Origin of the sequence: Actinoplanes sichuanensis (assembly GCF_033097365.1) — a bacterium.
Classification (GTDB): Bacteria; Actinomycetota; Actinomycetes; order Mycobacteriales; family Micromonosporaceae; genus Actinoplanes; species Actinoplanes sichuanensis.
The window spans coordinates 5239630-5353797 of sequence record NZ_AP028461.1 but is presented as its reverse complement, the minus strand read 5'-3'; the positions used below and the strand labels follow the sequence as shown (position 1 = coordinate 5353797).

Annotated in this window: 109 protein-coding genes and 1 pseudogene (2 of these 110 cut by a window edge); 48 read left to right on the top strand and 62 right to left on the bottom strand. The window is 70.9% G+C overall.

What is annotated here, in order from left to right:
- Window positions 1-352, top strand: the 3' end of a protein-coding gene (locus Q0Z83_RS24645) for a GTPase domain-containing protein (protein WP_317796353.1). 1223 nt of this gene lie to the left of the window's left edge; only the last 352 of its 1575 coding nucleotides appear in the window; its start codon lies beyond the left edge, outside the window; the stop codon is at window positions 350-352.
- Between the two features lie 51 nt (window positions 353-403).
- Here the strand turns inward: Q0Z83_RS24645 and Q0Z83_RS24640 are convergent, their stop codons facing one another.
- From Q0Z83_RS24640 to Q0Z83_RS24615, 6 genes are all read right to left on the bottom strand, one after another.
- Window positions 404-1648, bottom strand: coding sequence for a styrene monooxygenase/indole monooxygenase family protein (locus Q0Z83_RS24640; RefSeq protein WP_317796352.1), 1245 nt, complete (start codon window positions 1646-1648; stop codon window positions 404-406).
- 30 nt (window positions 1649-1678) lie between these two features.
- A complete protein-coding gene (locus tag Q0Z83_RS24635; protein ID WP_317796351.1) occupies window positions 1679-2254 on the bottom strand; it encodes a GTP-binding protein in 576 nt (191 codons plus the stop codon).
- Between the two features lie 10 nt (window positions 2255-2264).
- Complete coding sequence (locus tag Q0Z83_RS24630; RefSeq protein ID WP_317796350.1) at window positions 2265-2615, bottom strand: DUF742 domain-containing protein; 351 nt, start codon at window positions 2613-2615, stop codon at window positions 2265-2267.
- Between the two features lie 10 nt (window positions 2616-2625).
- On the bottom strand, window positions 2626-3090 hold the full coding sequence (locus tag Q0Z83_RS24625; protein WP_317796349.1) for a roadblock/LC7 domain-containing protein: 465 nt from the start codon (window positions 3088-3090) through the stop codon (window positions 2626-2628).
- Entirely contained in the window at window positions 3087-4160 is a 1074-nt protein-coding gene (locus Q0Z83_RS24620) for a sensor histidine kinase (RefSeq protein WP_317796348.1), read from the bottom strand. Before Q0Z83_RS24620 ends, Q0Z83_RS24625 begins: the two co-directional genes overlap by 4 nt.
- A 333-nt stretch (window positions 4161-4493) precedes the next feature.
- Window positions 4494-5444 carry a hypothetical protein gene (locus Q0Z83_RS24615; RefSeq protein ID WP_317796347.1) on the bottom strand — a complete coding sequence of 317 codons (951 nt, stop codon included), beginning with the start codon at window positions 5442-5444 and terminating at the stop codon, window positions 4494-4496.
- Between the two features lie 115 nt (window positions 5445-5559).
- Here Q0Z83_RS24615 and Q0Z83_RS24610 point away from each other — a divergent pair, with 115 nt between their 5' ends.
- The gene (locus Q0Z83_RS24610) at window positions 5560-6984 is read left to right on the top strand and encodes a hypothetical protein (protein ID WP_317796346.1); all 1425 of its coding nucleotides are present in this window, start codon (window positions 5560-5562) and stop codon (window positions 6982-6984) included.
- On the opposite strand, the gene Q0Z83_RS24605 is transcribed toward Q0Z83_RS24610, so the two are convergent.
- Genes Q0Z83_RS24605 through Q0Z83_RS24590 form a run of 4 tightly spaced genes read right to left on the bottom strand, consistent with a single transcriptional unit; the run spans window position 6958 to window position 9934 of the window.
- Window positions 6958-7767 (bottom strand): class I SAM-dependent methyltransferase, encoded by an 810-nt coding sequence (locus Q0Z83_RS24605; protein ID WP_317796345.1) that lies wholly within the window; start codon window positions 7765-7767, stop codon window positions 6958-6960. The genes Q0Z83_RS24610 and Q0Z83_RS24605 overlap by 27 nt on opposite strands.
- A gap of 30 nt (window positions 7768-7797) precedes the next feature.
- Complete coding sequence (locus tag Q0Z83_RS24600; RefSeq protein WP_317796344.1) at window positions 7798-8703, bottom strand: PDR/VanB family oxidoreductase; 906 nt, start codon at window positions 8701-8703, stop codon at window positions 7798-7800.
- Window positions 8700-8903, bottom strand: coding sequence for a hypothetical protein (locus Q0Z83_RS24595; RefSeq protein WP_317796343.1), 204 nt, complete (start codon window positions 8901-8903; stop codon window positions 8700-8702). Before Q0Z83_RS24595 ends, Q0Z83_RS24600 begins: the two co-directional genes overlap by 4 nt.
- Window positions 8900-9934 carry an aromatic ring-hydroxylating dioxygenase subunit alpha gene (locus Q0Z83_RS24590; protein WP_317796342.1) on the bottom strand — a complete coding sequence of 345 codons (1035 nt, stop codon included), beginning with the start codon at window positions 9932-9934 and terminating at the stop codon, window positions 8900-8902. Before Q0Z83_RS24590 ends, Q0Z83_RS24595 begins: the two co-directional genes overlap by 4 nt.
- Window positions 9935-10003: 69 nt before the next feature.
- Between Q0Z83_RS24590 and Q0Z83_RS24585 the strand changes: the two genes are divergently transcribed.
- The 5 genes from Q0Z83_RS24585 to Q0Z83_RS24565 are packed head-to-tail and all read left to right on the top strand — an operon-like array spanning window position 10004 to window position 15133.
- A complete protein-coding gene (locus Q0Z83_RS24585; RefSeq protein ID WP_317796341.1) occupies window positions 10004-10765 on the top strand; it encodes an IclR family transcriptional regulator in 762 nt (253 codons plus the stop codon).
- A 36-nt stretch (window positions 10766-10801) separates the two neighbouring features.
- On the top strand, window positions 10802-11383 hold the full coding sequence (locus tag Q0Z83_RS24580) for a TetR/AcrR family transcriptional regulator (protein WP_317796340.1): 582 nt from the start codon (window positions 10802-10804) through the stop codon (window positions 11381-11383).
- Window positions 11370-12197 (top strand): alpha/beta fold hydrolase, encoded by an 828-nt coding sequence (locus Q0Z83_RS24575; protein ID WP_317796339.1) that lies wholly within the window; start codon window positions 11370-11372, stop codon window positions 12195-12197. The genes Q0Z83_RS24580 and Q0Z83_RS24575 overlap by 14 nt, the downstream gene beginning before the upstream one ends.
- A 53-nt stretch (window positions 12198-12250) precedes the next feature.
- Window positions 12251-13741 carry an EAL domain-containing protein gene (locus Q0Z83_RS24570; protein ID WP_317796338.1) on the top strand — a complete coding sequence of 497 codons (1491 nt, stop codon included), beginning with the start codon at window positions 12251-12253 and terminating at the stop codon, window positions 13739-13741.
- 45 nt (window positions 13742-13786) lie between these two features.
- Window positions 13787-15133, top strand: a complete 1347-nt coding sequence (locus tag Q0Z83_RS24565; RefSeq protein ID WP_317796337.1) for an AI-2E family transporter — start codon at window positions 13787-13789, stop codon at window positions 15131-15133.
- Window positions 15134-15362: 229 nt separating this feature from the next.
- Here Q0Z83_RS24565 and Q0Z83_RS24560 read toward each other — a convergent pair whose 3' ends face one another.
- On the bottom strand, window positions 15363-15749 hold the full coding sequence (locus Q0Z83_RS24560; RefSeq protein WP_317796336.1) for a tautomerase family protein: 387 nt from the start codon (window positions 15747-15749) through the stop codon (window positions 15363-15365).
- A gap of 69 nt (window positions 15750-15818) precedes the next feature.
- Here Q0Z83_RS24560 and Q0Z83_RS24555 point away from each other — a divergent pair, with 69 nt between their 5' ends.
- Window positions 15819-16283, top strand: a complete 465-nt coding sequence (locus Q0Z83_RS24555; RefSeq protein WP_317796335.1) for a MarR family winged helix-turn-helix transcriptional regulator — start codon at window positions 15819-15821, stop codon at window positions 16281-16283.
- A 17-nt stretch (window positions 16284-16300) separates the two neighbouring features.
- Here the strand turns inward: Q0Z83_RS24555 and Q0Z83_RS24550 are convergent, their stop codons facing one another.
- On the bottom strand, window positions 16301-17182 hold the full coding sequence (locus tag Q0Z83_RS24550) for a LysR family transcriptional regulator (protein ID WP_317796334.1): 882 nt from the start codon (window positions 17180-17182) through the stop codon (window positions 16301-16303).
- A gap of 102 nt (window positions 17183-17284) precedes the next feature.
- Here Q0Z83_RS24550 and Q0Z83_RS24545 point away from each other — a divergent pair, with 102 nt between their 5' ends.
- Both Q0Z83_RS24545 and mgrA read left to right on the top strand, forming a co-directional pair.
- The gene (locus tag Q0Z83_RS24545) at window positions 17285-18130 is read left to right on the top strand and encodes an aldo/keto reductase (protein WP_317796333.1); all 846 of its coding nucleotides are present in this window, start codon (window positions 17285-17287) and stop codon (window positions 18128-18130) included.
- Window positions 18131-18146: 16 nt separating this feature from the next.
- A complete protein-coding gene (gene mgrA, locus Q0Z83_RS24540) occupies window positions 18147-19136 on the top strand; it encodes an L-glyceraldehyde 3-phosphate reductase (RefSeq protein ID WP_317796332.1) in 990 nt (329 codons plus the stop codon).
- Here the strand turns inward: mgrA and Q0Z83_RS24535 are convergent.
- Together Q0Z83_RS24535 and arfA are read right to left on the bottom strand one after the other, a co-directional pair.
- The gene (locus Q0Z83_RS24535; protein ID WP_317796331.1) at window positions 19098-21083 is read right to left on the bottom strand and encodes a sensor histidine kinase; all 1986 of its coding nucleotides are present in this window, start codon (window positions 21081-21083) and stop codon (window positions 19098-19100) included. The genes mgrA and Q0Z83_RS24535 overlap by 39 nt on opposite strands.
- 35 nt (window positions 21084-21118) lie before the next feature.
- On the bottom strand, window positions 21119-22627 hold the full coding sequence (gene arfA, locus Q0Z83_RS24530) for an arabinosylfuranosidase ArfA (protein ID WP_317796330.1): 1509 nt from the start codon (window positions 22625-22627) through the stop codon (window positions 21119-21121).
- A 48-nt stretch (window positions 22628-22675) separates the two neighbouring features.
- On the opposite strand from arfA, the gene Q0Z83_RS24525 reads away from it, so the two are divergent.
- Window positions 22676-25465: a glycoside hydrolase family 2 TIM barrel-domain containing protein gene (locus Q0Z83_RS24525; protein WP_317796329.1), complete on the top strand. Its 2790-nt coding sequence runs from the start codon at window positions 22676-22678 to the stop codon at window positions 25463-25465.
- Here Q0Z83_RS24525 and Q0Z83_RS24520 read toward each other — a convergent pair.
- Window positions 25396-26553, bottom strand: coding sequence for a cellulose-binding domain-containing protein (locus Q0Z83_RS24520; protein WP_317796328.1), 1158 nt, complete (start codon window positions 26551-26553; stop codon window positions 25396-25398). The two genes, Q0Z83_RS24525 and Q0Z83_RS24520, sit on opposite strands and share 70 nt — an antisense overlap.
- Before the next feature lie 220 nt (window positions 26554-26773).
- Here Q0Z83_RS24520 and Q0Z83_RS24515 point away from each other — a divergent pair, with 220 nt between their 5' ends.
- Entirely contained in the window at window positions 26774-27283 is a 510-nt protein-coding gene (locus tag Q0Z83_RS24515) for a hypothetical protein (RefSeq protein ID WP_317796327.1), read from the top strand.
- 98 nt (window positions 27284-27381) lie between these two features.
- On the opposite strand, the gene Q0Z83_RS24510 is transcribed toward Q0Z83_RS24515, so the two are convergent.
- From Q0Z83_RS24510 to Q0Z83_RS24500, 3 genes are all read right to left on the bottom strand, one after another.
- Window positions 27382-27858: a GNAT family N-acetyltransferase gene (locus Q0Z83_RS24510; protein WP_317796326.1), complete on the bottom strand. Its 477-nt coding sequence runs from the start codon at window positions 27856-27858 to the stop codon at window positions 27382-27384.
- Between the two features lie 18 nt (window positions 27859-27876).
- A complete protein-coding gene (locus Q0Z83_RS24505; protein ID WP_317796325.1) occupies window positions 27877-28476 on the bottom strand; it encodes a DUF1877 family protein in 600 nt (199 codons plus the stop codon).
- 167 nt (window positions 28477-28643) lie between these two features.
- Complete coding sequence (locus Q0Z83_RS24500; RefSeq protein WP_317796324.1) at window positions 28644-29177, bottom strand: hypothetical protein; 534 nt, start codon at window positions 29175-29177, stop codon at window positions 28644-28646.
- Between the two features lie 149 nt (window positions 29178-29326).
- Between Q0Z83_RS24500 and Q0Z83_RS24495 the strand changes: the two genes are divergently transcribed.
- Window positions 29327-30007: a hypothetical protein gene (locus tag Q0Z83_RS24495; protein ID WP_317796323.1), complete on the top strand. Its 681-nt coding sequence runs from the start codon at window positions 29327-29329 to the stop codon at window positions 30005-30007.
- Window positions 30008-30089: 82 nt separating this feature from the next.
- On the opposite strand, the gene Q0Z83_RS24490 is transcribed toward Q0Z83_RS24495, so the two are convergent.
- A complete protein-coding gene (locus Q0Z83_RS24490) occupies window positions 30090-32411 on the bottom strand; it encodes a glycoside hydrolase family 9 protein (RefSeq protein WP_317796322.1) in 2322 nt (773 codons plus the stop codon).
- A 261-nt stretch (window positions 32412-32672) separates the two neighbouring features.
- Between Q0Z83_RS24490 and Q0Z83_RS24485 the strand changes: the two genes are divergently transcribed.
- Together Q0Z83_RS24485 and Q0Z83_RS24480 are read left to right on the top strand one after the other, a co-directional pair.
- The gene (locus tag Q0Z83_RS24485; protein WP_317796321.1) at window positions 32673-33665 is read left to right on the top strand and encodes a glycosyltransferase family 2 protein; all 993 of its coding nucleotides are present in this window, start codon (window positions 32673-32675) and stop codon (window positions 33663-33665) included.
- Entirely contained in the window at window positions 33653-34843 is a 1191-nt protein-coding gene (locus Q0Z83_RS24480; RefSeq protein ID WP_317796320.1) for a mannosyltransferase family protein, read from the top strand. The genes Q0Z83_RS24485 and Q0Z83_RS24480 overlap by 13 nt, the downstream gene beginning before the upstream one ends.
- On the opposite strand, the gene Q0Z83_RS24475 is transcribed toward Q0Z83_RS24480, so the two are convergent.
- A complete protein-coding gene (locus tag Q0Z83_RS24475; RefSeq protein WP_317796319.1) occupies window positions 34820-35446 on the bottom strand; it encodes a hypothetical protein in 627 nt (208 codons plus the stop codon). The genes Q0Z83_RS24480 and Q0Z83_RS24475 overlap by 24 nt on opposite strands.
- A gap of 58 nt (window positions 35447-35504) precedes the next feature.
- On the opposite strand from Q0Z83_RS24475, the gene Q0Z83_RS24470 reads away from it, so the two are divergent.
- Complete coding sequence (locus Q0Z83_RS24470; protein WP_317796318.1) at window positions 35505-35972, top strand: SRPBCC family protein; 468 nt, start codon at window positions 35505-35507, stop codon at window positions 35970-35972.
- A 9-nt stretch (window positions 35973-35981) separates the two neighbouring features.
- Here the strand turns inward: Q0Z83_RS24470 and Q0Z83_RS24465 are convergent, their stop codons facing one another.
- The 5 genes from Q0Z83_RS24465 to Q0Z83_RS24445 all read right to left on the bottom strand — a co-directional run bounded on the left by Q0Z83_RS24465 (window position 35982) and on the right by Q0Z83_RS24445 (window position 40642).
- A complete protein-coding gene (locus Q0Z83_RS24465) occupies window positions 35982-36950 on the bottom strand; it encodes a hypothetical protein (protein WP_317796317.1) in 969 nt (322 codons plus the stop codon).
- Between the two features lie 2 nt (window positions 36951-36952).
- Window positions 36953-38056, bottom strand: coding sequence for an acyltransferase family protein (locus Q0Z83_RS24460; protein ID WP_317796316.1), 1104 nt, complete (start codon window positions 38054-38056; stop codon window positions 36953-36955).
- Window positions 38057-38138: 82 nt separating this feature from the next.
- Window positions 38139-39431, bottom strand: a complete 1293-nt coding sequence (locus Q0Z83_RS24455) for a hypothetical protein (RefSeq protein ID WP_317796315.1) — start codon at window positions 39429-39431, stop codon at window positions 38139-38141.
- Entirely contained in the window at window positions 39424-39945 is a 522-nt protein-coding gene (locus Q0Z83_RS24450; RefSeq protein ID WP_317796314.1) for an RNA polymerase sigma factor, read from the bottom strand. The genes Q0Z83_RS24455 and Q0Z83_RS24450 overlap by 8 nt, the downstream gene beginning before the upstream one ends.
- 121 nt (window positions 39946-40066) lie before the next feature.
- Window positions 40067-40642 carry a TetR/AcrR family transcriptional regulator gene (locus Q0Z83_RS24445; protein ID WP_317796313.1) on the bottom strand — a complete coding sequence of 192 codons (576 nt, stop codon included), beginning with the start codon at window positions 40640-40642 and terminating at the stop codon, window positions 40067-40069.
- Window positions 40643-40752: 110 nt separating this feature from the next.
- Here Q0Z83_RS24445 and Q0Z83_RS24440 point away from each other — a divergent pair, with 110 nt between their 5' ends.
- Both Q0Z83_RS24440 and Q0Z83_RS24435 read left to right on the top strand, forming a co-directional pair.
- Window positions 40753-41310: a hypothetical protein gene (locus tag Q0Z83_RS24440; protein WP_317796312.1), complete on the top strand. Its 558-nt coding sequence runs from the start codon at window positions 40753-40755 to the stop codon at window positions 41308-41310.
- Window positions 41311-41363: 53 nt separating this feature from the next.
- On the top strand, window positions 41364-42785 hold the full coding sequence (locus Q0Z83_RS24435) for a dihydrolipoyl dehydrogenase family protein (RefSeq protein WP_317796311.1): 1422 nt from the start codon (window positions 41364-41366) through the stop codon (window positions 42783-42785).
- Here Q0Z83_RS24435 and Q0Z83_RS24430 read toward each other — a convergent pair.
- On the bottom strand, window positions 42782-43672 hold the full coding sequence (locus Q0Z83_RS24430) for a hypothetical protein (RefSeq protein ID WP_317796310.1): 891 nt from the start codon (window positions 43670-43672) through the stop codon (window positions 42782-42784). The genes Q0Z83_RS24435 and Q0Z83_RS24430 overlap by 4 nt on opposite strands.
- A 100-nt stretch (window positions 43673-43772) precedes the next feature.
- On the bottom strand, window positions 43773-44258 hold the full coding sequence (locus tag Q0Z83_RS24425; RefSeq protein ID WP_317796309.1) for a MarR family winged helix-turn-helix transcriptional regulator: 486 nt from the start codon (window positions 44256-44258) through the stop codon (window positions 43773-43775).
- A gap of 63 nt (window positions 44259-44321) precedes the next feature.
- Here Q0Z83_RS24425 and Q0Z83_RS24420 point away from each other — a divergent pair, with 63 nt between their 5' ends.
- Complete coding sequence (locus Q0Z83_RS24420) at window positions 44322-45503, top strand: FAD-dependent monooxygenase (RefSeq protein WP_317796308.1); 1182 nt, start codon at window positions 44322-44324, stop codon at window positions 45501-45503.
- 46 nt (window positions 45504-45549) lie between these two features.
- On the opposite strand, the gene Q0Z83_RS24415 is transcribed toward Q0Z83_RS24420, so the two are convergent.
- The 4 genes from Q0Z83_RS24415 to Q0Z83_RS24400 all read right to left on the bottom strand — a co-directional run bounded on the left by Q0Z83_RS24415 (window position 45550) and on the right by Q0Z83_RS24400 (window position 50902).
- The gene (locus Q0Z83_RS24415) at window positions 45550-47808 is read right to left on the bottom strand and encodes a M4 family metallopeptidase (protein ID WP_317796307.1); all 2259 of its coding nucleotides are present in this window, start codon (window positions 47806-47808) and stop codon (window positions 45550-45552) included.
- A gap of 108 nt (window positions 47809-47916) precedes the next feature.
- A complete protein-coding gene (locus Q0Z83_RS24410) occupies window positions 47917-48741 on the bottom strand; it encodes a hypothetical protein (RefSeq protein WP_317796306.1) in 825 nt (274 codons plus the stop codon).
- A gap of 38 nt (window positions 48742-48779) precedes the next feature.
- Window positions 48780-50087: a choice-of-anchor B family protein gene (locus Q0Z83_RS24405; RefSeq protein WP_317796305.1), complete on the bottom strand. Its 1308-nt coding sequence runs from the start codon at window positions 50085-50087 to the stop codon at window positions 48780-48782.
- A 134-nt stretch (window positions 50088-50221) separates the two neighbouring features.
- Entirely contained in the window at window positions 50222-50902 is a 681-nt protein-coding gene (locus tag Q0Z83_RS24400; RefSeq protein ID WP_317796304.1) for a hypothetical protein, read from the bottom strand.
- A 92-nt stretch (window positions 50903-50994) separates the two neighbouring features.
- Here Q0Z83_RS24400 and Q0Z83_RS24395 point away from each other — a divergent pair, with 92 nt between their 5' ends.
- The 3 genes from Q0Z83_RS24395 to Q0Z83_RS24385 are packed head-to-tail and all read left to right on the top strand — an operon-like array spanning window position 50995 to window position 53717.
- On the top strand, window positions 50995-51450 hold the full coding sequence (locus Q0Z83_RS24395) for an RNA polymerase sigma factor (RefSeq protein WP_317796303.1): 456 nt from the start codon (window positions 50995-50997) through the stop codon (window positions 51448-51450).
- Window positions 51447-52472 (top strand): hypothetical protein, encoded by a 1026-nt coding sequence (locus Q0Z83_RS24390; protein WP_317796302.1) that lies wholly within the window; start codon window positions 51447-51449, stop codon window positions 52470-52472. The genes Q0Z83_RS24395 and Q0Z83_RS24390 overlap by 4 nt, the downstream gene beginning before the upstream one ends.
- Before the next feature lie 45 nt (window positions 52473-52517).
- Entirely contained in the window at window positions 52518-53717 is a 1200-nt protein-coding gene (locus tag Q0Z83_RS24385; protein ID WP_317796301.1) for an MFS transporter, read from the top strand.
- Between the two features lie 17 nt (window positions 53718-53734).
- On the opposite strand, the gene Q0Z83_RS24380 is transcribed toward Q0Z83_RS24385, so the two are convergent.
- Window positions 53735-55276: a serine/threonine-protein kinase gene (locus tag Q0Z83_RS24380; RefSeq protein ID WP_317796300.1), complete on the bottom strand. Its 1542-nt coding sequence runs from the start codon at window positions 55274-55276 to the stop codon at window positions 53735-53737.
- A gap of 100 nt (window positions 55277-55376) precedes the next feature.
- Between Q0Z83_RS24380 and Q0Z83_RS24375 the strand changes: the two genes are divergently transcribed.
- Both Q0Z83_RS24375 and Q0Z83_RS24370 read left to right on the top strand, forming a co-directional pair.
- Window positions 55377-56942, top strand: a complete 1566-nt coding sequence (locus tag Q0Z83_RS24375) for a sensor histidine kinase (protein WP_317796299.1) — start codon at window positions 55377-55379, stop codon at window positions 56940-56942.
- 75 nt (window positions 56943-57017) lie between these two features.
- A pseudogene (locus tag Q0Z83_RS24370) lies at window positions 57018-57935 on the top strand (Ppx/GppA phosphatase family protein); the annotation flags it as partial.
- Between the two features lie 92 nt (window positions 57936-58027).
- Here Q0Z83_RS24370 and Q0Z83_RS24365 read toward each other — a convergent pair.
- The gene (locus Q0Z83_RS24365) at window positions 58028-59656 is read right to left on the bottom strand and encodes a glycoside hydrolase family 27 protein (protein ID WP_317796297.1); all 1629 of its coding nucleotides are present in this window, start codon (window positions 59654-59656) and stop codon (window positions 58028-58030) included.
- A 134-nt stretch (window positions 59657-59790) separates the two neighbouring features.
- Between Q0Z83_RS24365 and Q0Z83_RS24360 the strand changes: the two genes are divergently transcribed.
- On the top strand, window positions 59791-60825 hold the full coding sequence (locus Q0Z83_RS24360; RefSeq protein WP_317796296.1) for a LacI family DNA-binding transcriptional regulator: 1035 nt from the start codon (window positions 59791-59793) through the stop codon (window positions 60823-60825).
- On the opposite strand, the gene Q0Z83_RS24355 is transcribed toward Q0Z83_RS24360, so the two are convergent.
- Window positions 60815-62437 (bottom strand): serine/threonine-protein kinase, encoded by a 1623-nt coding sequence (locus tag Q0Z83_RS24355; protein ID WP_317796295.1) that lies wholly within the window; start codon window positions 62435-62437, stop codon window positions 60815-60817. The genes Q0Z83_RS24360 and Q0Z83_RS24355 overlap by 11 nt on opposite strands.
- A gap of 22 nt (window positions 62438-62459) precedes the next feature.
- On the bottom strand, window positions 62460-63410 hold the full coding sequence (locus Q0Z83_RS24350) for an alpha/beta fold hydrolase (protein WP_317796294.1): 951 nt from the start codon (window positions 63408-63410) through the stop codon (window positions 62460-62462).
- A gap of 107 nt (window positions 63411-63517) precedes the next feature.
- On the opposite strand from Q0Z83_RS24350, the gene Q0Z83_RS24345 reads away from it, so the two are divergent.
- The 4 genes from Q0Z83_RS24345 (at window position 63518) to Q0Z83_RS24330 (ending at window position 68067) form a co-directional block, all read left to right on the top strand.
- Window positions 63518-64492 carry a helix-turn-helix transcriptional regulator gene (locus tag Q0Z83_RS24345; protein ID WP_317796293.1) on the top strand — a complete coding sequence of 325 codons (975 nt, stop codon included), beginning with the start codon at window positions 63518-63520 and terminating at the stop codon, window positions 64490-64492.
- A 53-nt stretch (window positions 64493-64545) separates the two neighbouring features.
- Window positions 64546-65421, top strand: coding sequence for a glycoside hydrolase family protein (locus tag Q0Z83_RS24340; protein ID WP_317796292.1), 876 nt, complete (start codon window positions 64546-64548; stop codon window positions 65419-65421).
- A 187-nt stretch (window positions 65422-65608) separates the two neighbouring features.
- Complete coding sequence (locus Q0Z83_RS24335; protein ID WP_317796291.1) at window positions 65609-66454, top strand: GDSL-type esterase/lipase family protein; 846 nt, start codon at window positions 65609-65611, stop codon at window positions 66452-66454.
- Window positions 66451-68067 carry a discoidin domain-containing protein gene (locus Q0Z83_RS24330; protein ID WP_317796290.1) on the top strand — a complete coding sequence of 539 codons (1617 nt, stop codon included), beginning with the start codon at window positions 66451-66453 and terminating at the stop codon, window positions 68065-68067. Before Q0Z83_RS24335 ends, Q0Z83_RS24330 begins: the two co-directional genes overlap by 4 nt.
- A 60-nt stretch (window positions 68068-68127) precedes the next feature.
- Here Q0Z83_RS24330 and Q0Z83_RS24325 read toward each other — a convergent pair whose 3' ends face one another.
- The gene (locus Q0Z83_RS24325) at window positions 68128-68337 is read right to left on the bottom strand and encodes a DUF4287 domain-containing protein (protein ID WP_317796289.1); all 210 of its coding nucleotides are present in this window, start codon (window positions 68335-68337) and stop codon (window positions 68128-68130) included.
- A 53-nt stretch (window positions 68338-68390) separates the two neighbouring features.
- Window positions 68391-69035: a GNAT family N-acetyltransferase gene (locus Q0Z83_RS24320; protein ID WP_317796288.1), complete on the bottom strand. Its 645-nt coding sequence runs from the start codon at window positions 69033-69035 to the stop codon at window positions 68391-68393.
- 97 nt (window positions 69036-69132) lie between these two features.
- Here Q0Z83_RS24320 and Q0Z83_RS24315 point away from each other — a divergent pair, with 97 nt between their 5' ends.
- The 4 genes from Q0Z83_RS24315 (at window position 69133) to Q0Z83_RS24300 (ending at window position 73645) form a co-directional block, all read left to right on the top strand.
- Complete coding sequence (locus Q0Z83_RS24315) at window positions 69133-71892, top strand: BTAD domain-containing putative transcriptional regulator (RefSeq protein WP_317796287.1); 2760 nt, start codon at window positions 69133-69135, stop codon at window positions 71890-71892.
- Between the two features lie 59 nt (window positions 71893-71951).
- Window positions 71952-72641, top strand: coding sequence for a hemerythrin domain-containing protein (locus tag Q0Z83_RS24310; RefSeq protein ID WP_317796286.1), 690 nt, complete (start codon window positions 71952-71954; stop codon window positions 72639-72641).
- Window positions 72642-72671: 30 nt separating this feature from the next.
- The gene (locus tag Q0Z83_RS24305) at window positions 72672-72989 is read left to right on the top strand and encodes a hypothetical protein (protein ID WP_317796285.1); all 318 of its coding nucleotides are present in this window, start codon (window positions 72672-72674) and stop codon (window positions 72987-72989) included.
- A 110-nt stretch (window positions 72990-73099) separates the two neighbouring features.
- The gene (locus Q0Z83_RS24300; RefSeq protein WP_317796284.1) at window positions 73100-73645 is read left to right on the top strand and encodes a hypothetical protein; all 546 of its coding nucleotides are present in this window, start codon (window positions 73100-73102) and stop codon (window positions 73643-73645) included.
- A 137-nt stretch (window positions 73646-73782) separates the two neighbouring features.
- Here the strand turns inward: Q0Z83_RS24300 and Q0Z83_RS24295 are convergent, their stop codons facing one another.
- The 3 genes from Q0Z83_RS24295 to Q0Z83_RS24285 all read right to left on the bottom strand — a co-directional run bounded on the left by Q0Z83_RS24295 (window position 73783) and on the right by Q0Z83_RS24285 (window position 76924).
- Complete coding sequence (locus tag Q0Z83_RS24295; protein ID WP_317796283.1) at window positions 73783-74898, bottom strand: LacI family DNA-binding transcriptional regulator; 1116 nt, start codon at window positions 74896-74898, stop codon at window positions 73783-73785.
- 81 nt (window positions 74899-74979) lie between these two features.
- Window positions 74980-75165, bottom strand: coding sequence for a hypothetical protein (locus tag Q0Z83_RS24290; RefSeq protein WP_317796282.1), 186 nt, complete (start codon window positions 75163-75165; stop codon window positions 74980-74982).
- Between the two features lie 19 nt (window positions 75166-75184).
- On the bottom strand, window positions 75185-76924 hold the full coding sequence (locus Q0Z83_RS24285) for a bacterial transcriptional activator domain-containing protein (protein WP_317796281.1): 1740 nt from the start codon (window positions 76922-76924) through the stop codon (window positions 75185-75187).
- 159 nt (window positions 76925-77083) lie between these two features.
- Between Q0Z83_RS24285 and Q0Z83_RS24280 the strand changes: the two genes are divergently transcribed.
- Window positions 77084-77464, top strand: coding sequence for a RidA family protein (locus tag Q0Z83_RS24280; RefSeq protein WP_317796280.1), 381 nt, complete (start codon window positions 77084-77086; stop codon window positions 77462-77464).
- Here the strand turns inward: Q0Z83_RS24280 and Q0Z83_RS24275 are convergent.
- From Q0Z83_RS24275 to Q0Z83_RS24260, 4 genes are all read right to left on the bottom strand, one after another.
- Window positions 77454-78320 (bottom strand): polysaccharide deacetylase family protein, encoded by an 867-nt coding sequence (locus Q0Z83_RS24275; protein ID WP_317796279.1) that lies wholly within the window; start codon window positions 78318-78320, stop codon window positions 77454-77456. The two genes, Q0Z83_RS24280 and Q0Z83_RS24275, sit on opposite strands and share 11 nt — an antisense overlap.
- A gap of 69 nt (window positions 78321-78389) precedes the next feature.
- Window positions 78390-82475 carry an Ig-like domain-containing protein gene (locus tag Q0Z83_RS24270; protein WP_317796278.1) on the bottom strand — a complete coding sequence of 1362 codons (4086 nt, stop codon included), beginning with the start codon at window positions 82473-82475 and terminating at the stop codon, window positions 78390-78392.
- A 130-nt stretch (window positions 82476-82605) separates the two neighbouring features.
- On the bottom strand, window positions 82606-83619 hold the full coding sequence (locus Q0Z83_RS24265; protein ID WP_317796277.1) for a sensor histidine kinase: 1014 nt from the start codon (window positions 83617-83619) through the stop codon (window positions 82606-82608).
- On the bottom strand, window positions 83616-84326 hold the full coding sequence (locus tag Q0Z83_RS24260) for a response regulator transcription factor (protein WP_317796276.1): 711 nt from the start codon (window positions 84324-84326) through the stop codon (window positions 83616-83618). The genes Q0Z83_RS24265 and Q0Z83_RS24260 overlap by 4 nt, the downstream gene beginning before the upstream one ends.
- Window positions 84327-84465: 139 nt before the next feature.
- Here Q0Z83_RS24260 and Q0Z83_RS24255 point away from each other — a divergent pair, with 139 nt between their 5' ends.
- From Q0Z83_RS24255 to Q0Z83_RS24235, 5 genes are all read left to right on the top strand, one after another.
- On the top strand, window positions 84466-86073 hold the full coding sequence (locus tag Q0Z83_RS24255; protein ID WP_317796275.1) for a tetratricopeptide repeat-containing diguanylate cyclase: 1608 nt from the start codon (window positions 84466-84468) through the stop codon (window positions 86071-86073).
- 151 nt (window positions 86074-86224) lie between these two features.
- On the top strand, window positions 86225-86521 hold the full coding sequence (locus tag Q0Z83_RS24250) for a hypothetical protein (protein ID WP_317797420.1): 297 nt from the start codon (window positions 86225-86227) through the stop codon (window positions 86519-86521).
- Complete coding sequence (locus tag Q0Z83_RS24245; protein WP_317797126.1) at window positions 86437-87621, top strand: diguanylate cyclase domain-containing protein; 1185 nt, start codon at window positions 86437-86439, stop codon at window positions 87619-87621. Before Q0Z83_RS24250 ends, Q0Z83_RS24245 begins: the two co-directional genes overlap by 85 nt.
- 210 nt (window positions 87622-87831) lie before the next feature.
- Window positions 87832-88245: a response regulator gene (locus Q0Z83_RS24240; protein ID WP_317796274.1), complete on the top strand. Its 414-nt coding sequence runs from the start codon at window positions 87832-87834 to the stop codon at window positions 88243-88245.
- A 627-nt stretch (window positions 88246-88872) separates the two neighbouring features.
- Window positions 88873-89193, top strand: coding sequence for a MerR family transcriptional regulator (locus Q0Z83_RS24235; RefSeq protein WP_317796273.1), 321 nt, complete (start codon window positions 88873-88875; stop codon window positions 89191-89193).
- 66 nt (window positions 89194-89259) lie between these two features.
- Here the strand turns inward: Q0Z83_RS24235 and Q0Z83_RS24230 are convergent, their stop codons facing one another.
- Both Q0Z83_RS24230 and Q0Z83_RS24225 read right to left on the bottom strand, forming a co-directional pair.
- Complete coding sequence (locus Q0Z83_RS24230; protein WP_317796272.1) at window positions 89260-89580, bottom strand: STAS domain-containing protein; 321 nt, start codon at window positions 89578-89580, stop codon at window positions 89260-89262.
- 52 nt (window positions 89581-89632) lie between these two features.
- Complete coding sequence (locus Q0Z83_RS24225; protein WP_317796271.1) at window positions 89633-90073, bottom strand: ATP-binding protein; 441 nt, start codon at window positions 90071-90073, stop codon at window positions 89633-89635.
- Between the two features lie 154 nt (window positions 90074-90227).
- Here Q0Z83_RS24225 and Q0Z83_RS24220 point away from each other — a divergent pair, with 154 nt between their 5' ends.
- Window positions 90228-90581 (top strand): helix-turn-helix domain-containing protein, encoded by a 354-nt coding sequence (locus Q0Z83_RS24220; RefSeq protein WP_378079167.1) that lies wholly within the window; start codon window positions 90228-90230, stop codon window positions 90579-90581.
- Here Q0Z83_RS24220 and Q0Z83_RS24215 read toward each other — a convergent pair whose 3' ends face one another.
- The 11 genes from Q0Z83_RS24215 to Q0Z83_RS24165 all read right to left on the bottom strand — a co-directional run bounded on the left by Q0Z83_RS24215 (window position 90582) and on the right by Q0Z83_RS24165 (window position 99301).
- Complete coding sequence (locus tag Q0Z83_RS24215) at window positions 90582-91196, bottom strand: ClpP family protease (protein ID WP_317796270.1); 615 nt, start codon at window positions 91194-91196, stop codon at window positions 90582-90584. It lies immediately after the preceding gene.
- Window positions 91193-91819, bottom strand: coding sequence for a ClpP family protease (locus Q0Z83_RS24210; protein WP_317796269.1), 627 nt, complete (start codon window positions 91817-91819; stop codon window positions 91193-91195). The genes Q0Z83_RS24215 and Q0Z83_RS24210 overlap by 4 nt, the downstream gene beginning before the upstream one ends.
- 736 nt (window positions 91820-92555) lie before the next feature.
- On the bottom strand, window positions 92556-92684 hold the full coding sequence (locus Q0Z83_RS24205; RefSeq protein WP_317796268.1) for a hypothetical protein: 129 nt from the start codon (window positions 92682-92684) through the stop codon (window positions 92556-92558).
- 202 nt (window positions 92685-92886) lie between these two features.
- Window positions 92887-93387, bottom strand: coding sequence for a hypothetical protein (locus tag Q0Z83_RS24200; RefSeq protein WP_317796267.1), 501 nt, complete (start codon window positions 93385-93387; stop codon window positions 92887-92889).
- A gap of 211 nt (window positions 93388-93598) precedes the next feature.
- A complete protein-coding gene (locus Q0Z83_RS24195; RefSeq protein WP_317796266.1) occupies window positions 93599-94648 on the bottom strand; it encodes an ATP-grasp domain-containing protein in 1050 nt (349 codons plus the stop codon).
- Window positions 94645-95793, bottom strand: a complete 1149-nt coding sequence (locus Q0Z83_RS24190) for a flavohemoglobin expression-modulating QEGLA motif protein (RefSeq protein ID WP_317796265.1) — start codon at window positions 95791-95793, stop codon at window positions 94645-94647. The genes Q0Z83_RS24195 and Q0Z83_RS24190 overlap by 4 nt, the downstream gene beginning before the upstream one ends.
- A gap of 86 nt (window positions 95794-95879) precedes the next feature.
- Window positions 95880-96281 carry a hypothetical protein gene (locus tag Q0Z83_RS24185; protein ID WP_317796264.1) on the bottom strand — a complete coding sequence of 134 codons (402 nt, stop codon included), beginning with the start codon at window positions 96279-96281 and terminating at the stop codon, window positions 95880-95882.
- Window positions 96278-97384, bottom strand: coding sequence for a molybdopterin-dependent oxidoreductase (locus tag Q0Z83_RS24180; RefSeq protein ID WP_317796263.1), 1107 nt, complete (start codon window positions 97382-97384; stop codon window positions 96278-96280). Before Q0Z83_RS24180 ends, Q0Z83_RS24185 begins: the two co-directional genes overlap by 4 nt.
- A complete protein-coding gene (locus tag Q0Z83_RS24175; RefSeq protein WP_378079168.1) occupies window positions 97381-98013 on the bottom strand; it encodes a methyltransferase domain-containing protein in 633 nt (210 codons plus the stop codon). The genes Q0Z83_RS24180 and Q0Z83_RS24175 overlap by 4 nt, the downstream gene beginning before the upstream one ends.
- Window positions 98010-98645, bottom strand: coding sequence for a TIGR04282 family arsenosugar biosynthesis glycosyltransferase (locus Q0Z83_RS24170; protein ID WP_317796262.1), 636 nt, complete (start codon window positions 98643-98645; stop codon window positions 98010-98012). Before Q0Z83_RS24170 ends, Q0Z83_RS24175 begins: the two co-directional genes overlap by 4 nt.
- Window positions 98642-99301, bottom strand: coding sequence for a glycosyltransferase family 2 protein (locus tag Q0Z83_RS24165; RefSeq protein ID WP_317796261.1), 660 nt, complete (start codon window positions 99299-99301; stop codon window positions 98642-98644). Before Q0Z83_RS24165 ends, Q0Z83_RS24170 begins: the two co-directional genes overlap by 4 nt.
- A gap of 155 nt (window positions 99302-99456) precedes the next feature.
- On the opposite strand from Q0Z83_RS24165, the gene Q0Z83_RS24160 reads away from it, so the two are divergent.
- The 4 genes from Q0Z83_RS24160 to Q0Z83_RS24145 all read left to right on the top strand — a co-directional run bounded on the left by Q0Z83_RS24160 (window position 99457) and on the right by Q0Z83_RS24145 (window position 105261).
- Window positions 99457-100503 carry an NAD-dependent epimerase/dehydratase family protein gene (locus tag Q0Z83_RS24160; RefSeq protein ID WP_317796260.1) on the top strand — a complete coding sequence of 349 codons (1047 nt, stop codon included), beginning with the start codon at window positions 99457-99459 and terminating at the stop codon, window positions 100501-100503.
- A 20-nt stretch (window positions 100504-100523) separates the two neighbouring features.
- On the top strand, window positions 100524-101891 hold the full coding sequence (locus Q0Z83_RS24155) for a hypothetical protein (RefSeq protein WP_317796259.1): 1368 nt from the start codon (window positions 100524-100526) through the stop codon (window positions 101889-101891).
- A gap of 100 nt (window positions 101892-101991) precedes the next feature.
- A complete protein-coding gene (locus Q0Z83_RS24150; protein ID WP_317796258.1) occupies window positions 101992-103671 on the top strand; it encodes a DUF1996 domain-containing protein in 1680 nt (559 codons plus the stop codon).
- Between the two features lie 66 nt (window positions 103672-103737).
- A complete protein-coding gene (locus Q0Z83_RS24145) occupies window positions 103738-105261 on the top strand; it encodes an AMP-binding protein (protein WP_317796257.1) in 1524 nt (507 codons plus the stop codon).
- Here Q0Z83_RS24145 and Q0Z83_RS24140 read toward each other — a convergent pair.
- A complete protein-coding gene (locus tag Q0Z83_RS24140; RefSeq protein WP_317796256.1) occupies window positions 105254-106018 on the bottom strand; it encodes a GntR family transcriptional regulator in 765 nt (254 codons plus the stop codon). The two genes, Q0Z83_RS24145 and Q0Z83_RS24140, sit on opposite strands and share 8 nt — an antisense overlap.
- A 116-nt stretch (window positions 106019-106134) precedes the next feature.
- Between Q0Z83_RS24140 and Q0Z83_RS24135 the strand changes: the two genes are divergently transcribed.
- The 3 genes from Q0Z83_RS24135 (at window position 106135) to Q0Z83_RS24125 (ending at window position 107916) form a co-directional block, all read left to right on the top strand.
- Complete coding sequence (locus Q0Z83_RS24135; protein ID WP_317796255.1) at window positions 106135-106284, top strand: hypothetical protein; 150 nt, start codon at window positions 106135-106137, stop codon at window positions 106282-106284.
- Window positions 106285-106337: 53 nt separating this feature from the next.
- Window positions 106338-107402 carry a hypothetical protein gene (locus tag Q0Z83_RS24130; protein WP_317796254.1) on the top strand — a complete coding sequence of 355 codons (1065 nt, stop codon included), beginning with the start codon at window positions 106338-106340 and terminating at the stop codon, window positions 107400-107402.
- A gap of 100 nt (window positions 107403-107502) precedes the next feature.
- Window positions 107503-107916 carry a hypothetical protein gene (locus Q0Z83_RS24125; RefSeq protein WP_317796253.1) on the top strand — a complete coding sequence of 138 codons (414 nt, stop codon included), beginning with the start codon at window positions 107503-107505 and terminating at the stop codon, window positions 107914-107916.
- Window position 107917: 1 nt separating this feature from the next.
- Here Q0Z83_RS24125 and Q0Z83_RS24120 read toward each other — a convergent pair whose 3' ends face one another.
- The 4 genes from Q0Z83_RS24120 to Q0Z83_RS24105 all read right to left on the bottom strand — a co-directional run bounded on the left by Q0Z83_RS24120 (window position 107918) and on the right by Q0Z83_RS24105 (window position 113289).
- On the bottom strand, window positions 107918-109234 hold the full coding sequence (locus tag Q0Z83_RS24120; protein WP_317796252.1) for an extracellular solute-binding protein: 1317 nt from the start codon (window positions 109232-109234) through the stop codon (window positions 107918-107920).
- The gene (locus tag Q0Z83_RS24115) at window positions 109231-111759 is read right to left on the bottom strand and encodes a caspase, EACC1-associated type (protein ID WP_317796251.1); all 2529 of its coding nucleotides are present in this window, start codon (window positions 111757-111759) and stop codon (window positions 109231-109233) included. Before Q0Z83_RS24115 ends, Q0Z83_RS24120 begins: the two co-directional genes overlap by 4 nt.
- 1 nt (window position 111760) lies before the next feature.
- On the bottom strand, window positions 111761-112153 hold the full coding sequence (locus Q0Z83_RS24110; RefSeq protein ID WP_317796250.1) for an effector-associated constant component EACC1: 393 nt from the start codon (window positions 112151-112153) through the stop codon (window positions 111761-111763).
- 140 nt (window positions 112154-112293) lie between these two features.
- Window positions 112294-113289, bottom strand: a complete 996-nt coding sequence (locus tag Q0Z83_RS24105) for an aldo/keto reductase (RefSeq protein ID WP_317796249.1) — start codon at window positions 113287-113289, stop codon at window positions 112294-112296.
- A 102-nt stretch (window positions 113290-113391) separates the two neighbouring features.
- On the opposite strand from Q0Z83_RS24105, the gene Q0Z83_RS24100 reads away from it, so the two are divergent.
- Window positions 113392-114168, top strand: partial view of a helix-turn-helix transcriptional regulator gene (locus tag Q0Z83_RS24100; RefSeq protein ID WP_317796248.1) — the 5' portion only. The gene runs 69 nt beyond the window's last position; only the first 777 of its 846 coding nucleotides appear in the window; its start codon is at window positions 113392-113394; its stop codon lies beyond the right edge, outside the window.

The window sequence follows — 114168 nt, the reverse complement described above, 5'->3', positions numbered from 1 at the left end:
GGCCTCGGGCCGGAAGACCCGGATCGTGAAGGCCGCGGAGGGCTGGGGGCGGCATCTCGGCACGGCGGAGGCGTTCCTGCCACTGGCCGTCTACCTGACCGACGCGGTCGGCGGACGGCTGGCCGATCGTGCGCGGGCGAACCAGGACCGGGCGGCCGCCGAGCAGCGGGAGAAGGTCGCGGCCGAGTTCACCCGACGGGCCCTGGAGACCTGGCAGCCGTACGTCGACGAGGTGCGGGACGAGATCGTCGCGGAGACCGGCGACCAGGTCGACCTGGACGCCGGCCTGCGCCTGCTGGTCGAGCAGTTGCAGGCGGCGGTGGCCGAGGGCGAGGCGCTCCGGCACGGGTAGTCCTGGGGGAGGCACACCGCCCTGGGTGTGCCTCCGGCTACGGCGTACCGCTCAGCTCACCTCGGCCAGATAGGCGGTGGCCTTCTCCGGGTCGACGAACCAGTTGAGGAAATCGTTGGGGTCGACGAAGCCCGCGGCGAAGCGGCGGGCGATCCGCTCGTTCTGCGAGGCCGCGCCGAGCAGCTGCTGCACGTGCGGCGGGAGCGGCTGCAGCATGGCGTTGGTCCAGCCGGTGACCGCCTGGCCGTGCGCGGTCCAGAAGCCCTCGAACGTGTCGGTCATCCACTGCTCGTCGAACGGCTGGTCGCCGCGGGCCAGGATCGCCTTCAGGTAGTGGTCGGCAGCCTTGGCCGCGGTGTTGCTGCCCTGGCCGGTGATCGGGTCGTTGGCGATCACCACGTCGGCCAGGCCGAGCACCTTACCTCCGCCCGGCAGGTGCGCGACCGGCCGGCGGACGGTCGGCGTGTACCGGCCGTGCAGGGTGCCCTTGGCGTCGGTGAGCTGTACGTTGCCGGCCCGCTCGGCCACCCACGGCAGGTATTCGCGGATCAGGCCGAGGGTGAGTTCGAGGTGCTGCTCGGGCACCATCCGGCCGGTGTGCCCGGCCCAGCGGTCCAGCGGACCACCGGGTACGGCCTCCCAGAACAGGATGTCGCAGGGACCGGTGTGCGTCAGGCCGGGGATGACGAACAGCTCACCCATGCCGGGGATGGCGTGGAAGCCGACGTGCGGCACCGGCCACTTCGGGTCCGGTTCGAGGCCGTGCACGTAGGCCACGGCCAGGCCCCGCTGCGGTTCGGTGTACGGCGACCGGTTCGGGTCCCGGTCGAACATCGCCACCAGATCGCCCTTGCCGGCCGCCACGATCGTCAGGTCGTAGCGGCCCAGCTGGGTGATCGCGTCCAGGTCCTGGGTGGTGACCGCGTTGTAGATGACGTCGACGCCGCGCTCCTGGGCGTCCTCCAGCCAGCGGGCCATCTTGATCCGCTGGTCGGTCGACTTGGCCGGCTTGTCCAGCGGCGCGATGATCTCCAGGGCGAGTTGACCGGGCGGGGCGGCGAGGGTGGGCCGCAGGCCGTGGATCGGCGGGGTCTCGTCCTCCCAGTGGTTCAGGCCGTACGCCCGCTCGGTCTCCAACGCCATGTCGAACATCGCCTGGGTCGACATGACCCAGCCGGTGCGGATCTCGTCGGGGGTGCGCGCCGACATCAGGGTGACCTCGTAGCCCTCGGCCCGCAGGCTCAGGGCGAGCTGGAGACCGGCCTGGCCGGCCCCCACGATGAGAATGTTGCGCAAATTAATCCGCCTCCTGTTGAGCTCTTCCGTCTATCCGATGGCCTGTTTCGCCGCGTGGTCCACGACGGCCAGCAACGCTCGGGCGACCTTGCGGGCGTCACGGATGTCGGCGGCGATCAACGGCACGTGTGCGGGCAGCGCCAGCGCGTCCCGCACCTCGGACAGCTCGTGGGTGGCAACTCCATGGAACAGATTCACACAGACGATCCACGGTACGTCCGCGTCGTTCTCGAAGTAGTTGACGGCGGCGAACGAGTTGGCCAGGTTGTTGGTGTCGACCAGGACCAGCGCGCCGACCGCGCCCCGGACCAGGTCGTCCCACATCGGCCAGAAACGGGGCTGGCCGGGCGTACCGAACAGGTAGAGCACCAGGGTCTCGTCGATGGTGACCCGGCCGAAGTCCATGGCCACCGTGGTGGTCACCTTGTCGATGCCCGGATCGAGACGGTCGATCTGGGCGGCGGCCGCGGTCATCCAGGATTCGGTGCGGATCGCCGGGATCTCCGAGATGGCGCCGACCGCGGTGGTCTTGCCCACCCCGAAACCACCCGCTACGACGATCTTCGCCGAGGTCATGTTCTTCGCCGAGGTCATCTGGCTGCTCATCCGTACGCCGTCAGGTGAGTCGGGCAAGGCCGGCACGGAGTCTCTCCAGTAGTGCTAGATCCTGTGAGGAGCGGGGGTCGTGCACCTCCAGCTGACCGATCTTGAGCAGGTCGCTGATCAGCAGGCGGGTCAGGCCGAGGGGTAGCCCGCAGTTCGCCGACAGCTCGGCCACCGAGCACATCCGCCGGGCGTGCTCGTAGAGGGTCCGCGAGGTGGGGGCGAGGCTGGCGGCGAGCACCGGGTCGTAGCGGTTGCCGGTGGAGACCAGGGTGTGGATCAGCAGCGGGCTGCGGCTGCCGGTCCGCCCGCGGGCGGTCATGTACGGGCGCACCTTCCAGTGCAGCCCCGGCCTTCGGACCATGCCCTGCCTCCTAGCGGCGTGCCGGTGCGGGCAGCGTGTTCTGGTGCAGTGCGTGCCGGGTCTCCGGCGTCAGGGCGTGCCCGACGGACTGACTGAACGTCGTCATCGCGTACCCCAGGTGTCCGATCTGGGTCTGGGGTTGCGCCGCCACCAGCAGTGCCGCGACGAAGTCGCCCGTCGGGTCGTCGATGCGCAGGAAGGCCAGGTGGCCGTGCGGGTAGCGGATGCTCAGGTTCTCCGGGGCGCCGAGCTGGAGCAGGCCACCGAGTTGGCCGGTGATGCCGAGGAACCCGGCGGCCAGCGCGGCGACGCTCTCCGCGTGCTCCCGGCTCAGGTGCCCGGAGGAGGCCAGTTGCAGCCCGTCGGCGGAGACCAGCACGACCGCGGTGATCGTCGGAACCTCGCGGACGAGTTGGTCGATCAGCCAGGTGACGTCCGGCTGGCCGCCGTCGGCGGTGGAGTGGTAGTCGTTCATCGCGGTCCTTCGGCTTTCGGGGGGCGCTCGTTGCGGTGCGGGACCTTGGCACGGGCGGCGTCGACACCGGCGTTGAAGTCGGCGGCGTCGTCGTGCCAGGTGGTCTGATGTACCTGGGTGGTGACCGGGGGCGGCGGCGGGTCGGTGCCGCGGACGCTGGCCGGCACCCGGCGCGGCATGGCCTGCTTCTGCATCGGCAGCACCATGGTCACCTCGTTGCCGGCGATCGGCCGACGCTGCTCGGGCACCGCCTCGACGGCCGGTTGCGGAGGCTCCGGCTCGGCCACCCGTGGCGTCTCGCAGAGCAGGTCGGCGCCGATCAGCAGCATGGCGACGGTGCCGCGGGGCTGCCGGGGCACCAGGCGTACGCGCAGCGATCGATGCCGGTGGGTGAGCACCCCGGCCACCGACAGGCCGAGGTGGGCGGGCCGCAGCTCGTCGGTGGGCGGACCGTCCGGGCTGTCCAGGAGCCGTTCGATCCACGGCAGGTGGGCCGGGTTGACGCCGATGCCGCTGTCCTCGACCCGGATCACCACGTCGCCGTCGCCGGTGAGGTGTGCGGCGATGGTCACCGGCTCGGTCGGCGGTGAATACCGGTCGGCGTTGTCGATCAGCTCGGTCAGGATGCGGATCACGTCGTCGGCGGCGACCGCGGCGACCGCGAGGTCGGCGATCGGGCCGAAATGCAGCCGCTCGTAGTTCTCGACGGCGGCGCCGGCCGCGTGCGTGACGTCCTGCAGTGAGGTGACCTGCTGGTCCGGGTCGTCGAGCGGTTCGCCGGTGAGCACTCGCAGGTTCTCGGCGAGGCGGCGGACCCGGGTGACCGAGTGGTCGATGCGGAACAGGACCTTGCGACGCTCGCTGTCCTGCTCGCGGAACTCGGCCTCACCGATGTGGTGGACCGCTTCCCAGGTGAGGGTGAGTAGCCGGAGGGCGAACTCGCCGGCGACCGGCCGCCACGGATCCTCCGGTGGGGTCGGCTCCTCCGGCACCTCGGCGGGCTCGATGGGCTCGACCGGTTCGGGCTGCCGCCTGCGCCACCAGTTCGTCCAGCGGCCTGCCGCAGGCATCGATTGCTCCCCAATCAGCCTCGTGTCGTATCGGAGCGGAAGAAGATCACCGACTACGAAGTCTGTACCGTACCTGCCGGATTGCCGGGTTGGCCACCAATCCCGGTGTTGTGCAGGTCTCCCGGTCACCAGCTTGGGAAAGGCTCCTGAGCTGCCCTGTCGTGAACGCGGAAGCAGTCGGCTCCAATGTGGATCTTCCTGCTCTGTGGAGAGCTTAGCGACAGGCGCGACCGGGCCGGTCGGTGCCATCGCCTTCCGTCGACCCGAGCATGGCGCTCCGCTGTGCCACGGTGACGGACTGTGCGTACGTTGGCCCCGAGGGGTTCCCGACGCTCATCTGTGGAACAGCTCGATCTCCAGCTCGTCCAGCGTCATCGGGCGGGCGGCGAGCACCGCCTCCTTGAGCAGCCCCTCGTCGACGACCGTGCTCGCGCCGGCCCGCACCACCGTGCCGCCCGCCGTACGGATGAACTCATGTGCCCCGGGACCGCGCCGGTAGCGAAGGAGGTCACCGCGGTCCTGGCAGACGACCTCGCCGCGCGGTGCCGGACCCGGCGGCGACTGGTTCGGCGGCGGCACCGGGCGATAGAGCTCGGCGGGGCCGCAGTCGGTGCCCTCGACGGCGGTGTGCGAGACGGTGAGCAGGACGTCCCGCTCACCCCAGTACCGGACGGCCGCCGGGTCGGCGGGCTCGTAGCCGGTGCTGTCGCCGGTGGGGGCGACCCTGCGCCGGTAGCCGGGAATCTCGGTCGTCCAGATGAGGTCGAGCGGGGCCCGCAGCATGGTCGTCACCCGCGCCCGGTCGGCCTCGGCCCGGTCCTGCCGGGTCTGTTGCCGCACCGCGTAGAAGCCGCCACCGATCAGCGCCAGGATGGCGACGAGGGCGACCATCCGCACGCGGCGGCCGATGAACAGCGCGGCGATCAGGACGTACGGCAGCCCGGCGAGCGGTATCCACGGCAGTAGTTCGCCGTACTCGACGTCGAACAGGACCGTGAGCCACGCCCCGACGACGACGCCGCCCGCCCCGCCGAGAGTGACCGCCACCGCCCACCAGATCCGCCCGGCCGCCGTGCTCGTCGCCGGACAGGCCCGGCTGGTCAGCGTCCCGGCCAGGTAGATCAGTCCGGTCGCCGCGGCCGGCGTCGCCAGTCCCGCGAGCGCGCCGCCGCCCAAGATCAGCGTCACGAACGCGAAGGCGCCCGCCGGCAGGGTCAGGCAGCCGAGGACGTAGACCGCGGCCAGTTGGGCCGCGGCCGGCGTGCGGTCGATGGGTTCGGGCACCTGGTTCCTCTCGTGGGACGGCCACCCGAATCGTGGGACGGCCACCCGAGTCTGACCCACATCGACAACCACAGTCGGTGACCGCGTTCGGGCAGCGGGGCCTACGATCGCCTCCGTGCAGACGGATCTCGTGCTGAGCGGAATGGCGGAGAACCCGGCGCTGCCGGACGACATGCGGCGACGACTGCTGCGTCGTTGGCCGGTGCCGGTCGCCGTCGGGCTGGTCACCCGCGACGACCTCACCCTCGATGTGCAGGAACAGTTGGCCGCGCACCCGTCGGCGACGGTCCGGGGTGTCTTCGTCCGCTACCAGCCGATGGATCCGGCGATCCGCGACCGGCTCCTGGACGACCCGGAATGGTCGGTGCGGTCCGGGTTCCTCGAGACGGTGCGGCAGCCCCCGCTGCCCGACGAGGCCCTCACCCGGCTGCTGTCCGACGTGTTCGACACGCCGGAGCCCTGGAGCGCCTTCTTCACGATCAGCGAGTTGCTCGACGATTTCCTGTTCACCGACGGCATGCGGCGGGTCCGGGTCGCCGTCCGCCATCCGGATCGGCGGGCCCGCGTGCATGCCGCCGGTTACGCCTGCTGGGCCGATCTGCAGATGCTCGCGGCCGACCCGGATCCGGAGGTCTCGGCGACCGCGGTCGAGAAGCTCCTCGCCTCCGGCCGGCCGGCCGAACCGGCCGACCTGCCGCCCCATCACACCCACGGCCTGTGGTGGATGCTCGGACAGCAACGGCTGTCCCGTGCCCTGGCCGAGCAGGTCGCCGCCGCCGGCGATCTCGAAGCGGTGCGGTGCATGGCCCGGAACCGGACCCTACCGGCGGATATGGTCCAGAAACTGTCCGGTCACACCGACATCGAGGTCCGGGCCGAGATCGCGCGCCGCGGCGACCTCACCGCCGGCCAGATCGAACGCCTCGGCGCGGACCCCGCCGAACAGGTGCGGACGGCGGTCGCCACTCACGCGTACCTGACCGAAAAGGAACGGGACATCCTGGCCCGCGCGGCCGACCTCGACCCGGGCGAGGCCGCGCGATGGGCGCGGTCGGAAAACCCACGGCTGCGGCGGTGGGCGGCGCGATCCCGGCAGTTGCCCGCCGATCTGGTCACGGTTCTTGCCGAAGACCCCGATGCGGAGGTACGGGAGAACGTGGCGCTGCATCAGGTCGATGCTCCGGCCGGCCTGCTCCTGGCCACGTATCTGGCCGATTCCGGTCAGTCCGCTCTGCTGTCGCGTCCGCGGTTCCCGGCGGCCGGGCTGGCCCGCTTCGCCGACGATCCCGACCCGCACCTGCGCCTGCTGGCCACCCTCGACCCCGAGGTCGACCCGACGGTCGTCGACCGTCTCACCGCCGACCCGCACCGGTGTGTGGCGCAGTGGGCGGCCTGCAGCCGGTACCTGCCCGTCGACCGTCTTCTCGCCCTGCTCGACGACCCTGACCTGGCCCGATACGCCGCCGCCAACCCGGCGCTGCCGTGGGAGCAGGTCTACGCCGCGCTGTGCGAGTCAGCCGACGACGCCGACTCCGAGTAACGCGGCGGTCGGCAGGGTGAGCAGGCCGTCCGCCTCGCGATAGGGCGCGGTGTGCCGGTCGAACTCGGCCCGGACTCGCTCGACCGTGGCCGGGGTCTGGCGGCGCAGGATCGCGCCGTGTGAGCCGATACCGCCGGCCGGGCCGTTCCACCAGGTCTCCGGGTCGGTCCGGTGGTCCCAGGTGATGGTGTCGCAGCCGGGTTCGGTCAGACCGGCCCGCCCGAGCAGGTCGGTGAGACCGTCCGCGGTGCGTGGGAAGTCCCGGTCGGGAGCCACCCGGGGCAGGTCGGCCGGGCGTTCGACGCCGGCGGCCTCGAAGATGGTGGCCCAGAGCTGCTGTGCGGGCGGCGGGGGATACGGCCAGATGGTGACCGCGACCCGCCCGCCAGGGCGGACGACCCGGGCCAGTTCGCGGACGGCGGCCACCGGATCGCCGACGTGGTTGACGACGAAGTTGCCCACCGCCGCGTCGAACTCACCGTCCGCGAACGGCAGCCGGGGCAGCAGCGCGTGCCGGAACTCCACGCCGGGGACCCGCTGCCGCGCCACCTCGATCATGCCGGGTTCGGCGTCGACTCCGGTGACCTCGGCGCCCCGGTCGTGGCCCAGCCCGGCGACGGTGCCGGTGCCGGTCCCGACGTCGAGCAACCGATCCCCGCGTCCGACCGATGCGGCGTCCAGCAGGTCCCCGGCTGGATGTGCGCAGAGAGCGGCGGAGCTTCGCAGAAACGCCTCCGCCCGCCCCGCCCAGAGCTCACGTTCGTACTCGTCGAATGCCGTCATGATCGACAACTTAGCCAACGGCCGCACGGCTCACAGGTCGAGGACCAGCCGGGGACCGAGGGAGCGGGAGACACATGGGAACAGGGTGTCGTCGGCCGCCTGCTCGGCCGGGGTCAGCAGGGTGTCACGGTGGTCGACGGTGCCGGCGAGGACTGCGGTCTCGCAGGTTCCGCAGGTGCCCTCCCGGCAGGAGGAGAGGATCGGGACCCCGGCCGCCTCGACCACTTCGAGGATCGACCGGTCGGCCGGTACGCGCAGGGTGCGGCCGGTGCGGGCCAGTTCCACCTCGAACGCCTCCGACCGACCGGCCGGTGCGGCGGTGAACCGTTCGAGGTGGAGGGGGTGGTCCGGCCGGCGTGCGCAGGCCTGCTCGACCGCCTGGAGCATGCCGGACGGCCCGCAGCAGTAGACCCGGGTGCCCGGTGGGTGACGGTCGAGCAGGGCGTCCAGGTCGAAACGGCCGTTCGGGTAGAGGGTCACCCGGGGGTCGGCGGCCAGCTCGTCGTGGAACGGCATGGCCGGCGTGGTCCGGCCGGCGTAGTGGAGTTCCCAGGGTGCGGTGGCGGCGGTCAGCATCGGCCGGATCGGGGTGATGCCGATGCCGCCGGCCAGGAACAGGTAGCGGGGTGCGGGCTGGAGCGGGAAGTGGTTGCGGGGCTCGCCGACCTCGATCAGGTCCTGCTCGGACAGGTTGTCGTGGACGTGCCGGGAGCCGCCGCGCCCGTTCTCCTGGCGACGCACCGCGATCCGCCACACGGCACTGTCGGCCGGGTCGCCGCACAGCGAGTACTGCCTGGTCAGCCCGGGACCCAGGTGGACGTCGATGTGGGCGCCGGGTGTCCAGGTGGGCAACGGACGGTGGTCCGCGCTTCGCAACTCCAGCGCGACGACGCCTTTTGCGACGACGGTGATGCGGGTGACCCGTACCGTATTCATACGAAATGCGCCGGGGGTCGCGGCAGGATCGCAGCCGGATCGGGCGTCGCGGGGCCTCCGGCCGGATGGTCGGGATGGGCGAGCAGCCATTCCCACATCGCGACCGGCTCGTCGGCCTCGGCCTGTACCCCGCAGTGGCAGCGGCCGCGCAGCCGGTCGTCGCCGGGCAGCCAGGTGATCTGGAGCATCGCGCCGGTCACTTGTCGCGCATCCGGGCCAGCATGCGACGCGCGGCCAGGCCGCCGGTGTCGATGTTGATGGAGAGTTCCTGGTAGCCGTCGGGTTCGCCGCTGATCACCCGCTCCAGGGTGTCGAGCGCGGTGACGTCCTGGAGCACGACGGTCCGGTTGCTCTCCGCGAGATAGTCGCTGACCTCCTGGTCGTCGAGGGCGAAGTCGCGGGCCACCGCCCAGAAGTCGTGGGTGGAGCTCTCGGTCTCCGGCGTGATCGCGTAGACCACCTCGACGTGGAACGCGTCCGGGTCACTGCCGTCGGCGTTGGGCAGGACACCGGCCGGCGCGATCCGGCTGTGCAGCAGGTACAGGCAGGGTGGTGTGTATTCGATGTCCTGCCAGCGGGTGATCCGTCCGGTGATGCCGGTCGAGTTGGCGTAGAACGGCGGGCAGGCGGCGTCGGCCATGTGCCGTGACACGTAGACGATGCCCGCCTCCTCGTCGACCTCGGTGGTGATCGGCGTCTCGGCGACCTCGGGCGTGCCGATGTAGCCGCCGTGCAGGTACGTCTCGTGCGACAGGTCGAGCAGGTTGTCGACCAGCAGACTGGCCCGGGCGGCGAGCGGTTCCATGCCGGAGACGACGGTCCAGCCGGGCAGGTCGAGCCACGGCGCCCGCGGGATGCGGGTGGTCGCGGCCAGTTCCGGGTCGCCGATGAACACCCACACGAACGAGTCCTGCTCGACGACCGGGTAGGTACGCAGCCGCGCGGTCCGCGGCACCCGCGTCTGCCCGGGCACCGCCACGCACACGCCGTCGGCGCCATAGGTGAAGCCGTGATATCCGCAGACCACGGTGTCACCGACCAGGTGGCTGGGCTTCTCCGAGAGCGGGAAACGGCGATGCACACACCGGTCCGACATGGCGGTCACGGCACCGTCGCCGGTGCGCCAGAACAAGATCGATTCACCACATACGGTACGGGAGAAGAGCTCCCGGCTCACCTCACGGGTGTAGGCCGCCACGTACCACTGGTCCTGAACGAATGCCGTCGTCATACCCGGCAGTTTGTGACCTGAGTCGCAACGGGTCATCCTGGGTTTCCGACATTCGGAAGGAGCCCGGCGATGGTGAAGCGCGCCGCGACCGGTCCCGTGCTCGGGCGGGCCCTGCTGATCCTGGAGGCGTTCGGCCCGCGGCACACCACGCTCACCCTCACCGACCTGGCCCGCCGCGCCGGGCTGCCGCTGTCCACCGTGCACCGGCTGGCCGGGGAGCTGGTGTCGTGGGGCGCCCTGGAACGCGATCCCGGCGGCCGGTACAGCGTCGGCCTGCGCCTGTGGGAGGTCGGCTCGCTGGCTCCGCGCGGTCTCGGCCTGCGCGAACGGGCGCTGCCCTACCTGGAGGACCTGTCCCAGGTCACCCACGAGAACGTCCAGTTGGCGGTCCGCGAGGGCGCCGAAGTGGTGTTCGTCGAACGGATCGCCGGCCGCCGCGCGGTGCCGGTGCACACCCGGGTCGGCGGCCGGTTCGCGCTGTCCGCCACCGGAGTCGGCCTCGTGCTGCTCGCCCACGCGCCGCAGGCGCTGCAGGAGGAGGTGATCGGCGCGCCCATCGAGCGGTTCACGCCGTACACCGTCACCGACCCGGCCGCGCTGCGCCGGATGCTGGCCGACGTGCGGACCAACGGCTTCTCGGTCAGCGATCGCCAGGTCACCGAGGACGCGCTGTCCGTCGGCGCCCCGATCCGCGATCCGCAGGGCGCGGTGGTCGCGGCGCTGTCTCTGGTCGTGCGATACGGCACGGTCTCGCCGCACGCCCTGTCCCCACTGGTGCGGTCGAGCGCCCGAGCCATCTCACGAGCGCTCCACTCGCATCCGCTATCCTAGGGCCCCTAGGGTTTAATCGAGGGGTTCGAGGTTGGGATGCCACGACAGGGTCTGACGACCGAGCGCGTCGCGGCGGCCGCCGCCGAGCTGGCCGACGAGCTCGGGCTGGAGCGGCTCACCGTGGCCGCCGTCGCCCGTCGGTTCGGGGTCGCCGACGCCAGCCTCTACGGGCATGTCCGCAGCCGGGAGGCGCTGGTGCAGCAGGTCGCGGTGCGGGCCGCGGCCACGTTCGCCGACCGTCTCGGGCTCGCCGTGGCCGGCCGGTCGGGGCGTGCGGCGCTGACCGGGTTCGCCGACGCGTATCGGGCGTTCGCGGTCGCCCATCCCGGGCAGTACACCGCGACCCAGCTGCAACTGCCGCCCGAGGTGGGCCGCGCCTCGGGCGGGCACCTCCGCATGATCGAGATCAGTTACGCCACGCTGCGCGCCTACCGACTCGACGAGCCCGCGCTGACCGACGCGATCCGGTTCGTGCGCAGCACCCTGCACGGCTTCGCGACGTTGGAGATCGCCGCCGGCTTCGGGCATCCACGCGACGTCGACGCGTCGTGGCAGCGGGTCGTCGCGGGTGTCCACACCGCCCTTCGACACTGGAGAGAAGACGATGACCAGCACTGACCTGGAGATCAAGTCCGCCGACGGCACCCGCCTGGTGGTGCGGCGGACCGGCGCGGGCGATCCGGTGGTCCTGCTGCACGGCTCCGGCGGCGGCCTGCACTCGTGGTCGGCGGTGGCCGAGCGGCTGGCCGGATCGTTCGAGCTGTGGATGCCGGCCCGCCGGGGCTACCATCCGAGCGATGTCCCGCCCGGCCGCAAGTCGTTGCGGCACGAGGTCGCCGACGTGCTCGCCGTGCTCGACACGATCGGCCGTCCGGTCCACCTGGTCGGTGGTTCGTACGGCGCGATGCTCGCCCTGCATGTGGCGGCCGCGCTCGCCCCGCACGTGGCGGCCGCCGAGCCGGCCCGGCTGCGCTCGCTGGCGCTGTTCGAGCCACCCCTGTTCGCCGCCGGCTCCGGGGTGAGACCGCTGCTGGACCGCTACCGTGCGGCCCTCGACGCGGACGACGCGGCCGGGATGTTCAACGTGCTCAACGAGGTGACCCGGGTGCCGCCGGCGGTCGTCGCCGCGTTCCGCGCCGCGGCCGGCGACCGCAGACCCGACCCGGCCTCCTCGGTCGGCTGGCTGCACGATCTGGAAGCCCTCACCGACGACACCACGACCCCGGCCACCTGGTCCACGATCACCGTTCCGACCCTGCTCATGCAGGGCGCCGACACCTGGGAGCCGATGCCCGCCACGATGAACGCCCTGGCCGAGGTGATTCCCGGCTTGCGGCGGGTGATCTGGCCGGGCCAGTCCCACTTCGTCACGATGACCGCTCCCGACCTGGTCGCCGAGGCGCTGGACGGCTTCTTCGTCAGCTGCCCCTGAACTGCCACCGGCCCGATGCTCAACGCCGACGGGCCACCGCCGAACGGTGAACCGTGTCGGAACCCCCTCGTCCTGCCGTCGCCTCGCCCGAGATCGAGAAGCCCGCCCACCGGCTGATCGCCGGAGTCATCGTCGTCCTCGGTGTCAGCATGCTGCTCACGCTCGTGCTGTCGCTGTGGGAGTGGGAGGACGTCATCGTCGACGGCGAGCCCGCCGAACTCGACGAATGGCTCTCGGTCATCTCGATCTGCTGGCTCCCGGTGATCACCCTGGCCCTGATCCGGCTGCTCGACCTGCACCGGCGGATGCGGGCCGTCGCCCGGGCCGCGGTGCAGGCCTTCGAGAGCACCGTTCAGACGGTGTCCGGCTGGGTGTGGCGCACCGACGCCGACCTGCGGGTGACCTACTCCAGCAACGGCGTCACCACGCTGCTGGGCCTCGACCCGGACCAGGTCGTCGGCGGCCCCCTGGATGCGGTGCTGACCGAGGCCCTTTCGGCGGTACGGGCGAACACCGCCACCGGCACCGCGGAGTGGGCGGACAGCGCCCGGCACACCGACCACACGATCCGGCACCTGCGCAGCAACGCCACCCCGCTCCGGGACGGCAAGGGTGTGATCGTCGGCTATCACGGATTCAGCACCGACGTCACCGTCGAGGTCGAGGCGACCGAGGAGAAGCGCCGCGATCGGGAACGCCACGAGGCACTCCGGGCCGGGATCACCGCGCTGCTGGCCGACGACGACGCGCTGCGGATCGTCCTCCAGCCGATCGTCGACCTGGACACCGGGCGGCCGGTCGGGGCAGAGGCGCTGTCCCGGTTCACGGCCGAGCCGTACCGCCCGCCGAACGTCTGGTTCGACGAGGCCTGGCAGACCGGTCTCGGCCCCGACCTGGAACTGCACGCCGTCGGTAAGGCCCTGGCCCGGCTCCCGGAGCTGCCCACCGACGCCTACCTGTCGGTCAACGTCGCCCCCGACACCCTGGTCGACCCCCGGTTCCTGGCCATGCTCGACGACCTGGGCGCGGACATGGCCCGGATCGTCGTCGAGATCACCGAGCACGCCGTCGTCAACGACTACGGCCTCCTCCTCGAGATCGCCGACCGGATCCGCCTGCGCGGTGGGCGGCTCGCCGTCGACGACGCGGGCGCCGGATACGCGACGATGCAGCACATCCTGGCGCTGCGGCCAGACATCATCAAACTCGACCGCAGCATCGTCGGCCACGCCGACGAGGACCCGGCCCGCCGCGCGCTGACCGCGGCGATGGCGGCGTTCGCAGCCTCCCTGGGCACGACGGTGGTCGCCGAGGGCGTGGAGACCGCCGGCGAGATCGAGGTGCTGCGCGACACCGGGGTGCGGCTCGGCCAGGGCTTCTACCTCGGCCGCCCGGCCGCTGACTGGCCGCCCGCGAATCCGGCTCCGGCTTCGGTGCCGGTCCCGGCTTCGGTGCCGGCTCCGGCTTCGGTGCCGGTCCCGGCTTCGGTCCTGGCCCCGGCTTCGGTCCCGGGTTCGGGTTCCGAGGTTCGTGTCTGCCCGTGACAGGGAAGTGAGGGGGGAGAGTCACGTGGCGTAACGAGGAGAGTCATGAGCTGGGCGCAGGCGGTTCGAGAGCGAGCCCGTACCACCTTGGCCTCGGCGGCCAGCCGAAATCTGCCTCCGCCGTTCACCGTCGGCCCGGAGTTGCAGGATCCGGTCGCCCCGGTGGTCGTCGTGGACCGACGACCGACCAGCGAAGACGTTCTCCCACCCGGAGTACGCACGGCGGGCGCCTGGGCCTGGCGGTTCATCCTGTTCGTCGTCGCCACCTACCTGTTGCTGCGCCTGATCTCGCTGCTCAGCGTCGTGATCATTCCAGTGGTGGTGGCGATCCTGCTGGCGGCGCTCTTCCAGCCGGCCAGCGCCGCACTGGTGCGATGGGGCGTCAAACGGTCCCTGGCCGCCGGACTGGTCCTGGTCAGCGGTCTGGTCGTGGTCTTCGGTGGGCTCGGGCTGATCGTCCGTACCTTCATCTCCCAGTTGGACACTCTGTCGGCACGGGTCACCGAGGGCGTCGACGAGGTGCAGACGTGGCTGTCGCGCGGCCCGCTGCACCTGACCGACGCGCAACTCAGCCAGTACGTCGATCAGGCCCGGAACGCGCTCACCGCCAACCAGGGCGCCGTCACCAGCGGGGCGATCACCACCGCGACCACCCTGGGCGAAGTGATCACCGGCTTCTTCCTGGTGCTGTTCACGCTCTTCTTCCTGCTGCGCGACGGTGCCCAGATCTGGTCCTTCCTGTGCCGCCTGCTGCCACGCCAGGCCCAGGTGCCGACCGCGCGGGCCGGGCACTACTCGTGGCACACCCTCGTCTCGTATGTACACGCCACCGTGCTCGTCGCCTTCGTCGACGCGGTGGGCATCGGTATCGGCCTGGCCGTGCTGCGGGTGCCGCTGGCCCTGCCGCTCGCCGCCCTGGTGTTCCTCGGCGCGTTCATCCCGGTGATCGGCGCGACCCTGACCGGCGCCGTGGCGGTGTTGGTCGCCCTTGTCGCGAACGGCCCGGTGACCGCCGTGACCGTGCTGATCATCGTGATCGCCGTCCAGCAGTTGGAGGGCCACGTACTCCAGCCGCTGATCATGGGCCGGGCGGTGGCCCTGCACCCGCTCGCGGTGATCCTGGCGATCGCCGCCGGAATCGTGGTCGCCGGAATCGTCGGCGGCCTGATCGCGGTGCCGTTGCTGGCCGTGCTGAACACCGCGATCCGATACCTGGTCAAACACCCGTCCGGCGAGCCGACCCCGGACCGCGAACCCCCGGGCACAGAACCCACCGACGACGACGAAGCCGAGCAGGAGGACCGCGCCGCCGACGCCCAGCGCGCCGCCGACCCGGCCAATCCGCCGCCGGCCAGCACCTCGGTGGCCCCCGCCGGCGCCGGCCAGAGCTGACCGCCATCCCGCCGCCCCTCGCCGGCGTCGATGAGGGGGTTGCCGTTTCGGACGGCTCGTGCGGGTGGTGGCCAGCGGGCCATCATCCCGACGCCCCTCGCCGCTGTCGATCAGGGGGGCGCCGTTTCGCGCGGCTCGCCAGTGGCGGCCAGGTGGCGGCCCGTGCTGGTGCCGACAGGAGGCTCGGCCGTTGGCACCTCTCGTCGGGGCCGGCCAGGGGAGTGCGGTCCTAGGAAGTGACGACCACCCCGCCGATGCCGGTGCGTCCGGCGACGGTGGCCACCAGGTCGATCGTGACGCCGTCACGGACGCGCTCGCCGAAGACGTCGACGATCGCGTCCGTGACCACGGCGATCAGGCGGGCGACGATCTCGTCGGCGTCGGGCCGGGTGAACGCCGCCTCCTTGATGCCGAACGTGACGTATGGCGAAGGCGCCCGCGCCGGCACGCCGCCGATGCCCCAGCGGGCCGGTGGCAGGCCGATCAGCTTGACGTCGACCAGCCCGCGCGCCCACTCGCCGTAAACGGTGACGACCGCGTCGGTCAGCCTCTCGATCAGATCGGTCTCGCGGCCGGCCAGGTCGCTCTCCAGCACGTGGACGCTGAGGTGTGGCATACCATCCCCCGTGAAAAGGTTTGACAACAAAACACCTTTGCAAGCAAAGCTATTCGAGAGAGCGGGCGGATGTCAAACGACGACCGGGTCCGGGAACTGCTGCTGGTGATGCCACGGATGGTCGGCCGGATCAAGAAGCTGCCCCTGCCCGAGCAGTTGCAGTCGCTCGACCTGGCCCCACGTCACCTGTCGATGCTGTCCCTGCTGTTGCTCGACGGCCCGCAGACGGTCTCCCAGTTGGCCGAGGTGCTGGGCGTGGCGCCGACCACGATCAGCCTGATCGTCAGCGACCTGAGCCGCCGAGGGGTCCTGGCCCGCCGCGAGGACGACGACGACCGCCGCCGCCGGATCATCGACATCACCCCGGAAAGCCGCGAGGCCATCTCCGAGTGGCTCGCTCCGGGCGCCGAGGCCTGGCGCCGGGCTCTGGCCCCGCTGACCTCGGAGGAACAGCGAACCTTCGTCGACACCCTGCTGCGCTATGAGGCTGCCGTCGCCGACCTCAGGCCGACGGGTCCGACCGGTGAGAAATGAGGGCCGTGAGACTGAGGTCAGTCGTTCGGCAGGGCCAGGCGTAGCAGGGCCTCGGTGGCGGGCCCGGCGGGTGTGGCGGCGGGCAGGGCGACCGCCACCCGCCATTCCGGGACCGGGCCGGTGACCGGTGCCGCGTGCAGGCCCTTGGCCTGTGGTTTTCGGGTAACCGGGGCCGGCACCAGCGCCACCCCGAGGTCCTGGTGCACGAAGTCGAGCAGCGTGTGCACGTCGTTGACCTCGACGGCGACCCGGCGTTCGAGGCCGGCGCGGGCGAACGCCAGGTCGTTGACTCGGCGGGCGCCCCAGTCGGCGCTGAAGTCGATGAATTCGGAACCGGCCAGCTCACCGACGTCGACTGTCGCACTGTCGGCGAGGGCGTGCGCCGGATGGCAGAGCAGCATCATCGTCTCGGCCGCGATCGGCAGCAGGTGTACGCCGTCCGGCGCCGGACCGGGCAGCGCGACGAACCCGGCCTGCAGCACGCCGAGCCGCACCTGTTCGACCAGGTGCCCGGACCCGGCGTAGCGGAGCTGGACCTCGACACCGGGATGGGCTCGCCGGAACGATGCGACCAGCGGGGCCATGTCGATCACGCCGAGGCACTGTTCGGCGCCGATGGCGATGCTGCCGCGTAACAGTCCCCGGACGGCGGCGACCGCGTTGCGTGCGGCGGCGGCGCTGGCCAGCGTACGGTGGGCCTCGGTGAGCAGCGCCCGCCCGGCGTCGGTGAGTTCGACCCGGCGGGTGTGCCTGGTGAACAGGTCGGCGTCGAGTTCCCGTTCGAGGGCGCGGATCGACGCGGACAGGCCTGACTGGGCGACCCGCATGCGCTGGGCGGCGCGGGTGAAGTGCCGTTCCTCGGCGACCGCCACGAAGTATTCGAGATGCCGCAGTTCCACGACCGATCACTTTAACTGCTGAATCCGAGCGCTTTCTTCTGTTGGACGTCGCGTGGGCGGGCATACCAGTGTGGAAGGCGTACACATCTTCGGGAGGAACCCATGCAGAGCCGTCGCATCGGTGACGTGCAGGTCAGCGCGATCGGACTCGGTGGCATGCCGATGTCGATCGAGGGCCGGCCGGACGAGGACCGCTCGATCCGCACCATCCACGCCGCGCTGGACAACGGTGTGACCCTGATCGATACCGCCGACGCCTACCACATCGGCGCGGACGAGGTCGGCCACAACGAGTCGCTGATCGCCCGGGCGCTCGCCGCCTACGGCGGGGACACCTCGGGTGTGCTGGTCGCCACCAAGGGCGGGCACCTGCGCCCGGGAGACGGCAGCTGGACCGTCGACGGGTCACCGGACTACCTGAAGCAGGCCTGCGAGGCGTCGCTGAAGCGGCTCGGCGTCGACGCCATCGGCCTCTATCAGCATCACCGGCCGGACCCGAAGGTGCCGTACGAGGAGTCGATCGGCGCGATCCGGGACCTGTTGGACGCCGGGAAGATCCGCCTGGCCGGCATCTCCAACGCGAACCCGCAGCAGATCCGCCAGGCTCAGGAGATCCTGGGTGGGCGGCTGGTGTCGGTCCAGAACCAGTTCTCGCCGGCGTTCCGGTCGTCGGAGCCGGAGCTGGAGCTCTGCACCGAGCTGGGTATCGCCTTCCTGCCCTGGTCGCCGCTGGGCGGCATCCGGGCGGCCGGTTCGCTCGGCGGGGCCTTCGCCGAGGTCGCCGAGCGGTACGGGGTGAGCCCGCAGCGGGTGTGCCTGGCCTGGCACCTGGCGAAGTCCCCGGTGTCGATCCCGATCCCCGGCGCGAGCCGCCCGGAGACGATCATCGACTCCCTGGCCGCCGACACGCTCGAACTGACCGCCGACGACCTGGCCGTCCTTCCGTAACCGAAGAGGAAACGACATGGAATACCGCCGTAGCGGGCGCAGCGGCCTCAAGCTGCCCGCCGTCTCTCTCGGCCTGTGGCACAACTTCGGCGACGACAAGCCGCTGGACACCCAGCGGGCGATCCTGCGCCGGGCGTTCGACCTCGGCATCACCCATTTCGACCTTGCCAACAACTACGGTCCGCCGTACGGGTCGGCCGAGCTCAACTTCGGCCGCGTGCTGGCCACCGACTTCCGGCAGCACCGCGACGAGCTGGTCATCTCGACGAAGGCCGGTTACGACATGTGGCCCGGCCCGTACGGCGACTGGGGTTCCCGCAAGTACCTGACCGCTTCGCTGGATCAGTCGCTGAAGCGGATGGGCGTGGACTACGTCGACATCTTCTACTCGCACCGCTTCGACCCGGAGACGCCGCTCGAGGAGACGATGGGTGCCCTGGACGCGGCGGTCCGGGCGGGCAAGGCGCTCTACGTCGGCATCTCGTCGTATTCGCCGGAGCGGACCGCCGAGGCCGCGGCGATCCTGCGTGACCTGGGCACACCGCTGCTGATCCACCAGCCGTCCTACTCGATGCTGAACCGCTGGATCGAGGACGGCCTGCTGGACACGCTGGAGCAGGTGGGCGCCGGCTGTATCGCGTTCTCGCCGCTGGCACAGGGCATGCTGACCGACCGGTATCTGAAGGGTGTGCCGGAGGACTCCCGGGCCGGCGCCGACAAGTCGCTGAGCACCGACCTGCTCAGCGACGAGAACCTGGAGAAGATCCGGGCGCTGAACACGATCGCCGAGCGCCGTGGTCAGAGCCTGGCCCAGACGGCGATCGCCTGGGCGCTACGGGACCCGAGGATGACTTCCACGGTCCTGGGCGCCAGCAGCGTGCGCCAGCTGGAGACCAATGTCGCCGCCCTGGACAACCTGTCGTTCACCGCCGACGAGCTGGCCGAGATCGACAAGTACGCCACCGAGTCAGGCATCAACCTGTGGGCGAACTCCAGCCGCCAGTGACCGCATCGGTAGCGAGAAGGTGAAGCACGAGCCGCCACCGGGCTCGTCGTCGGCGGTGATCGTGCCGCCGTGCCGCTCGACGATCCGTTTGCAGATCGTCAGGCCGAGCCCGGTGCCCAGGTAGTCGCCGCCGAGGTGGGCGCGGTGGAAGTTGCCGAAGATCGCCTCATGCTGACCGGCCGGGATGCCGATGCCGTTGTCCACGATCCGGACCGTGACCATCGCCTCGTCCTTCGAGGCGGTGATCCGCAGCGCGGGGTGCACCCCGGGCGCGGTGTACTTGATGGCGTTGCCGATCAGGTTGTCCAGCAGTTGCCGGAGCAGCACCGGGTCGGCCTGGACCGGGGGCAGCGGCCCGATCGCGAACCGGGGCGTCGGTGCTCCCGAGGCCACCGCCGCGTCGGCCCGGGCCAGTGCGATGTCGGCGACCACCTCGGCCAGATCGACCGGGGCCGGGCAGACCATCGCCTCCCGGGCCGTGGCGTAGGACAGCAGCCCGTCGATCAGGCCGCGCATCCGGGCCGACGACCGGGCGACCCGGGTCAGGTCGTTGTACGCCTCACCCACCGCCGGATGGTCGGGCACGCCCTCCAGTGACTCCATCGCGGCCAGCGTCCACCCGTCGACGCTGGTCAACGGATTGAGCAGATCGTGGGCCACGACACCCGCGAAGCTGGTCAGCTCGTCGCGGTGCCGCCGTTCCGCGGTCACGTCGTGGAACAGCAGCACCGCGCTGTCCCTGCCGTCGGGGTGGGACAGCGCGGTGGCGGTCACCCGGAGGATCCGGCTCTCCGGTTCGCCCGGGTGGTGGACCGCCAGGTCGGCGCTGGTGAGCCCGCGGAGGCGGGCCAGGTCGACGTCATCGAAGGTGAGCATGTCGGCGACGGCCGGGTTGCGCAGCGTCACCCGCTCGTCCGGGCCGATCACGGCCAGGCCGTCGGCCATCGAGTCGATGATCGCGGTGAGCAGGTCGGCGTGGTGTTTGACCTGTTCCTTCTCCTGGGCGAGGGCGGTCAGCAGGGCCTGCCGTTCCTCTCGGGCCAGTGCCAGGGCCAGGCCGACCAGGGCCACCAGGGCGACGAACAGTTGCACCACCACGGCGCGTAGCGGCACGTCGTCGACGTGGGCGAACGGGCCGTATCCGTCGAGTGTGTAGCGCAGCGCGACGACGCTGACCACCAGGTTGTGCAGCAGCACCCATGGGGTGCACAGCCGTACCCCGACCAGCACGGTGATCGCGAGCAGCGCGAACGACATCGGGAATTGCTGCTCGTAGGCGAAGACGGCCAGGTGCGCGGCGATGCTGAGGACCCCGATTCCGGCGATCTCGGCGATCCGTCGGGGCGGCACCCGGCCGGGTCGCCGGCCGCGGCTGAGGGCGGCGCCCGCGCAGATCCCGGCCGACCCGAGGACCAGGATGCTGGCGGTGTGCCGGGCCACCGACATGGTGGTGACGGTGAGCGGCAGGGCGCCGGTGACCAGCCAGCGGCCCACCAGGCTGACCGCGCTGGCCGCGATGGTCGCCGCGAACCCGGCTTTGAGCAGCGCCCACAGATCCCGCGGGGAGCGCAGCGGTGCGTCGCCGCCGGCGCCCCACAGCTGCGGGCTCCAATGGCCCAGCAGTCGGAGGAAGACCAGCGCCTGGACCAGCCCGACCAGCCCGGCGACCACACCGACGGCCGGGCTGGTGCCGGTCCACCAGTTGACCGCGCCCAGGATCAGGGCGAGTAACAGCATGTCGAGCCGCCGGGTGGGTGCCCGGCGGTGTGCGCAGAACCAGACCACCGCCACCCCGGCGGCGGGCCAGGCGAGGTTGTGGTTGCCGATCAGGACGAGCCGCCGCCCGGCGTAGCAGGCGGCGGCGTAGACCAGGGCGAAGCACACCGTCCGGACGAGGGAGCGCCGGTAGCCACCTTTCACCGCATCCTCCCGGAGGACGGTCGACATCTCCCCATCGGCCGGTTCCGGGTGATGCTGAGGGCTCAGGCCACGGTGATCCGGGTCCAGGAGACCGCCGGCAGCGTGATCGTCAGGACGTCGCCGGAGAGCCGGGCGGTGTCGTTGCGGCGCGGGGTGACCCGCTCCGGTTCGGCCAGGGTGTTCGCGGCGTACGGGTCGTCGTCCCAGATGCCGGTCGCGGTGACCGACGAGCGCGCGGGGAAGCCGGTCAGGTCGACGGTCACGGTGGCCGCGCCGGTGGTGTCCCGGTTCTGCAGGAACAGCTGGACCGTGCCGTGGTCGTCGACGGTGGCGGCCGCCGCCACCGCCGGCACGTCACCGTACCGGCCGGTGGTGACGGTGTCGGCGTCGAGGTTGACCGCGAGTGCCGTACCCCCGGCCGATCTCGAAGTCAGTGCGAACGGGAAGAAGGTGGTCTGCCGCCAGGCGGGGCCGCCGGGTTCGGTCATGATCGGCGCGATCACGTTGACCAGTTGGGCGAGCGAGGCCGAGGTGACCCGGTCGGCGTGGTTGAGCAGGGTGATCAGCAGCCCGCCGACGGTGACCGCGTCGGCGACCGTGTAGACGTCCTCCAGCAGGCGCGGCGCGACCGGCCAGTCGTCGATCGTGAACTTGCCCTCCTGCGCGTTCCAGCGGGTGAAATACCAGACGTTCCACTCGTCGAACGAGATCTGGATGCGCTTCTCGGAGCGTTTGACCGCCCGGACGTGGTCGGCGGTGGCCACCACCTCCTCGATGAAGGCGGCCATGTCCACCCCGGAGGCGAGGAAACTGCCCAGGTCGCCGTCGGTCTCCTGGTAGTAGGCATGGCAGGAGATGTACTCGACGTCGTCGTAGGTGTGCTCGAGCACCGTGCGTTCCCACGCGCCGAAGGTGGGCATGTTCCGGCCGGACGAGCCGCACACCACGAACCGGAGACGGTTGTCGACCAGCCGCATCGCCTTTGCGACCTGGGAGGCGAGCTTGCCGTAGTCGTCGGCGCTGCGGTGCCCGACCTGCCACGGGCCGTCCATCTCGTTGCCGAGGCACCACATGGTGACGCCGAACGGCTCCTCGCGCCCGTTGGCCCGGCGCTGGTCGGAGCGGGTGGTCCCGGACGGCACGTTGGCGTATTCGAGCAGGTCGAGAGCCTCCGGCACACCGCGGGTGCCGAGGTTGACGGCCAGCATCAGCTCACTGCCGACCAGGTCGAGCCAGTCCTGGAACTCGTGCAGCCCCACCTGGTTGGTCTCGGTGGAGTGCCACGCCAGGTCGAGCCGGCGGGGACGCTCGGCGGCCGGGCCGACGCCGTCCTCCCACCGGTAGTTGGAGACGAAGTTGCCGCCCGGGTAGCGGATCGTGGTGACGCCCAGCTCCTTGACCAGCTCGATCACGTCACGGCGGAACCCGTCCGGCCCGGCCGTGGGATGCTCCGGCTCGTGGATGCCGTCGTAGACGTGCCGGCCCAGATGCTCGACGAAGCCACCGAACAGCCGCCGGTCGACCGGGCCGACCGCGAACGACGGGTGCAGTGTGAGATGGGCACGGGTCACTCTCGAACTCCTTCACGTCTGGCGTTGATCACGAAAGACTATGTACCCGTGACATCGTTTCGCACCGAACTGGCCTCCCCACAGCCGGGCCGCGGCGGTCTGCCCGCCCGCGCCCACCTGCGTTCCGACGCGCCCCGGCAGCCGCTCGACGGCGTCTGGCAGGTGCGCAGGCATCCCGACGGCGGCTGGTCGGAGATCCGCGTACCGGGCCATCTGCCCCTGCAGGGCCACGGTTCGCCGATCTACGCCAACGTGCAGTTCCCGTTCCCGGTCGACCCGCCGTTCCCGCCCGACGACAATCCGGTCCACGACCACCGGCTGGAGTTCCAGGCCGACCCGGCGGTGCTGGCCCACCCGTCGGTGCTGCGGTTCGAGGGTGTCGACGGCGCCGCGACGGTGTGGCTCAACGGCGTGGAGCTCGGCACCCTGCGTGGCAGCCGCCTGACGACCGAATTCGATACCACCGCGGTGCTGCGCCCGGGGACCAACGTGCTGGATGTGCGGCTGGCGCAGTGGTCGGCGCACAGCTATCTCGAAGACCAGGACATGTGGTGGATGCCCGGCATCTTCCGCAGCGTGACCCTGCTCGCGCGGCCCGCGGGCGGCATCCGGGACGTCTTCGTGCACGCCGCCTACGACCACCGCGACGGTTCCGGCACGCTGCGGGTCGAGGTCGACAGCGATGCGGTGGTCACCGTCGACGTCCCGGCTCTCGGCGCCGAAAACCTGGGCGCGGGGCAGTCCCATCACTTCCGGTCCGTTTCCCCCTGGACCGCGGAGACCCCTTTCTTGTACGCCGTACGCGTCCACACCCAGTCGGAGGTCGTCACCCTGCGCGCCGGTTTCCGGACGGTGCACGTGGACGACGCGACCCTGATGCTCAACGGCCGCCCGCTGCTGCTGCGCGGCGTCAACCGGCACGAACACGACCCGCTGCACGGCCGGACCGTCGACCTCGACACCGCCCGGCGTGAGCTGCTGTTGATGAAACAGCACAACATCAACGCGGTACGCACGTCGCACTACCCGCCACAGGCCGACTTCCTCGACCTGACCGACGAACTCGGCCTGTACGTGATGGTGGAGAACGACCTGGAGACGCACGGCTTCGAGATGAACGCCTGGCGCGGCAACCCCAGCGACGACCCGCAGTGGCGCGACGCCTACGCCGACCGGATGCGCCGCACCGTGGAACGCGACAAGAACCACGCCAGCGTGCTCTTCTGGTCGCTCGGCAACGAGGCCGGAACCGGCGCCAACCTCGACGCCATCGCCCAGTGGGCCAAGCAGCGCGACCCGGAGCGGCTCGTGCACTACGAGGGTGATCGCCGGTCGCTGCACGTCGACGTGTACTCGCGGATGTACGCCACCACCGACGAGGTCGAGCGGATCGGCGCCGGCACCGAACCCGAGGACGAGCACCGGCGCAGGCTGCCGTTCCTGCTGTGCGAGTACGCGCACGCCATGGGCAACGGGCCCGGCGGGCTCAGCGAGTACCAGGAGCTGTTCCACCGCCATCCACGGCTGGCCGGCGGGTTCATCTGGGAGTGGGTGGAGCACGCGCTGCACGGCGGGACCACTGAGGACGGGCGGACCGTCCAGCTCTACGGCGGCGACTTCGGCGAACGTGTGCACGACGGCAGTTTCGTCATCGACGGGCTGGTGCACGCCGACAAGACGCCCGGCCCCGGGCTCGCCGACGTGGCCCGGGTGTTCGCGCCGGTCGAGCTGACCATCGACGCCGAGCGGTCCACGCTGACGATCGTCAACCGCTACCACAGCCTGGACCTGTCGCACCTGGAGGCGGACTTCCCCCTGCCTGATGTCCCGGCGGGCGCTTCGGTCACCGTACCCACCCGGCATTTGAACGTCGTTCTGCGTGATCGGGAACTCGGGCATGAGGTGGCCTGGGCGCAGCACGTCCCGCCGCGCGCCCGGGTTTCGGTGGAAGCGACCGCGGCGCCGTCGCCGGACCTGCGGCTGGGACCGGCCGTCTTCGATCCGCGGACCGGGATGCCGGTACGGCTCGGTGACCTCGACCTGCACGACGTCGCGGTCGGCCTGTGGCGGGCGCCGACCGAGAACGATCGCGGTCGCGGCTGGGAGGAGCACGATCTGCCGTCGATGGCCGAACGCTGGGCCGCGGCCCGCCTCGACGACCTGCGGACCCGCCTGATCGACATCACCGCCGACGGTCCCGAGCTGGTCGTGCGGACCCGCAGCGGCCCGCCGGTGATCGACGCCGGGGTGGACGTGACCTGGCGCTGGACCAGCGACGGCGACGCGCTCGCACTGGATCTGACCATCGCGCCCTACGGGCAGTGGCCGTGCGGATGGGCCCGGGCCGGTCTCGACCTGCGCCTCGACCGGCCGACGACGCAGGTCACCTGGACCGGTTGGGGGCCCGGCCCGCAGTACCCGGACACCGGGCAGGGCGCCCGCTACGGCACGTTCACCGCCGACCGGGACTCCTACGCGGTCCGCACGGTACGGCCGCAGGAGCACGGCGCCCGCCGGATCGACGACGCGCTGATCGACGTCGGCGGGACCGGCCTGCGGGTGCGTGGCGTCGACGTGCCGCTGACCGTGCGCCCGTGGTCGCGGGAGACGGTCGCGGCCACCGCGCACGATCACGAACTGCCGGCCGCCACGTCCACGTGGATCTCGGTGGACGCGGCGGCCTCCGGGGTCGGTACGGCGTCGTGCGGGCAGGGGGTGCTGCCGGCCTACCGGCTCGCACCCTCCGCCCAGCGCCTGCGGGTCGTGTTTCAGCAGCCGATCCGAGAGGAGCCGGCCGCCACGTCGTCGTACCAGAGCGTGTCCGAACCCTCGCCGTAGCTCTCCCAGCCCAGCTTCAGGTCGGTGAGTCGCGGCCGGTAGGTGCGGTTCAGCCACTGGCCGTCGATGTCGTGGGTGGCCACCCCGTCCTGGAGCAGGCCCGGCACCGACACGCCGTTCAGCCAGGTCTCCATCGTCCCGTCCGCGCCGTTCACCTTGAACTCGACACAGTTCCACGAGTCGACCGGCAGCGGGCGGGACAGGGCGACCCCGGCCGGGCTCTGCTCGGGCAGGGTGGCGTCGTCCGAGGCCCGGTTCCACTGCAGTGCGCCGTTCTGCCCGCCGAACCGCAGGTCACGGTCGCCGTCGTTGGCGTCCTTCAGCGCCACCATGGTGATGTGCGAGGCCGGCAGGGCGGTGGTGTGCCGCACCCAGTACCGGACGTAGGTGGCGTCGCCGAGGATCGCGGTGTTCCGCACGAAGACGTGGTTGCAGTAGCCGGTCGCCCCGTTCACCCGCAGGGACGTGCTGCCACTGTGCGCCACGGCCTTGTCCACGGTGGCCGCGCCGGCGCCCTGGCAGTCCGGGTAGGTGACCGCCCAGTCCCCGCCCGGGGTCCCGGCGGCCTGACTCTCGAAACCGTCACAGCGGATCCCGGTTCCGCAGCTCGGCGTCGGCCCGGTCGAGGTGGACGTGGACAGGCTCGGGGACGCGCTGGACGGTGCCGGGCTGGACGGTGGCACGTCGCCCGCGCAGGAGACGCCGTTGAGCGTGAAGTCGGTCGGCTTGGCATTGGTGCCGGAGTAGGTCGCCTGGAACCCGAACGACGTCGCCGCCCCGGTGCCCAGCGAGCCGTTCCAGGCCAGGTTGGCCGCGGTCACCCTGGTGCCGGACTGGCTGATCTGCGCGTTCCAGCCGTTGGAGATGGTCTGGTTACCACCGAACGTCCAGCCGAGGGTCCAGGCCGTGACGGCCGGTCCGGTGTTGGTGAGCTTGACGTCCGCGGTGAACCCGGTCGCCCACTGGTTGACGGTGAAGTCGACGGAACAGACGGTGGCCGCCTGGGCTGCGGGGACGTGCAGCCCGGCGACGATCCCACCGGACGCGACGGCAACCGCCGCGACGGTGAGCACAGAACGGAGACGCATGGGGGATGCCTCCTCGGGAACGGGAATGGGAGCGCTCCCAAATATAGATGAACGTGCATTTCGGCGAAACCGCTACGTCCGCACCGCCGACGAAGGAGCCGAGAGCTTCACCGGCAGGATCCAGCCCCTGCCGCTGGTGCCGATGCGTCCCGGGCAGTGGATCTGTCGGTGCGCGCATTCCCGCCTTGACCGGGTCGGGAATGGGCTAGCGTCATCGTCTGTGCCGGGGGATCGTGCGGACGAAGACGTCCATGATGCCGAGGATCCAGATCTGCCCTTCAACCATTGGTTCGAGGGGTTCGCGGTAGAGGTGGCGGTTCCCGGAAAGCTGGACTTCGCCGATCGCCTGGGGCGCCGATGCGAGGCCCTTGCCGCCGAAATCGTCGACGGGCTTCTGGCGAGAGACAGTAAGGATCGCTGGCAACGGTTCACCCGAAGGCTGGCGACCATGCTGCTCGACGCCTACTGGCATGACCCTGATGACGAGGTCTGGACCGAGGAGGACCCGGATCGGCCGTTCGCTGTCTGGGTGGCGGAACACCTCGACTGGCCGGCGCACACCGTACCGATGGGGCAGTTGGGAATTGACTGCCGGGAGGCTGCCTACGACCTGGTCACCCGCCTCCGCGAGGGTTCCTACCGGAACGAATTCGTCGCCATTCTGGCGTTCGTCCTTTACTGCGCATACGTCGACGACAACTGGGTCGAAGTACCCCGTCCATTCCCTTAGCCTCGACCCGCCGACACCAGCACCGCGACATCGGGCGGTGATCCGTGCGGAGTCTGTCCGGCGCTGGTGACCGCGTCGCCTGCAAGACGGATCGGTAGCTATCCGGTGGCCTCCGGACGCCGTGGGTCGAGCGGCAGGTTGAGCAACTCCAGGCCGGTGACCGGGCGGAAACCGAAGTCGGTGTAGAGCCGCAGCGCCGGGGTGTTGACGGTCTCGGTCTGCAGTGACACGCGAAGTGCGCCGGCGGCACGGGCGCTGTCGACGACGTGCTCGAGGAGGGTGCTCGCGATGCCGATCCGGCGATGCTCGGGTGCCACGTAGAGGTCGCGGATCGACCACACCGAGCCCAGCATCAGCGACGCCGGTGTCACCAGGGCCGTGATGAAACCGCCGACCCGGCCGGCCCGGACGGCGGCGGCCGCCGAGATCCGGCGGTCGGCGAGCTGATCCTGCAGCCAGGCGCGGGTGGCCGTGGGGGACGGCGCCCGGCCGTAGTGCGCCCGATAGTCGTCGAACAGTGCGGCCACCTGCTCGAACGTGGGATCGGTGACGGTGACCGGCACGACCGTGGTCACGATGGCTCCTCCCTCGAGTCAGTAAAGGGTGATCATCAGGTCCAGGCCCTCGGCGGCGACGGTACGGCAGTGGTCGGCCCAGGCGCGCAGGTCGTGCAGGTTGCGGTCGAAGCTCTGGTCGTCGTCTTCGTCGCGGTGGACCTTGTAGACGGCCAGGTCGGACATCTCTGCCACGGAGAACTCCCGGCGGGCAACGGTGACGTCCAGTTCGTCGATCAATCGGACGGCGTCGGTCAGTTGGGCCGCGGTGGAACACCGGTATGTGATGCCCTGGCCGCTCCGGGCGTGCGCAGCGAAGACCTCCGCGCCGAAGATCGCCTGGTGAGCGCGGGTCTGCTCGGCCTGCTGCCGGGTTCGCTCGGTGCGATAGGCGACCGGGTCCAGCAGGTATTCGGCCTGCGAGTGGTTCCGGCTTCCGAAGAAGTCATGGTTCCGGCGGGTGTCCTCGGGAAGCACGGCCAGCAGCCGCCGGGTGATCTCCGGCAGCTCTTCGCCGGGCCAGGGTCCGCAGAACGGGGGCTGGTCCTCGACCACCGCCCACAGCGCCGGGTCGGCGCGAATCCGTCGCATCGGCTCGTTGTCCAGACGGACGGTGAGGCATTCGAAGTCGAGTCCCATGAATTGATCACAACATAGCGATTCCACCCCTTTCCGCCCGCCGTGAGAAGCGCCCGCCGTGCAGCGCGCGTAAGGCCGACTGGCGGGTGGGGCATGGGTGAGGCCGCCCTGCATCCGGACGGCGGCAGGCGGCGGGCGGCGGGCGGCGGGCGGCGGGCGGCGGGCGGTCAGGCGTTCAACAGGGGCGTCACGATGGCGAGGATGCTGTCGATCGGCTCCCCGTGGGGCCGGCCGCAGTCGTGCACGGTCACCGATGCCGCCGCGGTCGCGATCTTGTACTCGAAGCCGTCGTTGCAGACCGGCAGATCCGACTTGCCGGAACCGGCGGTGAACTCGGGGGAGGTGACCCACCGGCTGAGCTTCTCGACGGAGGCGGCGGGCAGGGACGTCTTCTCGGCCGGTTTGCCGCCGCCGGTCAGGGTCACCGAGCCGTCGGCCGCGATCTCGGCATGATCGTCGACTCCGGCGAAACCGCCCTGGCGGCTGACCGTCAACGGAAAGGCCGCCGCGACCGGCGGAGACCCGGCGGTGGCCGGTGCCGACGATGACGGGTCGGGCGACGAGGGTGTGGACGCGGCGGGCGACGGCGGAATGGACGCGGCGGGCGACGACGGCGCGGACTTCGGCTCGCCGTTCGTGCATCCGGCCAGGCCGGCGAGCAGGAGCGTGGCTAGGACAATCGACGTGTATGACTTGGGCAACGGGGTTTCCTCTGCTCTCGACGGCATCGGCAATCGTAATTGCCCGTCAAATCGCCAGCCCGCACCCATGACGGCCACAGGTTCCTGACAGGTGGTTCGGCGACGCTGCGGACAGACGAGTCCGCCCCTTTCAGCCTGAGGAGTCTCCCGTGTCCGTGAAGAAGATCGGTGTGCTCGCCGTAGGCGCCGTCGCCGCCGGTGGTCTGGCCCTCGGAGGCGCCGCCGTGGCCAGTGCCGCTCCGGCGACCCCCACGCCGAGCACCTCGGCGGACGGCCCGGGCGGCAAGGGCGACGGTCACGGTCGGCCGGGCGGTAAAGGCGAGGGTCACGGTCGGCACGGCGGCAAGCACACCGAGGTGACCGGCGACGAGGCGGCGAAGGTGACGGCCGCGGTGACCGCGAAGGACAGTGCCGTCACGGTGGCCCGCGTGCTGAAGGACGACGACGGTTCGTACCACGTCGTCGGCACCAAGGACGGTAAGCGGATCGGCTTCGAGGTGAGCGCGGACCTCAAGACCGTCACCGAGCGTGAGGCGCGTCCGGGCCGCGGTCCCGGCGGCGGATTCGGCGGCGGTACGGAGGTGACCGGCGACGAGGCGGCGAAGGTGACCGCCGCGGTGACCGCGAAGGACACCGGTGTCACCGTGTCGCGTGTGGTCAAGGGCCCGGACGGCGCCTATCACGTGCTCGGCACCAAGGGCGGCGAGCGGGTGCACTTCGAGGTGAGCGCCGACCTGACGACCGTCACCGAAGGTAAGCGAGGCCCGGGCGGCCACGGTCCGAAGCCCGACGGCCGGCGCCCCGCCCCGTCACCGAGCAGGACGAGCTGAGCGGCCCGAACGCGAGAATCGCCGGCGATGGTGGACGGGGCGGCCGGCCCGGCCCGCCCCGTCCACTGCCGACGGCCGTGGCTCAGGCTTTGGCGCAGACCGTCCCGTTCAGCGTGAACGCGGCGGGCGCCGGGTTGCTGCCGGTGTGGGTGGCGTTGAAGCCGAAGCTGACCGTGCCACCGGCCGGCAGGCTGCCGTTCCAGGACGTGTTGGTGGCCGTCACCTGGGTCCCGGACTGGGTCACCGTGGCCGACCACGCTTGCGAGATCTTCTGACCGGCGGCATATCCGAAGGTCAGCGTCCACCCGTTGACCGCGACCGGTCCGTTGGTGATCGTCACGTTCCCGGTGAAGCCGGAACCCCAGTCGTTCGTCGTGTAGGCGACCCGGCACCCGGCGGCAGGCGACTGCGACGGGGACACCGACACCGAGGGGGACACCGACACCGACGGGGACGGGGACGGCGGGACGGAGACCGAGGCGGAGGGTGACGGCGAAGGAGATGATCCGCCGGGCACCGCACCCCACACGAGCGTCGTTCCGTCGTACAGCGCAATCGTGGGGTTGAGGCCGGAGGCCGTCTGGTAGGAGGGGTCGTTGGCCGGGTTCCACACGCCGCCCTCGGCGACCCCGATCTTGAGCTGCACCTCCATCCGGTGGGCCGACTGCCCGGCCGGGGCGATGGGGTAGCCGGTGCAGTCCACCTCGACGTACCAGACGTCGCCGGAATGCTGCTTCGCCGCGGTCGGCCCGGGACAACCCTGGGTGTACGGCGAGCTGACCTGCAACGTCGAGTTGTCGTCGCGGGTGAAGTAGTAGCGGAACCTACCGGCCGTGAGCGCGCGGGCCGGGAACGCCGACTTGTTGTAGACGATCACCTTGACGCCCGTCGAGCGGGTCTCGTTCTGCATGATCGTCGACTCGACCGACAGTTCCGGGATGTCCGGCGTCTCGGCGACCGGGAAGCCGGTCAGCGGCGCCCCGCCGAACTCGCCGTAGAGCCGGGCCACCGCCGACGTGAACCCGGCGTTGTAGTCGGTGGCGACCTCGTTCATCACGTAGTCGCCACGGCTGTCGGTGTACTTGTCGTCGGGCGACGACGGGCCGCCGACCAGGGCGCCGTACAGCACATGCCGGGTCTCCACCGGCACCTGCTGGCTGTCCCACCAGGAGCCGTGCGCCGTACGGTGATGGGGGTTCTCGGGGGAGTCGTCGCCGAACCCGATCACGTAGCTGGAGCTGCGCGGGTTGTCGCCGAGGGCGTAGTCGATCTGCCGCACCGCGAAGTCGTGGTAGCGCTGCTTGCGTGTCGCGTCGGTGAGGTGGTCGCTGTGCACGAGCGCGACGAACGCGGTGTTGGCGGCGTAGCGCAGCGCGCCCCACGAGTCGACGACCACCATGCCGCCGGGTGAGGTGCGGACCTTCTCGCCGTTGACGCCGACGGTGAACCAGTCGAGCCAGCGGTTCGCGTCGTCGAGGTACCTCTGCTTACCGGTCAGCTGGGACAGCAGCACGTAGTTGCCGTACTGCTTGTTGTCCCAGGAGATCGTCCACTTGTACATCTTGGTGGTGGTCTGGTTCTCGTTGCCCTGTGCGTCGTAACCGGCTTCGGCCTTGGCCAGGTAGGACGCGTCGCCGGTGGCGCGGTACAGCCAGATGCCGCCCCAGACCAGCTCGTCGGCGTAGCCGCTCCACGACCGGTAGAACGCGGTCGCGTCGGTGATGCACTCGTGGTAGCTCTTGCGGACCCGGTCGGCGAAGGAATACAGCTGCTTGGCGTGCGTGAGCAGGGTGTCGGCATACTGCGGGTCGGTGGGGCGGAAGACCATCGAGGAGGCGGCCATCGAGGCCGCCGTCTCAGCGGCCAGCTCGCTGCCGCCACAGGTCGCATCGATCTTGTACGCCGGACGCGCCATCGGCATGACCTCGGCCGGCCCCCACCACTTGTGGTCGTCGTCGCCCTTGCCGACCTGCCCGTAGAGCACGTCGGCCGAGGGGTGCGCCTTGATGAAGTAGTCGTTCGGCACCCGCAGGTTGTTCAGCAGGTGGGTCAACTGCCCGGAGTTCGCGTACGCCTCCCGGTTCTCCACGGCACCCCAGGCGAGCATCGTCGTGGTGAACGCCATCGGCAGGCCGAACTTCACGTGGTCGCCCGCGTCGTACCACCCGCCGGTCAGATCCCGGCCCACGTCGGCGCCGTCGGTCATCGCCGAGTCGCCGCGCCAGGACACCCGGTTCCAGGCCGGCTTCTTTCCGGAGATCTGGGCCTCGTAGAAGAGCAGCGATTTCTGCAGCGCCTCGCCGTAGCGATGGGGTGCGGCGGCGGCATCGGACGGTACGGCGGCCCACAGCACACCGGCGCCGAGCGCGGCGGCCGTCAGGACGGTGGCGAGCTTCTTCAACATGCGGCGGCCCCACTCGTAAGACAGTGACCAGTATCGTTACATGGGAGCGCTCCCACTTCAATACTGTGTCCGCCGTGTTACGCGACCGGGTTCCCCAGACGGATGCCGAGGCGCCTCGGATGGCAGCTCATCGCCGATTGAGAGGCAGATCTCCGCGGGTCTCCCAGGAACGTGCCACCCCACCCCGACATGGCCATACTTCGATCGCCTCGCAGGTCAACCTTCTCCCCGCCGCGACGATCATGAGAGTGAGGGGCACACATGGACGTCTCCGTACCACGGCTGTCGGTGGTGGTTCCGGTGTTCAACGAGGAGGACGTGCTACCGCTCTTCGCGGAGCGGATGCGGCCGGTCCTCGACGGGCTCGGCGTGACCTACGAGGTCCTCACCGTCGACGACGGCAGCCGCGACGCCACCCCGGTCGTCCTGGAGGGCCTGCGCCGACAGTGGCCACAACTGCGCGTCGTCCGGCTGCGCCGCAACAGCGGACACCAGAACGCGCTCACCGCCGGCCTGCACCGGGCCCGCGGACAGTACGTGGTGAGCATCGACGTCGACCTGCAGGACCCGCCGGAGACCATCGGCGAGATGCTCCGGCTGGCCGAGGGCGCCGGCCTCGACGTGGTCCACGGGGTACGCGCCGACCGCAGCACCGACAGCCCGTTCAAACGGTGGACCGCCGGGATGTACTACCGGATGATCCGCCGCGTCGTCGGGCAGAACGTCCCGCACAACGCCGGCGACTTCCGACTGCTCTCCCGGAACGCGGTCGACGCGCTCACCGGACTGCCCGAGCACCAGCCGGTCCACCGCCTGCTCGTGCCGTGGCTCGGCCTGCCCAGCGGCAAGGTCACTTACACCCGCGAACGACGGGCCGCGGGCCGCTCCAAGTACCCGCTCGGCAAGATGATCCGGCTCGCTCTGGACAGCGTCACCGGCTTCTCGGCCGCCCCGCTGCGGGTCGCCACCTGGCTCGGCACCGCCGGAATCGCACTGTGCCTGCTGATCGGCGGGGGCGCGCTGGCCGCCTACCTGTGGGGCACCGTCGTCCCCGGCTGGACCTCGATGGTCGTGGCGGTGATGTTCGTGGGCGCGCTGCAACTGCTCTGCCTGGGGCTGCTCGGTGAATACGTGGCCCGGATCTTCACCACCCTCCAGGGGCGACCGCCCTACGTGGTCACCTTCGACTCGGCCACCCCGGGCCGCCCGCTGATGGAGACCGCCGGCAACGGAGGCGCGGCGTGGAAACTCTGACCCTCGCACCACCCCGGCCGGTGAGCGCACCGGCACCGGTGCTTCGGCCGTGGCGGACGGCGTACCGCACCGGATCTGCGGTCTGGGTCGTCATGACCGTCCTGCACCTGGCCGTCAGCGCGGTGGCCCGGCTGCCCCGGATGGGCGAGAGCACCCCCGACCTGTGGTCGATCGCCCTCGCCTGGAACGGCTGGGACGCCGGGCACTACGTGCGGATCGCCGAGGAGGGCTACCACATCGGCCCCGGGTTCCCCGCGTTCTTCCCGCTCTACCCGCTGCTGATTCGCGCCTTCGACGTGATCGTGCCGGGCGGCCCGCTGATCGCCGCCCTGCTGGTGGCCAACCTCGCCGCCTGGGGCGCGCTGGTCATGCTGCACCGGCTGGCCGACCACGAGTTCGGCCCGGCGGTCGCCCAGCGCGCCACCTGGTACCTGGCCGCCTTCCCGATGGGGTTCTACCTGTTCATCGGCTATAACGAGTCGCTCTTCCTGCTGCTGGCGCTGGGTGTGCTCTACGCCGGGCGGCGCGGACACTGGTGGCTCGCCGGTGCCCTCGGCGCGTTGTCGTCGGCCACCCGGCTGTTCGGGGTGCTGCTCATGCTGCCGCTCGCGGTGGAATACCTGCGGCAGATCGGCTGGCGGCCGCGGGCCGTGCGGGCCGACGTGCTCGGGATCGCCCTGGTGCCGCTCGGTGTGGTCGCCTACAGCGTCTACTGCCTGGTGGATCTCGGCAGCCCGTTCGCCTTCAGCATCGCCCAGGATCAGTGGGGGCGGCAGTACACGATCCCCGGTGGGGCCTGGCTGACCGCGATCGAACAGGGTCTCGGGCACCGGCTGCAGCACCCGGCCACGATCGGCGCGATCCTCGACGCCGGGACCGCCCTGGTCGCGGTGGTGCTGCTCGTCCTCTGTCTCACCGGGCGGTGGCGGTTCCGTCGGGATCAGGTCTATCTGGTGGTGCAAGGGGCGATCACCCTGTTCATGCTGCTGTCCACCGAGGTCGGCGGCCGGTCGATGCAGTCGGCCGCCCGCTACTCGATGGAGGCTGTGGCGATCTTCTTCGTCCTGGCCCGGATGGGCTCCCACCAGTTGGTCGACCGGGTCGTGATGACGTTCGGGATCGGATTGCACGCGGTCTTCCTGGTCGTCTTCATGTCAGGAACGTTCCTGGTCGCCTGACCGAACCTCCACGGTGGTGGTGATGCGGGCCAGCGACGGGGAACGCGGGGCCGAACCGAAGCCGAACCGGACCGGCGGGTCGACCGGGGCCAGCCGGCCGAGGTCGAGACCGTCCAGGACCGCGTCGGCGGTGGTGATCGTGTGCAGGTCGCGGACGGCGTACCACTCGCGGCGGCCGTTGCCGGCGCTGCCGTGCGTGCGGACACCCGGTAACAGCCGGGCCGGAAGGTCGATCAGCCGCACCCACCACAGATTCCGGGCCAGCGGCGGCGGGACGGCGTGCAGCAGCCGGCCCAGCACGCCCCGGCCGCCCGTGGTGAACCGCAGCCGCAGCGGCCCGGCGGTCACCGTCCACGCCGGTGGTGCCCGGTCGACGGTGATCGGCACCACCCGTACCTCGTCGAAGGTGTAGGTCTCGGCGACGAACCGGGCCAGCTCGCCGGTCTCGGCGAGCAGCAGGCGACGCCCGCCGGGTTCCTCGATCATCACGTCGGTGACCGGTCCGAACGGCGAATCCGGCCAGTGCCCGACCACCAGCCGGGTGCCCTGGACGGTGCCCAGCCCGGCGATCCAGCCGTCGAAACGCAAGCGCACATGATCCACGCGGATGTCTTACCCCACCGGTAGCGTGATCCTCACCAGAAGGCAGGAGAGGTCACCGATGCCCCGATTCACCGTGAGCCGAGATGTGCGCGCGCCGGCCACCGCCACGTGGGAGACGCTCGTCGACTGGCCACGGCACGGTGACTGGGTGCCGTTGACCGTCCTCCGGGTCGAGGGCGAGCGGGCAGGTGGGGTCGGCGCCCGGTTCGTCGCCCGGACCGGGGTGGGCCCGCTGGGCTTCGACGACCCGATGACCGTGGTGACGTGGGAGCCACCCGGGGGCGACGACCCGGGTGATCCGCCCGGCCGCTGCGAGATCACCAAACACGGCCGGGTCGTGCACGGCAGCGCCGCGTTCTCGGTGACGCCCCTTCCCGCCCTCCGCTGCCGGGTCGAGTGGATCGAGGACGTGACCGTCTCCCCACGTCGCCTCACCCGCTACGCCGGGCCGCTGGTGACACTGATCGGCCGCGCGGGTTTCGCCGCCACGCTGCGCGGCCTGGCCCGCGACGTCGAAAGGCGGTAGCGGTGACGGTCAGTCCTCGGCGGTGATCTCGATGCGCAGGGCCACCGGGAGACCGTCGGCGTCCACGTCCAGGTGGACCGGGAAGAAACCGTCGCCGATCGAGGTCATCGCCATCATGATGTCGGCGCCGGCCACCCGGATCACGCCTGCCTGATGTTCGGCGGCCCGGACCGCCCGCATCACCTGCCAGTGGTGTGAGTGTGGGCGGAAATCGGCGGCGAATCGCGGTGCGCCGGGCTCCTCGCGGCGGGATTCCAGGGCCAGCGCCCGCTGGTAGGCGTCCTCGACCGGCAGGTCCGTCCAGCCGTAACGGGCCTCGGGGTCGTCGAGTCGCGGCACCTCGAACTCGGTGGCGATCCGCTCCTCGTCGATACCCCACAGCACCAGGTCGGCCAGGCCGTCCAGGGGGAGGACGTGCTCCCACGAGTTCAGCGCGTCGGCGTCGGCGAAGACGAAACGGGCGTGATCGATGCCGAGCTCGCCGAACACCCACGAGTCGGCCACCGGCTCGTCGCTGAAGCCGATCCGCATCGACCGCCAGCCATGCGAGGCCGGGACCGCGGTCACCGGCAGTGGTCGGTCGGCCGGCACCTCGATCGGCAGCACCGGCACACCCATGACGATGAACTCGGGCTCCCGGGATTCGACCGCGTGCCGGACCCGTTCCCGATGCGGGACCTGCTGTTCGAACGGCCGCAGGCTCGCCCGGTGCCGGTGCGCGCGGCAGTGTTCGTCGAACTCGGCGACGAACTCGGCGGTGGCGTGCGCCGGAATGTCGTACAGCCGGGTGCCGGTCTGCCTGTCGAAGGACTCCGCGGCCGCCTCGGCATCCGGGCCGACCACCTCGAAGTCGGTCGCCGGATGGTCCTCGTCGTCGGGCACCCGAGCACCCGACCACATCTCCAGGTAGCCGCCGTCGGTGATCACCAGCTGCCCGGACGGGCAGGTCACCGCCCCGATCAGCACTTCGGTCGCCATGATCACGCATTGTAGGACCGGAACGGCTTCTCGAAGACGGCGGCGAACAATCGGGCCGCCACCAGACACAACGGCACCACGATGACGGCCGTGACGACGAAGCCGAGCAACCCCGGGCCGGTGTACGGCTTGACGACCAGCGTGCTGACCAGGGCGACCAACGGCATGTGGATCAGGTAGAGGCTGTACGAGAAGTCGCCGAGCGCCTGCAACGGACGGCTGCTCAGGAACCGGGTCATCCGGCCGGTGGCCACCGCCGCCAGGAACAGGGCGATGGCCGGACCCACGGCGAGATCCACCCAGTAGTAGTTGGTGATCGTCCACACCGATCCCCGCATCGCGATCAGGGCCAGCACCGGTGTCCCGGCCAGCACCGACATGCCCAGCCAGGGCAGCCGCCGGATCCGGTCACCGGCCGTGACCACCCCGGCCGCGAGCATCCCGGCGGCGAACAGCGGCGCCAGCTCCAGGGTGTAACCGACCGCCCGGGACCCGGTCGACAGCTCCGGGAAGACCAGTCCGGCCAGCACCACCGGCGCGGTCACCACGGCCATCGTCACGATCGCGCCGGCCCGTCGCCGTACCAGCAGGATCAGCGGGAAGATCAGGTACAGGCCGGCCTCCGCGGCGATCGACCAGAACGCGCCGTTCGGCGCGGGCGCCGCGACGGCGTCCTGCAGCATCAGGGCGTAGACGGCGAACGAACCGAAGGTCGGCGGTTCGCTGTGCGGGAGGTACGGGACGAGCGTCGCGATGAGGGCGCTGCCGATCAGGGCCGCCCAGTAGGCGGGCAGGATCCGTCGGGCCCGCCGCCACGCGTACCGTCTGGTTCCGCCGAGGCGCCACGCGTTCCGGGCCGGGGCGATGGCCAGCGAGAACCCGGACAGCACGATGAACACGACAACCGCGAGCCGTCCGTGTATGAGCCAGCCGAGCCAGGCCGGCCCGGTGTTGGCCGGGTAGCCGGGGAACGCCAGCAGCCAGCAGTGATGCACCACGACATAGAGGGCGGCCAGGCCTCGGATACCGTCCAGCCCGGCCACTCGCCGGTCGTCGCGGGGCGGTTCGGTGACGGTGGCCGTCCGGTGCGCGGATAAGACACTCACGATCGGGTCCTGCCTTTCGGGCGCACGCCGCCGGCCGGACGCGGCCTACGGCCGGTCCGCTACGCGGTGTGACGGTGGGGGGTTAGGGGAGGCGGACCTGCTGCCAGGTCATACCGTCTTTCGAGAGGTACGCCTCAGCGCCCGACGTGGGCATCAGGTACGGCAGGTCGGCCTGCCCGGTCGTGATCTCCACGGTCCGGATCGCGCCTTCGGGCATGCCGGACAGGGTGACCTGGGTGTATCGGCCGGTGCCGTGGGCGGTGACGGCTCCCTGGTCGGTCGGGACGATGTGTGCGCCGTCGGCGGTGACGTAGCCCGGCCACGCCCGGGCGCGCTCGATGAGCTGGCCCGTCTGCCACGTCGCACCGCCGTCGGCGGTGTAGTGAGACCTGAACCCGTCGTCTCCCTGGGTGACGACGTACGCCGTCGCATCGGGGCCGGCCGCGATCTTGGGCGCGAACATCGAGGCCGGCCATCCGTTGCCGGCAGGAATCACCGCGCCATCGGTGAAGACATGGGTCTTCCAGGTTCGGCCCGCGTCGGAACTGGTCGCCACCGCCGGTTTCTCCGTGACCGGATCCAGTCCCGACACCCAGAGCCGGTCGCTGATCGGCACCCTGACCCGATCGCTCCACCCGGGTTCGACGGTGATGCCGGTGGGCTGGGTGGCCAAGGGGCTGAACCGGCCGCTGGCCGGGTCGAGTACCCCGACCTTGCAGTCCGGGGCCTCCACCAGGTCACAGTCGACCGGCCGGGCGCCCGCCGGAACGGCGCCGGTCGGTTCGGTGGTGGCCTCGGGCCGGATCCAGTTCTTGCCGCCGTCCCTGCTGATCCATGTCTTGAGGATCGAGGCGGGCGCGGTCGGGCCGGCGGTCGGGCCGCCCGTGCTCTGCGTCTCGACCACGCCCCCGGTGAACGTGCGCTCGCTCCAGACGAGAAGCCCGGGACCCGGCGCGGTCAGCGTCACCTCGCGGGGAGTGGGTACGTCGCCCGGTGCGGGCGGTACACTGCGCGCCTGCCAGGAGCCGCCGTCGTCCGACGACACGTACAGCTCGGAGTCGCAGTCCTGGCAGGTGACGACGAGGCCGTAGAGCTCGGAGCCGGTGCTCGCCGACGCCGTTATCCAGGGCCAGCTGCAATCCTGCGTGCAGGTGACCTCGGGAATCGGATCGAGTGAGCCGTAGTCCGGCGGGGAGTTCTGCACGGTGTATCCGAAACTGGCTGCGGCCAGCACGGTCACCAGGAACACGGCGCTCGTCGTGGCGGCCCGCCGGCGCCTGACCTTACCGGCCCGCGCCTGGACGGTGCTGAACTCGGGTTGGCGTACCGCGTCGGCGACCTCCGACCGCAGCCTGTCGAACTGTGGTTCACGCATGGCGTACCCCCTCAGGCAGTGAGACCGGCTGGTCGTCGGAGAGGAAGGCGGCCAGCGCGGCCCGGCCCCGGGTGAGTCTCGCCTTGACCGTGCCCACCGGAACGCCGAGCGTGGCCGCGACCTCGGCCACCGAGAGGTCGGCCAGATGATGCAGCACCACCGCCTCCCGCGTCGGGCGGGCGAGTTGCCGCAGTGCCGCGACCAGCGCCACCCGGTCACCGGACACGCCCGGCACCGACTCCGGGGTGACGTCGACCCGGCCGGACCGGACCAGCCGGTCGAACAGCCACCGCCGCCGGTAGCGGGTGCGGGCCACATTGAGCGCGGCGACCCGCAGCCACCGCTCGGCGTCGTCGGCGCGCAGGAAGGACCGCGGTGACGCGAGCACCCGCGCGAACGCCTCGTGCACGGCGTCCTCGGCCTCGGCGAGGTCACCGACGAGACCGAAGACCTGCGTCACCAGCCGCCGGTAATAGGCCTTGTACGCCTGGCGTACCGCGTCCTCAGCCTCCACTCACCCTCCCCGTCGTCAGCGCTCGTCCCCGTCGTCGGCGCCCGTCCAAGGAAGGACCAACACCTCCTCGGTACGGTTGCATCGGGCGTCGAAGTTTTTTCGGGGGAGCGCCCGAGCGGGGTCAGGCTACTCGCGTGCCGCCGTGAATTTCGACCAGGCCGTCGACGCCGCGGAGGAAGGTTTCGCAGATCAGGGCCGGGTCGAAGAGGCATCCGGCGGCCATCGCGCCGTCGCGGAGCATGACGAAGTGCTGGGCGGCCTTGTCGGCCTTGGTGGCCTGGAGATCGGTCATCAGCGTGGTGATCGTGTCTAGGAACCACTGGCGGTGGGCGAGGACGGCCCGGTGCACCGGGTGGGTCGGGTCGGGGTATTCGGCGACCGCGTTGAGGAAGGCGCAGCCGCGGAAGCCGGGTGACCCGATGCCTTCGGCGATCGCGGCGGCGATGGCCCGGACGGTGTCGCCGGCTGGCGCGCCGGGGACGACGGCCGTCTCGACCTGGGTGCGGATGGCCTGGTCGGCGGCCTGGAGATAGGCCAGGACCAGGTCTTCCTTGCCCGGGAAGTGGCGGTAGAAGGTCGCCCGGGTCACCTTGGCCTCGGCGATGATCCGGTCGACGCCGACCGAGTGGATGCCCTCGGCGTAGAAGATCCCGCTCGCGGTGGTCAGCAACCGGAGCCGGGCCTCGGAAGTCGTCATCGGCCGATCATAGCCGCGCTGAGAGATAGAACGTTCGGTCTTGACATGAGGTAGAGCGCCCGTCATCTTTGGTCGAGACAGAACGTTCGTTCTACCTGTGAGGGACTGCCATGACCACCGTTACCGCCCCCGGCATCTCGACGACGGCCGCCGCCCTGCGGCGGCTGTACTTCGTCAGGTTCGCGTTCGCCATCGTCTGGGCCGGTGTGACGACCGCGGTCGCCGACGAGATCAGCCCTCTCACCGTCGCGCTCTTCGTGCTCTATCCGCTGTTCGACGTGGCCGCGGCGATCGTCGACGCCCGCGCCTCGCGCCGCACCGGCTCGCCGACCCTGCTCTACCTGAACATCGCGGTCAGCTCGCTCACCGCGATCGGCCTGGCCGTGGCCGGTGCCTCCGGCGCGCCGGCGATGCTGCGGGTGTGGGGTGCCTGGGCGATCGTCGCCGGTGTGATCCAGCTGCTCGTCGGGGTGAGCCGCCGCAAGATGGGCGGCCAGTGGCCGATGATCTTCAGTGGCGGCCTGTCCGTGCTGGCCGGCGGCTCATTCGTCGCGTCCGCCTCGGCCGCCGCGCCGTCACTGGCCAACGCGGCCGGCTACGCCATCCCGGGCGCGATCTTCTTCCTGGTCGCGGCCATCCGCCTCGGTCGCGCCGCGAAGGGAGACTGACAATGGGGCACGGCGAGCTCGTGCCCGGCCGCACGACGAAAGGCGAAGAAACAGTGACCGACCAGACGTACGACGTGATCGTGCTCGGCGCCGGACCGGTCGGGGAGAACGTCGCCGACCGGGTCGTCAAGGGTGGCCTGACGGCCGCCATCGTGGAACGCGAACTCGTCGGCGGTGAATGCTCATACTGGGCGTGCATGCCGACCAAGGCGCTACTGCGCAGCTCGGCGGCGTTGCGGGCGGCGCGGGCGCTGCCGGGAGCGCGGGAGGCGGTGACCGGGGACCTCGATGTGGCCGCGGTGCTGGCCCGAAGGGACGCGTTCGCCTCGAACTGGAAGGACGACGGGCAGGTCGCCTGGCTCGACTCGGCCGGGATCACCCTGCACCGCGGCCACGGCCGGATCAGCGGCCGGCTGACCGTCGAGGTGACCCGCGACGACGGCGCGACCACGGTCCTCGCCGCACGGCATGCGGTCGTCGTCGCGACCGGCAGCAGCGCGCTGCTGCCGGACATTCCGGGGCTGCGCGAGGCGGCACCCTGGACCAGCCGGGACGCGGCCGCCGCCGGCACGGTCCCGGCCCGGCTCGCGGTGATCGGCGGGGGAGTGGTGGCCACCGAGATGGCGACCGCCTACGCCAGCCTCGGTGCCCAGGTCACGGTGCTCGTCCGGGACGGGGTGCTGCCACAGGTCGAGGCGTTCGCCGGTGAGCTGGTCACGACGTCGCTGCGGGAGGCCGGAGTCACCGTCCGCACCGGCGTAGAGGTGAGATCGGTCGAACGCGACGGCGACGGTACGGTCCACCTGGAGCTCGACGACGGCGACCGGGTCGAAGTCGACGAGGTTCTGGTCGCGATCGGCCGGACCCCGAACACCGGGGACATCGGGCTGGAGACGGTCGGTCTGAAACCGGGTTCGTGGCTCACCGTCGATGACACCATGCGGGTCGTCGACGGGGATGGCGGGCTGTACGCGGCAGGTGACGTCAACCGGCGTGCGCTCCTCACCCACCAGGGCAAATACCAGGCCCGTGCGGTCGGTGACGTGATCGTGGCCCGCGCCCACGGGGCGGCTGTCGACGACGGCCGGTGGGGCCGGCACGTGGCGACCGCGGACGAGCGTGCCGTACCGCAGGTGGTCTTCACCGACCCGGAGATCGCCGCGGTGGGCCTGACCGCGGCCGCCGCCGAGGCCGCCGGCCTGCGGATCCGGGTCGTCGACCACGACCTGGCCGCGGTCGCCGGTTCCGCGTTGCACGCCGACGGCTACCGGGGCCGGGCCCGGATGGTCGTCGACGAGGACCGGCGGGTGATCGTCGGATTCACCGTCGCCGGGCCGGACGTCGCGGACCTGCTGCACGCCGCGACCATCGCGATCGTCGGCGAGGTGCCACTGGACCGGCTGTGGCACGCCGTTCCCGCGTACCCGACGGTCAGTGAGGTGTGGCTGCGGCTGCTGGAGGCGTACGGCCGTTAGATGCTCACCGTGTCGCCGGCCAGACTGGCCTCGACCAGTGGCCCGGCGGCCAGCGGGAACTCCAGGCGGGTCGCCCCGGCCTGGATGGTCAGGACGTGCACGTTCGCGTACCGCTGATGTGGGGTGACCCGGATGTCGGTGATCCTGGCCTTGGGCAGCACGCTCCGGGCCAGGGACAGCTTGTCGCCGTTACCGGTGAACCAGTCGCGCCGGTGGATGATCTGGACCTCCCGGTGGTCGGCCACGGTGATCGAGGCGTGCAGGGTGGTCGGCCACTGGCCGCCGCGCAGCCGGTCCGGCCGGTTCAGCGGGTTCACCACCTGGCGGCCGGCGATGTTGACCAGGCGCATACCCGGCTCCTCGGCGATCAGCCGCTCGTAGTCGGTGAGCAGGCCGGTGTCGGCGATGTCGAGGGTCGGGGCCGGGCCACGGGGCGGTTCGGCGGCGACCGGCAGACTCTCCGGGAGATACCAGCGGCGCAGCAGGAACATCAACTCGCGGATCGGAGCGCTCGCCGAGGCGTTGTACACCACGGTGACGACCGGGCCGTCGACGGTGTGCACGGTCAGGCGGCCGTTGAGCAGGCGCACGCTGTCGACGATCGCCGAGATCCGGTCGAGGGGGACGTGCACCGTGTAGTAGGCCTCGTCGCGGCGGGCGAGGACGGTGAACGTCTCCTCGTTGACGGCGAGCAGGTAGTCGTACAGATGCATGGTGGGGTGGGTGTTTCGTCCCTCGATGTCCCGGGGCACCTTGAGCACCCGCCGGTACGCCGAGGGATCGATCCCGGCCCCGCGATAGAGGCGCGGTAGCTCGTCGACGGTCCGGACCTCGTCGATCCACGGTCCGAAGCGGTTGAACTCCGGAGTGTTATCAGCGCTGGTCACAAGCGGTGAGCCTAACAACTGGATCGCGTTTCAAACCCCGGATCCGCGCAGTACGCCGCCGGTCCGGGCCGGGAACCGGCGGCCGGTGCCGAGGCGAGCGCTACGCCGGTCGGTCGAGGTCCTCGATGAAGCGGTGCATCGTCGCGACGTAGTCGGTGAGGAACCGCTCGGCGTGCGCCAGCTCTGCGGGGGAGTAGCCGGCCAGCATGGCGTCGACACGGTCGACCACCGGTGCGAAGAAGCGGTCGACCAGTGCGTCGACGCCGTCGGCCGCGCGCAGGGTGACGACCCGCCGGTCCGTGCTGTCTCGCACCCGGATCACGTGACCCGCCCGCTCCAGGCGGTTGAGCAGTGACGACGTGGCGCCCGCGGTCAGACCGACACGGCTGCCGAGGGCGGCCTGGGTCAGCGGTGCGCCACGGTCCTGGGCGGAGAGGATCTCGACCAGGGCGCTCGCGTCGGTGGTGTGCAGGCCGGCCCGGGCGCCGAAGAGCCGCCCCAGCTCGGCGAAGACGGTGCCGTGCGCCCGTAGTGCGGCCAGCAGCCGGTCCCGTTGCCCGGTGGCGTCGTCAGGTGTGCTGGTCACGCGGAGACCGTACCATCATCAAATGGTTTGACGGTGAAATGGTTTGACGGTAAAACTATCGGCATGACTTCACCACGTGCGCTGGTCTCCGGAGCCGGCATCGCCGGGCTGAGCACCGCCTTCTGGCTCGGCCGGGCGGGCTGGGACGTCACCGTCCTGGAGCGCTTCGGCACGTTCCGCGACGGCGGGCAGAACATCGACATCCGGGGCGCGGCCCGCGACGTGCTGAGCCGGATGGGGCTCGAGGAGGCCGTCCGCAGCCGCGGCACCACCGAGGAGGGCACCGCGGTCCTCGACGGCGCCGGGCGGGTGATCGCCCGGTTCCCGGTCGAGGACCCCGACGGGCCCACCGCCGAGTTGGAGATCCTGCGCGGAGACCTGGCCCGCGTCATCCTGGACGCGCTTCCCGGCAACGTCACGGTGCGTTACGACGATCAGATCGTGGGGGTACGCGACGAGGGCTCCCACGTCGACGTGACGTCGGCATCGGGCACCACCGAGCGCCACGACCTGCTGGTCATCGCGGAAGGGGTCCGCTCACGCACCCGCGACCTGGTCTTCGGCTCCGCCGTCGGCCGCCGCGAACTCGGCGTCACGATGGCCTACGGGACGATTCCCCGTACCGGCGACGACGACCGCTGGTGGCGTTGGTACTCGGCCGCGGGCGGACGGCAGATCACCCTGCGCCCGGACCGTACCGGCACCACGCGGGCCACGCTGGCGTTCACCGGCGGTGACCGGGACCTGGCCGCGCTGCCGCTCGACGAGGCCCGCGCCGCGCTGCGTGACGTCTTCCGCGGCGCCGGCTGGCAGGCCGACCGGGTCGTCGCCGGGTTCGCCGCCTCCGATGACGTCTACCTGGACCGTCTCACCCAGATCGGCATGCCGTCCTGGTCGGCCGGTCGGGTCTGTGTCACCGGCGACGCGGCCTGGTGCGTCACCCCGCTCGGTGGCGGGGGCACCTCGCTGGCCATGGTCGGCGGCTACGTCCTGGCCGCGAGCCTCACCCAAGCCCAGCCGGACGTCGCCCTGACCCGTTACGAGCAATGGATGCGCCCGCTGATCGACGACGCCCAGAAGTTGCCGCCCGGTACCCCGGGTCTGTTCTACCCGGACTCTGCCCTCGGGGTACGGGCGCTGCGGCTGGCCGTGCGGGTCGGCAGTCTCGGTGTTCTGCGGAGGGTGACGGCCCGGATCGGTCACGTGGCCCGCACCGACCGGCCGCTGCCGGAGATGGCCGGATGACGGTGGGTCCACGGGCACACGTGCCCGTGGACCCACCGCCGGTCGATCAGAGGTTCAGGGTCCAGCTGTTGATGTAACCGGTGTCGAGGTTGGCGGCGTCCTGGACGCGCAGCTTCCAGGGGCCGTCGGCCACCTCGGTGGAGAGGTTGACCGTGTAGGTGGCGTCGATGTTGTCGGCGCTGCCGCCGCTGCGGGCGCGCAGCGAGTAGACCGTGCCGTCCGGGGCGACCAGCGACACTGCCAGGTCACCGACGTACGTGTGGACGATGTGCACCTCGACCGTGCTGCTCGCCGACGCGTTCCCGGCGCAGCCGTTGATCACCACGGTCGACTCGACGGTGGTGTTGTCCGGGATCGCCACGTCGGTGGCGTTGCTGCCGGAGCAGCCGGGCAGGCCGTTGACGGTGAGGCGGACCTCGGCCCGGCGGATCGTCGCCGGCGACGTGCCGGTGACCACCACGGTGTACTGGCCGCTGTCGGCGTCCGCGGAGGCGGTGAGCGTCAGCGTCGACGTCCCGCCGGCGGTCACCGACGGCTCGCTGAACGTGGCGGTCACCCCGGCCGGCACGCCGGACGCGGTCAGGTCGATGCTCTGGGCCTCGCCGTTGACGCTGGCCGTGGTCACCGTGACGGTGGCCGACGTGCCCGGGTCCAGGGTCAGGGTCGTCGGGTCGACGGCGACCGAGAAGTCGTTGGTGACCGGGCATTCCAGGTCGTTGCCGGCCACGTTGACCGCGGTCCACGCGGACTGGACGGCCTTGTACTCGGTCGAGCACAGGCCGTACAGGTCGGTGGCGGCGGACAGGGTGTAGGCGCGGGAGGTGTTCGCCGGGGTGGTGGTGTTGACGTAGCGGGTGTTGGAGGTGAAGTACACGTCCAGCGCCCGGAACCAGATCTTCTCCGCCTTCTCCCGGCCGATGCCGGTGACCGGGGCGGCGTTGCCGCAGACCGGCGAGGTGCCGTACGCGGTGGCGCCGGTGCCCTCGGCCAGGTTGAAGAAGAAGTGGTTGCCCGGGCCGGACGAGTAGTGCACGTCGACGCTGTTCGTGCTGGTCGACCAGCAGCCGTGCGACGAGCCGTCGAGCGTCGGGTTGTACATGTAGCGCAGCGGCGCGCCGGTACCCCGGATGTCGATCTTCTCGCCGATGTCGTAGTCACCCGGGTCCGACGTGGTGTTCGCGTAGAACTCGACGGCCGTACCGAAGATGTCGCTCGTGGCCTCGTTGAGGCCGCCCGATTCACCGGAGTAGGTGAGGCCGCCGGACACCACGTTCTCGGTGACGCCGTGTGACATCTCGTGGCCCGCCACATCGAGGGACACCAGCGGCTTGGCGTTTCCGGAGCCGTCACCGTAGGTCATCTGGGCGCCGTCCCAGAAGGCGTTGACGTACGCGTTGCCGTAGTGCACCCGGGACGGGACGCCGCGCCCGTCGCCGAAGATGCCGTTGCGGCCGTGCACGTTCTTGAAGTAGTCGTACGTGACCGCGGCGCCGAAGTGCGCGTCGACGGCCGCCGACTGCCGGTTGGTGTTGGCGCCGGTGCCCCACACGTTGTCGTCGTCGGTGAAGTTGGTGCAGGTGCTGGTGCCGTTGTTCATGTCGCAGGTGCGGCCGTTGCCGCGGAGTGGGTCGATCAGGCTGTACGTGGAGCCGGACAGTGTGGTCTCGACGGCGACCGCGCCGGAGTAGATGCCGGTGCCGGTGCCCGCGATCGACTCGATCTCGTTGTACTCGCCGATGTGCGTGCCGGTCAGTGCGTCGGTGATGACGTGCAGACGGGAGGGGGTCTGCTTGTCGGGCGCCCAGCCGCGGACGATCGTCTCCCAGGCGAGCCGGCCGCGGCCGGTGCTCGCGTCGACGAACAGTTCCGGCTGGTCGATGGCGGTCAGGGTGCCCTCGAAGCGGGACTTCGCCGCCGCCGACGCCTTGGCGCTGGAGACCTTCGGGGTGGTCGCCAGTGTCAGGGGTGCGGCGAGGCCCACCGAGGTGCCGGTGAGTTTTCCGGTGGCGTCGGTGTGCACGACGAAGTCGCCGCCGTACACCCGGAGGCCCTGGTAGGTGCGGGTGTAGCGGACATGGGCGTCGCCGTCGGCGTCGACTTTGGCGCGGTAGGCGGTGTACGACTCACCGCTCGCCCCGGCGATCGCTGCGGGGCGGGCGGTGACCAGGCCGTCGGAACGAGTGACGGCCTGGGCTTCGGTGGGGGGCTTGGGCTGCGGCGGTGCTGCCGAGGTGCTCGCGGCGGTGGCCACGAGGGCGCTGCCGACCAGCGCGGTGACACCGGCCAGCGCGAGGGTTTTCTTCACGCGGTTCCTCCCGAACCAGACATCTACACATGGCAATGTGTAGATGAATTATGGCGCGGGTATAGAGACGATCTTATATATCTTTATGGTCATATCAGAAGATCGGGGTCAGGTCGTGAAGATCGTGAACTCCACCTGACGCACCTGGCCACCCGCCTGGAACTGAAGGAACATCCGCTTGTCGCCGCGCTCGGCGAAGGCGGCGTGGAAGGCCAGCACACCGTCGGCCGGGGCGGACCCGTCGGCGCTGGTGGCGATCGGGTGCAGGTGCTTGAGGCCCTGGGTGCGCACCTCGAAGTTGGACAGGTGCGCGTAGGCACCGAGGTACGGCTCCAGGGTCGCCGGGTGTCCGTCGCGCAGCACCTGGAACCGCAGCGCCGTCGGGGTGCCCGAGGTCAGGTCGGCGGTGCCGTCGAGGCGGCGCACCGTGTACGGGCCGGAGCGCGCCTCCGCTTCCGGGGCCGGCACCGGGGCCATGCTGGTGTCGCCCGCGATCACGAACGGCACGCCCAGCACGGTGGGCTCGGGACCGTCCGGGCCGCCGGTCCGGCCGTGCGGCACGAACTCCAGGTACACCCGGTAGGCGCCGCCGTCGGTGATCGTCACCGGGGCGGTCCACGTTCCGTCGGCCACGTCCGGGTGCAGATGCTGATAGCCGGACAGGTCGTCGCGTAGCACGTACATGTGCACGGGTTTGGTGTGGATCTTCTGGAAGTCGGTGACCGGACCGCCGGGGCCGGTGATCCGCAGTGACACCGTCGCCGGACCGCGGCCGGTGGGCAGCGAGAGGGCCTCGGCGCGGAAACCGTCGTAGGCGTCGGAGAGGCCGTCGCTGTGGTACGCGACGGGAGACGGCGCCGGCGCCGGGGCGGCCGAGGGGGCGCGACTGTCCAGGAACAGGTAGGCGGCCCCGACGAAGCCGGCCAGCGTCACCGCCGCGGTGAGGCGGCGGTGACGCGCGTTCTGGCCGGTCAGCTCACTGCCGCCGCGCCGGTGGGCCGGACCAGGAACAGCCCGACGCCGATGCTCTGAACGGCGACGACCCCGTTCTTGAGGTACGGCAGCGCCATCCAGCTGCCGCTGTAGCCGCTGGCGTTAGACGACGGGTCGACGTCGAAGTAACCGACCTCGGGCAGCGTCGCCGACGCGACGTTTGTGGTGTCGAGGATCCGCAGGCCACCGCGGTAGGCGGCCTGGAAGTGCCGGTTGCCGACGGTGTAGCCGTTGTGGTTGACGAACGTGCCGCGGGTGCCGTTGTCCCGGCCCACATAGCGGGCGGCGTCGAGTTTCTCGATGTTGTAGACGAAGTCCGGGCTGCCCGAGGCGGTGCTGATCGTCTCGTCGTTGACGATCATGTGCTTGAAGTCGCTGGTCGGGAACCCCTGATGGATGAAGCTCGCGCCGGGGTGGGTGACGCTGGACAGCACGACGATGTTCGACTTGTTCGTCACGTCCAGGATCTGGAAGCGTTTGCCCTGGCCGGTGTAGTTGAACGCGATCTCCCGGCCGGTGTAGCGGGTGTCCGGTCCGGCGTAGTTGACCACGATCGACTCGTGCGAGTAGACCTCACGGCTGTAGCAGGCGGCCTGCGTCAGGGTGAGCGGCGTCTTGATGTCGTAGATCGTCAGGCCCTTGCTGCAGGTGTTGGCGCCGGACACGTACAGGAAGCCGGTGGCCTGGTTGATCTGCAGGGTGTGGCTGTTGGTCAGCCCGGTGAACCGCGCGTCGGCGGTGAACGTCTGCGTGGTGGTCACGCCCTGCAGCTTGTTCAGGTTGAAGATCTGGATGCCGTGCGACACCGAGTCCTTGCCGATGTAGGCGTAGTTCTTGTACGTCCGGACGTCGCACCAGGACGAGCTGACCCCGTTCGAGGACGGCAGGTTGCCCAGGTAGCGCGGGTTCGACGGGTCGGTCACGTTGACGAACGAGACGCCGTTGGACCGGCAGTACAGGATGTACTCGTTGCTGTCGCGGGTGTCGGTCCAGTACCACATGCTCGACGATCCGCCGCCGCCCAGCGACGACTGCGGCAGGAAGCTGAGCAGGTCGACGTTCTTGCAGGGGTACGTCCCGGCCTTGCCGTTCACACAGGTCACCGGTGCGGCGGCGACGAGCGGGGTGCCGCTGCGCCAGGCGGGTTCGTAGATCCTCAGCATCTCGGCCTGTTCGGCGCGGCCCTCGGGGGTGTCCGGGTCGTGCGCCGCGACCGGCGGTCCGGCCAGGGCCAGTAGGAGGACCGCGGTGGCGGCGAGCGTGATGCGACGTACTCCTCGGAGCATGGGTGGGCCCTTTCGCGCGGAGTGTTCAGCGCGCGCGGGGGTCGGCACGCGCCTCGGTGTGCGTGCCTGAACGCTAAGGGTCACTTAGATATTCGTCAATGTCTGGCGAGCCCCGGGCGCGGCTCCGATCCAGATCACCGCATGCAGGTCGCGCCGGGTGCGACGTCTCGGCTGCACAGACTGCACCAGACCGCGGGGACCGTCTCGTGGAAGACCGCCGCGCGAACGGTGTCATTCGCGGCGGTCACCCGCATCGGATGCCGGGCGAAGTAGCGGATCGTCCAGCTGTCCCCACCCGGCGGCCAGGCGCTCAGGGTGGCCTGGACCGCGACGTCGTCGCCGCTCCACCACAGCTCCGCCGGTCCACTCGCTTCCGGCGCCGCCGGTGGCAGCATGCTGTCCTCGACGATCGGCTGAACACCGGGCGGCGTGCGGCACTCGAAGGTCCGGTGCGGCCGGCCGCGCACCTCGACCACCAGGGCGTGCCTTTCGATCCGCTGTTCCACTGATCGATCGATGACACGGTACGGCCAGCTTCCCGGGCCCATGGCGGTGCTGCCGTCGGTGAGCACGCTCAGACTCCACGTCCAGTCGCCGTCCAGGATCCCGAGGAAGGCCGGGCCCAGCGGGGTGTCGTGGAACGAGGGGTCGCCGTCCACCCCGTACTCCATGTCGTTGCCGCCCAGAACCGGATAGGTCAGACCGCCGTAACGCTCCTGGAACCGGGCTACCTGCTCGGACCCGAACCCGGCTCCGCTGATCCATGGACCACGACGCGAACGGGTGTGCAGGAAGTGCCGGGCACGGGCGGACAATTGCGGGTCGTCAGCGATGTATATGCCGGCCAAATTAACATGCCGGTCGCACCCAACCGAGGTGGCTCGGCGCGGGTAGTAGAGGTGTGAGTGTGACGTTCGAGGACTGGGTGCGGCCGCATCTCGGCGCCATGGCCCGGCTCGCGGCCCGGCTGGCGCCGTACGCCGACCGGGACGACGTGGTGCAGGAGGCGCTGGCCCGGGCCTGGCTCAAACGGCACCAGTACGACACGGCGCGGGGCACCCCGGCCGCCTGGCTGCTGGCGATCACCGCGGATCAGGCCCGCAAGGCCGCCCGGCGGTTCCGGGGGACCACCGCCGAGGTGCCGGATGGTGGTGTGGCGGCCGAATGGGACGCGCGGATGGATGTGCGCCGGGCGATGCGGCAGCTCACCGACCGGCAGCGGCTCGCCATCGACTGTCACTACTTCGTCGGCCTGTCGACGGCCGAGACCGCGGCGGTCATGGACTGCTCGGTCGGCACGGTGAAATCCACCCTCGCGGACGCCCGGCTGCGGCTCCGAACTCTCCTGGCGGTGACCGGATGACGACTGACGACCCGATCGACGATCTGCTCACCACAGCCGGTGAGCGCTGGCGGGCGGCCCAGCCGCCACCGCCCGAACCCGATGCCGGCCGGTGGGTGACACCGAGGCGGTGGAGCCGGCTGGTGCCGGCCGGAGCGGCGGCCGCCACCGTCCTCGCCGCGGGAGCCATGGTGTTCGCCGCCCAGCGGACACCAGCCGGGCCGGTACTGGAGCCCACTCCGGTGACGGCGCCGACCGTTGCCGACCGGCCGTCGGTTCCGGCCGGGTCGGCCGTTCCCACCCGGCCGACCGGACCGACCGGGCCGGCCGACCTGATCGTGCGGGACGGTGATCTCGTCGAGGTGAGCGGCCGGGTCGAGGACGGGAAACTGTGTGCTCCGGCCCCGGTCGGCGGCGATTACTGCCCGTACGGCATCAAGGTGCCGGGGACCGTGGGGGCGACAGGTGTCACGGTGCGTGGCCGATGGCATCCGGACGGGCTGTCCGACATTCAGGTGCTGCCGTACACGCCGAGTTCGGCCGGGGCGGGCTGGCTGCCCGCCGCGCTGCCGGAGACGCCACCGTGCCCGGCACCGGCCGGTGGCTGGTCCACGGCGACCGACTGGGGTAGCCCGGAGGTCGAGGACCCGCTCCGCAACTACCTGCACGCGCACGCCGACCAGTTCGCCGAGCAGTACGTGACACACCTCGACGGCGCCCGGATCATGGTGGTCACGGTGGTGAAGGGCGACGTGGACCGGGCCCGGCAGGCGCTGGACGCCATCTACACCGCCAACCTCTGCGTGGTCGCGGCGCCCGGCGAGCGCAGCATCGCCGCCGACGAGCAGCTGCAGGCCACCACCGGCGAGGCGGTGGGCGAGCTGATGAACGAACAGGCGTGGGAGATCTACACGGCCAACGCGGACGACGGGCGGATGCGGGTCAACATGGTCCAGTTGACCGAGGCCCTGTACGACCGGTTCGTCACGATCGGCCTCGACCACCTGATCCTCGACCCGTGGATCCGCCCGGTGACCCGCTGAATCCGGTCGCGGGCGCCTCCGGGCACCCTGCGGTAAGGTGCGCTGGTGCTTCCGGTCCTGACTCGATACCTGTCTGCCGCGGTCGGGGCCCGCCTCGCCGACGAAGGCGCCCGGGTGTCGCTCGTACTGCTCGCCATCGAACAGACCGGTCGCCCGGCGGTCGGTGGCCTGCTGGTCGCCGCGCTCATGGTTCCGCACGTGGCGGCCGCCCCGCTGGCCGGCGCCGCCGCCGACCGGGCCCGCCGCCGCAAACCGCTCTACCTGGTCGCCTTCGCCGTCCACGCGCTGAGCCTCACCGGTGCCGCCCTGCTCGTCGGCCCGGCCACGTGGGCCGCCGCGATCCTGCTGTTCACCGGTGGCTGCCTGGCGCCGCTGCTCTTCGGCGGCCTCAGCAGCCTGCTGCGGGAACTGGTTCCCGGCGACCCGGCCCGGGCCTTCGGCTTCGACGCGACCACCTATTCGGTGGCGGGCATCGTCGGTCCCGCGCTCGCCGCCACGGTCGCCGGCTTCGCCGGCGCCACCTGGTCGGTGATCACCCTGGCCGGGTTCGCCGTGCTCGGCGCGGCTGCGTTTCTCACGCTGCCACTGCCGCCACGACCATCCGGGGTACGCCCGGCCCGTCCCGCCAAGCCACTTGCGGCGTTCTCGGTGATGGCCGACCGGCCCCGGCTGGGGGCGGTCACCGTGACCACGGGCCTGAGCCAGTTCGGTTTCGGGGCGCTGCCCCTGGCGGCCGCGGCCATCGCCACCACCCGGCATGACCCGCCGCTGACCGGCGTGATCATGGCGGTGACCGCGGCCGGCAGCCTGACCGGTTCGCTGCTGACGACCCGCATCCGGGCGTTCCACCGCCGACCCGAGCGCACTCTGCTGATCTGCACGGCCGTGCTGTCGGTGCCGTTCCTGGCCGCCGCGTTCCGGCCCGGCGCGTGGCCGCTGATCGCGATGGCCGGTCTGCTGATGGGGCCGATCACGGTGGCGCTCTTCTCGGTCCGTGACCGGGAGTCGCCCCCAGAGGTGCGTACCCAGGTCTTCACACTCGGCGCCGGCATCAAGGTCACCTCGGCCGCGGCCGGAGCCGCGGTGGGTGGTCTGCTGTCCGGCACGGGCCCGGCGCTGCTGCTGACGGTGATCGCCGGTGGTCAGTTGCTCGCCGCGCTGACCGGAACCCTGATCCTGCGCCGGGCCGGCGACCGCGCCGACCGCAGTGACGACCCGCACCCGTCGGTGTCGAGGTCCGCGTAGCGCAGGCGTACGACAGGTCAGGCCTTCGGCTTCGGTGCCTTCGTTTTCGGCGTTTTGGGTGCCTTGGGAGTCTTTCCGGCCGTCGCCGGCTCGGGCGGATCGGCGGCGGCCGGCTCGGGTCTGGTCACCGCCAGCGCGACCCGGCAGGCGATGCCGTCGAGTGCGAATCCGCCGGGCGTGGTGCCCGGGCCTCGATAGGTGCCGCGCACGGTGGCGGTGTGATCGTGCCCCGGCGCGAGCCGGGTGATCCGTGCGGTCACGGTGCGGCCGTCCTGCCGCCAGACGCCCGGGGTGCCGCCGGACAGCCGCTGTTCGGCCGGTAGGACGAAGGTGAGCGGCGCGGCCGGAATCGGCACGTCACCCGTGTTGGCCACGTTGACCCGGGTGGTGAAGTGGCCGTCGCCGGTCGCCACGACGAAACCGACGGTGCATTCCGGCCGTGCGGGTGCCACCACCGACGATGGGGCGGGTGTCGAGGGGGCCGGTGCGGCGGCCCGGGCGACCGGGCCGGGGGAGTCCGGGCGCAGAGTGATCGCCGCGGCCGAGCCGGCTACCAGCACCGCGATCCCGGCGAGAACGGTGAGCCGGCGATGCCCGGAGGTCCGGACGTCCACTGTCGGCCCGGGCCGGGACGGTCGCGCCGTGATCGCCGGGTCGGTTCCGGCCGGACGGCCCGCCACCCCGGCCGGTATGCCCGCGGAACGGCGGCCCGGAGAATCCGGCGTGCCGGTGGGCAGCGCGAGGATCGCCGGGTCCAGGGCGACGGCCGTTGCCAGCGTGGCCGCCGCCGCTGCCGCGCCGGGCCGCTGATCGGGATCCTTGGCCAGGCAGCGGCGGCACAGTTCGGCCACCTCGGCGGGCAGCCCGGCGACCGGCGGCAGGTCGTGCGGCTCCTGATAGCGGTGCGCTCGGAGCATCTGGGTGGCCGTCGACGCCGGCCACGGCGGCCGTCCGGCGAGGGCCCGGTAGAGCAGCAGGCCCAGTGCGTACACGTCGGTGGCCGGACGGGCCACACCGTGTTCGAGGCGTTCCGGGGCCAGGTAGGCCGGTGTGCCCAGCAGTTCGCCCGCGCTGCGGTCGTCGTCGCCGGACACCGCGGAGATGCCGAAGTCGAGCAGCTTCACCCGGGCCTGGGAGACGACGACATTCGCCGGTTTCACGTCGCGGTGCACGACGCTGCGCTCGTGGGCGGCGGCCAGCGCGGCCGCCACCTGGGCGCAGATGATCACGGCGGTCGGCCAGGGCAGGGCGCCGGCGGTCAGCAGGTGGGCCAGGGTGCGGCCTTCGACGACCTCCATCACCAGGTACGGCAGAGACCCGGCCTCGCCGTAGTCGTACACCTCGACGATGTTGGGATGCCTCAGCCGGGCGACCGCCCGTGCCTCGTCCCGGATGTGCGCCAGCCGGGCCGGGTCCCGGGCCAGGGCCGGCGCCAGCACCTTGACCGCCACGTCGCGGCCGAGGACCTCGTCGTGGGCGCGCCACACCACCGACATGCCGCCGGCGCCGAGCCGGCCCCGCAGCCGGAACCGGCCGTCGATCAGGTCCCCGGTGTTCATCGAGATCATCGATGCCCCCGCAGGGCGGCCCGGAAACCACCGGCTCAGGTCCGGACCGGTTTCTGCCGAACAGTCAGACGGGAATCGGGAAGGACCGGGGTTGGACGGGGAACGGCGAATCGCGCAGGCGGACCGGCTGGCCGCAGTGGCGTCCACCGGCCTGCTCGAGGTGCCGCCCGCACCCGGGCTGGACCGGCTGACCCGGTTGACCGCACGGCTGCTGGACACGCCGATGTCGGCGGTGTCGCTGGTCACCGACGAGCAGCAGGTGCTGGCCGGACGCTTCGGGTTCCCGGATTCGAACGGCGTCGCGGCCCGGACCGCACTGACACATTCGTTCTGCCGGTACGTCGTCGACGACGACGTGCCCCTGATCGTCACCGACGCCCGCGCCGACGAGCGGTTGCGTGACAACCCGGCCATCGGCGACGCCGGGGTGGTCGCCTACGCCGGGGTGCCGATCCGGCTGGACGGGCACACGCTCGGCGCGTTCTGCGTCATCGACAGCCGGCCGCGTACGTGGAGCACCACCGACCTGGAGACCCTGGAGGACCTGGGCGCGGCCGTCGGCTCGGAGATCGCCCTGATCATGGCGGCCGACGACGCCGAACGGGCCGCGACGTTGATGCGCGCGGTGCTGGAGGCGTCGCCGGACGCGTACGTGTCCACCGACGCCAACGGTCGCGTGCTCGACTGGAACCCGGCCGCGGAGGCGCTGTTCGGCTGGTCCCGGGACGAGGCGGTGGGCGCCGACGCGGTCGAACTGATCATCCCGGAGGAGGATCGGGTACGTTTCGCCGCCGACGTCGCCCGGGTCCGTGGCGGTGGCGAGTCGGAGCTGGCCGGGCGCCGGATGGAGATGCCGGTGCTCGACCGGTACGGCACCTGCATCCCGGTCGAGTTCACCGTGCAGATCACCGACATCGGCAATCCCGTCTACCACTCGTTCCTGCACGACATCAGCGCCCGCCGGGCGGCCCAGCGCGAGCTGCAGCAGCGCAACCGCCAACTGGAGCAGGCGAACCTGCTGAAACTCGACCTGATGGGCATGCTCTCGCACGACATCGGCACGCCGCTGGCCGCGATCACCGGCTACAGCGAGCTGCTGCTGGACGACCCGCTGCCGGAACCGGCGCGTTTTCTCGTCTCCCGGATCCGCCGGTCCGCCCACCGCATCGACGAGCTGCGCCACAACGTGCTGGCCATGTGCAGCCTCGATTCGGGCACGCTGACCACCAGCCGGCAGCCGGTGCTGCTCGCCCCGGCACTGCGGGAGGCGGTCGACGCGGTCGAGGCCGACATCCCGGTCGAGTGCCCGGACGGAACGTGGGTGCTGGTGAATCCGGCCCACCTGACGCAGATCGTCGTCAACTTCATCACCAACGCCGCCAAGTACGGCGGTGGCGCCACCGCGATCACCGTGCGGGCGGCCGGCGGGCTGGTGACCGTGGCCGTCCACGACGAGGGGCCGGGTGTGCCCGCGGCGCTGCGGCCCACCCTGTTCGACCGCTACACGCGGGCCGCCGACACCGGCGCCGCCAAGGGCCACGGGCTCGGCCTGCACATCGTCGCCAGTCTCGCCGGAGCCAACCACGGAACCGTCGCCCACCGGGACAACCGGCCCCGGGGCAGCGTCTTCGAACTGACGCTGGAGGCGGCCGGGTGAACAGTCCCGGAACACTCCATGAAACCGGCCCGGTGGTGGTCTGATCACCGCTGGTACCGGAGCTAGCGTCGAGGTATGCGGCTCGGCGTGCTGGATGTCGGTTCGAACACGGTGCACCTCCTCGTCGTGGACGCGCATCGCGGCGGCCACCCCGATCCGATGCGCTCGGAGAAGGCCCAGCTGCGGCTGGCCGAACAGGTCGAGGACGGACGGCTCACCGAGGCCGGCACCGGCCGCCTGATCCGGGCCGTGGCGCGGGCGAAGACGATCGCGGCCACCGCCGGATGCGTGGAACTGGTCGGCTTCGCGACGTCCGCCCTGCGCGAGGCCGACAACTCGGCCGAGGTCCTGGCCCGGGTGCGGGCCGAGACCGGCGTCGACCTGCGGGTGTTGTCCGGTGCGGACGAGGCCCGCTACACCTTCCTCGCGGTCCGCCGATGGTACGGCTGGTCCGCCGGACGCCTGCTGGTGCTGGACATCGGCGGCGGATCGCTCGAACTCGCGGTGGGCCGGGACGAGGATCCCGAGGTGGCTCTGTCGGCGCCGCTGGGAGCCGGTCGGCTCACTCGCGCCCGCCTGCCCGGTGATCCGCCCGAGCGCCAGGCGATCGAGGCGCTGACCGCTCACGTGGACGCGGTTCTCGCCCCGATCGCCCGGCAGATCCGCGCCGCCGGTCCGTACGACCTCGCGGTCGGCACCTCGAAGACGTTCCGTTCGCTGGCCCGGCTCGCCGGTGCCGCGCCGTCCGCCGCCGGGCCGCGGGTCCGCCGTACCCTGACCGACGCCGGGCTGCGCCAGCTGTTCGGCTTCATCAGCCGGATGGCCGCGCCCGATCTCGCCGGACTGGACGGGGTGAGCCCCGGGCGCGCCCACCAGCTCGTGGCGGGCGCGCTGGTCGCCGGGTCGGCCATGCGGGCCCTGGAGATCAGCGAGCTGAACATCTGTCCCTGGGCGCTACGGGAAGGGGTGATCCTGCATCGGCTGGACACGCTCGGCGTACCGACTGATTCGCGGCGACCTTGGCCGCTCACCGACCGGCAGCCGCGGCAGGTGCTGAACATCGCGCAGTGATCGCGCCCGCCCGGTCAGAGGCGGGTCCAGCGCTGGTTGGCGGCGGCGGAACAGGTCCACAGGATCAGTGGGGTGTTGTTGGCGGTCGCGGCCTGGTTCACGTCGATACATTTGCCGGACTGGCCGCCGCGGACGGTGCCGTCGGCCTGGAGCGTCCACTGCTGGTTGGCGCCGGTGCCGCAGGTCCAGAGGATGACCCGGGTGCCGTCGGTGGTGCCGCTCTTCTCGGCGTCCAGGCACTTGCCGCCGATACGCAGCCGCCCGGCGTCGGTGGTGAGGATCTGGGTGACGCCGCCGTTGCAGTCCCAGATGACCGCCTGGGCGTTGTCGACCGGGGCGCCGCCGAGTACGTCGAGGCAGCGGCCGGATCCGGCGCCGCGCAGGCTGAAGGTGTCGGTCGCGGTCGCTGAGCCGGTTCGCACCCGGTACATGACCACGCCGTGCGGTGGCACGGTGGCGCTGATCGTGCCGGTGGTGTTGCGTACCGACTTGGTCCAGACGTCGAACAGGTGGTAGGCGCTCGCGGTGGCGATGCCGGTGTCTGCGGCGGTGGCGGAGATCGTCGCGGTCGTGCCGGAGCGGTTGAGCAGTGCCACGGCGGCCGAGCCGTCGCTGAGGGTCTTGGCCCAGACCTCGGTCTCGCCGTTGTCGCGCACGCGCCGGGCCTGACGGCCGGCGCTGTCCTGGTTGACCGCGAGCACGTCGGGGTCGGTCAGCACGGCCCGGACGTCGGCCGGCATGGTGGTGATGTCGTTTCCGGCGATCAGCGGCGCCGCCATGATCGCCCACATGCCGAAGTGGGCCCGGTTCTCGGTGGGGGTGAAGGTGCCCCGGACGCCGACCTCGAGCATGTCGGGATCGTTCCAGTGCTGCGGGCCGGCCCAGGTGTACAGCGGGGCCTGGACGTCGAGGATCTCGGTGACGCCCATGAAGCAGTCGGCGGTGCAGCCGGTGGTCCACCTGTCGGTGATGTCCTCGGTGGTGCGCCACATGTCGGCGACCGCGCTCCAGTTGTAGGAGGGCGCGGTGTTGCTGTGGGCGCTGTTCGGGTTGATCGAGTAGACGATCGGCCGGCCGGTGGCGCGCAGTGCGTCGCGCATCGTGGTGAAGCCGGTGACCTGGTCGTCGAGGGTGCCCCACGGTGAGCACCAGTCGTACTTGAGGAAGTCGACGCCCCACGCGGCGAAGGTGGTGGCGTCCTGCCGCTCGTGGCCGAGCGCGCCGGTGGAGCCGCCGATCGCGTTGAAGTACTGGGCGCAGGTCTTCTCGCGGGGCGCCTGGTAGATGCCGAACTTCAGGCCCTTGCCGTGGATGTAGTCACCCAGGGCCTTCATACCGGACGGGAAGCGGACGGCGTCGCCGCGCAGGTTGCCGGCGCTGTCGCGGGTCGTGGCCTGCCAGCAGTCGTCGACCACCACGTACTGGTAGCCGGCCGCCTTCATGCCGGAGGAGACCATGGCGTCGGCGGCCGCGCGGATCTTGGCCTCGTTGATGTCGCAGCCGAAGGTGTTCCAGCTGTTCCAGCCGAGCGGGGGGCGTACGGCCGGGCTGCCTTCGGCCGCGGTGGCCGGTGACGGGGACGCGGCCAGGGTGGCGGCGGCGGTCACGAGGACGGCCGCGATGGCGGGTAGGCGAGATCGCATGGGGATTTCTGCTCTCCGACTGGGGGGACGTTGAACGTTCCACGGAGTGTGCTTGCAGGCCGCGAAGCCAGTCAAGGCGGTGAATGGCCGGAGGTCGTCCCGGTACGCTGGCCGCACCAGATCTTGGGGGATTCATGCCGGACGACTCGCCGCACGGCCGGCGGACGAGCATCATCGACGTCGCCGCCCACGCCGGGGTGTCCCGCCAGACGGTGTCCAACGTGCTGCACGACCGGCGCACCAACGTGTCGAGCGACACCTACGACCGGGTGCTGGCCGCCATCGCCGAGCTCGGCTATCAGCCCAACCGGGCGGCGCAGAATCTGCGTACCAGGCGTTCGATGCAGATCGGCTATCACCTGTCCGGGGAGCATCTGCGGGTGGTCAACGGCTTCTTCGCCCAGTTCCTGCACGCCCTGATCCGGCAGGCGGCCCGCGACCGCTACCAGGTGGTCGTCTTCACTCACCAGGACGATCCGCTGCGGACCTTCACCGACCTGGTCGCGCAGCGCACCATCGACGCCTTCGTGTTGTCGGAGTCGGCGGTCGACGACCCCCGGGCGCGTCTGCTGGCCGACCGGGGCATCCCGTTCGCGTGCATGGGCCGCCTCGCCGCCGACCTGCCGCAGCAGTGGGTCGACGTGGACAACGCCGCCGGCATGCGTGATCTGATCGATCATCTGGTGGCGCGGGGGCACCGGTCGTTCGCCTACGCCGGCGCCGACGGGGGTGAGTACTGGAAGACCGAACGCCTCGACGGTGCGGTGGCCGGGCTGGCCGCGCACGGTCTGCGCCTGGCCGGGCGCGATGTGTTCCACGGTGACGACGCCGGGATCCGGCGCTTCGCCCGGCGCGTGCTGACGCGGACCCGGGTGCCCGACGTCATCGTGTGTGGCAGTGACGCCGTGGCCGCGGTCGTCGTCAACGTCGCGCACGCGCTGGGGCGGCGGGTCGGCGCCGACGTCGCGGTGACCGGTTTCGACGGCGGTGCGGTCGGGATGTTCATGGAGCCGGTGCTGACCAGCGTGCACATCCCCCTTGAGGAGATCGCGCACGAGCTGGTGCAACGCTGCCGCCGCGAGATCGAGACCGGGCCCACCGGTGCTCCCGGGCTGATCCTGCCGACCCGGGTCGTCGAGGGCGCGAGCGCCGGTCCGGTCAGGCGATGATCTCCAGGTTGCGCAGCGCGACGCGGTAGGGCGCGGGACCGCCGGCCGGGTCGCCATGACCGCCGATGAACACCTGCCCACCGCCGGTCGGCACGCTCTCGGCCAGCTCGACGGAGGCCACCTCGTCGGCGTCGAGCAGGAACCGGGCGGTGTTCCCGCGGACGACGACGGTGATGCGGTGCGACTCGTTCAGCCGGATCCGCTCCGGCAGCAGGAACGTGCCGAGCACCTCGACGCTGTCGCCTTCGTACCAGCTCACGATGTAGGCGTGGGCGCACACGTTGACCCCGTACGAGCCGGGATCGGCACCGAGGAACTTGATCGACGCGCAGCCGCCGGCGGTACGCAGCTCGGCATCGACCGAGATCCGCTGGTCGCCGGCGAACGCCCGCCCGGCCGAGCCGCACTCGTAGACGCCGTCGCGCATCACCGTGACCACCAGCTCGCCGTCGTACCGGCAGGAGCTGCCGCCGTCACTGTTGGCTTGGATGAGCACAGGCCCGGTCAGCGGGTCGCCCACGGCGGCGTCCGCCGCGAACGGGAAGGGGCTCGTCGAGGGCGGCACCGCGGCCGGGGTGTCCTCCGCCGGCCGCAGCGCCAACCCGAGCCCGGCCATGGCGACCACCCCGGTCAGCCCGGCGGCGAGCAGCCACGGCCGTCTCCGGGGGATCGGAGCGGGCCGCCCGGCGAACGTGGTCTGTACCTCCTGGACCGCCTCCCGCAGGGCGGGCTGCGCCGCCATGGCGGACTCGGCGCCCACTCCGGCGCTGAGCAGCAGGTCGAGCAGCCGCCGGGCGTCGGGCCGGTCGATGGCCCGTTTCTGCAGTGCCGCCGCCACCAGGTCACGCAACGGGCCGTCCAGGCCGGTCAGATCGGGTGACCCGGTGGTGATCCGGGTCGCGGTCTCCAGCGGTGTCCCACCACCGAACGGGCTGCGGCCGGTGCCGGCGTAGGCGACCACCGCGCCCCAGGCGAAGATGTCGGCGGCGGCGGTCAGCGGCTCGCCCGGTCCGCTCCGGAAACGTTCCGGCGCCATGTAACCCACGGTGCCGACCATCTGGTCGGCGAGGGTGTGCTGGGTGGCGGCGTCCATGGCCCGGGCGATCCCGAAGTCGATCACCTTCGGGGTGCCCGGCGGCAGCAGGACGTTGGCCGGTTTCAAATCACGGTGGATCACACCCGCGGCGTGGATGGCGGTCAGCGCGGTCGCCACGCCGATCGCGACACCGTGCAGGTTGGCGCGGGTCAACGGCCCGCGGTCGCGGACCACGTCGGCCAGGCTCGGCCCGTCCACGTACTCGATCACCAGGTAGGGCGGCTCGTGGTCGGGGTCGGCGTCGAGCACTTCGGCGGTGCAGAACGGCGGCACCTGGCGGGCCCGCTGCACCTCGGTGCGGAACCGGTCACGGAACGCCTCATCGGACGCCAGGGCCGGGCGCACCACCTTGACCGCGACCAGCCGGCCCGGGTCGCTCTCGGCCAGGTAGACGGTGCCCATGCCGCCGCTGCCCAGCCGCCGCAGGACCCGATAACCGCCGATCCGATGCGGGTCGTCCGGGCCGATCGGCTCGCCCCGGACGCCCGCTGCGGTCTCCCCGTCTCCTGTGGTCACCGCATGGAGATAACCCATTCGATCAAGCGTTGACAAATCCGCGCTGGTCCAGCCACTTCAGGATGGCCTGATTGGTCTCCTCCGGCAGTTCCTGCTGGATCCAGTGGCCGCAGTCCAGATCGACCACCTCCACCCCCGGGACGTAGTCCGCCAGAGTGGCCGACTTCTGGATCGCGTCCCGGTCGCCGTAGATCATGAGCGCGGGGAGGTGGATGATCGGGTCCACGTCGGCCAGCAGGTGCCAGTTGCGGTCCAGGTTCCGGTACCAGTTGATGCCGCCGGTGAACCCGGTCGACTCGAAGGCGGCGACGAGCACGGCCAGTTCGCCGTCGCTCATCACCGGCTCGCCGAGCGGTGTCTCCGCTCGCGCGAGCTCGATGAACGCCATGCCCGGCCCAGGCTCCCGGTGCGGCTCGTTCTTCCGGTACAGGTTGCGGAGGAACCGGGAGGTGTTCTCGTCGAACACCGCGTCCGCGACGCCCGGCTGCCGGTTGAAGTGGACGAAGTAGTAGTCGTCGCCGAGGAACTGCTCCATCACCTCGATCCAGGGCCTCTCGCCGCGCTCGATGTAGGGCAGGCTCAGGTTGATCACGCCGTTGACACGGCTCGGATGCAACTGGGCCAGGCCCCAGACGACCATCGCGCCCCAGTCGTGACCGACGAAGGTGGCGTCCGCGTAGCCGAAGTGATCGAGGAGCGCGACCAGGTCACCCGTCAGGTGCTCGATGTCGTACTCGGTCACCTCGGCCGGGCGGGACGAATTCCCGTAGCCCCGCTGGTTCGGGACGATGACGTGATAGCCGGCGGCGGCGAGGGCGGGCATCTGATAGCGCCAGGTGAAGGCGTGCTCCGGCCAGCCGTGACAGAGCACGATCGGCTTTCCCCGGTTCTGCTGCCCGGCTTCGAAGACCTCCAGCTCCACGCCGTTGACGGCGATGAGGGTGGGTTCGGGAAAATCGGCTGGATCGAACATCGTTCTCGTCATCTCTTCCGGTTGATCGGTCGGCGGTGTGCCGTGCGGGCCATCCTGCCGACCGAAACCGGTCATCTCCTGACCTGTTTTCCGGGAAGAGTCGGGGCATGCGAGCCGACCGCCTGATGGCCATCCTCCTGTTGTTGCAGCAACGTGAGCAGGTGACGGCCGCCGACGTCGCCCGGGAGTTGGAGATCTCCGAGCGCACCGCCCGCCGTGATCTCGACGCCCTGGGCATGGCCGGGGTGCCGGTGTACTCCCTGCAGGGCCGGGGCGGCGGCTGGCGGCTGGTGGGCGGCGCCCGTACCGACCTGTCCGGTCTGACCGCACCCGAGGCCCGCGCGCTGTTCCTGGTCGCCGGCCCGGCCTCGGCGGCGACGCCGACCGTGAAGGCGGCGCTGCGCAAGCTCGTCCGGGCTCTGCCCAAGCCCTTCCGGGCGCAGGCTGAGGCGGCGGCGTCGTCTCTGGTCAGAGACGATCGGGGATGGGGATCGAGCCGGGTCGGGCAGCGGCCGCCCCGGTTCCTCGACGAACTCCAGGACGCTGTGATCCAAGGGGTGCAGGTGCGTCTCGGCTACGTCGACAGCCGGGGTGCCGAGACCGAGCGGACCGTCCACCCGCTGGGCATCGTCGCCAAAGGCCCGTCCTGGTATCTCGTCTGCGGCACCGAGGCCGGCCGGCGGACCTTCCGCGTCGACCGGGTGTCGTCCGCTGAACCGACCGGCGAGCCCGTGCACCGCCCCGACGGGTTCGACCTGGCCGCGAGTTGGCGCGAGATCGCCGACGAGGTCGACCGCCGACGAACGCCGATGGAGGCCCAGGCGGTGTGTGCGCCGCACTGGATCGGCAACCTCCGGATCGCGTTCGGTGGCCGGCTGGAGGTGGGTGGCGCCGCCGCGGACGGCCGGATCGAGGTGGTGATCCGCGGCCACGACGAGGACATGCTGGCCGGTGAACTCGCCGGCCTGATCGCATGGGTCGAGGTGACCGGTCCGCCGGGTGTACGGCACCGCCTGGCCGCGCTCGGCGAAGCCCTCGTCGAGCGGTACCGCCGGCCGGTGTTCGAGTGCGATCGGTATTGAACGCTGCCGATCGACTGATGGACGTACCAGGTCCGGCTGCCGATATTGCGGTGATGGACCTCCGGAGAAGCAGAAGCATCCTGATGGCGCTCGCCGGCGTCGTCGCCTTCGTCCTCGGTGGCCTGGCCGTTCCTCAGCCGGCCGCGGCCGCCACCACGCTGATCTACGCCACCTTCAAGGGTGACGGGGCGGCCGACCAGGAGTTGTGGATCTACCAGTCCACCAATGGCGGCACCAGCTACAACGTTCTGTACGACACCAACTTCCGCGGGCCGACCGGCGTGCTGCGCGACCCGAGCATCATCAAGCGTGGCAGCACGTACTTCATCGCCTACACCTGGCAGTCCTGGACGACGAACTCGACGTACTTCGCCGTCGCGCGCAGCACCGACCTGCTGAACTGGACGAACATCGCCACCGTGCCGTCCGGGATCAGCAGCACGAAGTTCACCTGGGCGCCGGAGTTCTACATCGAGGGCTCGACGGTCAACATCATCGCCAACGTCGCGCAGACCACCTGCTCCAACTGCTTCCGGCCGTACGTCTACACGGCCCAGAACGGTGATCTCACCTCGTGGAGCGGCCCGCAGCAGATGTGGGGCCTGGGCTTCAACCACATCGACGCGTACGTGGTGAAGTCCGGCAGCACCTGGCACTCCTTCGTCAAGAACGAGACCACCAAGTACATCGAGCACTGGACCAGCACCGACCGGCTCACCGGCGGCTGGATCAACCGGGGCAACCTGTGGAGCTCCGGCTACGAGGGGCCGTCGCTGGTGCGCCTGGACAACGGCCAGTACCGCATCTACGTCGACAAGTACACCAACGGCGGCCTCTGGACCGCGACCAGCTCCGACCTCAACACCTGGACCGGCCTGAGCGCCGTCGGTTGTTCCGGTTGCCGGCACGGGACGGCCATCCCTCGGTAGCGACACCATCCGCCCTTGGCGCCCGTCGCCAGACCGAGTTTGACATCGATGTTTATCGATACATAGGCTCATGGTGTCCTTATGCCGTGAAACGATTCATCCCCCTCGTTCCACGGCCTGCCGGTTCGACCGCATCCCCTGACCACCGCGGTCGGCCGGCAGACGTGCATCCCCACACGGAGGAACCATGCGCCTGCTCCGGCATCTCATCGCCACCGCTCTGGCCGTACCGCTGCTTCTCGCCGTGCCCGAAGCCGCATCCGAAATCGCACCCGGACTCGACGGATGCGGCGCGCGGCCCGCGGCCGCCGCGGAGGCCGCCGCCGCGACCACCACCGTCTGGCTCGCCGGCGACTCCACCATGGCCAACCCGTCCGCGACCTGCCCGGTCGGGTGGGGGTCGCAGTTCGACGCGCTGTTCAACAGCGACGTCGTGGTCAACAACCTGGCCCTCGGCGGCCGCAGCATCCAGACCTGGCTGTACGAGGGCAACGTCACCTCGACCATCGGCTCCGGCGGCGAATGCGTGCTCAGCTCGACCACCCCGTCGGCGCGCTGGCAGCGGGTGCTCGACGGGATCAAGGCCGGTGACTACCTGTTCATCCAGTTCGGCATCAACGACGGCTCGACCACCTGCCCCCGACACGTCGGCACCGCCCGATACCAGCAGCTGATGACCATGATGGCGCAGACCGCGAAGGCCCGCGGCGCGCACCCGGTGCTGCTCACCGCGGTCGCCGCGATCACCTGCTCGGGCAGCACCGCCGTCAAGAACCGCGGCTACGTCACCCAGACCACCGCGGCCGGCGCCGCCACCGGATCACCCGTCATCGACCTGCAGACGCTCAGCGTCAACCACTACAACTCGGTCAAACTGTGCCCCAACAACGGCGACTACACGACCGGACTCGTCGGGCAGTACTTCTGCAACGACCACACCCACTTCGAGACGTACGGCGCCCAGCGCATCGCCGGACTCGTGGCCGGCGCCCTGCGCACCCAGAACATCCCGCTCGCCGGATACCTGCTGTGAGAACCGTCGTCGCCCTGCTCACCGCCGTCGCCCTCGTCCCGGGGGCGCCGGCCCGGGCGGCCACGGCCGAACCGCAGCTGATCACCAGTATCGACACCAGCGCCGGTGGCACCGGCGCGCGGCTGCTGCTCGGCGACGTCAGCGGGGACGGGCGCCTCGACCTGGTCACCATGCAACCCACCTACCTGGCCAGCGACACCTACATCGGGCGTCAGGTGCAGGCACTCACCGCCTACGACTTCGGGACCGGGGAACCGATGTGGCAGGTCGGCACGCCCGACCCGCGGGTCACCAACAACGGGACCGACATCCCGGCCGAGATCTACGACCTCGACGGTGACGGCGACAACGAGGTGCTCGCCGTGATGCAGGGCCTGTTCCGGGTCTTCGACGGGCGGACCGGCACGCTCGTGCGGGAGTTCCCGGTGCCCGGGCCCAACGCCTGGGACACCATCGTGATCGCGAACTTCCGCGGGCTCGATCATCCTGCCGACCTGGTCTTCAAGGACCGGTACGAGCAGGTCTGGGCCACCGATGAGTACGGGAACCTGCTCTGGACCCACCGGGGCGTCACCGGACACCGGCCCTATCCGCACGACTTCGACGACGACGGACGGCAGGAGTTGATCGCCGGATACGACATCCTCACCCCGGACGGCGAACTGCTGTGGACCGCCGACATGGCCGACCATCCCGACTCGATCGGGGTCGGTGACATCGACGGTGACGGTGCCGAGGACATCGTGTTCGGTGGCGCCGGCAAAGGCGGGGACAGCACCAACGCGTACCGGTCGGACGGCGGTCTGCTCTGGCAGAACACCGACGCCGTGGAGGCGCAGCAGGTCGGACTCGGTGACTTCCGGCCCGCGTCACCCGGGCTGGAGGTGGCCGGTCTGGACCGGGTGGACCGGACGGCCACCACCGGTAAGGACGCGCTCTACCTGGTCTCGGCCACCGGGGAGACCCTGTGGAAGGAGAACCGCAACACCCTCGGCTGCTGGGGCACCGTCCTCGAACCCCTGCACAACTGGGACGGCACATACTCCGACCTGCTGCTCTCCTGGAACCGCGGCTGCGGCGAGGTGGCCGGTATCTGGAACGCCGACGGGCAGCGGATCGCGACGTTCCCGGTCGACGGCCGGATGATGCGCGGCGACATCTGCGGCGACGACCGGACCGAGGTCGTCGACTACGTGATGGGCGATCACGCTCATCTGTACGCCGGCGGGCCCTGCGACCTGTCGGCCAAGGTCACCGGACGGCCGCTGCCACAGGCGAAACGGCTCTACAACTACAGCCGCTACACCGCCGAGGAGATCCCGACCGACCACGCCCAGGGCCGTCGCTGGGCACCGGCCGGCCCGTCCTCGTGGCGGGTCGACCTGGGCCGCCCGCGTGAGATCACCGGGGTGGAGACCGTCTTCACCGGGGCACGTCAGGTCCGGTACCGGGTGGAGACGTCGGCCGACGGGCGCCACTGGACCACGGTGGCCCGCGACGTCACCGGCGGGCGCACCGAGTTCACCGGACTCGGCCGTCATGTTCGGCTCACCGTCACCGGCTGTGCCGGGCGGGCCCGGCTCGGCTCGGCGGGAGTACTCGGCACCAGGTAGACGTGACCACGCGGCGCCGGGTCCGTCCCGACGCCGCACTGTCTGTGCCCGGCTCGGCGGTCAGCCCTCAACCTCGGCCAGGGTGTGCGCGACCAGCGCGTTCGCGTGCCCGTGGCCGAGGCCGTGCTCGGTCTTGAGCCAGGTGACCAGCTCACCGTGTCGGCTCAACGGGGAGGCGCGAATGAGCTCCTTCCAGTGCTCGATCGGTTGGTCGTACTTCTTCTCGATCGACGGAAAGTAGCTGGCGGGGCCCTTCACAGGTTCGGTCATACGCTATTGGACCGCACCCGTCCGCGGAACTCATCGGTGGTCGGCCGGCGGTCTCAGAGAGCCCGGTCGAAGACCATCATGTGCCGGCCCGGCCCGTCGTAGTCCTCGACCGGTCCGGTGACCGTGAAACCCATGCTCCGGTGGAACGCGATCGACGCGGTGTTGACGGGCGCGGTGATCGCTCCGACCCCGACACATCCGGCGTCCCGTGCAAGCGCGAAGAATTCTCGGTAGAGACACCGGCCGAGACCGGTGCCGCGAGCACCGGGCGAGACACCGACGAAATGGATGTACGCCCGACCGGCTCGCGAGGGCGACAGCACGCCGACGAGGAACCCGGCGAGGCCGCCGCCGGAGTCCCGCGCGATCAGGCTCGTCTTGTGGAAGTGGTCGAGGAACAGGCGGGGCAGCGACCCGGCGACCGGCCGCCCCCACCACGCGTCGACGACCGCGACGATCTCGTCGTAGTCGGCCGGTCGTGCTTCGGCCAGCACCCAGTCCATGGCCCGGCCGGTCTCAGCGGATGACGACACGGGTCGGCGTGTTGCCGTAGTCGAGCCAGGAGACGGTGACGGTTTCTCCGGAGCGACCGGTTCGGCGGCCGCGACCGTCGGTCCGGATGCCGATGGCGGCTCGTAGCGCAGCGGTGGAACGGTCATCGGCGGTGGGCCGGGCACCTCGGGCGGCGTCTCGCTCACCCGGCCCACGTTACATTCACAGCTCACCCTGAAGTCCCGCCCGAAGCGGCAACCATGGGACAGCTCCACCGGGATCCAGCGCACGTATGCTCCTGCTGTGCTGATCGGCAGGGTGCTCGGGCCGACCGGGATCGAGCGGGACGGCACCGACGCCGAGCTCGGTGGCCCGCTGCCCCGTAGGCTGATCGCCGCGCTGCTCGCGGCCGACGGGCGCCCGGTGTCGGAGGATGCGCTGGCCGACGCGGTCTGGGGTGACCGGCCGCCGGCCAGCCCGGGTGTCTCCCTACAGGCGTACGTCTCCCGGCTGCGGCGCGGGCTCGGCGCCGACGCGCTGACCCGGGTCGGCGACGGTTACCGGTTGACCGTCGACGGCACCGACGCAGGCCGGTTCACCGACGAGGTGCGGCGCGGGCGAGAGCTTCTCGGCGACGGACGGCCCGGCGAGGCGCTGCGGGTCTTCGAGACGGGGCTCGGCCGCTGGCGCGGCGAGGCTTTTCAAGACCTACCGCAGGCGTACGCCCGGACGGCGCTCACCGAACTCCACGCCGTCGCCACCGAGGAGTACCTGGCCGCGCGCCTGGCCATCGGCGACACGACCGGGGTGATCGCCGAGCTGGAGGCCGCCGTGGAGGCCGGCCCCTATCGGGAGCGCCGCTGGGAACTGCTGATCCTCGCCCTCTACCGTGGTGCCCGGCAGGCCGAGGCGCCGGCGGCGCTGCGCCGGGTCCGCGCCCGGCTCACCGACGAGCTGGGCATCGACCCCGGTCCGGCTCTACAGACGTTGGAACGCCAGGTGCTGGCCCAGGACCCGCGGCTGCTGCTCGTTGCACGGCCGTCTCCGCCCGTACGCCCGCTGTCGCTGTTTCTCGGCCGGACCACCGAACTCGCCGCGCTGACCGCGATGGCCGGCCACCGCCTGGTCAGCCTGGTCGGACCGGCGGGAGCCGGGAAGACCCGGCTGGCGATCGAATTCGCCGCGGACGAAGATCCCTGGTTCGTCCGGCTCGCCGACCTCACCGAGCCGGGCCGGGTTCCGGCCGCGACGGCGACGGCGATGGGGGTACGCGGAACGACCGCCGACGCCATCGTCACCGCCCTCGGGCAGAGCGCCGGTCTGCTGCTGCTCGACAACTGCGAACACGTCACCGCCGCCGTCGCCGATCTGGTGCTCACGCTGCTGGCCCGCTGTCCCGGCCTGCGAGTGCTGGCTACCAGCCGGGAACCGCTCGGGGTCGACGGCGAGCGCCTCCTGCCGATCGGCCCGCTGCCCGGACCGGACGCGGTCGCGCTGCTCACCGACCGGATCACCGCGGTCCGCCCCGGCTGGCGGCCGGACGACACCGAGACCGCCCAGCTCGACCGGCTCGCCACCGCGCTCGGCGGCATCCCGCTCGCTCTCGAACTGGCCGCCGCCCGGGCGCGGGCGATCGGCCCCGGTGAGCTGCTGGATTCGCTGCACGACAGGTTCCCGGCGCTGGGACCGGTCCCACGCGGCGCGCTCACCCCACACCAGACCCTCGAAGCCGCAGTCGCCTGGAGCGTCGACCCGCTGCCGCCCGCCGACCGGGCCCTGCTGTTGCGGTTGTGGCCGTTCGAGGGCGGCTTTCCGCTGGCCGCCGTCGACGACCTGGAGCGGCTGTCGGCCCTGATCAGCCGCTCGGTGGTGGTCGCCGACACGACGATCAGCCCAGCCCGCTACCGGTTGCTGGAGATGGTCCGCGCGTATTGCCGTGACCAGGATCCGCAGCCGTCGGCGAGCCGGGCCGCCCACGCCGCCTGGGTTCGTCAGCTGGTCGAAAAGCAGGCGCCGGACGTGGGCGGCGAGCACTCCGCCCACGCGATGCGCACCCTCACCCGGGAGCTGCCGAACCTGCTGGCCGCGATCCGGCACGACCTCGGCGCCGCACCGGCCGCCGCACTGCGGACCGCCGGGCGGTTGCAATGGTTCTGGCATCGCGGCGGGCACGCCGGCATCGCGTTGCCGCTGCTCCGGGCGGCCCTCGACACGGCACCGGCCGCCGCCCGCAGCGACCGGGCGCGGGCCTGGCTCTGTTCGGCCACCCTGCACACTCTGGTGGGGGACTGGACCGGGGCTTGGCAAGCGCACCGGGCCGCCGGCGAGCTGCTCGCGCCTTCGGCCTCCGCCGCCTCTGTCTCCGTTTCCGTTTCCGCTTTCGCTTCCGCCTCTGCTTCCGCTTTCGCTTCCGCCTCCGCTTCTGTCTCCGCCTCCGGTGACGATGAGATCCGTCTGCTTCGGGCCCAGGCCGCCTACTACGCGGCGCTGTTCCACTCCGCTGAAGGCGCCTTCGGCCGGGCCGTCATCAGCGCCCGCGAGGCGGTGGCCCAGGCCCGCGCGATCGGCGCTGACTGGTTCCTGCCGGCCGCGTCGGTCGCCCTCGGCGCGGCTCTCGCCGGTGACCGGCAGGTCGAACAGGGCCGGAGAGTGCTGACCCGGGCAGCCGAGGAAGCGATCGCGTCCCACCAGAACTGGACGGCTGCGCTCAGCCGGCTCCGCCTGGCCCGCACCCTGCTGGTCGGCGACCCGGACCCGGCGCGGGCGCTCACGGTGCTGCGGCCGGCGCTGGCCTGCTTCACCGAGGAGGACGACGTCAGCAACACCCTCGTCGGGCTGCGGACCGGGGCACTCGCGCTGGCCCTGGACGGACGGCCCCGGGACGGCGCGATCGTGCTGGCCGGGGCCGACAGGTGCGCCGACCGGCGTGGCCTCGACGTCACCGGCCCGGGCCTCGCTGCGGCCCTGACGGCCGCGTTGCGCGGCGTCGACCGGGCGGAGGCCGCCGAAGCCGCCGCTCGGCTCGGCGAACAGCAGATCAGGGCACTGATCGGCCCCGGCTGAGGACCGCGCTGCATGCCTGTTGCAGTCCGATTGCAACGGCACCGGGTGATCATGCGGGCATGAGTTCGACTCCTTCCACCGGCCGGCCGTCCTTCCCGGGTCCCAAGACCTGCGACGCGAGCGGGATGTTCGAGATCCACCGCACCCTGCAGAACGGATTCGACGAGGCGGCCGGGTTGGTCGACGGCGTCCGGGACGGCGACACCGCCCATGCCGAGATCGTCGCCGTCCAGCTGAACCTGATCTCGAACGCGCTGCACGCCCACCACGAGGGCGAGGACGCCCGCCTCTGGGACATGATCGACACCCGGGCACCCGCCTGCTTCCTACACGTGGAACGGATGAAGGTGCAGCACGCTGAGATGCTCGGGCATCTGCAGGGCCTGGACCGGGCGATCCCGGCCTGGCGCGCCGGTGCCCGGGCGGCCGACGCCGAACGGATCCGGGTCGCCCTGCGCGGGGTCTCGGCTGCGCTGGCCGCACACTTCCCGGACGAGGAGGCCAACATCGTCCCCGCCATCGAGCACGTGGTCACCCAGAAGGAGATGGAGTGGTTCGGCGAACACGGCCGGAAGGCCACCCCGAAGGGCCAGGGCTGGAACATGGTCGGCGCGATCATCTCGGCACAGCCCGACGGCGGCCGGTCCTGGCTGCGCAAACATTTTCCGGGACCGGTCGGGCTGGTCTGGCGGTTCATCGGCGAGCCGAGCTACCGCCGGTTCCGCGCCGCCCTCGAACGCCGTGACTAGCGTCGGCCACCGCCACCACCGCGCGGGGCGATGGCGTCGGTCCGGTGCCTGTTCCGGCTTGACGCGCAACCGCCCGCGACGTACGAGGAACGGATAACGCTCTGGCGCGCATCCTCACCCGAGGAGGCGGTGATCTTGGCCGAGGCGGAAGCCGGCGAGTACGCCGTCGACGTGGGCGGTGAATATCTCGGCTTGGCGCAGGTCTACACCCTGGCCGACGAACCCGGCCACGGCGCCGAGCTGTTCTCCCTGCTCCGCGACAGCCGTCTGGAACCGGCCGCGTATCTCGACGCGTTCTTCGACACCGGTGATGAGCGCCAAGGCGTCATCGAAGCTTCCGAGAATTAGCCGCAGGGCGCTGACATGGTCGGCGATCGTGCGTTAGGCGGCTACTTGAGCGTTGTCGTGGCCGGGCTGGGACCTCGCGCGGGCGGACCTTTCCCGGTATCAAGGGTGGCATGGGGATCGCGTTCGGGCTGGTGGTGAACTTCGGGGTTGACGAAGCAGCGGCATGGTCGGCACGCGATCATGTTCTCGGTTCGGGATCATTCGCTGTCGGGCACCGAGAAGTCGTTCTACACCCACCTCAGCTCGACTGGGACGCTGATGTCGATGGCGTGCCGTACCTGTTGATGAGCATTCTGCCGATCGGCGTCGGCCGGGGTTTGCCATTGGATCGCGGGCACGAGCCGGTGCGGCTGTCGGCCGCAGAGTTGACTGACCTCGGCAGTCAGTTGTATGGGTTGCTCCGCGAATTCAGCGGTTATCGGGCTGCCCGAGTCGGATGGGATCCATACGCATCGGTCGACCTGGCGGAGCTGGAGCGCGAGTGTGCCGACCTACTTGAGGCCGGAACCTTGCCGGGTCTGGTGCTGTTCGAAAGCGTCCTGACGGCGACGCGTGGCGCAGCATTTGTCCCTTTCGCTCCCTGGTTTGTGTGGATTCCCTACGCGAGCGAACGTGCGTCCAGCCTCACGGCCGACGACGACAACCTTGCGGCTTAGGAGGGGGCGAGGTCGTCGTCATGGCTCCACTCCCATCCGGGAGGGCCCGGCCGGCAACCCTCACCGAATCGGTCGCCACCTGGGTGGGGTCGCCGCTTGTTCCCGGGCTCTCCGGCTCTGGTGTCCGGGTCGGCGGCCTACGGCGTGCCGCTGGAGGGGGCGGCGGTGCTGTCGCGGACCACCAGACCGGTGGGGAGCAGCACGTGGCGGGCGGTGAGGGTGCCGGAGGTGCGGGTCGCCGCGATGGCCGCGGTGAGTGCGTCGGCGGCCGCGCGGCCCTTCGCCTCGACGTCCTGGTGGACGGTGGTGAGGGCGGGCTGGACCTGGACGGCGATCGGGTTGTCGTCGAAACCGACCAGCGACAGGTCGCGGGGGACCTGGATGCCGAGTTCGGCGGCGACCTGGAGCGCGCCGTGGGCGACGACGTCGGAGAAGCAGAGGATCGCGGTGGGGCGGTCGGGGCGGTCGAGTAGCAGGCGGGCGCCGTCGCGGGCCGCTTCGAGGCCGGTGCCGTTCTGGCGGACCGCCTGCGGGGTGATGCCGGCCGGGCGCAGGGCGTCCTGCCAGCCCTGAAGACGCTGCCGGGAGGCGTGGCCGTCGAGGGGTCGCACGTCGGGGTCGACCACGCCGTGTGGGCCGTGCAGGCCGGACAGCAGCAGGCCGATGCGGCGGTGGCCGAGGTCGATCAGGTGTTGGGCGGCGGCTCGGGCGCCGGTGCGGTCGTCGACGTTGACGCTGGAGATGTCGGGCGCCGGGTCCTGGTCGACGTAGACCAGCGGCAGTCTGCGTCGGGCCAGCACGTCGACGACCGAGGACGTCGGGTCGCAGGAGTAGATCAGCGCGCCGTCCATGGCCAGGTCGCGGGCCGGGACGATGGCGCCGCTGTCGGCCGAGGTGAGCAGGGTGATGGCCAGGCCGGTGGGTGCGAGCTGCCCGGCGATGGCGCCGAGGAAGCTGGTGGCGATGTGGTCGGTGAACGCGTACTGCAGCGACGAGGTCAGCACGATGCCGATGGTGCCGGTGGTGCCTTTGGCCAGGGCGCGGGCCGTCGGGTCGGGGCCGGCGTAGCCGAGTTCGTCGGCGGCGGCCAGGATGCGTGAGCGCAGCGCGGCCGACAACTGGTCGGGCTTGGAGAAGGCGTTGGAGACGGTCATGCGGCTGACGCCGACCCGGTCGGCGATCGTCTGCAATGTCACCCGTGTCGCCACGTCACCGCCGGTCCTGTTCGCTGCCGATTCGCCGTCAGCGGCCACGATAGCTCCGTCACCCCGGCCGGTGGCGGACCGGGCGGTCGTTTCGGGCCGGGGAGAAGCGGGCGGCACCGGAGCAGGCGCTCACGTCGGGGCGATGACGTGGGCGGCGCGGATCAGGCTGTCGGCCAGCCCGGCGCGGAAGGCGCGGAGGGTTCGGGTGCGGCGGGGTCGCTCGATGTGTGCGACGACCGGCGCGTCCGGCCGGGCGCTGCCGATCTGCTCGCGGGTGGCGTCGACGGCGATGATGACTGCGACGGGCAGGTTCACGATGGGCTCCTTCAGGTCTCTATACCGGTACAGTAGCCCCGCTCTCTTTACCGGTCAAGAGTTTTCGATGGTGGTGCGCCCGGGCCGCATACCGGGGCATCCGCGCGCGGACGGCGAGGGCCTCCAGTTCGGCTACGCTCGCCGCCGCCCGGGGCAGCCGGTGCGCCGTCGCCACCTCGCAGATCGTGTCGATGGTGGCCGCGTCGATCCACCGGCACACCTGCGGTAGCCCGGCACCGGTCCGGTGGTACGCGCTGTCCAGCCACTGCATCGCCGCGGTCACGTCGCCCTGCCGGGCCGCCAGCAGCCCCAGCCCTCGCCCGGTGATGGCCAGCCAGCACGGGTCGGCCAGCTGCACGGCCGCCGTCCAGGCACAGGCCAGCAGCTCCCCGGCGCTGTCGACCCGGCCCTCCAACAGGTCCAACTCGGCCGACACCGCCTGGGGGAACGGCAGGAACGCCGTCCACCGCTGCTCGGCGACGAGCGTCTGCGCCCGGTCCACGCAGACCCGCGCGGCGGCCGGATCACCGGCGGTCAGATGCGCGCGCGCCAGATTGGTCAGCGACAGCGCCGCCTTGCGCGGTTCACCGGCCTGTTCGGCCAGATCGATCGCCCGCTGGAAGCGGCGCACCCCCGCTTCGTGGCGGCCGCTGTCGACGAGCGCGATCGCCTCCACTCCCAGCGTCGCGGCCAGTTTCGCGTCGTCGCCGTAGGCGAGCTCTCGGGCCTGCCGGAGCAGTGCGCCGGCTCCACGGCGGGCACCGGTCGCGACGAAGGCCAGCTCCCGGCCCGCGCTCGCCGCCGTCGACCGGTCGCCGGAAGCCCGGGCCAGGTCGCGGGCCCGGCGTAGCGCCGTCACCCCTTCCGGGGCGGTCAGCGCCACCGTGTGCACCACGGTCGTGCCCAGGGCCGCGTTCGCCTCGCCCCGGATCACCTGATCATCGAGGTCGTCGGCGAGCCGTACCGCCGACCGGAGCCGTTCCAGACCGTCGGCGGCCGCACCGGCCGCGGCCAGCACCTTGCCCGCTTCGATCTCCAGCCGGGCCTTCAATCGCCGGCCGTCCGGCAACAGGGTCAGACCGGCGGCGGGCGCCCGTACCGCCTGGGCAACCCGGGGTGACGGCCGAACGCCGAGTTCGCTCTCGAAGCGCCGGGTGCAGGCGTCGGCGGCGGCCCTCGCCCCGACCCGGTCACCGGCCGCCGCCAGGCTGCCGACCAGCAGCTCCTGATGCCGCTCGGTCAGAGGCGCCAGCTGAACCAGCCGCCGGGCCAGCCGCACCGCCTCGGCCGGCCGTCGCGCGCCCAGCTCGGCGGTGACCGCCGAGCGCAACGCCGCCTGTGTTGCCAGCGATACCCGTTCGCGCTGGTGGGACAACCACAGCTCGAACTCCGGGCAGTCTGGAAGGACCAGACCGGCCAGCAGTTCCCCGGCATCGTCGTCGGCCGGGGGCTGCCCGGACAGCATCAGCTGAGCGTCGACGAACGTGCCCGGCGACAGATCGAGTGTCACCGGGTCGCCGCCGACCACTGCGTCACCGCCGAGCCCCCGGCGCAGTTCGGACAGCGCCCAGCGCAGGGCGGCGGCCGGGTCGTCGGCCGCCGGGAACAGCAGCTCGGCCAGGGCGCGCCGGGTCGTCGGATGGCCCCGCAGCGCCAGAGCGGCCAGCAGCGCCCACGTCTTACGGCCCCGCAGCCGGCCGGTCTCGTGGTGGGGACGGTGAATGCCGGGGCGCCCGAGCAGCTGGATGATCGCGGCCACGGCGCCATTGTGGACCGTCCGCCCCGGCCGCGCCGCCGCCCATCCGACAGCGGTCACATGCCGGCTCACACGGTCCGGCGGCAGGGTGAGCGGATCGGCCGGAGACCGGGCGTGGCACCGGCCCGGCGGCACCGTGCCGGAGGACCTGAGGAGTGCGTGATGCCCAAGGAAGTCATCTTCACCCCGGACGCGCCGTCGTTCCCGGCCTACAGCCAGGCGGTGCGGGCCGGCGACACGGTCTACGTCGCGGGCACCATCGGCATGGACGTCAAGACCGGCCGGCTCGCCGGCGAGACCGTCGAGGAGCAGGCCCGTCAGGCGCTGCGCAACTGCCAGGCCATCCTGGCCGCCGCCGGCGCCACCCTGACCGACGTCGTCATGGTCCACACGCTGCTGCTGCGGTCCGAGGACGCCGACGCACTCATCGACGTCTTCGACGAATTCTTTCCGGCGGTACGCCCACCGCGTTGCGTGAGCAGAATCGGGGTCGACCGCCCCGGACTCCTCGTCTCGATCGCGATGGTGGCCGTCATCGGGTGACGGTCGGAGCCGACGGCGTGCCCACCGGGGGCCGGGCCGGCATGTAGTCCTCGAGCAGTGCCGGGGTGAGCCCCGCTCGATGGATGGCCTTGAGCGCGCCGATGAAGTCGTCGCGGAACGCCTCACGGAAGTGCATCAGGAGGATGTCGCCCGGCTTGACCGGCTTGCCCTCCTGGTAGCGGACCTTGCCCTTGTGCACGGTCTCGGTCCACATGAAGGCCGCGGTCATCCCGCAGTCCTTGGCGGCGCGGAGGGTGGTGTCGTCCTTCTCGCCGTACGGCGGCCGGAACAGGGTGGGCCGCCGGACGAACCACTCGCCCAGTTCATCGGCCGAGTCGCAGATCTCGCGTTTCTGGAACTCGTAGGACTTCCCGCGCAGCCCGGCGTGGGTGACCGTGTGCGCTTCGACGACCGCGCCGGCGTCGATCATCGGCCGGAAGTAGGCCGGATCGTCACGGACGGCGTCGGTGGTGAGGAACAGGGTGACCGGCACACCGGCGGCGGCGACGAGTTCCTGGCCCTCGGGCAGTTTGAGGTAACCGTCGTCGATGGTCAGGAACGCGACCTTCTGGTCGGTCGGAATGCGGTGCAGGTATTGCACCGAGTCACCCTCGGGCAGCGTGATCGGCTGCGGTGTTGGGGCGGGCGCGAAGTTCGGGATGCCGTATCGCGCCCGCCGGGCCGCGAGGATCTGTGCCGGGTCCGGCCCGGAGGGAGCCGGGGAGACCGCGGCGGGCGCGGATTCGAGGACGGGTGATCCGGAGGGCGACGGGTGCGCCGGGTCCGCCGAGCAGGCGGCCAGCAGGGTGACCACCCCGGCCGCCGCCATCGAACGAACAATCTTCGCGTACCGCACCGCGCGATCCTGGTCGAATCGATGTAAAGCACCGGTTAAGGGGGGTCGGTGCGGTGGCCCCGGTCACGTTCAGCAGACGCCCGCGTCCTGCCAGGGGCCGTACGGTGCGCCGGGTTCCTGATTGCGGGTCCACCACTTCGCCTGCCACCGGTGCCCGTCGTGGTGGACGGTCTCGCCGCCGGTGTAGATCCACGACGTGGTCCAGGCCGGGACGACGCCGTCCCCGCAGGTGACCGGGGCACCGATCTCGGCCCAGGCACCCCATGGCGAGGTTCCCGGTTTCTGTCCCCGGGTCCACCACTGGGCGACGTGGTCGCGGCCGTCCTGCCGGACCCGATTGCCGGTGACGTAGACCGTCTCCGCCGACCAGGCCGCCGGCACCACGGTGACCTGGTGCGTTCCGGAGGTCAGCGCGGTCGCGGTGGCTGTGATGGTCACGGTTCCGTAGTCGGCGCCGGTGACCACACCGTCGGCGGAGACGGTGGCGACGGTGGGGTCCGACGACTGCCAGGTGACCGCCTGGTCGGGCACGGGGGAGGAGACGGCCGACAGGGTGATCCGGTCGCCGGGGGTGACCTCGGCCGGGCCGCTGACGGCGACGGTGCGGCGGGCGACGGCGAGCCAGCTGATCACCGGGTCCTGGGAGCCGGTCTTGGCGACGGTGTAGGTGACGACCGTCGGGGTGGTGACGGTGAACGGCACGGTTCCGGTGGCCCGGGTGCTGCCGGAGGAGAGACTGATCGGGGTGCCGGTCACCGTGGTGCCGCCGACCGTGACGGTCTGAGACATCGGCCGGGTCTGTGCCCACCACTCGGTGAATCCGGCGGTCAGCACGTAGTCGCCGGGTTCGAGCGGCAGCCGGTAGCGGATCGTCTTGTTGCTGCCCGCCCAGGAGCCGGTGGAGAACTTGTCGGCCGGGTCGGTGCCGCCCTTGACGGTGATGCCGTCGTTGACGTATCCCCAGGTGTCGGCGGTTGCCGAAATCTGGTCGGCGGTGCCGTTGCGCAGTTCGGGGACGGACCCGGCGACCGCCTGGAACTGGGGTGAACTCTGCCCGGCGGCCAGCCCCGAGTCGATGTAGTAGGCGAGCGACGGCGGGACCACCTCGTAGCGGGCGGTGAACGCCTGTTTGCGGCCGTCGACGTAGGCGTCGTTCGTCCAGCCCTCGACAGACACCGTGGTGTAGGCGGTGCGGGTGGTGGCGCGGCTGGCCGGGGTCCAGGTGACCTCGTACGCCTGGCCGTCGATGGTGACCGTGGCGGGCAGGTTTCCGCTGGTCCGGACGGCTCCGGCGAGGCCGAGGTCGCGGCGGGTGTCGGTGACGTCGGCGGGCCGCAGGTTGTCCGCGGCGGCGGTGAGCCGGGCCGCGATCTGGGTGACGCCGACGGTGTCCAGGCCGGGCAGGCCGGGCAGCGCGGTCCGGGCCTGCTCGCGGGTGGCGGCGAACACCGCCCAGGTCTGCGGTGACCAGTCGGCTTCGACCGGGTCGCCGACGGCGGTCAGGGCGTCGCGGATCGGGGTGGTGGAGACGGGTCCGTCGACGGCGCCGGAGATCGCGGTGACGGCGTCGAGGACCAGCGTGCCCCCGCGCAGCGTGAACGTCGCGGTGTGCGGGCCGTCGGCGAGACCCCGCAGGGTGTACGTCGCCTGCCGCTTGCCGGTGCTGCGGGTGGGTGTGGCGGCGGCCAGGGGTACGCCGTCGACGGTGACGTCGAGGGTGGCGGTGCCGGTGTTGCCGCCGATCAGGTCGAGGCCGGTGCCGGTGAATCCGACGGTGACGGTGGAGCCGGCGGCGCTGCTGGTGGACGTCGACCGGTGCCAGTCCATCGCGTCACCGGCCGCGGCTTTGTGACTCCACGTGCCGGTGTACGCCAGCGCGCCGTCCATGTTGTCGACGAGCGTTTCGGCGTACGGCGAGAAGCCCTTGATCTTCTCGATCTTGAGATTGTCGAACCCGGTGCGGTAGAAGTCGCTGGACAGGTTGACGCGTCCGGCGAGTTCGGGTGCCGGGTCGACGTAGGTGTGCACCCGGGTGCCGTCGACGAACGCGGTGATGGTCGCGCCCCGGGCCTCGATCGTGAGGTGGTGGGAGTCGGCGGCGGTCCCGGTGCCGGCGGCGATGGTGGTGCCGTGCCGGGCGAAGGTCCAGGCGCCCGCTCGGTTGACGCGCAGCAGGTAGGCGGCGCTGTCGGCGGTCATGCCGGTCTGCTGGCGCACTCCGATTCCGGCGGTGCCGCCGGCCGGGTCGGGGAGCACGTCGACGCTCGCCCGGTAGTTCTGCCAGCGGAAGTCGCCGACCAGGGTGTTGGGGGTGGTGCGGTTCCAGGCGGCGGTGTCCTTCATCGACTGGTCCATCAGCTGGTACAGGACGCCGCCGTCGCCCTGCCAGGCGCCGGTCTGGTCGACCAGGTAGCGCGGTTCACCGCCGCGCGAGGCCAGGTACGACGGGGCCTCCTGGGCGTAGGCGAAGTCGTCGGCGTACAACATCTGGTCTCGGGTGTCGTGGGTCTTGCCGGTGTCGTCGGTGTCCAGGACCGTGCGCGGCCGCGTCTCGGGCAGTGGTTGCGCGGCGGCGGTGTCGAGGGTGGTGAAGGTGACGATCGACCGTGGCGGCACCTGATAGACGTAGTGGCCGTCGCCGTCCGGCTGCAGGGTGTCGACCTTGCGCATGTAGTGGGCGGCGCGGGTCTCCCAGACCTGGACGGTGGGTTCGGCGCCGAGGTTCATGTTCTCGGCCTTGAGGCGGTAGGTCTTGGTGAGGTCACTGTCGTTGACGGCGATGGTGGAGAAGTCGGTGCGGTCCGGCGCGGCGAGGGTCAGGTAGCTGGCCGCGCCGTTGGAGCCGTCGATGTTCTCGGTGCCGCTGACCCCGCTGTAGCTGGCCTCGGGGACGGTGCGCCAGATGCCGGCGGTGTTGGTGTCGTTCTCCCAGCCGGTGGTGGCGAACCTGGTGAAGTGCTGCATCACGTGGATCGCGGCGTCGTAGTGGATGCTGCCGGACCACGGGTCGCGGGCGCTGAGCAGCTCCTTGTGGCTGTACTGGGCGCCCTCGTAGAACGAGCCGATCGCCGGCTGGAAGATGTAGTGGGTGCGCTTCGACCGGTGGTAGCCCTTGACGCTGCGGTTGGCCAGGTCGAGGGCGCTCTGCAGGCCGCCGATGCCGGTGCTCGCGCCGCCGGGGCCCTCGTTGTTGTTGACCCGGTAGTCGGTGAACCCGAACGAGCCGACGCCTTCGCTGTACCAGACCTCCTTGTCGCGGACGGTCGCCAGCTTCGTGTACGGCTCATAGGTGTTGCTCGTGGTGGCGCCGTCGTAGCGGTCGTCGGTGTTGTAGTGGTACCCGACCGCGTCGACGATCTCGAACAGGGCCGGGTCGTCGAGCAGCGCCGGTCCGATGTTCTTGGTCTGGTTCTCGTCCGAGGCGACAATCTTGATCTTGTGGTACGCGTCGGCGACCGCTGCCTGCTGTTCGGCGGGGATGCCGTACCGGGGGTCGGCGAAGTCGGTGTCGGTGACGACGGCGTTCTTCCAGTACTTGATGAATCCGATGTCCGGGGTGCCGGTCTCGTTGGTGTCCGGATTGACGTAGTCGACCATGTAGCCGTACTTCTGGTACGCGTCGAGAATGGTCTCCTTGTACCACTTGTACATCTCGTCCCGGCCGGTACCGGCGCTCCATGCGGTCTGCACCCAGTAGGGCATGGTCCAGCGCAGGATCGACACCTTCAGCCGAGGGTTGACGGCCTTGGCGTCGGCGGCGAGCTGGAAGCCGGGGGAGCGGGTGGCGTCGGCGAGCTCGGTGGCGGTGCGCATGGTCGCGGCGTCGGCGCCGGTGGAGTTGTTGGTGTCCGAGCCCATCTCCACCTTGACGTGGTTGATCAGCGGGTGGTCACCACCGAACAGCACGTCGATCATCTGCCGGTAGCGGTCGGGCTGCTCGGCCTTGTAGTCCATCAGCAGGTTGCTGGTGCTGTTGGCGCTGATCAGGCCGAGCCCCTTGTAGGGCAGGCCGTTCACGTTGTCCGGACGGACGTCGAGGCCGTCGACGACCACGTCGACCGGGTCGTCCGCGGCGGCCGCCGGTTGTGGCGCCACCGTCAGCGTCCACGCCAGTGCCGCCGTCATCGCGGCGCAGCCTGCCATCCACCGTCTCATCGCGACTCCCGGGCCAGATCACTTCGGTGACGAACCTGTTACGGGAGTAAACCGCTCACAACAACGCACGTCAATGCTCGAACGAGCACAAACGATCGGAGCCGGACGCATGTGATCGGAAACGATCGTTTCAAGCGGGTAGCTGTACCTCGAAACGGCAGCCGTGACCGATGTTGCGGACGCCCACCCGGCCGCCGTGCGCCTCGACCAGGCCACGCACGATCGCCAGACCGAGACCCCCGCCGGCGCCGGTCCCGGCCGCGGCCGGGGTGCGGGCGCGTTCACCGCGGAACGCGACATCGAAGACCCGCGTCAGGTCGGGCTCCGGGATGCCACCGCACGTGTCGGAGACGGTCAGCCACACGTGACCGTGCTCCTGGCCGGCGGCGATCTGGACGGTGCCGTCCTCCGGGGTGTACCGCACCGAGTTGATCAGCAGGTTGCTGACGATCCGGGCGAGCTCCCGCTCCCCGCCCCGCACGACCGGCCAGCCGCTGTCGGCGGCCACCAGATGGATGCGGCGGCGGGCGGCCAGCGGCGCGACACCGGCCAGCGCGTCGGACACCACCTCGCCCAGCGGTACGGTCGTCGGCATCAGCCGCAGCGCACCGGCGTTGATGCGGGACAGCTCGAACAGGTCGTCGACGAGCTGGGTCATCCGGTCGGTCTCGACCCGGATACGCCGGTGATACTCGTCGACGGTGGCCTGGTCGGCGATGATGCCGTCCTCCAGCGCCTCGGCCATCGCCCGCAGCCCGGCCAGCGGGGTCCGCAGATCGTGCGACACCCAGGCGACCAGCTCCCGGCGCCCCGCCTCCAAATGGCGTTCCCGGTCGCGGGCCGCCTGCGCCCACACCGCGGCGGCGGCCAGCCGACTGCCGAAGACCGCACCCACCCCCAGGCTGATCAGCGCGGACGCGGTCACCGTGACCAGCACGACCCACAGGTCGTGCGCGGACAGGAACATGGCCTGGGCGACCGTGGCGACACCGGCGACCACGGCCAGCACGGTGACCGCGATCAGCACCAGCACGTGCACCAGGATCGACCGGCCGCGCATCAGCTTCAGCGCCCCCGCGCCGGCCAACCCGACGACACCGCCGGCGAGCAGCGCGTACAGCCCGATGAGCAGGGTGTCCTTCACGCGGCGGCGCCCCCGTCGAGCGGGTCGTACCGGTAGCCGACACCCCAGACGGTGCGGATGCGGTTCGGGGCGGCCGGATCCTTCTCGATCTTCTCCCGCAGGCGCCGCACGTGCACGGTCACCGTCGACTGGTCGCCGAACTGCCAGCCCCAGACCTTCTCCAGCAGATCGGTGCGCGACCAGACCCGGCCCGGGTGGCGCATCAGGAAGATCAGCAGGTCGAACTCCCGCACGGTCAGCGCCAGCGGCATGCCGCCGGTCTCCGCGATCCGGCGTGCCGTGTCGACGGTCAACTCCGCGTCGGTGATCATCGTCGGCTCGGCCGGCGGACCGCCCGTGCCGGAGGTGCGGCGCAGCACCGAGCGGATCCGCAGCACCAGCTCACGGGGCGAGAACGGCTTGGTCACGTAGTCGTCGGCGCCGACCTCCAGCCCGAGGACCCGGTCGGCCTCCTCGCCGAGCGCGGTGAGCATCACGACCGGTAGCTCCGGCAGTTGGCGCCGCAGCCGGCGGCACACCTCGAGGCCGTCGATGCCGGGCATCATCAGATCCAGGACCACCAGGTCGGGCCGGCGCGCGGCGACCGCGGCCAGACCGTCGGCACCGTCGGCGGCCAGCTCGACCTCACAGCCGGCCTGCTCCAGATAGCGCCGGACCACGTCACTGACCGTGGGGTCGTCGTCGACCACCAGCACCCGATGTCCCATTCCCGCCACGTTACCGAGCGGCCTCACCCGTACTCCCCGGTCGAGGTCTTTCGGATTCCTTACGCCTCTCAACCGCCACGAGATGCTACTCACAACCCTCAAAGGTCATGAACCGTGCCGACTGTCCGACGTTGCCACCATGCTGACTGAGGCCGAGCCGACGGAACGGGATGAGAATCGCCTGTCGGCGGCGATCGAGTCGATCGAGGAGCAGCCGCGCCTCGACCATGACCCGGCCGTCATGATCCTTCGGGTGCGTGACCTGCAGGCCGACGCCCGCCGCCTCGGCCGCCCGGATCTCCACCACCGAGCTCAGCTGATCATGGCCGACATGCGGGGCCGGCAAGGCGACCTCGCCGCCGCCGGCCGCATCGTTCACGACGTCCATGCCTGGGCCGTCGAGCGCCGGCACGCGCACCTGCTGGCGCTCAGCCACTGGCATCTGGCGTCCCTGTTCGCCCAGCTCGGTGACGCCACCAGCCAGCTGCAACACGCCGTCGGCGCGATGGAGTCGGTAAACGCCATGCCGGCACCCTCGGTGATGCTGCGTCTGCGCTGCACGATGGCACTGGCCGACGCCTACGGAGACTCCGGCGACTTCGCTTCGGCCCGGGAACGCTACGCGGAGTCCGAGCGGCTGGCGGTCGAGGTCGACGACATCCGGGCGCACACGACGATCCTGAACAACCTCGCCTACACCGAGCATCAGGCCGGCGACCTCACCGCGGCCACCCGAGCCGCGGACCGCATGCTCACCCTGGCTCACCGGCACGAGGTGAGACTCGACGACAGCACACTCGACACCGTGGCCAAGGTGTGGCTCGCGGCCGGCCGTCACACCGAGGCCATCGATCTCATCCGGCACACCCGCATCGACCGAACCGGCCCGGACGAGGACGCGAACTCCGTCGCCTCCTGTCTGGTCACCCTGGCCGAGGCGTACCGCCTCGTCGGCGAGCTCGACCAGGCGCACATGGCCCTGCAACGATGCCGAGTTCTCTGCACCGAACGAGGGCTCGCCGGTGTGGAACTCGAAGTGCTCCGCGAGTACGCGCAGCTGCTCGCCACCCAGAGACGTTTCGAGGAGGCGTTTCTGGCGCACCAGGACTTCCACGCCGCGGCGATGCGACTGCACTCGGGGCAACGTGACGCGCGTGCCCGTGTCCTGCAGGCCGTCTACGAGATCGACGAAGCCCGTCAGGCGCGACGCCGAGCGCAGGAGATGGCCATGCGTGATTCACTCACCGGCCTGTACAACCGACGTTTCGTCGAGGCGGAGTTGCCGGTGCTGCTGCACCGGGCCGCCGAGAAGAACACCGCGTTGTCGCTTGCCGTCCTGGACCTGGACTTCTTCAAACGCATCAACGACACGTGCTCCCACGGTGCCGGTGACCGGGTTCTGCAGAAGGTGGCCGACCTGATCAGCGCCCGCGCCCAGATTCTCGACGGCGCCTTCGGGGCCCGGCTGGGCGGCGAGGAGTTCCTGTTCGTCATGCCCGGCATCGACGGTGCCGAGGCCGTCGCGCAGATGAGCCGGCTGCGCCAGGCCATCCGCGAGCACGACTGGCGGCCGGTCACCGGTAGCCTGCCGGTGACCACCAGCATCGGTGTCACCAGCACCCGACACGGTCACGGCACGGCGACAGACCTGCTCCACCAGGCCGATCTATTCCTCTACCAGTCGAAGGCGAACGGCCGCGACCGGATCACCAGCGCCGATGATCAGCCGGCCGACCCCTCCAGGTGAGCGCTGCCGCAGCCCTGCGGGAGTTCGGGCCTCAGCTGACGTGCCCGGCCGCGATCTTCTCAGGCCTGCCGGAATCGAGCCGATTGATGCTGGTGGGCTGAAGCCGCCAGGTGCCGGCACTGCACCGAGGCGCGGAGGAGGGTTCGCCGACATGCTGCAATGGCAGGCGTACGCCCTCTTTCCGCTGAGCGGAACCGTGATCTCGGCGGTGGCCGCCTGCCTGGCGTGGCACCGCCGCCGGTCGACGCCGGCCGCCATGGCCCTGCTGGTCGTCATGTCCGGCCTGGTGCTGTGGGCGGGGACCGATGCCATCGGTTCACTCAGCACCGATCTGACGACCCGGACCAATCTGGCGCTGGCCCGATTCCCGGGTACGAGCGCCGCGGCCCTCGGGTTCTGCCGGCTCTGCCGCACCCTCAGCGACCGGACCTGTACAACTACACCCTGATCTTCATCACCCTGCTGGGTGTTGCGAGAACCTGGCGTACGGCGTCGTCGCTGCACCGGCGTCAGCTCGCCACGGTGATGGGGGCCGCGCTGTTCCCGGTGCTCGGGAACGCGGTCACGCTCATCCAGTTCGCCTCCGGTGGCGGGGGAGACTTCGCCGTCCTCGGGTTCGTCGTCACCGGCGTCGTCACCAGCTGGGCGGTTTTCCGGCAGGGACTGCTGAAACTCGTACCCGTCGCCCGCGGTTTGATCTTTGAACGGGTGAGTGACGCGATTGTCGTCATCGATGTCGAAGGCCGGGTCCTGGACCTCGATCCGGCGGCCGCCGACCTCGTACGGCTCATGCAACCCGATCTTCCGCGAAACCTGATCGAACTGCCGTCGCATCGGCTCCTGCGAAGCGGTGAACTGGAAGACCGTGAGTACACGGTCGACATCGGCGCCCGCACCATCGACCTCGATGCGCGATCCAGCGATCTGACCGACAACCGCGGCCGGTACATCGGCCGCGTCGTGGTGGCCCGCGACGTGACCGAACTGAACGACCAGAAACGTGCGCTCCGTACCGCTCTCGCCGAGCGGGATGCGTTGGACGCCGCGCTGCGTCATCAGGCGTTCCACGACAGTCTGACCGGGCTGGCGAACCGCGCCCTGTTCACCGAACGGATCGTCGACGAATACGCCGAGGCCCGCGAGCGCGGGCGTTCGGTTGCCGTCATGCTCATCGACCTCGACGACTTCAAGCCGGTCAACGACACCTTCGGTCATCACGTCGGTGATCTCCTTCTGAAAGAGGTCGCCGTTCGCTTGACGGCCGATGTCCGGGACGTCGACACCGTCGCCAGGCTGGGCGGCGACGAGTTCGCGGTCCTGTTCTCCTGGCCCCTGACCGAGCCGATGGAGACTCTGGCCCGGCGCATGATCGACGTTCTGCACGCGCCGTGCGTCCTCGCGGGCCACGAAGTGCGTGTCCGAGCCGGCATCGGCGTCGCAGTCGATGCCGATGCGCTCCATGATCCGGACCAGCTGCTGCGGCAGGCCGACGCCGCGATGTACGAGGCCAAGGCAAACGGCAAGGGATCATTCGCGTACGCGCGATAGCGCCGTCGTGGGGTACCCGTCCGACCCGCTGCGCCGGGAGGCCGATCCACGGCAACCGTTCGCGCCTGCGGAGGGTGTCGTCGGTCACGGTTCCGCCCGTCGGCGCTGTTCGGCGGCGAAAGGCGCTAAGCGGTCCAGCGAAGCGGTCGAACCGGCATGCGATGCCGGGTCGGCCGACTCGGCACAGGGCAGGTCCCAGGGGAGGGCACCGTGGCACTGCTTGTCGTGGCTGAGGATGATCGTGACATCCGCGATGTGCTTCTGCGCCTCCTCCGGCGCGACGGCCACACCGTGGTGGAGACGGACAACGGCGCGGATGCGTTGCAGGAGGTTCTGGCCCGCCCCGGTGTGGAGGCCGTGGTGACCGACATCGACATGCCGGTGATGTCCGGCCTTGAGTTGTGCCGATGCATCCGAGCGGACAGGGACCGTGCCTGCCTGCCGGTGATCCTGGTCAGCGGCAGTCTGATGCCCGGCGACCGGCGGCCGCAGGAGGTGGCGGCCACGGCGCTGCTGCCGAAGCCGTTCCGGCCGGCGGAACTGCTGGGCTGCCTGAGCCAGGCCCTGGCGAACGGACATGAGCCGGGACGGCAACCGTGCGACTGCGGCCGCCGTCCTGCCTGAACGACGACGCGCAGCTCGGCGGTGCGCCGGCGACGGCCGGCGAGAGGGCTCTGGTCGGGCCCAGAAAATCTGGTCTCTGGAGACTAGACATTCTTGGTTGGTCTGGGTAACGTAGCTTCCGTTGACGACAGAGATCTGTAGAAGACGCAGACGAGACAAGGCCGAGCGTCAAGCAGGGCCCGGAAGTTTCTCGTGGCTCGCCCGGCCTGCGCGGTGGAGACAGATCGCCGCACGCAACAGGTAGGTGCACGACAAGACCTTGACGTAATTCCAGGTCAGGGCAATGCAAGAGATCCGCCGTACGTGTGTGGGGCCATGAAGTCGCGTGGGGCTCCGACACCGGGGGGTAGTGCCACCGGAAGTTGAAAGTAGAGGAAAGGGAGGGTTTGGCGCCGTTGGATCGCCCGCCGTCAGGACGTAGTGCCAGTTCTGTGGCGGACACCGTAGTCCCATCGAAAGTGAGGTGGTCTCCGGTCACGCTTACGCGATCCTCACACTCGCTGCAGTACATGGCAGAGCTGTGTGGAAAAGAGAACCCGACGAACCTGTCGGTAGATGGTGTATCGAACCCGTAGCCCTGGGCCCCGGCGCATCCGCGCCGGGGCCCTCGTTCATGACGAGGAATGTATGGCCCAATCCGACGATATGCTCAACGACGACGACTACCCCGCCTACACCATGGGCCGCGCCGCCGAGATCGTCGGCGCCTCGCAGGACTTCCTACGCCGGCTCGACGAGGAAAAACTGATCATCCCGTTCCGGTCCGGCGGCGGACACCGCCGCTACTCCCGCTACCAGTTACGGCTGGCCGCGCGGGCCCGGGAGATGGTCGACCAGGGCACCGCCCTGGAGGCCGCCTGCCGGATCATCGTCCTCGAAGACCAGCTCGAAGAAGCCCTTCGTCTCAACCGCGACCACGAGTGCCGGCAGCCGACCGACGCCACCTGACACGACTGACACCCCGAAATCCCGACACGCGCGGTCCTTCTCCACCACGAGAGGGACCGTTTGTCGTCAGGTGCACAGGACCTCGGACAGACCGGTGACGTCCAGGACCTGCTGGACGGTGCCGTGGCCGTTGACGACCGTGAAGCCGCGCTTCGCCGTGAGGGCCGCCCGATAGCCGGTGACGAGGCTCGCGACGATGTGCGAGTCGATGAACCGGGTGTGCTCCAGATCGACGACGATGTGGGTGATCTCCGGTCGGTGGGCGGCCTCCAGGAGGCTGGTGGAGAGAGCGTCGCCGATGCTCATGTCGAAGTCGCCGGTCAATATCACCCGCAGGGCGCCGGTGGGTGTCCGCTCGTGGGTGATGGTGTACGCGGGGGAGGTCACCCTGCATTTTTTAGCACAGGGGTACGACGTGCGGCCTACCGGTGGCCGGCGTTCAACGCCCGCCCTGGCGGGGAAAGGTCGCCCAGACGTGTTTGACGTCCCCGTCGACGTACCAGCAGACCGCCTGAGCAACCGAGAGGGCGATGCGCAGACCGCGACCACCGGCACTGAGACTCTGCTGCGGTCCGGGCTGTCGCGGGATGCGGTCGATGGCACGGTCGCTGACGTCGAGGAGGAGGTGGCAGTCGTCGTCGCTGAGTAGCCGTACCAGAACGGGAGGTTTTCCGTGTCGCAGTGCGTTGCCCGCCAATTCGGTCATGACCAGACCGATGGTCTGCGCCGTGGTGATCGCCGCCGGATCCTCTCCGCGGGTCGAGGCCAGATGGTGGAGCAGATCCTCGCGGATCGAACGCAGACCCTTGTCACTCTCGAGTCGCCAGATGACCTCGGTCCGGGTGTGCGCCGGCAGCGCAAGCATCCGTAACGGGCTCATGGCGCTCATGATGCCCTTCGGGCGAAAACGGAAACCATCCTTCCTGAGGAACGTGAGCACTTCTCTCATTGCCCTGACGGGGTGTTCCTCTGCTGCTGGCAGAACCGGGCTCGATCGGGTGCCGGAGACCGGGACGGCTCACTACCGTCGGCACATGGCAGACGTGACGTACCAACCCCGGCCCCTGTTGCGCACCCTGCTCGGTGAGGTGCTGCGGCGTCGCCGGCTGGAGCAGCAGCGGACCCTCGCCGAGGTAGCCCGGGACGCGTGCGTCTCGGTGCAGTACCTGTCCGAGGTGGAGCGCGGCCGCAAGGAGGCGAGCTCGGAGATCGTGGCCGCCGTCTGCGATTCGCTGGGCATCGGGCTGGCCGACCTGCTGGCCGAGGTGGGGCGCGACCTCACCGTGCATCGCGCCCCGGTCCTGCGGCTGGAGACGGCCCGGCTGCGCCGGACGGCAGAGGCGCCGCGCGGCTACCGGCCCGGTGACGTGGTCCTGCTGGCCGCCTGATCAGGCGGCGTTGAGGCGGTAACCGCGTGGCTCGCGTCGGGTGATGACCCGGTCGGCGAGGCCGTAGGCGACGGCGTCGGCGGCGCCCAGGGTCATCCGGCGGTCGGTGTCGTCGCGGATCTTCGCAACCGAGTGGCCGGTATGTTCGGCCAGGATCTGATCCATCTCGGCCCGGACCTTGGCCACCTCCTTGGCCTCCACGGCCAGGTCCGGCAGTGTGCCGCGGGCCTGGCCGGACGGCTGGTGCAGGGTGACCTTCGCGTGCCGCAGCACCGACCGCCGGCCCGGGGTTCCAGCCGCCAGCAGCGCCGCGGCGGCCTGCGAGGCCTGGCCGACACAGGTGGTGGCGATGTCGCACCGGATGTAGTTCATGGTGTCGTAGATCGCCGTCAGCGCGCTGAAGGAGCCGCCGGGGGAGTTGATGTACATCCCGATCTCCTGTTCCGCCGCGGACTCCAGGTGGATCAGCTGGGCGATCACCACGTTGGCGACCCCGTCGTCGATCTCGGTGCCGAGGAAGATGATCCGGTCCGACAGCAGCCGGGAGTAGATGTCGAAGGCGCGTTCCCCGCTCGGTGTCCGCTCCACGACGGTCGGGATGGTGTAGTGGCTCATGCGCCCAGTCCCATCGGCTGGCGGGCGGCCGCGGGACGCACGTCGTCGACGCTGTCGAGGACCCGGTCGATGAGGCCGTATTCGAGTGCCTCGTCGGCGGTGAACCAGCGATCCCGCCGGCTGTCGCGTTCCACCGTGTCGATCGGCTGCCCGGTGTGTTCGGCGGTCAGGCGCAGCAGCGTCTGGCCGAGCCGCTCCAGCTGGTTGGCGTAGATCTCGACGTCCGCCGCGGTGCCGCCGAACCCGGCCGAGCCCTGGTGCATCAGGATCTGGGCGTGCGGCAGCGCGTACCGCTTGCCCGGGGTGCCGGCGGTGAGCAGGAACTGCCCCATGCTCCCGGCGAGCCCGAGGGCCAGCGTGCTGACGTCGTTGGGGATCAGCCGCATGGTGTCGTAGATCGCCAGGCCGGCGGTGACCGAGCCACCCGGCGAGTTGATGTACAGGTTGATGGTGCTCAGTGGGTCCTCCGCCGACAACAGCAGTAGTTGCCCGCAGATCCGGTTCGCGATCGGGTCGTCGACCTCGGTTCCGAGCACGATGATGCGCTGGTGCAGCAGCTGGACGGAAAGCTGGTCGTCGACGGACCCGGTTCCGCCCGGTGTCGCGGCAGTCAATGGATGCATGGATCTCTCTCCTCCGGATCGGCCCTGCGTGTCGCCTCCACCTTCGAGCCGATCGGGACCGCCGGCCAAGCCGATCTGCGGTCAGCAGATGAAGCGGTGGTGCGTCCCGAGTCCACCGACGTGTCGTATCTGGGCGGCATGGGTGCGCGGGCGTACGTCCAGGCGGTCGCCACCAATGCCGGCAACCGGGCCGCGTCCCGGGTCACGTTCCACTTCACCCCACCGCCGGGCAGCACGATGGATCCCGCCGAGAACGAGCAGTTCGGCTGGACCTGCGACACCTCGAACCCGGCGTGGGCCTGCACCAATGGGCGTACCGTCGGGCCCGGTGAATTCGAGGCTTTGAATTTGACCGTCCTGCTCCCGGCCGGAACGGTGGGCGACACGGTCACGATGAGCGGTTCCGTGTCCACCACCACGCCCGAGCGTTCATTGCGAAACAACAGCGGTCAGACGACTTTCCGGTACGTCGTGCCGCGCCCCGCCGACATCGCGGTCAACAGTGTGTCAGTCGTTCCCGCGCAGCGGATCAAGGCGAACGAACAGTTCGGAGTCCTCGTCGAGATGGACACCGCCGGAGGCAGCCCGGCGCACGATGTCACGGTGCGGGTTCCGCTGCCCCGGCCGTGCGGGCGGTGTCACTCGACCCCGAACATCCCGGGTGGAATTGCGTCCTGGCCGACGCCGGGCGGGTCGTCGACTGTGCCCGCGACAGCGCGTACGACGTGTCCCAGATCTACAACCTGCTGCGGCTGCGGCTGGTCGCCGGACCGGGCACCCCGGACGGGCCGCTGGTCTTCACCGCCACCGCGGCCACCACGAGCCCCGAGGAGAACACCGAGAACAACACGGGCAGCGGCGCCACCAACTACTACGCCGAAGGCACGATCAGCGGCACCGCACCACCGACTCGGACGTCGTCGGCAGCACCGGTGGTGACTACAACCGGGGCTGGAGCGCCGTGGTGGAGGTGCCCGACGCCGGCGTGGTCGTCGTCGACATCGGTCTGGCCCCGATCGCCTGACCATCTGGGCGCCGCTTGCGCGGCGCCCACGTTCATCGTTTCATCATGCCGGGGGCAGGCGGAGCGCAGCACGGGCATTGGCGGCAGGCGAACCGCCGCAATAGACAAGCGCGGACCTGATGTTGGTATGAACCTCGTCCGAGTTGCCGGAGATTGCAGCTTTCTGCCAGTACGGAATTGCCAGGCGAATCTCCCCCTGAAGATCGAGAATGGCGGATCGTGACACTTCCGGCCAGGTCCCATTCTCCAGCTTGGAAAGCTGCTCCTCTTCGGCCACCTTCATCTCGGCAGCCAAGATTCGTAGCTCGGTCCACGCGGGTTCCGGGTCGGACTGGATCTGCCCCAGAACGCGATTCCGATGCGTTACGGAGTCGAGATAGATCGCCTGAGCGTCACGGAATTCTCTGGTCAGAGCCTGCTCGTCACCCGCAAGATCCTGACCCGAGTCTCTCCCGGCAAGGTCGAACCGCGTCCGATCGTAGAGTCGATTCGTCACCACTATCGACGCCACCAGAAGCGCGGATATGCCGACGATCGCGGCCATCGCGCGACCCCATCTGCTAGTCGATGCCATGGGCCGCTACGTCGGCAGCAGCGACCCGAAGCTGAGAGAAATCACCCGGCAGCAGGCAGGCGCCGCAGCGACACCGGCCGACGACGGCGGCAGGTGATCGGTGGCTCGCGCGCCGATGCCCCTGGTGTATCCGCCGAACGGGAAGAAGCCCTGGTTCTCCGGCCACAGCTTCCCGGCGAGTTCACGAAGTTGCGCCTTGTGCGGCAACCGGAGGCCCAAGTAGCGGCCTCACCCGCGCGGCCTGGTCGACGCGGTGTCGCAGGGCCTCGATGACGATGTCGCACATGTCGGTCTGGTAGAGCCATTCGACGCTCTGCAACCCGCCCGGGCTCTCCGCGTTGATCTCCACGACCTTGCCGCCGATCACGTCGACGCCGACGAAGAACATGCCGTCGGCGACGAGTTTCGCGCTCATGGCGGCGATGACGTCCCGCTCCACCGGGCCGATCTCCAGCGGAACCGGCTGGCCGCCCTTGCTGATGTTGGCGCGCGGGTCGTTGCCCGACGGCACGCGCCGGAACGCGGCGGCCTTCCCGTCGTGTTCGAGGAGTCTGCCTTCGAGCAGGAAGATCCGGGCGTCGCCGTCCTCGCCGCCGGGCACGAACTCCTGGACCAGGGCATAACCGTCCTGCAGTACGGCCTCGGTGATCTGCGCGAGGTTCTGTTCCGTCACGTCGCCGACCATGAACACGTTGCGGCCCTTCGCCCCGTACAGCGGCTTGACCACACAGCGGCCGACCGCCGCGACGAAGCGTTCGATCGCCGCCGGGTCGCGGGTCACCAGTGACCGCGGGCGGATCTGCTCGGGGAACTCCTCGAGATAGAGCTTGCTGGTCGCGCGGATGAGTGACATCGGATCGTTGACCACGGTGACACCGCGCGCTTTGAGCATCTGGCCGAAGACCGCGCCCAACGGGCTCGCCCACGGCCGATGCTGCAGGTCGTCGATCGACTCGTTGCGCAGGAACAGGGCGTCGAGGTCGTCCAGAACGAGGTGTTCGGCGTCGCGGTCCCGGGTGGCCTTCAGGAAGGTCTCGAGAGTGTCGCCCTCCTGGAACACCGCGGCGTGCGCGTTGGCGACGAGCCGTCCGTCGCTCTCGCCGAGTTCGACGTCGCCGACCCCTACGTACCAGACCTGGTGGCCGCCGAGGCCGGCCGCCCGGGCCAGCCGGGTGGTGCCGTACTCGGCGATCTCGGTTGCCACGTCGTTGACGAAGAATGCGATCTTCACGGCGTTGCTTCTCCTTCGTAGAGGTCCATGACCGTCAGGCCCGCGCGGAGCCGGTCGAGGCGCTGTCCGGCGTCCGGTGCGTCCAGCCAGCGCGGCCGGATCCACGGGGGCTGGAGAACCTCGCGATCGAGGAGGTCCTGGATCAGCGGAAGGTGGTCGAGGGCGAGTTTGCCGACCAGGAGCGCGTCGAGGCTGACGCCGGCCGCGAAGGCCTCGAGCAGGCGGCTGACGCCCCGCAGGTAGATCGCGTCCTTGACCGAGCCACCCGCCACGACGACCCGGATGGCGATGATCCACGCGGTCCGGCGGGGTATCTCGTACCGGCTCTGCAGGTCGTCGAAGATGTCGAGGAATCCGGCGCCGTCGAGCATGTCGCCGACGGCCACCACCCTCGCCGCGAGCACGCGAAGGCGCCGCGGGTCCAGGCCGCCGGTCAGGTACTCGGCGAGCACCGCGAGACCCTCCTGGGTCTCGTCGTAGCCGGGCAGGCCGATGGTCAGCAGTTGCAGAGGCTGCCGGGAGCCGTTCTGGTAGGTGACGACGTGGGTGCCGACCTCGTGGTGAAGCAGCGGCGCGACCCGGTCGGACCGGAACACCGCGGACTCGGGGATCAGCAGCCGGCCGAACGACACCATCAACTCGGAGACGTCGTCGCGGACGTCGACGTGCACCGGGAAGTCGGGGTGGTCGGCGCGATAGCGGTTCATCTCCGCGTACGCCGCTTCGGCGAACGCCCCGGCCGTGACGCTGGGCGCCGGGGGCGACTGGGCGGGGATCGCCGCGAGCAGGTCCTCCGCGGCCGACCTGAGCGACGGGCTGATCCCGCCGTAGAGTTGGAGCGACCCGTGCACGAACCTGGACGTGTCGCGGTCCTCCAGCGCCGTGATCTGTCGCGCTATCTCGTCGCGTTTGGTGCGCAGCAACGTGTGCAGCGCCGGATCGGCGACCTTCTCGATCTCCAGGTTGTACAGATCACGGCGGGCCAGGTCGGGTTCGAAACCCAACGGCCGCAGCCGGAGAGTGGGCACGGAACGGAAGTCGCTCAGTTCGAAGTCGGCCCAGGCCTCCGCCGCGTTGACCGGGGTGAGGTTGAGGAGCAGGTCCACGCTGCGTTCGATCTCAGCGAGACGGGCGTCGATGTCCAAGGCGGGCTTCAGTTCTGCCGTCGCGGAGTTCACAGAGGGGCACATGCCCACCGGCGCCCGCGGGCAACCTCACCCGCCGGCGCCGGTCATCCTTTCGGCGGTCGTCGGGCGAGCTTCGACAGCGGCACCGCGATGACGATCGACAGCAGGATCAAGAGCAGATTCCGGCCGTACGGCAGAGGCAGCGCCGAGGGATTGCCGGCGGTTCGCCCGAACCCGAGGACGAGCGGGAACGCCACCACCGTGACCGCCGCGGCGACGATCGTGGCGGCCGACGTCACCGCCCGCCACCGGACCGGGACCAGCCGGGTGATCACCGTGCCGGCCACCACGACCGCCGCCATCCACAGGACGTCGTGGCCGATCAGCACACCCGCCATGAACAGCAGCACGCCGACCGGATCGACGTCCGGATCGGTGAGTGCCCCGGCCGTGGCGAAACCGATCAGTGCCACACCGGCGACCGTCAGCGCTACCCGGATCTTCACGAGTCCTCCCGTACGGTGATCGTGCCGAGCCATTTGGTCTGCTGCACGCCGGGCCGGTTCGGGGCGATCAGACGGGCCGGATAGCCGTGGTCGGGGTGCAGGAGCTCGCCGTTGAGCCGCAACGCGATCAGGGTCAGCGGGTCCCGCACGTGTGGCGCGGCCACCGTCGACGTGCGGTAGCGGCCGGCCGCCTCCAGCGACTCCACCACCACCGTGGACCGGTCCGGATCGGCGCCGACCAGCGCGACCAGATCCCGCAGCCGCACCCCGGACCAGGTGCCCGTCGCGCTCCAGCCCTCTACGCAGGCGATCGGCAGGTCGGCGGTGTGCTGGTCGAGGGCGTTCAGGGCGGCCAGGTCCAGGTCGACCCGCCGCTGCGGGCCGGTGATCGTCAGCCGGTACGACGGGTCGAGCGCGGTCGTCCGTACCCCCGCCTCGTCTGCCGTGTTGTTGATCGGCAGGCCCTGGGGGCCGATGTCGGGTCGGCGTGGGGCGAGCAGGGCCGGGCCGGACAGTGGCCGGACCGTCTGGCCGGCGGTGACCACGGTGATCAGGCCGGCCGCGGTGGCGACGGCGCCGAGCAGCCCGCGCCGGGTGAGGCCGGCCGATCCGGGTTCGGGTGCGGGCCGGGTGAGCGCGGTCCGCACCACCGGCAGTTGCACGCCGATGTGGACCAGCAGCGCGCCGACGGCCAGCCAGCCCACCCAGTAGTGGGCGGCGGTGAAGAAGAACGGCATCGGCGCATACCAGCGGGAGACGTTCAGAATGCCGCCGACGACCTGGAACAACGCCGCGGCGACGAGCAGGGCGACGCTCAGCCGTTCGGCGGCGTGGGCGATCGACCGGATCGGTGGCCACTGGAACAGCCGCGGATACACCGACCACAGTTTGGCGCCCAGCAGCGGCACCGTCGCGAGACCGGTGATCACGTGCAGGCCCTGGGTGAACCGGTAGAAGCCGACCGGCCGCGACGGCCACGCGATCCCGGCCGGTGGATGCTGGAGGAAGTGGCTGACCAGGCCGGTCAGGAAACAGATCCCGAACGCCACGCCGAGGGCGATCCCGAGCAGGCTGGTCAGCCGGTGCGATCGGAGAGTGCTCACCGGGGGCTCAGGGTGGCGAACCATCGTCCCGCCTCCGTCCAGGTGTCGAGCACGCGCATCGCCGCCGCCCCGGCCATGCCGTGCAGGTCGTCGAACGGTACGCACGCCCAGCGCAGCGATCCGCCGGCCGAGCCGTGCACGGTGGCGGTCCCGGACCAGCCGGTGGTGCCGGGCGGCGCCAGTTCGGCGTGGACTCGACCGTCGGTGGCCAGCAGTTCCCGGCAGCGGGTCAGCAGCCGGCGCGGGTCGCCGCCGATGCCGATGTTGCCGTCGGCCAGCAGCAGGTGCCGCCACCGGCCGGTTCCGGGGACCGGGCCGAACACGTCGCGATGCATCGCCACCGCACCTCGGCGCAGCGCCAGGCGTACCGCGGCGGCGCTCACGTCGATGCCCAGCGCGGTCCGGCCGGAGCCGAGCAGCGCGCCGGTGAGCCGGCCCGGCCCGCAACCGACGTCGAGAGTGGCGCCGGTGCATCGTCGGAGCAGGCCGTCATCGCCGGCGATGGTGTCGCGGCACCAGGTGGCCGGGTCGAAGTGGAGGATCCCGCCGTCGGCGTGCCGGGCCGAGAACGTGGCGGGCACCCCGGCCGCGGCCCGGCTGAAGACGGCGTCGAACACGGTCGCGGTCACCCGATCACCGCCGTGGCCGTGGCGAACCGGCTGTCCGGCGGGCACAGCGCGGCCACCGTTCGAGCGTCGTCCGCGGTGTCGACGTCGCGCAGCCAGGGCAGTGTCTCCACCCGTAGTCCGTGCCCGCGCAGCGCCGCGAAGGTGTGCTGTCCGGTGTCGGCCGTGGAGGTGACGATGCCGCGCAGCACCGTCGCGTGATCGGCGTCGCGCAGGCCCAGCGCCCACCAGCCGCCGTCGACGGCCGGGCCCAGCACCGCGTCCGGGCCGTCCGGCGTACTCAGCAGGGCCGCCGCCGCCTCCAGCCGGTCGGCGGTGATCTGCGGGGTGTCCATGCCGATCAGCAGGGTCGCGGCGCCGCGGGTCGCGGTGTCGGCGAACGCGTTGGCCAGCCGCTCGTCCAGCGGTCCGCCGCGTTGGGGGAGGGTCAGCCAGCCGGGTGGGGCCGGATGGTCGCCGTCGACGACCAGGATCCGCCGGTCCACCCGGGCGGCCGACACGGTGTCGAGGGTGTCGGCCAGCGCGGCCGCGGCGATGTCGGCCGCCTGCCGCGGAGTGCAGGGTGGGCAGAGCCGCGTCTTGACCCGCCCGGGGAGTGGCCGCTTCGCCAGGACCAGGATCTGCGAGACGTTCACCGGGCCAGCACCGCGCTCATGTCACGGACGGCACGGGCGGTGCCGAGCAGAGTGCCGGTCACCTTCGACCGGGTGCCGGCGGCCCGCGGGTGGTAGTCGACGTCGACCTCCACCACCCGCCAGCCCGCCCGGCCGGCCGCGATCAGCAGCTCCAGCGGGTAGCCGAACCGGCGGTCCCGCAGATCCAGGTTCAGCAGGTCGTCGCGGCGCACGGCCCGCATCGCGCCGATGTCGTGCACCGGCAGACCGGTGGTGCGGCGCAGCCGACGGGCCAGGACGGCGTTGGCGGCGCGGGCGTGCAACGGCCACACCCCGGGTACGGCCGGTCGCCGCCGCCCGGTGCCCAGGTGTGCGCGACCGGTCAGCACCGGCGCCGCCACCCGGGGCAGTTGGGCCGGATCGAACGAGCCGTCCGCGTCCATCACGCACACCACCCCGTCGGCCGGGCCGGCGGCCAGCACTCCGGCGTGCACGGCGGCCCCGTATCCGGGTTCGGCGACGCTGATCACCCGGGCGCCGCAGGCCCGGGCCACGTCGGCGGTGCCGTCGGACGAGCCGTTGTCCACCACGATCGGCCGGTAGCCGGCCGGCATCCGGGCCAGCAGATCCGGCAGGGCGGGCGCCTCGTCACGGCAGGGAAGAACCACATCGGTCATGACAGCCGACGCTAAACACGATCCGGCCCGCGAATCCTTACCCGCCGATGACGAACCCTTACGAAACGATGACGTGAGCAGCCAGTTCTTACGAACCGCTGACGTTCGGCCGCGAACGGGACCGGAAAGCGGCCCGCGGTCCTACGGTCGGCGCCGTGACCCATGTGCTCGTGACCGGCGGCGCCGGTTTCATCGGAACCCATGTCGTGGCGGCCCTGCTCGAGGCGGGCCACGCGGTGACCATCCTGGACAGCGGCCATCCCGGCGCGCACCGCACCCCGCCGGACGCGGTGCCCGGTGCCGTGCTGCACCGGGCCGATCTCACCGATCGGGCCGCGGTGGCCGCCGCGCTGACCGGTGTCGGCGCGGTGATCCACCAGGCGGCCATGGTCGGTCTCGGTGTCGACCTGGAGGACCTGCCGGAATACGTGCGCTGCAACGACCTCGGCACCGCGGTCCTGCTCGCCGGGATGGCCCGCGCGGGCGTCGGCCGGTTGGTGCTGGCCAGTTCCATGGTCGTCTACGGCGAAGGCGCCTACACCTGCCCGGTCCACGAGACGGTCCGTCCGGCGCCCAGAACGGTCGGTGACCTGACCGCCGGACGGTTCGAACCGGGCTGCCCGCACTGCGGTGCGACCCTGGCCCCGGGGCTGATCGGCGAGGACGCGCCGGTGGACCCGCGCAGCGTGTACGCCGCCACCAAGGTCGCCCAGGAGCATCTGACCGCCGCCTGGGCGCGGCAGACCGGCGGCAGCGTGGCCGCGTTGCGCTACCACAACGTGTACGGGCCGGGCATGCCCCGCGACACCCCGTACAGCGGTGTGGCCGCCCTGTTCCGGTCGGCGCTGGAAGCGGGGCGGGCACCCCGGGTGTTCGAGGACGGCGGCCAGCGCCGCGACTTCGTGCACGTACGCGACGTGGCCGCGGCCAATCTCGCCGCCCTCGACGCGACCGGTACGGGTCTCGGCTGGCGTGCCTACAACGTCGCCTCCGGCCGTCCCGCCACGGTCGGCGAACTGGCCGCCGAACTCGCGGTCGCCGCCGGGGGCCCGGCCCCGGTGGTGACCGGTGAGTTCCGGCTCGGCGACGTGCGCCACGTGGTCGCGGCACCGTCGCGGGCCGCCGAGGAGCTCGGCTTCCAGGCGGCCGTGCACCTGGCCGACGGCGTCGCCGAGTTCGCGCACGCGGCGCTGCGCGGATGAGCAGCCGTGGCGGTGCGGGGATGAGCAGCCGTGGTGATGCGCCGACGAGCAGCCGTGGTGATGCGCCGACGAGCAGCCCTTTCGCCGGAAAACGGCTGAGCAGCCGCCCCGACCGGATCGCCGCCACCGTCGCGGTCGGCCTGTTCGCGCTGGCCTCGGTTGTCGGCGCGGTGCTGACCCTGACCGGCCGGCCGGTGTACGCCACCGCGGCCCCGCTGTTCGCCAAATGGCTCCCACACGTCGGCCCCGGTACACCCCTGGCCCTGATGGTCGCCGTCCTGACCGTGATCCACGGCCCACGGCTGGCCGCCCGGCTGCCGTGGCGGCGGCTGCTCGTCCTGTCCTACCTGGCCACCGTCGCCTGGACACTGTCGCTGGCCCTGATCGACGGCTGGCAGCGCGGGATCGCCGGCCGGCTGACCACCGAACACGAATATCTGCACGAGGTGCCCGGGATCACCGACATCCCGGCCACCCTGGCCGTCTTCACCACCCGGATCCTGGATTTCCAACCGGACTCCTGGGCCACCCACGTGTCCGCGCACCCGCCCGGGGCGCTGCTGGTCTTCGTCTGGCTCGACCGGATCGGTCTCGGCGGCGGTGCCTGGGCCGGTCTGCTGTGTGTCCTGGTCGCGGGGCTGGCCGCGGTCGCCGTGCCACACACCGTACGGCTGCTCGGCACCGACGAGGCGGCCCGCGCCGTGCTGCCGTTCGTGGTGTTGTTCCCTGGCGCGGTCTGGACCGGGGCGTCCGGCGACGGCCTGTTCATGGGCGTGACCGCGGCCGGGATCGGGTTGCTGGCGCACGGCGCGGTGCGGGGCCGGGCGGTCGCGGCGATCGGCGGCGGGGCACTGCTCGGGTTCGGCTGTTACCTGTCCTACGGGCTGGTCCTGATGGCGCCGTTGGCTCTGACCGTGGTGCTGCTGTCGCGCCGGTGGGCGGCCGCCGGGTGGGCGGTGGCCGGGGCGCTGCCGGTGGCGGTCGTGTTCACCGCCTTCGGGTTCGACTGGTTCGACGGCTATCACCTGCTGATCGAGCGCTACTACCAGGGCATCGCGACCGACCGGGCGTACGCCTATTGGGTGTGGGCCGACCTCGCCTGCGTGGTCGCCGCGGCCGGGCCGGTCGCGGCGGTCGTGCTGCGCCGCGCGGTCCCGGAGGCGCGCCGACCGGGTGCCGCGCTGCTGCCGTTGGCGGCGGCGGCCGCGATCGTCGCCGCCGACCTGTCCGGCTACAGCAAGGCCGAGGTGGAACGGATCTGGCTGCCGTTCAGTGTGTGGCTGCTGTCCGGGACGGCTCTGATCCCGCAGGCCGACCGCCGATTCTGGCTCGCCGTGCAGGTCACGGTCGCTCTCGCGGTCAACCACCTGCTGCTGACGAACTGGTAACCCGGCTATTTCTTACCAAACAATGACGTAAGCGCATAAAGCTGACCCGCTCGGCCGCCGCCGCCCGTACCACCCGACGACACACCCACGAGGAGGACCGATGAAACGCAGCATCAACCGGCCCGCCCGGATCGCCATGGCGGCGGCGGTGCTGGCGGCGACCGGGGCGCTCACCGTCACGTTCGTCACCAGCGGCGGCAACAGCACGGCGGACGCCGCCACCAGCCTGGACCAGTACGTGCCGATCCAGCAGGTACAGCCGAACGTGCGGGCGCCGCAGGCCGGCCCGGATGCGGCCACCGGCCGATTCACGGTGGACTGCGGGACCAACGGCAACGGCAAGTTCAGCCCGGACAACCCGGTAGCGCAGCCCGGTATCAAGAACGGCGCCGAGCACGTCCACGACTTCGTCGGCAACAAAGCCATCACCGCGAACTCGTCCAACGCCGACCTCGACGCGTCCGGCACCACCTGCCGTAACGGCGACAAGTCGTCGTACTTCTGGCCGGTGGTCCGCATCGACAAGAGCGTCCGCAGCGGCGAACAGGTCAAACAGGCCCTCGCTCGGACGCAACCGATGGTCGTCTGCCCCTCGGTCCGCGACCGGCTGCCGGCCGTCCCCGCCTCGGCCGGCCGCCGGGTGAGCCAAGTCCTGGCCGAACTGGACCGCCTCACCGCCGACGCCAACCGGGCGATGACCGCCAGCCGCGGCCGGATCGACACTCGGCTGAACAAGAAGATCCTCGACGGGCTGCGCGAGCGGCGGGCCACCCTGATCCGGCAGCTCGGCCGTGGCCTCGTGTCGCTGGTCGACTGTGACGTCAGCTACGACGGCATGCACGCGGCGATGCACGGCGCCTCGCACAGCGCCGCCACCCCGGTCGCGAACCCGCAAATCCAGTGCCCGACGGTCCGCGACAAGCTGCCGGGCGTGCCCCAGCCGGCCGTCGCCGAGGTCAACCGCAACCTGGACGAACTCGACCGGCAGATCTCCGAGGCCAACGAACGCCTGGTCAGCAGCCGGGCCGACGTCGGCAACGCGGTCCTCGGGCCGCTGCGCGCCAAGCGAGTCGCCGTCCTCGACCGGATCGGGATCGCCATCGGCCGGCACACCACCCGACCGCAGGGCCTGGCGGAGCTGGCCACCTGCACCGTGAACGGCGCGCCGGCCGCACCTGCCCCCAGCCCGTCGGCCGCTGCGTCCGCGCTGCCCGACCCGCAGGGACCGAATCTCGAACTGCCCGGCAACACCGGTGGCATCGTCCGTCCGGCGCAGGTCCTCATCGAGTACCGGGGCAACGCGGCCGGCCAGGTCGTACCCATGCCGAAGTTCCTTCGCGCCCTGACCGGTGACGCCAAACCGACCAGCCGCGGCCCGGCCAACGCTCGCGGCAGCTGGAGCTGCTCCGGCTTCGGCGACCGGCTCTCCGACAAGTACACGATCTGTCCCACCGGCAGCCGCGTCCAGCGGGTGCACGACTTCCCCGGCTGCTGGGACGGCGCGAACATCGACAGCGACAACCACCGCAAACACGTCGCCTTCGCCGACAAGGCCACCGGCGCCTGCCCGCAGGGCTTCCGGGCCATTCCCCAACTGCGCATCACCATCTCGTACGACATCCCGCGCGACGTGCAGATGAAGGGCCAGTACGCGCTGGACTCGTTCCCGGAGGAGAACCACAACCCGTTCTCCGACCACGACGACTTCATCAACGTCAATTCAGCGCGGACCATGCAGCGCATCGCCACCTGCATCAACAAGGGAAGGAACTGCTCCTGATCCGCGGACCGGGTTAGGGTCCATGCAGGAGAGTGGTTCCCCGGGCCGTGACCGAAGGAGCTGTGGATGTTCGTCAACCTCGGTGTCCGTGACTTCCTGGACCGTGCCGAGCTCGTCTACGGCGACCGGATCGCGGTGGTCGACGAACCCGACCAGCCGGCGGCGTCCTGGGGATCGCTGACCTATCGCGAGTTGGCGGCCCGGGCCCGGGGCCAGGCCGCCGCCCTCGACGCGCTCGGGGTGGCGGCCGGTGGACGGGTCGCGATCGTGTCGCACAACTCGGCCCGGATGCTCGCCTCGTTCTTCGGCGTCTCCGGGTGGGGGCGGGTGCTGGTGCCGGTCAACTTCCGGCTGTCGGCGGCCGAGGTCGGTTACATCGTCGAGCACTCCGGCGCCGAGGTGCTGCTGGTCGACCCGGAGCTGCGCGGCCTGCTCGACACGGTCGGCGCCAACCACACGTTCGTGCTCGGCGAGGACGACGACAAGATCTTCGGTGGTACGGGTGAGCCGCGGCCGTGGGCCGGGGACGAGGCGGCGACCGCCACCCTCAACTACACCTCCGGCACCACCGCCCGGCCCAAGGGGGTGCAGCTCACCCACCGCAACCTGTGGCTCAACGCGACCGTGTTCGGGCTGCACATCACCGCCGGCGACAACGACGTGCTGCTGCACACGCTGCCGATGTTCCACGCCAACGGGTGGGGGATGCCGTATGTCGTGACCGGGCTGGGCGGGCGGCACATCGTGCTCCGCAAGATCGACGGCGCGGAGATCCTGCGCCGCATCGACGAGCACGGGGTGACCCTGCTCTGCGCGGCCCCGGCCGTGGTCAACGCGGCTCTCGACGCGGCACGGACCTGGGCGGGTGCGATCCCCGGCCGGGACCGGGTCCGCATCGTGGTGGCCGGGGCGCCGCCGCCGACCCGCACGATCGAGCGGGTGCGCGCCGAGCTGGGCTGGGAGTTCATCCAGATCTACGGGCTCACCGAGACGTCACCGCTGCTCACGGTCAACCGGATGCGTTCGGAATGGGCCGGTCTCGAACCGCATGAGCAGGCTCGCCGGCTGGGCCGGGCGGGTACCCCGGCGCTCGGCGTCCAGTTGACCGTCGGCACCGACGGTGAGGTGCTGGCCCGTTCCAACCACAACCTCGACGGCTACTGGAACAACCCGGAGGAGACCGCCCGCGTCCAGGAGGGCGACTGGTTCCACACCGGCGACGGCGGGGTGTACACCGACGGTTACCTGACCATCTCCGACCGCAAGAAGGACGTGATCATCAGCGGCGGCGAGAACGTCTCCTCGATCGAGGTCGAGGACGCCGTCAGCGGCCACCCGGCGGTCCGTGAGGTGGCGGTGATCGGCATCCCCGACGAGAAATGGGGTGAGCGGGTGACCGCTCTGGTGGTCACCGACGGCGGGGTGAGCGCGGACGAGTTGATCGCCCACTGTCGGGAACGGCTCGCCGGCTACAAGTGCCCCAAGCGTGTCGAGTTCCTGGACGCGCTGCCGCGTACCGCCACCGGGAAGGTGCAGAAGTTCAAGCTCCGCGAGCCGTACTGGCAGGGCCGGGACCGGCAGATCAACTGACCGGCTCCTCCTGCCAGTTCCGCTCGAAGACGATCCTGTGCCGGTCGCCGGGCAGCACGTTGACGGTGCAGCGCACCGGCCGCCCGTCGGCGGTGTAGCCGGTGTCGAAGTGCACCGCGACGGGTGTGCCCGGCCCGAGGGTCAACCGGTGGATCTCGTCGGGGGTGGGCATCCGCACCAGGATCTCGTCGATCGCCCGGTCCTGCCGGTGACCCAGGTCGGCGAGGACCTGGTCGGTGCCGCGCGGGATGTAGGCCGGGGACATGATCTCGGAGTCCTTGACCAGGTCGAGTGGGAAATGCGAGTCGTTGATGTTGGTCGGTTCGCCGTTGATGAACCTGACCCGGCGGCGGGCCACCACGATCGCCCCGGGCTCCACCCGCAGGCGCTCGGCCAGGTCCGGGCCGGCCTGCACGAGTGACACCTCGATGCGCTGGCTGGGAGAGCGGCCCTCGGCGGCGATCTGCTGGGAGAATCGGTCCATCTCCGGGACCAGCGGGCGGGGCCTCGACTTCTCCTGCGGCCGGTAGATCATGTGCTCACGCTGCCGGACGAAGTAGCCGTGCGGGCGCCGGGCGACGATCAGGCCCTCGGTGACGAGCAGGCTCAGGCCGGTGCGGACGGTCTGCCGGGCCACCCCGAACTGGTCGGCGATGGTGTGTTCGGTCGGTAGCTGATCGCCCGGACGCAGCTCACCGGAGGCGATCCGGGTGCGGTAGGTCGCGGCGATCCGCTGGTACGCGGGTTGGGACTCCACGGGCCACCTCCGGTCCACTTCGAATGTCTAGTCAATCTAAGCATTGTCTCTTGACGGTGTGGAGATCGGGTGGGAGCATCCTCGTACACATTGTCTAGTCAATATAGAAGGTGGCGATGTTCGTGGATCTCGCCTGGCTGATCCCGCTGGGATTCTTCCTGTTCTGGGGTCTCGTCCTCTTCACCGGATCGTCCGGCCCGAGCTACCCCTCGTCCACCCCGGACGGCGACGACTGCGATGACGGCGGGGACGGAGGCGAGGCCTGAGCACCATCGCGAAGCGCCGGAAAAGACCGCTTGACCAGCCATAGGATCCGCTGGTGAGAATCATCGCCGGCCTTGTCGCCCTGGTACTCGTCGGGGTGCCCGCGTTCGCCTCATCCCCGGCCACGGCAGGCGATGCCGTCATGTCGTGTGCCGACGTCGGCGCGGAGCCGGTGAAGCTGACTTTCCCCGCCGCCGGCGTCCGGCAACGGGTCTGTTTCACGGCCGGGGCCGGACAGGACTTCGGGTTCCTGCTCAGCGTGGGCGACACCGACGACGTCGGGGGATACCGGCTGGAGGTCCGAGCGGCCGGTGCGGCGGTGCCGGTCACCACGGAGATCGTCGACCGGACGATGATCGGTCACTTCGTCACGCCCGAGGCCGGGGCGCACACCGTGGAGGTGGCCCGGATCGCCGACGGACCCGGGGCGGTGACGTTCCAGCTCCTTGCCAGCCGGACAGCGGCGCTCACCCGCAACGGACCGGCCGCCGAACTGAGAATCGATCGTCCCGGCATGCGCGGCATCGCCGAATTCGATGCGGCCGCCGGGCAGCGTCTCAGCGTCGTCACCTGGATCCGCGGGATCGACTTCGACAACGCGGTCACCTTCGAGATCCACGGCCCGGACGGCGGCCTCCTCCGCGAGGGCCCGCTCTACTACGCCGCCGACGACCAGTACGACAAGGGCGTCGACGTCACCGCGACCGTCAGCGGCCGCTACACCCTGGCGATCGACCCGAGCCACCTGGACACCGTCTCCGCCACCGTCAACCTGGTCGGTGGCGTCGCCGGCTCCCTGACGAGCGGCGGCCCGGCCACGACGGTGACGATCGGCCGGCCCGGCGAGAACGCGTACCTCACCTTCCCGGCCGAGGCCGGGCAGCACCTGAACATCGCCGCCGCACTCGGCAGCCTCACCAACGACGCCGGGGTCGGGCTCGTCGTGACCGCCCCGGACGGCACGGCGGTGGTGGTCAGCTGGATCCCGGAGTCCATCGGCGACAACAAGCACGGCTCGGTCGGGTTCATCACGCCGGTGACCGGCACCTACACGTTCACCCTCGACCCGCACGCCCTGGACACCGGCACCGCGACGGTCATCCTGAAGCCGGCCGGCTGAGCCGATCCTTCACCGGGTGGACGGCTGCCCGTTCCCGGGCCGTCGAGCGGACGGCCGTATGCTGCACGGCGCCATCAACGTGATCAACGGGGGGACTGTCGTGAGCGACCTCAAGACCTTCATCCAGGACGTCCTGGAAGCGAACCACGCCGACAACGGCAAGATCGAGGAGCAGATCGCGCGGTTCGAGGCCGAGGGCCGCCGGATCGTCGCGGGTGGCCAGATCAGCGAGACCACCTGGGACATCGTCGACTGGCGGACCAACGAGATCCTCGCCGCCGGCGAGGACGGCCTGGACGGGTACCTCGCCGCCGGCAAGGAACTCGACCCGGACGACAAGTGGGTCCACTACGACCGGGTCCTCGAGGACACCGACCTCACCCAGGTCGACGGTGGTGACCTGCCGGACGGTCTCGCCGACGTGATCGAGGACTGGGCGCTGTCCGGCGACGCCGAGGAGATCGCCGAGTTCATCGGCTGGTCGGTCGACAAGGTCGAGCTCTACCAGGACTGAGTCACCGGGGCTGGAGCCGGCCCTGCGCGGCGTCGGTGAGCCGCTGCCGCAGGTCCGGCGGCACCTGCTTTCCGCCGCTGTTGCGGATCTCGGTGACCAGCTGCCGGACCTCCTCACTGAACCGCGGATAGTACGGCGTCTGCGGCCGCTGCCGGCTGTTCTCGATCGCCGCCCGGATCGTCGCCGCGTACGGATGCGCGGCCTTGATCTCCGGCCGGTCATAGGTCGCGCCGGTCGCCGCCGCATAGCCGCCGACCTGCATCAACACCCGCTGCGACGGCTCACCGGCGAGAAACGTGATCAGCTCCCGGGCGTCGTCGCCGCGAGTCGACCCGGACACCACCGCCAGGTTCTGCCCGCCCAGCACCGCCGGACCCGGCAGCGGTGTCATCACGATGTCCGCTGCCGCGACCGTGGCCCGCTGGTCGCTGCCCTCCACCAGAGCCCGGAACGCCACCGGCCAGTTGCGCATGAACACCAGCCGGCGCTGCAGGAACTCCTCGGTGGTCTCGTTCTCCCGGTAGGCGGTCGACCCCGGATCGACCACCCGCGCCGCGTCGGCCGTGCCGAACAGCCGGTCCACCGCGGCCGTCCAGATCGCCGGATCGTCCGGCACCCCCAGCGGCTGCTCCTCCGACGAGCCGCCCTGCTCCCGCTCGACCGCCCACAGCGCTTCCAGCGCGTTGACCGTGAGGCCCTCGTAGCCGTCGAGCTGACCCGCGTACGCCGCCTTGGGTGTGCCGGATCCGTCGGCCGGACGCTGACCGGCGATGTCCGCCCAGGTGAACGCCGTCGGCGTGGTCGCCGGTGGCGGCTGCAGCAGCCCGCGGCGGGCGAACAGCACCCCGGCGTCGGTGTTGAACGGCAGCGCCCACAACCGCCCGTCGTAGAAGCAGCTCTCCCGGGGCTTGGCCAGCAACTCGGCCAGCTGTCGGCTGGGCAGCGAACCGGACGGCCACTGCGCGATGTACCCGAACTCGGCGAACTCCGGAATCGAGGTCACGTCGAGATTGAGGATGTCGGCCTTCACCTGCTCCTCGCCCTTGGCGTAGCGGACCATCGCGTCGTGCTGCTCGTCGGCGCTGCCGGACACCAGCTCGATCCGGGCACGCCGGTCCGGGTGCATCCGGTTCCACAGGTCGATCAGCGTCTGTCGGGCGCCGCCCTCACCGTCCTCGACCCCACTGACGATCACCAGCTCGGCCGACGTGTCCGCCGAGGAACGCAACAGCGCCGGAACCGTGGCGCCGAGCAGCACACCGGCCGCGAGCCCGGCGCCGAGTAGCAGCCAGGTGCGCCGGCCCACCGCATTGATCACGTCGTTTCCTTCTGCCACAGTCGTTCGATCTGCTCGGCCACCTGGACGTCGACCGACCCGGACGGCACCCCGACACACGCGCCGTGCTCCCGGGTCAGCGTGGCCAGCCGCGGATCGGGGCAGCCGGACGCGCCCACGTTGACGATCACCACCCGGATCGTGTCGTCGTCGAGTCGGGGCAGCGCGTGTCCGGTGGTGTCGTCGCCGTCGGTCAGTACCACCAGCACCCGATGTCTGTCGTCGGACGCCCGGTCGTCGCGCAGCTTGCGGACCCCGTGATCGACCGCCAGATACAGGGGTGTGCTGCCGGACGGCCGATATCCGCGCGCCCGCTCGGTGAGCTTCGCGGCGTCCCCGCCGATCTCGGTGATCTCGCCGCGGATCGCGGTGGAGAAGATGAACAGGCCGAACCTGTCGCGCGGGCCCATCGCGCCGACCGACGCCGCGATCCCGTCGAGCGCCGCGTCGAACCGGGTCCGCCCACCACCGGTCGTGGCCATCGACCCGGACCCGTCGACGGCGACCAGCACCGTCGCCGGTTTCCGGGCCGCCTGATACGACTTCGCGGCCCGCTCCAGGTCCGAGATGTCGGTCTCGTAGCCCTGTCTGGCGTACCAGTTCGCCGACGCCCCGTTCCGGCTGATCAACCCGGTGTCCGGCCCGGAGTTGCGAGGCCGCAGCCCACGATCGGCCAGCGCCCGACCACCGGCCGGCGAGCGGATCCACGCGGTGAAGTCATCGGCGGTACGGCGCACCCGCGCACCCGTGGCGGGCGACCACTGCGGCTGGACCATCGGATAGTCCAGCCAGCGGGTGTCACCCGGATACCAGGCGTTCCACGGCACCGCCCGCCCGCCGCAGCGGCCCCGATCCTGGCGGTACAGGTTGTGGCGGACCAACTGCCACTCGGCGACGATCACCGCACTGCGCCGCTCCGGACCGGCCGGCGCGGCACACAGCAGCGCGGCGATGTCCGGCACGCCGATACCCTGACCGGCGGCCACCGCCGCGGCGTCCAGCGGCACCTGCACCCGGCCACGGGCCACGGCCGGGCTCTGCCCCGGCGGGAACAACGACACGTCGACCAGCCGACCCACCGTGGTGGTGTCCGGGTCCGGGCGCACGATCCCGGCCACCGGCGGCCGCGGATCGCCACCGGCGACCAGACTCGTCCACGACGCGGCCGGGCGGGCCGCCGGGGTGCCGCCGGGCGCACCGGGCTCGGCCAGCACGATCGGGGACTCGGCGATCGGCCAGCGGGTCGGGTCACCCGGGATCCGTACCCCGGCGTCCGCGGTTCCGGTCAGGGCGGCCTGCACCGCCGCCATGTCCGCGGTCAGATCGGCGACCCACACGTCCGGCGGCAGACCGACCCGGCGCAGCAGCCGACGATCGTCGGCCGAGGCGTCGGCGGGGGTACGCCACGACAACGCGAACGCCCGCGCCACATCGTCCCGCGACGCGCCGGCGACACTGACCCGCACCCGCTGGCAGAAACCGGCGCCGCGGGTGGCGTACTCGTAGGCGTCGGCCACGTCGGTGAACATCTCCACCGTGTCCAGGGGCACCAGCATCCGGATCGCCGCCGGAGCCGCGCACGGAGCCGCCGCCACCGCCACCGACGCGCTCGCCGTGCCGCCCAACACGGCCAGGGCCAGCCCGCCGCCGACCGCCCGCCGCCATCGCGGATGCGCCGCCAGGAACGCCGGCCGCCGTGCCCGCCGGATGTCCACCGGCACACTCACCGGCTCGTCGGTCGGCTCGGCGGGCGCGGCCGGCACGTAGGCGCGGTTGCGGACCAGCGCCGCCTCACCGGCGAGGTTGCCGCTGTACTGCTGCGGGCGGGGCAGCCGGTGCCGCTGCATGTCCTGCCGGACCGCCGTGTACAGCGCGTGCATGGTCAGCAGTTCCTGCGGGCCGGGCAGGCCGGCGTCGATGAACTTCAGCAGCCGGCCGGTGAACGCGGTGAACTCGTCATCGGCCGGCGCCAGCGACGGCTTGTTCGCGGCGCTGGAGGTGACCACGTACAGGCCGTCGATGCCGAGCTGGGCGGTGGCCCGCTCGACCAGCCGGTCCTCGGACATGTGCAGATGCTGCAACGCCCGTCCGCTGTAACAGCAGTCCAGAATGACGATCTTGCTGGTGGCCGGGCTCTCCAGGATCTGCCCGGCGAGCGCGTCGAACCGCACGCTCGTCCACGGCTCCTCCTCGTGTGAATCCCGCACGCCCAGGTGCAGTTCACCGTCCCGATCCAGCAGCCCGTGCCCGGCGAAATAGACCAGCAGCAACTCCTCGGCCTCTTTGGCGGCCTGCCGCACCCGTTTCAGCATCTGGCCGGGAAGTTTCGGGTTCAGGATCTCGGCGCAGTTCTCATTCGTGAAACCGGACAGTTCCGGATCGGTCAGGCGGGCCTTGAGTGCGGTGATGTTGTGAGCGACCGACGGAAGATCAGGCAGATTGGCGCTGCGGTATTTCGCCGTGCCGATGAGCACGGCCCGCGACCTGGTGAAGTCGGGTAGCCCCATGTCACGGCGCCTCGCCCAGATCCTCGCGCAGGCGACGCGCCATGCCCTCCGGATCGCGCAGGTCCGGCCCCTCCACCTCGACCTCACGGTCGCCGACCGTCACCCGCACCCGGGTGCGGCGGTTGGACGCCCGGGCGGCGGCCCACCCGCCCACGCCGGCGAACACCGCCCCGATCAGGCCCGGATCGGTGACCGTCGCGACCAGCGCCTCGACCAGCCCGCCGGACATCAGGTCGGGCCGGGTCGCCGCGGTCACCGGATCCACCCGGACACCGACCAGGTCCTCGTCGCTGAGCAGCCATTTCCGCAGCTCGTTGAGGGCGCTGTCGGAATCTTCGCCGTCGAGAGTGATCTCGACACGGATCGGGTCACCGGAATCGGGGCTGAGCTGCATTCCGACACGGTAACCGAATCGGTCGTTCACTATCCGCCGATGATCCGCTAATCGATCTTTCGGAGGACGAGAAACGGCCGACAGGCGGAGACAGCCGCCAATGCGGAAAGAGTAGTGCCTGGTCGGGCCGGGAGAGGCGGTCAGTTGCCGACGCCGACCGATGCCATCATGGCCGCCGGATATCTGTCGCCGCGGGCCGACCCGGCCGGTACCGCCGCCTCGATCGCCGCCAGGTCCTCGGCGGTGAGCCGCACGTCCAGCGCCGGCAGTGCCTCCGACAACCGTTCCCGGGTCCGGGCTCCGGCCAGCGGCACGATGTCCGGGCCCTGCGCGGCCACCCAGGCGATCGCCAGCTGCGCCACCGTGCAGCCGCGCCCGTCGGCGATCCGCCGCACCGCCTCGACCAGGGCCAGATTGTGCCGCCCGTTGTCACCGGAGAACCGCGGCAGCATCGCCCGATGGTCGCCGGGTCGTACCGCGTCCGGGTTCCAGTGCCCGGAGATCAGGCCTCGGCTCAGCACCCCGTAGGCGGTCATGCCGATGCCCAGCTCCCGCAACACCGGCAGCACCTCCGCCTCCACGGCCCGGGAGACCAGCGAATACTCGATCTGCAGATCGGCGATCGGATGGACCGCGTGTGCCCGCCGGATCGTCTCGGCACCCACCTCGGACAGCCCGACATGTCGTACGTACCCGGCGTCGACCATCTCCTTGATCGCCCCGATGGTGTCTTCGATCGGGACCTCCGGATCCAGCCGGGCGGGCCGGTACACGTCGACGTGATCCACACCGAGCCGGGTCAGCGAATGTGCCAGCCGGTCCTTCACCGCCGCCGGCCGGTTGTCCTGCCCGAGGAACACCCCGCCCGGCCCGACCATCGCCCCGAACTTCACGCTCAGCAGGTAGTCGTCGCGGTCACGGCCGCGCAGCGCCTCGGCCACCAGCATCTCGTTGTGCCCGGTGCCGTAGTGGTCGCTGGTGTCGATCAGGGTGACGCCCGCGTCCAGGGCGGCGTGCACGGTGGCGATGCTCTCCGCCCGGTCGGCCGGCCCGTACGCGCCGGCGGTCATGCCCATCGCACCCAGCCCCAGCGCGGAGACGACCGGACCGGTGCTGCCAAGAGTTCGTGTCTGCATGCCATCGAGGCTGCGCCGCCGCCGACCGGCCCGGAAGAGGAGCACTCATCATGGGAGCGGCGCTCCCTGTCACCGCGGGCCGGCCCGGGAGAGCATGGACCCATGCAGCGTGACGAGCTGGCCGACTTCCTGCGCCGGCGGCGGGCCGCGGTCCGCCCCGCCCAGGTCGGCATCACCGAGGGACCCCGCCGCCGGACCGCCGGGCTGCGCCGCGAGGAGGTGGCCATGCTCGCCGGCGTCTCCGTCGACTACGTGGTGCGTCTGGAACAGGGCCGCAGCAGCCGGCCGTCCACCCAGCTGCTGACCGCGCTGGCCCGCGCGCTGCGGCTGTCCGACGACGAACGCGCTCACCTGTTCCGCCTGGCCGGCCACCAGCCGCCACCCGCATCCGGACCGGCCGTGCAGGCCCGCGCCGGCCTGATTCGGATGCTCGACCTGCTCGGCGACACCCCCGCCATGATCATCTCCGACCTCGGTGAGGTGCTCGCCCAGAACCGCGCGTCGATCCTGCTCAGCGGCGACCACACCGGCCTGGCCGGCGACCGTCGGTACCTGATCTACCGGTGGTTCACCGAACCGGAGGCCCGCGCCGTCGCGACGCCTGAGGAACAGGACCGGCACGCCCGCGGGCACGTCGCCGACCTACGCGCGGTGGCCGGCCGCCGCGCCGACGATCCGGAGGTCACCGGCCTGGTCGACAGGCTGCTGGCGGTCAGCGCCGACTTCCGGCGGCGGTGGGCCGAACACGAGGTCGCGGTGCGCCGCGCCGACCGCAAGACCTTCCGGCACCCGCGGGTCGGCCCGCTGACCATGGACTGCGAAACACTGCTCACCCCGGACCTGGGTCAGAAGCTGCTGGTGCTCACCCCGGCCGACGAC

Bases quoted from the DNA above. Each gene is read 5' to 3' on its own strand.
- Q0Z83_RS24635 (WP_317796351.1), bottom strand. From the start codon at position 2,254: ATGAGCAGCCAGATGACCTCGGCGAAGAACATGACCTCGGCGAAGATC.
- Q0Z83_RS24630 (WP_317796350.1), bottom strand. From the start codon at position 2,615: ATGGTCCGAAGGCCGGGGCTGCACTGGAAGGTGCGCCCGTACATGACC.
- Q0Z83_RS24625 (WP_317796349.1), bottom strand. From the start codon at position 3,090: ATGAACGACTACCACTCCACCGCCGACGGCGGCCAGCCGGACGTCACC.
- Q0Z83_RS24620 (WP_317796348.1), bottom strand. From the start codon at position 4,160: ATGCCTGCGGCAGGCCGCTGGACGAACTGGTGGCGCAGGCGGCAGCCC.
- Q0Z83_RS24605 (WP_317796345.1), bottom strand. From the start codon at position 7,767: ATGACGGCATTCGACGAGTACGAACGTGAGCTCTGGGCGGGGCGGGCG.
- Q0Z83_RS24600 (WP_317796344.1), bottom strand. From the start codon at position 8,703: ATGAATACGGTACGGGTCACCCGCATCACCGTCGTCGCAAAAGGCGTC.
- Q0Z83_RS24590 (WP_317796342.1), bottom strand. From the start codon at position 9,934: ATGACGACGGCATTCGTTCAGGACCAGTGGTACGTGGCGGCCTACACC.
- Q0Z83_RS24585 (WP_317796341.1), top strand. From the start codon at position 10,004: ATGGTGAAGCGCGCCGCGACCGGTCCCGTGCTCGGGCGGGCCCTGCTG.
- Q0Z83_RS24580 (WP_317796340.1), top strand. From the start codon at position 10,802: ATGCCACGACAGGGTCTGACGACCGAGCGCGTCGCGGCGGCCGCCGCC.
- Q0Z83_RS24575 (WP_317796339.1), top strand. From the start codon at position 11,370: ATGACCAGCACTGACCTGGAGATCAAGTCCGCCGACGGCACCCGCCTG.
- Q0Z83_RS24565 (WP_317796337.1), top strand. From the start codon at position 13,787: ATGAGCTGGGCGCAGGCGGTTCGAGAGCGAGCCCGTACCACCTTGGCC.
- Q0Z83_RS24560 (WP_317796336.1), bottom strand. From the start codon at position 15,749: ATGCCACACCTCAGCGTCCACGTGCTGGAGAGCGACCTGGCCGGCCGC.
- Q0Z83_RS24555 (WP_317796335.1), top strand. From the start codon at position 15,819: ATGTCAAACGACGACCGGGTCCGGGAACTGCTGCTGGTGATGCCACGG.
- Q0Z83_RS24545 (WP_317796333.1), top strand. From the start codon at position 17,285: ATGCAGAGCCGTCGCATCGGTGACGTGCAGGTCAGCGCGATCGGACTC.
- mgrA (WP_317796332.1), top strand. From the start codon at position 18,147: ATGGAATACCGCCGTAGCGGGCGCAGCGGCCTCAAGCTGCCCGCCGTC.
- Q0Z83_RS24535 (WP_317796331.1), bottom strand. From the start codon at position 21,083: ATGTCGACCGTCCTCCGGGAGGATGCGGTGAAAGGTGGCTACCGGCGC.
- Q0Z83_RS24520 (WP_317796328.1), bottom strand. From the start codon at position 26,553: ATGCGTCTCCGTTCTGTGCTCACCGTCGCGGCGGTTGCCGTCGCGTCC.
- Q0Z83_RS24505 (WP_317796325.1), bottom strand. From the start codon at position 28,476: ATGGGACTCGACTTCGAATGCCTCACCGTCCGTCTGGACAACGAGCCG.
- Q0Z83_RS24490 (WP_317796322.1), bottom strand. From the start codon at position 32,411: ATGTTGAAGAAGCTCGCCACCGTCCTGACGGCCGCCGCGCTCGGCGCC.
- Q0Z83_RS24485 (WP_317796321.1), top strand. From the start codon at position 32,673: ATGGACGTCTCCGTACCACGGCTGTCGGTGGTGGTTCCGGTGTTCAAC.
- Q0Z83_RS24470 (WP_317796318.1), top strand. From the start codon at position 35,505: ATGCCCCGATTCACCGTGAGCCGAGATGTGCGCGCGCCGGCCACCGCC.
- Q0Z83_RS24465 (WP_317796317.1), bottom strand. From the start codon at position 36,950: ATGGCGACCGAAGTGCTGATCGGGGCGGTGACCTGCCCGTCCGGGCAG.
- Q0Z83_RS24455 (WP_317796315.1), bottom strand. From the start codon at position 39,431: ATGCGTGAACCACAGTTCGACAGGCTGCGGTCGGAGGTCGCCGACGCG.
- Q0Z83_RS24445 (WP_317796313.1), bottom strand. From the start codon at position 40,642: ATGACGACTTCCGAGGCCCGGCTCCGGTTGCTGACCACCGCGAGCGGG.
- Q0Z83_RS24440 (WP_317796312.1), top strand. From the start codon at position 40,753: ATGACCACCGTTACCGCCCCCGGCATCTCGACGACGGCCGCCGCCCTG.
- Q0Z83_RS24420 (WP_317796308.1), top strand. From the start codon at position 44,322: ATGACTTCACCACGTGCGCTGGTCTCCGGAGCCGGCATCGCCGGGCTG.
- Q0Z83_RS24405 (WP_317796305.1), bottom strand. From the start codon at position 50,087: ATGCTCCGAGGAGTACGTCGCATCACGCTCGCCGCCACCGCGGTCCTC.
- Q0Z83_RS24390 (WP_317796302.1), top strand. From the start codon at position 51,447: ATGACGACTGACGACCCGATCGACGATCTGCTCACCACAGCCGGTGAG.
- Q0Z83_RS24380 (WP_317796300.1), bottom strand. From the start codon at position 55,276: ATGAACACCGGGGACCTGATCGACGGCCGGTTCCGGCTGCGGGGCCGG.
- Q0Z83_RS24365 (WP_317796297.1), bottom strand. From the start codon at position 59,656: ATGCGATCTCGCCTACCCGCCATCGCGGCCGTCCTCGTGACCGCCGCC.
- Q0Z83_RS24360 (WP_317796296.1), top strand. From the start codon at position 59,791: ATGCCGGACGACTCGCCGCACGGCCGGCGGACGAGCATCATCGACGTC.
- Q0Z83_RS24350 (WP_317796294.1), bottom strand. From the start codon at position 63,410: ATGTTCGATCCAGCCGATTTTCCCGAACCCACCCTCATCGCCGTCAAC.
- Q0Z83_RS24345 (WP_317796293.1), top strand. From the start codon at position 63,518: ATGCGAGCCGACCGCCTGATGGCCATCCTCCTGTTGTTGCAGCAACGT.
- Q0Z83_RS24340 (WP_317796292.1), top strand. From the start codon at position 64,546: ATGGACCTCCGGAGAAGCAGAAGCATCCTGATGGCGCTCGCCGGCGTC.
- Q0Z83_RS24335 (WP_317796291.1), top strand. From the start codon at position 65,609: ATGCGCCTGCTCCGGCATCTCATCGCCACCGCTCTGGCCGTACCGCTG.
- Q0Z83_RS24325 (WP_317796289.1), bottom strand. From the start codon at position 68,337: ATGACCGAACCTGTGAAGGGCCCCGCCAGCTACTTTCCGTCGATCGAG.
- Q0Z83_RS24310 (WP_317796286.1), top strand. From the start codon at position 71,952: ATGAGTTCGACTCCTTCCACCGGCCGGCCGTCCTTCCCGGGTCCCAAG.
- Q0Z83_RS24305 (WP_317796285.1), top strand. From the start codon at position 72,672: ATGGCGTCGGTCCGGTGCCTGTTCCGGCTTGACGCGCAACCGCCCGCG.
- Q0Z83_RS24300 (WP_317796284.1), top strand. From the start codon at position 73,100: ATGGGGATCGCGTTCGGGCTGGTGGTGAACTTCGGGGTTGACGAAGCA.
- Q0Z83_RS24280 (WP_317796280.1), top strand. From the start codon at position 77,084: ATGCCCAAGGAAGTCATCTTCACCCCGGACGCGCCGTCGTTCCCGGCC.
- Q0Z83_RS24270 (WP_317796278.1), bottom strand. From the start codon at position 82,475: ATGAGACGGTGGATGGCAGGCTGCGCCGCGATGACGGCGGCACTGGCG.
- Q0Z83_RS24260 (WP_317796276.1), bottom strand. From the start codon at position 84,326: ATGGGACATCGGGTGCTGGTGGTCGACGACGACCCCACGGTCAGTGAC.
- Q0Z83_RS24255 (WP_317796275.1), top strand. From the start codon at position 84,466: ATGCTGACTGAGGCCGAGCCGACGGAACGGGATGAGAATCGCCTGTCG.
- Q0Z83_RS24250 (WP_317797420.1), top strand. From the start codon at position 86,225: ATGCTGCAATGGCAGGCGTACGCCCTCTTTCCGCTGAGCGGAACCGTG.
- Q0Z83_RS24235 (WP_317796273.1), top strand. From the start codon at position 88,873: ATGGCCCAATCCGACGATATGCTCAACGACGACGACTACCCCGCCTAC.
- Q0Z83_RS24225 (WP_317796271.1), bottom strand. From the start codon at position 90,073: ATGAGCCCGTTACGGATGCTTGCGCTGCCGGCGCACACCCGGACCGAG.
- Q0Z83_RS24220 (WP_378079167.1), top strand. From the start codon at position 90,228: ATGGCAGACGTGACGTACCAACCCCGGCCCCTGTTGCGCACCCTGCTC.
- Q0Z83_RS24215 (WP_317796270.1), bottom strand. From the start codon at position 91,196: ATGAGCCACTACACCATCCCGACCGTCGTGGAGCGGACACCGAGCGGG.
- Q0Z83_RS24210 (WP_317796269.1), bottom strand. From the start codon at position 91,819: ATGCATCCATTGACTGCCGCGACACCGGGCGGAACCGGGTCCGTCGAC.
- Q0Z83_RS24200 (WP_317796267.1), bottom strand. From the start codon at position 93,387: ATGGCCGCGATCGTCGGCATATCCGCGCTTCTGGTGGCGTCGATAGTG.
- Q0Z83_RS24165 (WP_317796261.1), bottom strand. From the start codon at position 99,301: ATGACCGATGTGGTTCTTCCCTGCCGTGACGAGGCGCCCGCCCTGCCG.
- Q0Z83_RS24155 (WP_317796259.1), top strand. From the start codon at position 100,524: ATGAGCAGCCGTGGTGATGCGCCGACGAGCAGCCGTGGTGATGCGCCG.
- Q0Z83_RS24150 (WP_317796258.1), top strand. From the start codon at position 101,992: ATGAAACGCAGCATCAACCGGCCCGCCCGGATCGCCATGGCGGCGGCG.
- Q0Z83_RS24145 (WP_317796257.1), top strand. From the start codon at position 103,738: ATGTTCGTCAACCTCGGTGTCCGTGACTTCCTGGACCGTGCCGAGCTC.
- Q0Z83_RS24135 (WP_317796255.1), top strand. From the start codon at position 106,135: ATGTTCGTGGATCTCGCCTGGCTGATCCCGCTGGGATTCTTCCTGTTC.
- Q0Z83_RS24115 (WP_317796251.1), bottom strand. From the start codon at position 111,759: ATGGGGCTACCCGACTTCACCAGGTCGCGGGCCGTGCTCATCGGCACG.
- Q0Z83_RS24110 (WP_317796250.1), bottom strand. From the start codon at position 112,153: ATGCAGCTCAGCCCCGATTCCGGTGACCCGATCCGTGTCGAGATCACT.
- Q0Z83_RS24105 (WP_317796249.1), bottom strand. From the start codon at position 113,289: ATGCAGACACGAACTCTTGGCAGCACCGGTCCGGTCGTCTCCGCGCTG.